At 43.8% G+C, this 89,208-nt stretch carries 86 protein-coding genes, 2 rRNA genes and 1 pseudogene (1 of these 89 running past the window's edge); 20 read left to right on the top strand and 69 right to left on the bottom strand.

Features of this window, described 5'->3' with window-relative positions:
- The 8 genes from M3234_RS07125 to M3234_RS07160 all read right to left on the bottom strand — a co-directional run.
- Positions 1–309: the 5' portion of a hypothetical protein gene (locus M3234_RS07125; protein ID WP_396953932.1), read on the bottom strand. The gene continues 246 nt to the left of window position 1, outside the view; only the first 309 of its 555 coding nucleotides appear in the window; the start codon lies at positions 307–309; the stop codon falls past the left edge of the window.
- A gap of 68 nt (positions 310–377) precedes the next feature.
- Positions 378–1,280, bottom strand: a complete 903-nt coding sequence (locus tag M3234_RS07130) for a thermonuclease family protein (RefSeq protein WP_262304030.1) — start codon at positions 1,278–1,280, stop codon at positions 378–380.
- Between the two features lie 158 nt (positions 1,281–1,438).
- Positions 1,439–2,422 carry a proline dehydrogenase family protein gene (locus tag M3234_RS07135; protein WP_262304031.1) on the bottom strand — a complete coding sequence of 328 codons (984 nt, stop codon included), beginning with the start codon at positions 2,420–2,422 and terminating at the stop codon, positions 1,439–1,441.
- Between the two features lie 140 nt (positions 2,423–2,562).
- A complete protein-coding gene (locus tag M3234_RS07140; RefSeq protein WP_262304032.1) occupies positions 2,563–4,719 on the bottom strand; it encodes a sensor domain-containing protein in 2,157 nt (718 codons plus the stop codon).
- A 292-nt stretch (positions 4,720–5,011) separates the two neighbouring features.
- Positions 5,012–6,976, bottom strand: a complete 1,965-nt coding sequence (locus M3234_RS07145; RefSeq protein ID WP_262304033.1) for a TRAP transporter permease — start codon at positions 6,974–6,976, stop codon at positions 5,012–5,014.
- The gene (locus M3234_RS07150; protein WP_262304034.1) at positions 6,963–7,487 is read right to left on the bottom strand and encodes a DUF1850 domain-containing protein; all 525 of its coding nucleotides are present in this window, start codon (positions 7,485–7,487) and stop codon (positions 6,963–6,965) included. The genes M3234_RS07145 and M3234_RS07150 overlap by 14 nt, the downstream gene beginning before the upstream one ends.
- A 128-nt stretch (positions 7,488–7,615) precedes the next feature.
- Positions 7,616–8,611 (bottom strand): TAXI family TRAP transporter solute-binding subunit, encoded by a 996-nt coding sequence (locus M3234_RS07155; protein WP_285858305.1) that lies wholly within the window; start codon positions 8,609–8,611, stop codon positions 7,616–7,618.
- Positions 8,612–8,734: 123 nt separating this feature from the next.
- Entirely contained in the window at positions 8,735–9,640 is a 906-nt protein-coding gene (locus M3234_RS07160) for a fumarylacetoacetate hydrolase family protein (RefSeq protein ID WP_262304035.1), read from the bottom strand.
- Positions 9,641–9,826: 186 nt separating this feature from the next.
- On the opposite strand from M3234_RS07160, the gene M3234_RS07165 reads away from it, so the two are divergent.
- Positions 9,827–10,213 carry a hypothetical protein gene (locus M3234_RS07165; RefSeq protein ID WP_262304036.1) on the top strand — a complete coding sequence of 129 codons (387 nt, stop codon included), beginning with the start codon at positions 9,827–9,829 and terminating at the stop codon, positions 10,211–10,213.
- A gap of 56 nt (positions 10,214–10,269) precedes the next feature.
- On the opposite strand, the gene cysI is transcribed toward M3234_RS07165, so the two are convergent.
- Entirely contained in the window at positions 10,270–11,988 is a 1,719-nt protein-coding gene (gene cysI / locus M3234_RS07170; RefSeq protein ID WP_262304037.1) for an assimilatory sulfite reductase (NADPH) hemoprotein subunit, read from the bottom strand.
- Positions 11,989–12,015: 27 nt separating this feature from the next.
- Positions 12,016–13,815 (bottom strand): assimilatory sulfite reductase (NADPH) flavoprotein subunit, encoded by a 1,800-nt coding sequence (locus M3234_RS07175; protein WP_262304038.1) that lies wholly within the window; start codon positions 13,813–13,815, stop codon positions 12,016–12,018.
- 263 nt (positions 13,816–14,078) lie between these two features.
- Here M3234_RS07175 and M3234_RS07180 point away from each other — a divergent pair, with 263 nt between their 5' ends.
- Positions 14,079–14,942, top strand: coding sequence for an MBL fold metallo-hydrolase (locus M3234_RS07180; RefSeq protein WP_262304039.1), 864 nt, complete (start codon positions 14,079–14,081; stop codon positions 14,940–14,942).
- Between the two features lie 35 nt (positions 14,943–14,977).
- Here M3234_RS07180 and M3234_RS07185 read toward each other — a convergent pair whose 3' ends face one another.
- The 5 genes from M3234_RS07185 to M3234_RS07205 form a co-directional block, all read right to left on the bottom strand.
- On the bottom strand, positions 14,978–15,649 hold the full coding sequence (locus tag M3234_RS07185) for an NUDIX hydrolase (RefSeq protein ID WP_262304040.1): 672 nt from the start codon (positions 15,647–15,649) through the stop codon (positions 14,978–14,980).
- 150 nt (positions 15,650–15,799) lie between these two features.
- Positions 15,800–16,144 carry a DinB family protein gene (locus M3234_RS07190; protein WP_262304041.1) on the bottom strand — a complete coding sequence of 115 codons (345 nt, stop codon included), beginning with the start codon at positions 16,142–16,144 and terminating at the stop codon, positions 15,800–15,802.
- Positions 16,122–16,703: an ATP-dependent Clp endopeptidase proteolytic subunit ClpP gene (clpP, locus tag M3234_RS07195; protein ID WP_262304042.1), complete on the bottom strand. Its 582-nt coding sequence runs from the start codon at positions 16,701–16,703 to the stop codon at positions 16,122–16,124. Before clpP ends, M3234_RS07190 begins: the two co-directional genes overlap by 23 nt.
- Positions 16,704–16,732: 29 nt before the next feature.
- Positions 16,733–17,419, bottom strand: coding sequence for a sigma-70 family RNA polymerase sigma factor (locus M3234_RS07200; RefSeq protein WP_262304043.1), 687 nt, complete (start codon positions 17,417–17,419; stop codon positions 16,733–16,735).
- A 157-nt stretch (positions 17,420–17,576) separates the two neighbouring features.
- A complete protein-coding gene (locus M3234_RS07205; RefSeq protein ID WP_156431156.1) occupies positions 17,577–17,720 on the bottom strand; it encodes a hypothetical protein in 144 nt (47 codons plus the stop codon).
- 187 nt (positions 17,721–17,907) lie between these two features.
- On the opposite strand from M3234_RS07205, the gene M3234_RS07210 reads away from it, so the two are divergent.
- Entirely contained in the window at positions 17,908–19,041 is a 1,134-nt protein-coding gene (locus tag M3234_RS07210; protein ID WP_262304044.1) for a CAP domain-containing protein, read from the top strand.
- A gap of 121 nt (positions 19,042–19,162) precedes the next feature.
- Positions 19,163–19,357 carry an alpha/beta-type small acid-soluble spore protein gene (locus M3234_RS07215; RefSeq protein ID WP_262304045.1) on the top strand — a complete coding sequence of 65 codons (195 nt, stop codon included), beginning with the start codon at positions 19,163–19,165 and terminating at the stop codon, positions 19,355–19,357.
- A 60-nt stretch (positions 19,358–19,417) separates the two neighbouring features.
- On the opposite strand, the gene proC is transcribed toward M3234_RS07215, so the two are convergent.
- On the bottom strand, positions 19,418–20,212 hold the full coding sequence (gene proC / locus M3234_RS07220; RefSeq protein WP_262304046.1) for a pyrroline-5-carboxylate reductase: 795 nt from the start codon (positions 20,210–20,212) through the stop codon (positions 19,418–19,420).
- Positions 20,213–20,395: 183 nt separating this feature from the next.
- Here proC and M3234_RS07225 point away from each other — a divergent pair, with 183 nt between their 5' ends.
- From M3234_RS07225 to M3234_RS07240, 4 genes are all read left to right on the top strand, one after another.
- Positions 20,396–20,980, top strand: a complete 585-nt coding sequence (locus M3234_RS07225) for an anthranilate synthase component II (protein WP_262304047.1) — start codon at positions 20,396–20,398, stop codon at positions 20,978–20,980.
- Complete coding sequence (gene pabB, locus M3234_RS07230; RefSeq protein ID WP_262304048.1) at positions 20,967–22,715, top strand: aminodeoxychorismate synthase component I; 1,749 nt, start codon at positions 20,967–20,969, stop codon at positions 22,713–22,715. The genes M3234_RS07225 and pabB overlap by 14 nt, the downstream gene beginning before the upstream one ends.
- Positions 22,716–23,342: 627 nt before the next feature.
- Entirely contained in the window at positions 23,343–24,731 is a 1,389-nt protein-coding gene (locus M3234_RS07235) for a TldD/PmbA family protein (RefSeq protein ID WP_262304049.1), read from the top strand.
- Between the two features lie 3 nt (positions 24,732–24,734).
- Complete coding sequence (locus M3234_RS07240) at positions 24,735–26,078, top strand: TldD/PmbA family protein (RefSeq protein WP_262304050.1); 1,344 nt, start codon at positions 24,735–24,737, stop codon at positions 26,076–26,078.
- Between the two features lie 51 nt (positions 26,079–26,129).
- Here the strand turns inward: M3234_RS07240 and M3234_RS07245 are convergent, their stop codons facing one another.
- The 8 genes from M3234_RS07245 to M3234_RS07280 form a co-directional block, all read right to left on the bottom strand.
- Positions 26,130–26,621, bottom strand: a complete 492-nt coding sequence (locus M3234_RS07245; RefSeq protein ID WP_262304051.1) for an aminodeoxychorismate lyase — start codon at positions 26,619–26,621, stop codon at positions 26,130–26,132.
- A complete protein-coding gene (locus M3234_RS07250) occupies positions 26,611–26,994 on the bottom strand; it encodes a hypothetical protein (protein WP_262304052.1) in 384 nt (127 codons plus the stop codon). The genes M3234_RS07245 and M3234_RS07250 overlap by 11 nt, the downstream gene beginning before the upstream one ends.
- 187 nt (positions 26,995–27,181) lie before the next feature.
- The gene (deoD, locus tag M3234_RS07255) at positions 27,182–27,901 is read right to left on the bottom strand and encodes a purine-nucleoside phosphorylase (RefSeq protein ID WP_262304053.1); all 720 of its coding nucleotides are present in this window, start codon (positions 27,899–27,901) and stop codon (positions 27,182–27,184) included.
- A 195-nt stretch (positions 27,902–28,096) separates the two neighbouring features.
- On the bottom strand, positions 28,097–29,341 hold the full coding sequence (locus tag M3234_RS07260; protein ID WP_262304054.1) for a cysteine desulfurase-like protein: 1,245 nt from the start codon (positions 29,339–29,341) through the stop codon (positions 28,097–28,099).
- Positions 29,342–29,495: 154 nt separating this feature from the next.
- The gene (locus M3234_RS07265; RefSeq protein WP_262304055.1) at positions 29,496–30,530 is read right to left on the bottom strand and encodes an alpha/beta fold hydrolase; all 1,035 of its coding nucleotides are present in this window, start codon (positions 30,528–30,530) and stop codon (positions 29,496–29,498) included.
- A 72-nt stretch (positions 30,531–30,602) separates the two neighbouring features.
- On the bottom strand, positions 30,603–31,904 hold the full coding sequence (locus M3234_RS07270) for an MFS transporter (protein WP_396953926.1): 1,302 nt from the start codon (positions 31,902–31,904) through the stop codon (positions 30,603–30,605).
- A 32-nt stretch (positions 31,905–31,936) separates the two neighbouring features.
- A complete protein-coding gene (locus M3234_RS07275; RefSeq protein ID WP_262304056.1) occupies positions 31,937–32,500 on the bottom strand; it encodes a hypothetical protein in 564 nt (187 codons plus the stop codon).
- A 157-nt stretch (positions 32,501–32,657) separates the two neighbouring features.
- A complete protein-coding gene (locus M3234_RS07280; RefSeq protein WP_262304057.1) occupies positions 32,658–33,212 on the bottom strand; it encodes a class I SAM-dependent methyltransferase in 555 nt (184 codons plus the stop codon).
- A 490-nt stretch (positions 33,213–33,702) separates the two neighbouring features.
- On the opposite strand from M3234_RS07280, the gene M3234_RS29230 reads away from it, so the two are divergent.
- The 3 genes from M3234_RS29230 to M3234_RS29235 all read left to right on the top strand — a co-directional run bounded on the left by M3234_RS29230 (position 33,703) and on the right by M3234_RS29235 (position 35,339).
- Positions 33,703–33,834, top strand: coding sequence for a hypothetical protein (locus M3234_RS29230; protein WP_285858306.1), 132 nt, complete (start codon positions 33,703–33,705; stop codon positions 33,832–33,834).
- A complete protein-coding gene (locus tag M3234_RS07285) occupies positions 33,828–34,745 on the top strand; it encodes a hypothetical protein (RefSeq protein ID WP_262304058.1) in 918 nt (305 codons plus the stop codon). The genes M3234_RS29230 and M3234_RS07285 overlap by 7 nt, the downstream gene beginning before the upstream one ends.
- Before the next feature lie 63 nt (positions 34,746–34,808).
- Positions 34,809–35,339: a UGSC family (seleno)protein gene (locus M3234_RS29235; RefSeq protein WP_285858307.1), complete on the top strand. Its 531-nt coding sequence runs from the start codon at positions 34,809–34,811 to the stop codon at positions 35,337–35,339.
- Positions 35,340–35,384: 45 nt separating this feature from the next.
- On the opposite strand, the gene M3234_RS07300 is transcribed toward M3234_RS29235, so the two are convergent.
- The 11 genes and pseudogenes from M3234_RS07300 to M3234_RS07350 all read right to left on the bottom strand — a co-directional run.
- Positions 35,385–36,800: an amidase gene (locus M3234_RS07300; RefSeq protein WP_262304061.1), complete on the bottom strand. Its 1,416-nt coding sequence runs from the start codon at positions 36,798–36,800 to the stop codon at positions 35,385–35,387.
- Between the two features lie 139 nt (positions 36,801–36,939).
- The gene (locus M3234_RS07305; protein WP_262304062.1) at positions 36,940–37,566 is read right to left on the bottom strand and encodes an NUDIX hydrolase; all 627 of its coding nucleotides are present in this window, start codon (positions 37,564–37,566) and stop codon (positions 36,940–36,942) included.
- A 49-nt stretch (positions 37,567–37,615) separates the two neighbouring features.
- Complete coding sequence (locus M3234_RS07310; RefSeq protein WP_262304063.1) at positions 37,616–38,440, bottom strand: ABC transporter permease; 825 nt, start codon at positions 38,438–38,440, stop codon at positions 37,616–37,618.
- A gap of 11 nt (positions 38,441–38,451) precedes the next feature.
- Positions 38,452–39,396 carry an ABC transporter permease gene (locus M3234_RS07315; RefSeq protein ID WP_262304064.1) on the bottom strand — a complete coding sequence of 315 codons (945 nt, stop codon included), beginning with the start codon at positions 39,394–39,396 and terminating at the stop codon, positions 38,452–38,454.
- 128 nt (positions 39,397–39,524) lie between these two features.
- Positions 39,525–41,054 (bottom strand): ABC transporter substrate-binding protein, encoded by a 1,530-nt coding sequence (locus tag M3234_RS07320; protein ID WP_262304065.1) that lies wholly within the window; start codon positions 41,052–41,054, stop codon positions 39,525–39,527.
- A 16-nt stretch (positions 41,055–41,070) separates the two neighbouring features.
- Positions 41,071–41,799 (bottom strand): HAD family hydrolase, encoded by a 729-nt coding sequence (locus tag M3234_RS07325; RefSeq protein ID WP_262304066.1) that lies wholly within the window; start codon positions 41,797–41,799, stop codon positions 41,071–41,073.
- A 68-nt stretch (positions 41,800–41,867) separates the two neighbouring features.
- Complete coding sequence (locus M3234_RS07330) at positions 41,868–42,833, bottom strand: ABC transporter ATP-binding protein (RefSeq protein WP_262304067.1); 966 nt, start codon at positions 42,831–42,833, stop codon at positions 41,868–41,870.
- Positions 42,808–43,818, bottom strand: a complete 1,011-nt coding sequence (locus tag M3234_RS07335) for an ABC transporter ATP-binding protein (protein WP_262304068.1) — start codon at positions 43,816–43,818, stop codon at positions 42,808–42,810. The genes M3234_RS07330 and M3234_RS07335 overlap by 26 nt, the downstream gene beginning before the upstream one ends.
- A 186-nt stretch (positions 43,819–44,004) precedes the next feature.
- The gene (locus M3234_RS07340) at positions 44,005–44,766 is read right to left on the bottom strand and encodes a class I SAM-dependent methyltransferase (RefSeq protein WP_262304069.1); all 762 of its coding nucleotides are present in this window, start codon (positions 44,764–44,766) and stop codon (positions 44,005–44,007) included.
- Between the two features lie 124 nt (positions 44,767–44,890).
- Positions 44,891–45,160, bottom strand: coding sequence for a helix-turn-helix domain-containing protein (locus tag M3234_RS07345; RefSeq protein ID WP_262304070.1), 270 nt, complete (start codon positions 45,158–45,160; stop codon positions 44,891–44,893).
- Between the two features lie 62 nt (positions 45,161–45,222).
- Positions 45,223–45,534: pseudogene (locus M3234_RS07350) on the bottom strand (heavy metal translocating P-type ATPase); the annotation flags it as partial.
- Positions 45,535–45,648: 114 nt separating this feature from the next.
- Between M3234_RS07350 and M3234_RS07355 the strand changes: the two are divergent.
- Positions 45,649–45,897 (top strand): hypothetical protein, encoded by a 249-nt coding sequence (locus M3234_RS07355; protein WP_262304071.1) that lies wholly within the window; start codon positions 45,649–45,651, stop codon positions 45,895–45,897.
- A 52-nt stretch (positions 45,898–45,949) separates the two neighbouring features.
- Here the strand turns inward: M3234_RS07355 and sstT are convergent, their stop codons facing one another.
- Positions 45,950–47,188, bottom strand: a complete 1,239-nt coding sequence (gene sstT / locus M3234_RS07360) for a serine/threonine transporter SstT (RefSeq protein ID WP_262304072.1) — start codon at positions 47,186–47,188, stop codon at positions 45,950–45,952.
- 193 nt (positions 47,189–47,381) lie between these two features.
- Complete coding sequence (locus tag M3234_RS07365; protein ID WP_311315628.1) at positions 47,382–48,332, bottom strand: ribose-phosphate diphosphokinase; 951 nt, start codon at positions 48,330–48,332, stop codon at positions 47,382–47,384.
- A 138-nt stretch (positions 48,333–48,470) separates the two neighbouring features.
- On the opposite strand from M3234_RS07365, the gene M3234_RS07370 reads away from it, so the two are divergent.
- Entirely contained in the window at positions 48,471–49,298 is an 828-nt protein-coding gene (locus tag M3234_RS07370; protein WP_262304073.1) for a GNAT family N-acetyltransferase, read from the top strand.
- Between the two features lie 38 nt (positions 49,299–49,336).
- On the opposite strand, the gene M3234_RS07375 is transcribed toward M3234_RS07370, so the two are convergent.
- From M3234_RS07375 to M3234_RS07415, 9 genes are all read right to left on the bottom strand, one after another.
- Positions 49,337–49,774: a MaoC/PaaZ C-terminal domain-containing protein gene (locus M3234_RS07375; protein WP_262304074.1), complete on the bottom strand. Its 438-nt coding sequence runs from the start codon at positions 49,772–49,774 to the stop codon at positions 49,337–49,339.
- Positions 49,764–51,293, bottom strand: coding sequence for an acyl-CoA synthetase (locus M3234_RS07380; RefSeq protein WP_262304075.1), 1,530 nt, complete (start codon positions 51,291–51,293; stop codon positions 49,764–49,766). The genes M3234_RS07375 and M3234_RS07380 overlap by 11 nt, the downstream gene beginning before the upstream one ends.
- 25 nt (positions 51,294–51,318) lie before the next feature.
- On the bottom strand, positions 51,319–52,848 hold the full coding sequence (locus M3234_RS07385; protein ID WP_262304076.1) for an acyl-CoA carboxylase subunit beta: 1,530 nt from the start codon (positions 52,846–52,848) through the stop codon (positions 51,319–51,321).
- A 56-nt stretch (positions 52,849–52,904) separates the two neighbouring features.
- Entirely contained in the window at positions 52,905–54,089 is a 1,185-nt protein-coding gene (locus M3234_RS07390) for an acyl-CoA dehydrogenase family protein (RefSeq protein WP_262304077.1), read from the bottom strand.
- A gap of 300 nt (positions 54,090–54,389) precedes the next feature.
- The gene (locus M3234_RS07395) at positions 54,390–55,538 is read right to left on the bottom strand and encodes an acyl-CoA dehydrogenase family protein (protein ID WP_262304078.1); all 1,149 of its coding nucleotides are present in this window, start codon (positions 55,536–55,538) and stop codon (positions 54,390–54,392) included.
- 12 nt (positions 55,539–55,550) lie between these two features.
- A complete protein-coding gene (locus M3234_RS07400) occupies positions 55,551–55,895 on the bottom strand; it encodes an AtuA-related protein (RefSeq protein ID WP_262304079.1) in 345 nt (114 codons plus the stop codon).
- Positions 55,896–55,900: 5 nt separating this feature from the next.
- Positions 55,901–57,265: an acyclic terpene utilization AtuA family protein gene (locus M3234_RS07405; RefSeq protein ID WP_262304080.1), complete on the bottom strand. Its 1,365-nt coding sequence runs from the start codon at positions 57,263–57,265 to the stop codon at positions 55,901–55,903.
- Between the two features lie 18 nt (positions 57,266–57,283).
- Positions 57,284–57,502: an acetyl-CoA carboxylase biotin carboxyl carrier protein subunit gene (locus M3234_RS07410; RefSeq protein WP_262304081.1), complete on the bottom strand. Its 219-nt coding sequence runs from the start codon at positions 57,500–57,502 to the stop codon at positions 57,284–57,286.
- Between the two features lie 200 nt (positions 57,503–57,702).
- A complete protein-coding gene (locus M3234_RS07415; protein WP_262304082.1) occupies positions 57,703–58,488 on the bottom strand; it encodes an enoyl-CoA hydratase/isomerase family protein in 786 nt (261 codons plus the stop codon).
- 221 nt (positions 58,489–58,709) lie between these two features.
- Between M3234_RS07415 and M3234_RS07420 the strand changes: the two genes are divergently transcribed.
- On the top strand, positions 58,710–60,440 hold the full coding sequence (locus M3234_RS07420) for a sigma-54-dependent Fis family transcriptional regulator (protein WP_262304083.1): 1,731 nt from the start codon (positions 58,710–58,712) through the stop codon (positions 60,438–60,440).
- A 35-nt stretch (positions 60,441–60,475) separates the two neighbouring features.
- Here the strand turns inward: M3234_RS07420 and M3234_RS07425 are convergent, their stop codons facing one another.
- The 10 genes from M3234_RS07425 to M3234_RS07470 form a co-directional block, all read right to left on the bottom strand.
- Positions 60,476–62,047 carry a class I adenylate-forming enzyme family protein gene (locus M3234_RS07425; RefSeq protein ID WP_262304084.1) on the bottom strand — a complete coding sequence of 524 codons (1,572 nt, stop codon included), beginning with the start codon at positions 62,045–62,047 and terminating at the stop codon, positions 60,476–60,478.
- Between the two features lie 14 nt (positions 62,048–62,061).
- Entirely contained in the window at positions 62,062–63,618 is a 1,557-nt protein-coding gene (locus M3234_RS07430) for a class I adenylate-forming enzyme family protein (RefSeq protein WP_262304085.1), read from the bottom strand.
- A 293-nt stretch (positions 63,619–63,911) separates the two neighbouring features.
- Positions 63,912–64,655 carry an SDR family NAD(P)-dependent oxidoreductase gene (locus tag M3234_RS07435; protein ID WP_262304086.1) on the bottom strand — a complete coding sequence of 248 codons (744 nt, stop codon included), beginning with the start codon at positions 64,653–64,655 and terminating at the stop codon, positions 63,912–63,914.
- 55 nt (positions 64,656–64,710) lie between these two features.
- Complete coding sequence (locus tag M3234_RS07440; protein ID WP_262304087.1) at positions 64,711–65,691, bottom strand: NADPH:quinone oxidoreductase family protein; 981 nt, start codon at positions 65,689–65,691, stop codon at positions 64,711–64,713.
- A gap of 28 nt (positions 65,692–65,719) precedes the next feature.
- On the bottom strand, positions 65,720–66,514 hold the full coding sequence (locus M3234_RS07445; protein WP_262304088.1) for an enoyl-CoA hydratase: 795 nt from the start codon (positions 66,512–66,514) through the stop codon (positions 65,720–65,722).
- A gap of 47 nt (positions 66,515–66,561) precedes the next feature.
- Complete coding sequence (locus M3234_RS07450; protein ID WP_262304089.1) at positions 66,562–68,124, bottom strand: acyl-CoA carboxylase subunit beta; 1,563 nt, start codon at positions 68,122–68,124, stop codon at positions 66,562–66,564.
- A complete protein-coding gene (locus tag M3234_RS07455; RefSeq protein WP_262304090.1) occupies positions 68,121–69,797 on the bottom strand; it encodes an AMP-binding protein in 1,677 nt (558 codons plus the stop codon). Before M3234_RS07455 ends, M3234_RS07450 begins: the two co-directional genes overlap by 4 nt.
- Positions 69,798–69,913: 116 nt before the next feature.
- Positions 69,914–71,470 carry an acyl-CoA carboxylase subunit beta gene (locus M3234_RS07460; RefSeq protein WP_262304091.1) on the bottom strand — a complete coding sequence of 519 codons (1,557 nt, stop codon included), beginning with the start codon at positions 71,468–71,470 and terminating at the stop codon, positions 69,914–69,916.
- Between the two features lie 331 nt (positions 71,471–71,801).
- A complete protein-coding gene (locus M3234_RS07465; protein WP_262304092.1) occupies positions 71,802–72,695 on the bottom strand; it encodes an NAD(P)-dependent oxidoreductase in 894 nt (297 codons plus the stop codon).
- Positions 72,692–73,468: a hydroxypyruvate isomerase family protein gene (locus tag M3234_RS07470; RefSeq protein WP_262304093.1), complete on the bottom strand. Its 777-nt coding sequence runs from the start codon at positions 73,466–73,468 to the stop codon at positions 72,692–72,694. Before M3234_RS07470 ends, M3234_RS07465 begins: the two co-directional genes overlap by 4 nt.
- A gap of 270 nt (positions 73,469–73,738) precedes the next feature.
- Here M3234_RS07470 and M3234_RS07475 point away from each other — a divergent pair, with 270 nt between their 5' ends.
- Entirely contained in the window at positions 73,739–74,626 is an 888-nt protein-coding gene (locus M3234_RS07475; protein ID WP_262304094.1) for a cell wall hydrolase, read from the top strand.
- 75 nt (positions 74,627–74,701) lie between these two features.
- Here M3234_RS07475 and M3234_RS07480 read toward each other — a convergent pair whose 3' ends face one another.
- The 5 genes from M3234_RS07480 to M3234_RS07500 are packed head-to-tail and all read right to left on the bottom strand — an operon-like array spanning position 74,702 to position 78,059.
- The gene (locus tag M3234_RS07480) at positions 74,702–74,887 is read right to left on the bottom strand and encodes a DUF4352 domain-containing protein (protein ID WP_262304095.1); all 186 of its coding nucleotides are present in this window, start codon (positions 74,885–74,887) and stop codon (positions 74,702–74,704) included.
- Positions 74,888–74,919: 32 nt separating this feature from the next.
- On the bottom strand, positions 74,920–75,591 hold the full coding sequence (locus tag M3234_RS07485) for a hypothetical protein (RefSeq protein WP_262304096.1): 672 nt from the start codon (positions 75,589–75,591) through the stop codon (positions 74,920–74,922).
- Positions 75,588–76,151, bottom strand: coding sequence for a sigma-70 family RNA polymerase sigma factor (locus M3234_RS07490; protein ID WP_262304097.1), 564 nt, complete (start codon positions 76,149–76,151; stop codon positions 75,588–75,590). The genes M3234_RS07485 and M3234_RS07490 overlap by 4 nt, the downstream gene beginning before the upstream one ends.
- Before the next feature lie 22 nt (positions 76,152–76,173).
- Complete coding sequence (locus M3234_RS07495) at positions 76,174–77,190, bottom strand: ABC transporter permease (protein WP_262304098.1); 1,017 nt, start codon at positions 77,188–77,190, stop codon at positions 76,174–76,176.
- Positions 77,187–78,059 carry an ABC transporter permease subunit gene (locus tag M3234_RS07500; protein ID WP_262304099.1) on the bottom strand — a complete coding sequence of 291 codons (873 nt, stop codon included), beginning with the start codon at positions 78,057–78,059 and terminating at the stop codon, positions 77,187–77,189. The genes M3234_RS07495 and M3234_RS07500 overlap by 4 nt, the downstream gene beginning before the upstream one ends.
- Before the next feature lie 211 nt (positions 78,060–78,270).
- On the opposite strand from M3234_RS07500, the gene M3234_RS07505 reads away from it, so the two are divergent.
- Both M3234_RS07505 and M3234_RS07510 read left to right on the top strand, forming a co-directional pair.
- Positions 78,271–79,632: a cytochrome ubiquinol oxidase subunit I gene (locus M3234_RS07505; protein ID WP_262304100.1), complete on the top strand. Its 1,362-nt coding sequence runs from the start codon at positions 78,271–78,273 to the stop codon at positions 79,630–79,632.
- Positions 79,633–79,646: 14 nt separating this feature from the next.
- Positions 79,647–80,678: a cytochrome d ubiquinol oxidase subunit II gene (locus tag M3234_RS07510; protein ID WP_262304101.1), complete on the top strand. Its 1,032-nt coding sequence runs from the start codon at positions 79,647–79,649 to the stop codon at positions 80,676–80,678.
- Positions 80,679–80,744: 66 nt separating this feature from the next.
- On the opposite strand, the gene M3234_RS07515 is transcribed toward M3234_RS07510, so the two are convergent.
- From M3234_RS07515 to M3234_RS07540, 6 genes are all read right to left on the bottom strand, one after another.
- Positions 80,745–81,146: a PaaI family thioesterase gene (locus tag M3234_RS07515; RefSeq protein WP_262304102.1), complete on the bottom strand. Its 402-nt coding sequence runs from the start codon at positions 81,144–81,146 to the stop codon at positions 80,745–80,747.
- 138 nt (positions 81,147–81,284) lie between these two features.
- Positions 81,285–83,135 carry an asparagine synthase (glutamine-hydrolyzing) gene (asnB, locus tag M3234_RS07520; protein ID WP_262304103.1) on the bottom strand — a complete coding sequence of 617 codons (1,851 nt, stop codon included), beginning with the start codon at positions 83,133–83,135 and terminating at the stop codon, positions 81,285–81,287.
- Positions 83,136–83,323: 188 nt separating this feature from the next.
- Positions 83,324–84,370, bottom strand: coding sequence for a beta-carotene 15,15'-monooxygenase (locus M3234_RS07525; protein ID WP_262304104.1), 1,047 nt, complete (start codon positions 84,368–84,370; stop codon positions 83,324–83,326).
- Positions 84,371–84,456: 86 nt separating this feature from the next.
- Positions 84,457–85,293: a type II CAAX endopeptidase family protein gene (locus M3234_RS07530; protein ID WP_262304105.1), complete on the bottom strand. Its 837-nt coding sequence runs from the start codon at positions 85,291–85,293 to the stop codon at positions 84,457–84,459.
- A gap of 201 nt (positions 85,294–85,494) precedes the next feature.
- Entirely contained in the window at positions 85,495–86,148 is a 654-nt protein-coding gene (locus tag M3234_RS07535; protein WP_262304106.1) for a DUF429 domain-containing protein, read from the bottom strand.
- Positions 86,149–86,164: 16 nt separating this feature from the next.
- Positions 86,165–86,947, bottom strand: a complete 783-nt coding sequence (locus M3234_RS07540; RefSeq protein ID WP_262304107.1) for an NAD-dependent protein deacylase — start codon at positions 86,945–86,947, stop codon at positions 86,165–86,167.
- Between the two features lie 161 nt (positions 86,948–87,108).
- On the opposite strand from M3234_RS07540, the gene M3234_RS07545 reads away from it, so the two are divergent.
- The 3 genes from M3234_RS07545 (at position 87,109) to M3234_RS07555 (ending at position 88,339) form a co-directional block, all read left to right on the top strand.
- The gene (locus M3234_RS07545) at positions 87,109–87,810 is read left to right on the top strand and encodes a hypothetical protein (protein WP_262304108.1); all 702 of its coding nucleotides are present in this window, start codon (positions 87,109–87,111) and stop codon (positions 87,808–87,810) included.
- A gap of 128 nt (positions 87,811–87,938) precedes the next feature.
- Complete coding sequence (locus M3234_RS07550) at positions 87,939–88,118, top strand: H-type small acid-soluble spore protein (RefSeq protein ID WP_262304109.1); 180 nt, start codon at positions 87,939–87,941, stop codon at positions 88,116–88,118.
- A gap of 53 nt (positions 88,119–88,171) precedes the next feature.
- Positions 88,172–88,339 (top strand): hypothetical protein, encoded by a 168-nt coding sequence (locus tag M3234_RS07555; protein WP_262304110.1) that lies wholly within the window; start codon positions 88,172–88,174, stop codon positions 88,337–88,339.
- 303 nt (positions 88,340–88,642) lie between these two features.
- On the opposite strand, the gene rrf is transcribed toward M3234_RS07555, so the two are convergent.
- Positions 88,643–88,759: ribosomal RNA gene (rrf, locus tag M3234_RS07560) — 5S ribosomal RNA — on the bottom strand.
- A gap of 324 nt (positions 88,760–89,083) precedes the next feature.
- A 23S ribosomal RNA gene (locus tag M3234_RS07565) occupies positions 89,084–89,208 on the bottom strand; the annotation flags it as partial.

The following is an 89,208-nucleotide window of genomic DNA, read 5'->3' on the forward strand; positions in this document are numbered from 1 at the left end:
CATGCCCAAGCCCAATAGCCCGGTTGTGAATGGAAAAATCATCAGCTCACTAGGCTGCAGAATCAGAAGCAAGAGGTTAGTTAGGAGAAAAGCCATCCCTCCTAATGGAAGGGATAACATGCTGTAAAACAGGATTGGTGCAGTTGCCAGTGGACTAATGAAATAACCGATGCCAGGCAGGAAACCACCGGCCGACTGAAAAACGGCTGCAAGGCTGGCAAAAATCGCCCCAATGACAAGCCGTTTTGTTCTCGAGATCCTTCTGAACTCAGCTTGAGCAGTCTTGATTGAAGGTTTCAAAGAAAACACCGCCTTTTTGGCACACAAAATAAATAAAGGAGACACGATCTGTGTCTCCTTCCATTTATATTCACTAGTTAGCTCTCACATGCGTAGTTGTCTTTATCTCGGTCCATTTTTGCCTGGTATGCCGGGTGCGTCGATGGAACTCCATTAGGATAAACCTTCCTTAGCTCGGTACAGTTTTGGAAAACTTCCGTAGTCGATCCATGATTCGTCGATGTTCCCCCGGAGCTGCCTGTTGTGCCAGTTCCCCCCGAAGCGGCAGTCCCCGAATTATTTTTCTGGTCCAAATCGCCTTTTGTAGTCCCCTGTTCGCCATAAGACCATAAGCCTTTATTAGCTTTACGAGCTTCGCGGGCGAATTTTACAAAATATTCACTGTATTTCACATCCGGCGGATAGGTAGACGGTTCGGCATATCCATTTAGTACTAAATCAGCATTAAACATTTTGGTGCGAATTTCCGTTTCGTCCAAATCATTTGTCGGTACATCCATCCAAATAATTCGTAGATAACGGTTATAGCGGTCTGTTTCTGAAACATCCTTTTGAATCCATATCTGTTTTCCAGCTAATTTTGATTTTGTATAATTGCTAGCCTCTTTACCGTAGATTTCAGTTCTCGTGGTGGATTCTGGTGTATTTACGCCAACAAGACGAATTTTTCTTCCATCCGATGTTTCGATTGTATCTCCATCGACAACTCTTCCGACGGTTACCAGTTCCAAGCCAAAGCTTTTGGCCAGCTCCTCTTGGGTTTTCTCTGTACTTTGAGCTTCCTGTGCTTCTGTAACCGGTTTTTCATCAGCTTCTGTCGTATTTTTTTCTGCTTCCGGCTTCTCTTCCAATTGGATAGCCTTTTCTTCTGGCTCTTTCGTGGTGTCAGATTCCTTTGTTGTATCTGCGGAACATCCGCTTAACACCATCAAGGTCATGATTCCAATTGCGATCAGCCAGCTAGGTAAATTCCCTTTCACTATAGACATCTCCCTTTAGAAATGCTCCATAAAATGGAGCAAGCTTTTCACTTAGACTACTATAACACTTTCTAGGAGAAATTTCTTAACTTTTACACTTAATTACCATATTAGCAAATAAAAACCCCCCAATCCTGAAATTGGGAGGTTCCCTTTTCTTATTTACGTTTTTTATTGGAGCTTTTCGTCAATCTTCCCAAAATAAAGGCCCCTGCAGCCACACCAATGATTGTGTTTGTCTTCTTGTTAAATACCTGCTTGGCAACGAGATTTAAATTTTGTGGCCGTTCCGCCAAACGGCGCATGAAGTAGCCATACCAGTCGTTGCCAAATGGAACGTACGTGCAAAAATTATAGCCTTCTTTCGCCAGCTGTAATTGCAGCTCTTTCCTGAAACCATAGAGCATTTGAAACTCGAATTTATCATTAGGGATATTGTTTTTCTTTACAAATTGTTTCACATGGTTAATGATTCGATGATCATGGGTCGCAATCGAGGTGAACTTGCCATGTAACAGATGCCATTCAATCAACTTAATATAGTTGGCATCAATGTCCTGCTTATCCTGATAGGCAATTTCGGCAGGTTCTTTATAAGCCCCCTTTACAAGGCGAATGCGTAAATTTTGATATCTTTCAAGATAGTCCATCGCTTTATGGAAATAGGCTTGAATCACCGTACCGACATTATCAAATTCGACTGAGAGGTCATCCATAAGGTCAAACGTAGGCTGAAGATGTTTAAAATCCTCCATGTCGATGTTGACAAACATATTATATTGATTTGCTTGGGCCACGATTTCTCTTATATTGTTTAAGCAGAAAGTATAATCAATATCAAGTCCGAGTTGGGTTGGCTTTAATGAGATATGTGCATCAGCCTGGTTCTCTTGGATCGCATCGATTACCTTAAGGATTTGTTCCTTTGCAGCTGTTGCTTCTTCTTCCTTAAAGACGAATTCACCAAGGTTATCAACCGTGCAGGAAATCCCCTGAGCGTTCAGGTCCTTAATGCTTTTAATCGCTTCCTCGATATTTGTACCTGCCACAACACTTTGTGCTCCTAATTTTAAACCGTACTTTTTAGCCGTGCTGTTGAGAAACTGATTTTGTGACAATCCCATAAAAATATCTTTCAACATCTTGATTGCTCCTTACCATACTGATGTTTTAATCATAATACCATCATTATAGCATACGCTTTCATTAATGCTTATTTTGTGAATTTTCTCATTTTACAACTGATTTTATAAAAAAAAGACCATCCTTTCGAATGGCCCGTTTAAGATGATACTGGTTGTATTCCATTTAATAACAGGTTCCCGAATTCCTTCATTGGCGATGGTTTGGCAAACAGGAAGCCTTGCACCTGATGACATTTATGCTCTCGCAAGAATAGCAATTCCTCCATCGTTTCCACACCTTCAGCAATCACATCCGTTTTTAACAGATGGGCAAGCTGAATCATCGCCGCGGTAATCCCGGCATTATCCGACTGACAGGAGATATCGTGTATAAATGAACGGTCAATTTTGATCCCGTCCAGTTTAAAGGATTTTAGATAAGAAAAAGAAGAGTAGCCTGTCCCAAAGTCATCAATATAAATCTTAATCCCCAATTTCTTAAGCTCATTGATGGTTTGAATGACATCGGCCTCATTCCGCATCAATGAATTTTCGGTAATTTCAAATTCCAATAGGCAGCCGTCTAACCGATATTCTTCAAGTAGGACTCGGACGCTCTCCGCAAAATCTTTTTGAAAAAACCTCTGTGGGCTTATGTTAATGCTGATTGGCACTAATGGAACGCCATCATTCCGCCATTGCACCAATTGTTCACAGACCTTCCGTTTCATCCATTTCCCGATTGGAATAATCAGGCCGGTTTCTTCGGCAATCGGGATGAACTCGGACGGTGGGATCAGCCCAAACTCCGGATGATTCCAGCGAATCAGCGCCTCGGCGCTAATAATTTTGTTCGTGCTAGTATCAACCCGTGGCTGTAAGTGGACCAAAAATTCATCATTTAATAATGCCTTTCGCAAATCCCTTTCCAGGAAAAACGACTGAAAGCTCTCTGAATCCATAATCGATGAATAAATTTGACAATTGTTTCTCCCGTGATCTTTCGCTTTATAGAGAGCAATATCCGCGTGCTTCATTAAATCGACAACGGTAAGTCCGTTATCAGGGAAAAGGCTGATCCCAATGCTTGCTGTCACATATAGCTCATATTCCTTAATAAAGAATGGCTCCGTTAAACAGTCCAATAATTCCTCGGCACACAAAAGGGCCTCTTCATGATTTTCAATGGCCGGACAAAGAACCATAAATTCATCGCCACCCATGCGGGCAATACACTTTTCTTTACCGATTTGCCCCTTTAATCGCGACGCAAGCTGTTCCAATAGGCGGTCACCTATCAAATGCCCTAATGTATCGTTGATGTTTTTAAAACGATCTAAATCAATATACATCACAGCAAGCTTTTTATTTTTCGTTTTTGCGAGCTGTATCGCTTCCGTCAGCTTTTCTTCAAACCCCCTGCGGTTGAGCAACTTGGTTAATTCATCATGACGGGCAAAGTAGGCATTTAATTCTTGAACTCGTCTTTTTTCAGAAATGTCCTTCCCTAGCATGTAAATGCCACTGATTTGATTATCCATAATAATGGGAAGGAAGGTTAGGTTTAAGAATATTTTTCGACCGTTTTGATGATAAACGACAGTTTCAAAATTTTGCGGTTCACCCTTAAGTGCTTTTTTGAAGAACCTTGACGTCATTCCTCGGTATTCCTGCGAGATGAGATTTACTAAAGCCATTTCTTGCAGAGTTTCGCTTGAATAACCGATGATTTTTTCGACCGCAGGATTCATATTAATGACATTGCCCATTGTATCAAAAGTGAAAACTGCTTCATGGCTATGTTCAAACAATGATTGATACAGTAATTGGTTTTCATGAAGCTGTTTTTGGGTACTCCTTAATTCTGCCAAAAAATTATCCATTAACGACTTTTGTATGGCTGCTTCCATATGCTTTTGCTTGGTAATATCAACGCGAATAGAAATATAACGCGCTGGCATGCCGTTTTCATTCAAAATAGGAACAATGGTGGTATGAACCCAATAAAAGCTGCCATCCTTTGCCTGATTTCGGATCTCACCCTTCCAGACCTTCCCCGAAGCAATGGTGGACCATAAATCCCGGAAAAATTCTTTAGGATGAAAGCCTGAATTAAGAATTCGATGGTCATGGCCAATCAATTCTTCTCTGCTATATTTAGAGATATCGCAAAACTTCTTATTGACAACTTGAATAATTCCCTTATTGTCCGTAATGGCGATAATCGAAGATTCATCCAGTGCGTAATTTAAATCTGATAATTCCTTACTAAAAGAGATAAACTCGTGGTCACTCTTAATTTGAACTATACTCATTTCGGGGCTCTCCTTAATAGACTTGTCCCAAATGTACAAAATATGTGTCTCACAAGATAGTATTTACGTGGGGCTATCCGAGTGTACTAAAATATTATACAACTTCATTCTACCAAAATCGACAAAAAACTTATGCATTAAAAGTCCTCGAAAATGAGGAGTTCACAGAAGATTCATATATTTTCAAAAGAGACGTTAGTAAATTGGTGAGAGAAACCTTTTCAGCATAGCACACAAAAAACACAGCCCTCAAAAATCTTGGGGCTGTGTTGGAGTAAGTGAACCGCAAAAATCATGCCTCGATGTCTATTTGAGAATTTACCCTTTTTCCTTTATATAAATATTGCACACCCATTAAGACGCAAAATGCCACTAACCCAATTATGTCTGTGATACCCTCAGGATAAATTAAACACAAACCTGTTAGAATAGCGATGACCCTCTCGTACCAAGGCATTTTTCGCATCCAGAAGCCTATTACACCAGCTCCAATTGCCATCATACCTGCTAGTGCCGTAAAGATGACCCAGAGCAAATAGGTCCAGGTCGTATCAATCATGAGTAGTTCTGGAGATAGAACAAACATATACGGTATAATAAACGCTGAAATTGCCAGTTTTGAAGAGTTTATGCCTGTTCGTAATGGCTCTCCTCCTGAGATTGCAGTTGCGGCAAACGCTGCCAAAGCAACCGGAGGTGTAATATCAGCAATGATCCCGAAGTAAAACACAAACAAATGGGCTGATAAATCTGGAACCCCTAATAGGATAATAGCCGGTGCCGCGATGGTGGAGGTGATGACATAGTTAGCCGTGGTTGGAGAACCCATCCCGAGAATCAACGCCGTAATCATCGTTAAGAACAATGTCGGAATGAGAATTCCTCCGGCTAAATCAACCAAGCCGTTCGCGAGCTTTAAGCCAAGTCCTGTTTTCGTCACGACACCAACGATGATACCTGCTGCCGCAGTCGCTGCCGCCACCCCAAGTGCCGAGCGGGCACCATCGACCAATGCCTCAATCATGCCTTTAAAGCCAATCCTGGTCTCTTTTTTTATCGCACTCACGGCCACTGTAACGACAATCGCCCATAAAGCAGCGCGAATGACACTCATTCCTGACATCAATAGGAAAATAATAGCAAGAATAGGAACCAGTAAGTATATTTTTTTAAAAACTTCCTTCCGATCCGGCATTTCCTCTTTTTTCAAACCCCGTAGCCCCATTTTCTTTGCTTCAAAATGGGTCATAATCCATATCCCGGTAAAATAAAGAACAGCTGGAATTGCAGCGGCTTTCGCTATATCCCAGTAAGTAATGCCTCCGCCAATAAATTCCACCATAAGGAATGCAGCTGCTCCCATAATTGGCGGCATCAGCTGTCCCCCAGTTGAAGCAGCGGCTTCTACCGCTCCGGCAAATTCCTTTTTATAGCCGAGTTTTTTCATCATCGGAATGGTAAAGGAGCCAGATGTTACGACGTTTGCAACAGAACTGCCACTGATTGTTCCCTGTAACGCACTCGAGAAAACCGCTACCTTCGCAGGGCCTCCAGTGCTCCTCCCTGCAATTGCAATCGCCAAATCGTTAAAATATTGTCCGACTCCTGTTTTGACAAGAAATGCGCCAAACAACAAGAAAAGGAAAATAAACGTCGATGACACCCCGAGTGGAGTTCCTAAGATTCCTTCAGTAGTAAAAAACATGGTTTGAACCAGCCGCTCCAGATCAAGACCTCTGTGAGCTATAAATCCTGGCATGTAAGGCCCATAAACGGCATATGCCAGAAAAATAATCGCAATAATCGTAATCGGAAGGCCTACTGCCCGTCGAGTTGCTTCCAATACTAACAAGATGGCTGCAAGTCCAATATAAAAATCAAGCTGTGTTAAATTACCGACTCGCAACACCAAGTCATCGATCATTAACGGCCAATAGGCACCAATTGCGACAGAAATTGCCGCGAGGATATAATCATACCACGCAACCTTAACTTCTTTTCCTCGATTTTTTTTTCGTGCAGGAAACAGTAAGAATATAAGTGCCAGAGCAAAGCCTAGATGAATCGAGCGCTGTAGCTGTGCTGTCAGCATCCCGAAAACACCTGTATAAAGATGAAACAAAGAAAATGCCAGTAATATAGCAAATACAAACCAGCCCATGAAGCCTTTAATCTTTCTCGTGCCGGCTTCCGGATCATATTTTTCCAAAAGTTCTTGTTGCTTTTCTTCAGTCAAGGTTCCTTCATTTTGACTCAAGGATGTTCACTCCTCTCCATGCTTGAAAAAAATTCAATTTCCGAAATTCAATTCTGACAGGAGTCCCCGGCTTGATGAATTGTGATAGTGGATATTCCTGTTGTTTATAAATGACAGTATGATTAGCGCGGACCTGGCCGATTCTCAATATGATATATGGAAAAACGCGCCTCATACCCTTTATATAATAGTTTCCATCTTTTTGTTGGAATGTTTCTCCCTCTTCTGCATTCGCAGGCATTCCAATGGCAAAATCTTTATACATGAGTTCGTATTGCTGGATTTGCTTATCTGGGGTCAATTTGTAGCTTTCGACAACATCTGAAAGATGAATGGAATGAGTGTATTTCATCTTAAAGCCTGTTTCCCCTTGTATTGGAATAAAGGCGAGCTTTTCTTTACCCTCAAACGGATCGAATACTATTGCCTTCTTAGAAGGGATGAATGCCAGGATAGTGATTACAATTATGGAGATTAAACAAATGGCTATTATTCTATTGTTCTCTTTCATTTTCCCCTCCTCGATTAGGACGGGTGATAATCAAAAGTCCATTTAAGTGCGTCTTATTAATTATATCGTTTCTCGAAAACGAGACCGGCTCGCTCGATTGCAGCCGGTCAACGATTTTTATTCAGACTTTACTCCGCTTTGACACCTTTTTCGTCAAAGTACTTTTTGGCTCCTGGATGGACTTCAATCCCTACCCCATTGAGAGCATTTTCGACCTTAATGAGTTTCCCTTTTGCATGGGTTACTTTATCAAGGTTTTCGAAAATAGCCTTGGTAATGTCATAAACCACTTGTTCCGACAAATCTTTTCTTGCTACAAGCATTGCTTGGACTGCAACCGTTTTCACAGCTGAATCTAATTTATAAGTACCTGAAGGAACTTCATCCTGTACATAATACGGATATTTTTTGATTAAAGCGTCAATTTTATCCTGAGTAATCGGTACAATGACCACTTCTTCTGTGGCAGATAGTCCTTCCACAGCACCAGTCGGGGTACCTGCTGTTACAAATGCCGCATCAATAGTTCCATCTTGAATTCCTTGTGTCGACTCATCAAATGATAAATCTTGTTTTTTAATATCATCAAATGTCATGCCATGAACTTCGAGGATTTGTTCAGCGTTCGCTACAGTACCAGAACCAGGCGCACCGACTGATACCTTTTTCCCTTTTAAATCTTCAACGGATTTAATGCCTGATTTAGCAGTAGTGACAATTTGAATGGTTTCTGGGTAAAGTGTAGCGATAGCTTGGATATTGTCCACTTTTTCAGTAAACATTAACTTGCCCTCAGTGGCATATGAAGCAATATCCGTTTGTGTAAAGGCGATTTCCCCGTCTTCTTTCTTAAGAGTGTTCATATTCTCAGCAGACGCACCTGTTGTCTCCGCGTTGGCTTCAATACCAGTTGCATCCTTAATAATTTTTGCAAACGATCCGCCAAGAGGATAATAAGTACCACCTGTACCACCTGTCAAAATACTAATGAATTTTGGCTTTTCTGCTGCCTTTTCCCCGCCATTGTCTCCGCTTGTCTCCTTCTTATCGGAGCCGCATGCAGCTAGAATCATAGATAAAACCAGGAGCAGTACCATAGAGAAATGAAATTTTTTCTTACTCAATTAAAGATTCCCCCTTTTTGTGATTCCATTTGTCGTAACAATAATAATTTTAGGGAATATTCACAAACTTGTCAATTGTTACAAAGTATTTGCAAAAATGTCATAATAAATTAGCGGCTTTTCTTAAACAATCTGATTCTTCAATTTTCCGATTCCGGCAATCTCCATTTCTACTGTATCCCCCGGTTCTAGCCAGCGGTGTTCCTCAGGTCCAAGTTCCAACAAGCACCCCGTACCAACGGTACCTGAACCGATGATATCTCCCGGATAGAGCGTCACACCGGCTGAAGCCCGCTCAATCATTTGTCCAAAGCTGTAATACATATTCTTCGCATTGCCCTGGGAGAGCAAATTTCCATTTACCTTTGCTGTCATGGTCAAATCAAGGCGGTTGTCATCACGATACTGCTCCATTTCATCCTTGGTTACAATTACAGGGCCGATCGAAGTTGCAAAGTCCTTGCCTTTCGCCGGCCCCAAGCCGATTTTCATCTCTTTCTGCTGAAAATCACGGGCCGACCAATCGTTGAAAATCGTATAGCCGAAAATATAGTCCTCCGCTTCCTCAGCTTTAATGTTCTTGCCCTCTTTCCCAATAATGCATGCCAGCTCCAACTCATAATCGAGGGCCATACATCCCGCCGGCCGCTCCACTTTTTCCTCATGCCCTGATAACACTAAATGGTTGGAAAAATAAAACGCAGGTATCTCATACCATTCTTCCGGGACTTTTCTGCCAGTCCGTTTCCGGGCATTCAATACATGCAGCTCAAATGCCATGAAATCCCGGACACTTGGCGGGTTCGGAAGCGGTGCAGTTAACGTAACCTCGCTTATCAAATACGTTGGTTCCGCTTCATTGGCTAATTTCTGCGCTATAGGTAAGCAAACCGAATGATATTTAATGAAATTCAGCACATTATCAGGCAGTTCTCCCTTGCTAACAAGCTCCATGTCATAAACATGCTCACCATTCAGCCAACCAGCTTTTTTATTACCGTTATGATCAATAAATGTAATCAATTTCATTCTTCTCATCCCCTTCCAGGCAAGCCATAAACTCATTAAAAACAATCATAGCAAAAGAAACTGGAAAAGTTTGTCGAATAAAGAAAATTCATATAAATCCTGTGCTTACATGAATTGAAAAAAATATGTTATCATTATAGTAGGAAAAATAATTTTTTCTCGTTTTTTTTAGAAAGGGTGTATTAAATGGGGAGTCCGGTTGAAACCATTTATATTTTGGAAAATCCTGAGAAGGATATTATCAAGTTTGCCACAGCCACTCAGCTTCGCTATGAGGATACCATCAAAGAAGTTTTTGGGGTTGCTTGTGTGAATGATTTGCCGATGATGATTCAGTTTAATAAGAGTTTTCAAGAAAGTCTCTGCAGGAAAAATGGGATTATTGAAAAAAATATTACTCTCCACCATATTTTCCGGGTTGCCACAAAAGATGAGCTGCTATTACTAAGGGAACAGCTACAATCTGACCATGCAGATTCAATCCCATGTCCGTTTGATACTGTGATCCAGCTGCAAGATGGGATTTTTCAATGGGATGACAGTATTTCCTCATATGTACATGTTAAAAACTGAGCAAAATGCTATACAAAAAAAGCCGGGAATATAGAATTCCAGGCTTTTTCACACTTTTAATCATGAAATTGCGTTCCATCTTCTACTGCTTTAACAATACCCACCCGAATGACGAAATCGCCGAAGTGCTCACCGGCCTCACGTTCTCTTGCATAACGGCCAAGCAGCATTCTAAGTTCACTCAAAATCTCCGCTTCTCCGATATTTTCACGATACATTTTATTCAAACGGCTGCCGTCGAACGCCGCACCCAAATACAAATTATATCTGCCCACAGCTTTACCGATCAAAGCAATTTCAGCAAGTGCCGGACGGGCACAGCCATTTGGACAGCCGGTCATGCGGATGGTAATCTCCTCGTCACGAAGTCCATGCTCATCGACAATTTCCTCCATTTTATCAATTAACCCCGGCAGATACCGTTCACTTTCGGCAAATGCCAATCCACAAGTCGGCAGGGCGACACAAGCCATGGAATTGCGGCGAATGGCGGAATGATGCTTCCCATCAGTTAGACCGTATTGGTCCATCAACTCGTTCATCTTTTTCTTCTTCTGGCTCGATACATTGGCAATGACCAAATTTTGGTTTGGAGTTAATCGGAAATCACCTGTATGAACCTTCGCAATTTCCCTTAAGCCCGTCTTCAATTGATAGCCATCGAAGTCTTTCACTCGGCCATTCTCGACAAACAGGGTAAAATGCCATTTGCCGCCAACACCCTTCACCCAGCCGTATCGGTCTCCGTTGTGGTCAAAATGGTAAGGCTTCGCCTCAGCCAAGGTCCAGCCTAGGCGGTCTTCCAGTTCTTTCTTCACGACATCAAGTCCGATGCGGTCCACAGTGTACTTAAACCGGGCATTTTTGCGAACAGAACGATTGCCATAATCGCGTTGGATTGCAATCGTCTGTTCCGCTAGTTGGACAATTTGGTCAGGGGTACAAAAACCGATTACCTTTGCCACCTGCGGATAGGTCGCTTTGTCACCATGGGTGCTGCCCATTCCTCCCCCAATGGCGACGTTAAATCCGACAAGTTTACCAGCTTCAACAATGGCGATAAACCCAAGATCTTGTGAAAACAGATCAATATCATTGGATGGCGGTACGGCGATGCCAATTTTAAACTTTCGCGGCAAATAGGTTGGACCGTATAATGGCTCGACTTCTTCCACATCCGGCGTCCCGGCCACTTTCTCTTCATCCAGCCAAATTTCATGATACGCCCGAGTGCGCGGCAGCAAATAATCACTTAATAGCTTCGCCCATTCATAAACCTCGCCATGAATTTCGGACTGATCAGGGTTCGGGTTGCACATCACGTTCCGGTTGACATCACCGCATGCAGCGAGCGTGGTCAATAACGTATGATGAACCTCTTGAATCGTTTCCTTCATGTTCCATTTTAAAATGCCATGGAACTGAAATGACTGCCGAGTCGTTAATTTGATCGTTCCGTTCGCATTTTTATCGGCAAGTCTATCCAGGACAAGCCATTGTTCCGGCGTTACCACACCGCCCGGAGCCCGGACACGGAGCATAAACTGATAGGCTGGCTCCAGCTTTTGCTTTTGCCGCTCATTGCGAAGGTCGCGGTCGTCCTGCAAATAGCTGCCGTGGTGCTTCATCAGGCGGTTATCATCATCAGGGATCCCGGCACTTAGCCGGTCCTCCATGACTTCCTTCAGCGTTCCGCGCAAATAGTCACTGTTTACTTTAATACCTTCTACATCGCTGGGCGGTCCGTCCGGCGATGTTAACAAATGCTTCACCATGTTGATCGATCTCCTTTCCAATCCAACTTAATAAACATCGCGCTGGTACCGTTTTTGCTGCTGCATTTTGGCCAGATATTCCTCAGCCTGGCTGTGGGTTAAACTGCCCTCTTTTTCAATAATCTCAAGCAGGGTTTGGTGGACATCATGGGCCATATACTTCTCATCACCACAGATATATAAGTAAGCACCCTCCTCCAGCCATTGGAAAAGTTCTTTGCTATGCTGGAGCATCCGGTGCTGCACATAAACCTTTTCCTGCTGGTCGCGTGAAAATGCCACCTCCATTTTCGTGAGAACCCCCTGCATCAGCCATTTTTGCCATTCCACCTGATAAAGGAAATCGGTCACGAAATGCTGGTCGCCAAAGAACATCCACGATTTGCCGGAGGCGCCTGTTTCCTCTCGTTCCTGCATAAACGAGCGGAACGGTGCAACGCCTGTACCTGGTCCAACCATAATGATTGGAACATCCTGGTTTTCCGGCAATTTAAAGTTTTCATTGTGCTGGATAAATACAGGAAGTGTGTCTCCCGCCTCGAGGCGCTCTGCGGCCAAAGTCGAACACACGCCTTTTCGTTCGCGTCCGTGGGCATCATACCGCACCGCGCCAATCGTCAAATGCACTTCATCCGGATTAGCCGCCAAACTGCTGGCAATCGAATAAAGACGCGGCGGGATTTTTCTTAGCACAGAGACAAATTCCTGCGCATTTTCACCCCATGGACCAAAATCGGTAACTAAATCAAGTAAATCTCTGCCCTCGATATAAGCTTTTAAGTCAGTCGCATTGCTCACCAATTCCCGAAGTTCAACGTTAGTAGACAATTGGGCGATTTTTTCCAAAAGCGGTTTTGATAAAACGGTAATTTCATAGTATGAGAGGAGCGCCTCTTTAAGCGGACGAACATCACCTTGTTTCACTGTTACAGGCTCTTCCCCGCTCCAAGTCAATTTTGCCAATATCGCTTCAACCAGCGTCGAATCATTTTCCGGATAGATACCGAGGCTGTCCCCCGGCTGGAATACTAGGCCAGAACCCTCGAGCGATAATTCAAGATGACGGGTTTCCTTGTTTGAACCGCGCCCGTTTAGATTGATATTTTCAAGTACTTCGGCATGGAACGGATTGCTTCTGGAATAGACAGATTCTTCTGCCTTCACACTGGCTGCAGGGATGGCTGCACCAGCTCCACCCTGTACCTCACTTAAGCCACCAAGGACACCATGCAGCCATTCTGCTGCCGGCTCGTCGAAATCCACATCGCAGTCAAACCGGGGATACAGTCTAGTCCCGCCAAGCTCTTCAAGACGCTTATCGAAATCTTTTCCGGTCTGGCAGAAAAATTCGTACGAGCTGTCTCCGAGAGCCAATACGGAAAATTGAACACCATCAAGCTTTGGAGCCCGTTTGCTGTGCAGAAACTCATGAAAGGTCTTCGCACTGTCAGGTGGTTCTCCTTCACCATGGGTGCTGACAATAATAAGCAGGTTTTGCACCTTTTTGAGGTTATTTGGCTTGAAATCACTCATAGAGGAGACAGTTACTTGAACGCCGCTCCCTTCAAGTGCCGCTGCTGTTTTTTTTGCAAGACCCTTTGAGTTACCGGTTTGTGACCCATAAAGAACCGTTACTTCCTTTGTCGCTTGCTGGGCATTTGAGCTTGTTACAGTCCCTGCTGAGGGAGCTTGTGCCAATGAATTTAGCGACGCTGCCAAATAGCCGCTTAACCAGACCTTTTGCGGCTCGGTTAATGTTGACAGAAGACGATTAAGGAGTTCTGCCTGCTCCTCTGTAAACGGACTGTTCAATACCTGAAGTTGCAAAAATATCCCCCCACTGTGTATATACACGATTCTTGTTCCTGATTCATATTTTTATAAAAAAATGGATTGCTATAATCATAAGCATAATTTCACTATTCCTATAAGTCAAGTAGGAATTAAACAAAAGATACTGCCCATTCTTGTCGGTCGAACCGTTTATGAAGGATGAGCAATTTCTGGTGGCTTCTGTTTGTTTTGTCTTTCATCCATATTGTGCAGGAATTCAACGTATTCATGATGAATAAGTAAAGAACTAGTCGTAGATGACAAAATGGATTGAAAGGATGATGACTGTGATAGATGGGAATCAATTAAAAATTATTCGCGTTCCAATCCCTACCCCCACCTTGCTGCCGCATTTTACAACAAATGGGTACTTAATTGGCAACGAAAACGAGAGTATTTTGGTGGATGCCGGGTATGATCAGCCTGAGACACGAACAGAATTGGATGAAGCCTTAAAGAGAAACGGCATAGCAATCCCGCATGCGATCATCCTTACCCATTCCCATCCGGACCATGCTCCCGGCGTCAGGCAATTAATGGACTGGAACCCGGTTATCTATTGCCATCAAAACGAAAAACAGGCGACCTTGTCTGCTATTTCACCCGTTGACAAAGTATCTTTTTTAAACGATGGGGATGTGATGCATGTTGGCGGCGAAGAAATTCAAGTTATACATGCTCCGGGCCATACAGCCGGTCAATTAAACCTCTATATTCCTTCTATGGAAATTCTAGTGGCAGGAGATAATATCGTCGCGGAGGGAACTTCGTGGATTGGTCCCCCTGATGGAAATATGTCCGACTATCTTTCTACCTTGTATCGTTTAAAAGAATTGAAGATGAAGAAAATCGGCCCGGGACATGGCGGTTGGATTGAAAAACCCTATGAACATATTGAATTTGTAATTCAGCGGAGATTATTGCGTGAAAATCAAATCGTTTCGCTTTTAAAACAACATCAAAAGTTAACGTCAGTTGATTTGACCAACATGATTTATCAGGAGCTTCCCCACCCAAGCGTTTATGAGGTGGCAAGAAGAACCACTGAGGCCCACCTAATCAAATTAATCAAGGAAGGTTCTGTTACTAAGCAGGATTCTATTTTTCTCTTAAAAGAATAAAGATATTGCCCGGGAGTTCGTCTCCGGGCAATTTTTTAAAATACTGGCTTGTAGTCAGAAAGCTTAAACTCTGGCATTATTAAAGGCTGGCCTTGTAAATAATTGATAATCGTCTTTAGTGTATGGATCGTTGGCGGTGCCAATGAAATCTTACCAGTTTCACCTGCTGCCAAGGCATCTTCCGGTGAAATCCACAGAGAATCACTGATTTCATAGACATCTGATTTTGGGGATTGGCCTTCCGGCAGTTTAGCCAGAAAAAACCTTGTATCAAAGCGAATGGGACTCATTTTTGGGGTAATAATTTGTCCGAAATAGGCTAATTTTCCAAAGTCAAATTGGAGCCCTTCCTTTTTTAACATATGTAAAAAAGAAATTTCCCCATCAGTGAGCAGACGTCGGTATTCCATTACCGTACCCTCATCTAATAGGACACTGGAACCGTCCGCATTTTGGCAAAGCAGTATGCCAACTTCCTCAAATAATTCTCTTGCTGCTGCCATGTAAAAGGCGTGCGAACATGCATGATTCAACTCCCCTGAAAAAAACTCACAATCTACCATTTCGTCACCCTGCTCAACCGCACCGCCGGGAAACACATAAAATCCGCCCATAAATTTCATTGATTCCGGTCGTTTCGTCATGTAAACCCTGGATTCCGGATCCATTAGCACGACCGTTGATGCCGGTCTTGGAATTGCTGACATTGAAGTACCACCTTTTTTTAAAATATAATCATCCCTTTCATACTATATTCAACCTATGGTAATCTTTTCCCTTTAAATTTCCCGGGATTTCCCGAACAAACGATTTTCAGCGCATCAAAAAAGCACCTTGTTTCCAAAGTGCCTTCCTTGTCAAATAGTCGGTGCATCCATGCCCATTTGACTCCAATCCTGTCTTGTTGGTCCGTAAATCCCCGGAACCCGTAAGCCTGCCTGTCGGAAGAGCACAGAAATTTGTCCGCGGTGATGAATGATATGCTTGTTCAGCATCAACAGCATGATCCCTCCCGGCATATCCATCCCGAACACATTTTTCATTTCTGATAATGAGGCATCTGTCCACTGCTGCTTCAAAGCATCAATTGTATCAGCGCTTACTTTTCGGAAAGAATCCGCAATTTCCTCTGCCGAACTTGGGACTGAAGTTGCGTTGCTTACCGAGCATTTAACTATCTTATTTCGGATGTAATATATCATCAATAATCCCATACTCTTTGGCTTCTTCTGCACTCATAAAGTAATCGCGGTCAGTATCCTTTGCCACTTTTTCCAACGGCTGTCCTGTCCGCGCAGAAATAATTTGATTGATATGCTCGCGAAGCTTTAAGATCCTTCGCGCCGAGATTTCGATTTCGGTGGCCTGCCCTCTCGCTCCGCCGAGCGGTTGATGGATCATGATTTCACTGTTTGGCAGAGCGAACCGTTTGCCTTTCGTTCCGGCGAGCAACAACATGGCGCCAAACGAGGCCGCCATTCCGGTACATATCGTCCTTACATCAGGTTGAATGTATTGCATCGTATCAAAAATGGCAAAGCCGGCTGACGTCGACCCGCCGGGACTGTTGATATATAAGGAAATTTCCTTCTCCGGATTTTCTGCCGCCAAAAACAGTAGTTGGGCCACAACACTGTTTGCCAAATGGTCGTTCATTTCATCACCGATAATGATGATTCTGTCCTTTAATAGCCGCGAATAAATATCGTAAGAGCGCTCACCCCGATTCGTTTGTTCAATGACATATGGGATTGTGTTCATTTATTCATTCCTCCTTAACAGCAAATAGGCTAGGCAGCCATACAGAGAGTGCTAGAAGGAGAGAACATTTGTACTTTTTGTTTGTTTTCTGAAATATCTTTCGGCATTACCGCTGGGAACGTTTTAATTAGGATGGTCGGATCCTGATTTTTAAGCGCCTCGTAAAATAACTCGGAATATCGGTCTCGTTCCTCATCCGTCCAAAAAGAATCAACCGAAAAGGAATCGTCCTCCTGTTTTTCAATCCGCTTTTTGGCGCGATGCAAATTCGCTTTAACGGCCATTTCTGTTGTTTCCAGCATTTCTGATATTTCATTGATTTGATATTGGAATGCTTCTTTTAACAAAAATATAACGGCCTGCTTTGGTGTAAACTGTTTCAGCATGAGGTCGACCGTATTTTTTATGTCATCAAGGGGATGATGCAGACATTCAGAAGGCACTTTTTCGAAAATGGTTTCCTTTTTTCGTTTCCTCAGCAAATCAATCCAATGGTGATAGGCTATTTTATTTAACAAGGCTGGGGTTAGCTTTTGTTGCTCATGCCCATACCGTAATGCTTTCAAATATGTTTCCTGGGCGATGTCATCACCATCCCACTCATTTTGGGCCAGGAAGTGACAATAACGTTGAAGTTTTGGATAATGCTCTGCCCAGAATGAATCCTTGGGTTGTAGAGTTTCTTCAACAAATTTGGAATTATAGTTCTGTGCCATGAATTTCACTCCTTTTGCACTCTCTGACCTATTAACGATTCAGCGGGATGATAAGATACGGGGTCTCTAAAAAAATTTGTCTAGTTTCATCATATTCAATAATGGGAATAAACACCAAACAAAAACGCCTCAAAAAGAAGCGTTTTTTGGGGATTCACTATGACATTTGATTATTTTCATTTATCATGTCTTTCACATCTTGGGCAATTTTATCAAAAGTTTGATTAACTCGATTCATAATGGCGTCATTGTCTGTTTGTTGATTATTTGTATTGGTCATTTGCTGATTTTCCTTTTCCATTTTTTCACCTCCGTTTATTTAGAATGTGTAAAATGGAAAAATTTATGATTTTAGGTTTGTACGATGATATTGTATTCAGTTGGAAAATTCTACGTTTTTTGATATAAAGCAATAAAGCAAGCTATGCATATTGCTTATATATTTTTTCGGGATTGGTTATAATTCTGTTAGTAATGGAGGTGGATCTATGTTTCGATTCCTGATGCTGATTGCATCATTATTTTTGCTGACTTATTCATTACCTTCCATAGAAAAACAACTAAGCGGTTCCGAATATGGGCAGGCAATTGAACAAATCGGCACCCAAATCAATGAGTTAAAAGACAATCCCGAAGCGGTAGCTGCTATTAATACAATATTTGATCATGTTCAGGAGTTATTGCAGCAGTTGAATCTCCAATTAGACCAGGTTCCAAAAGAATCAGAGCCACAAGAGCATGAAAAGTTGGAATTGAAGGCACCTGCACAGCAATTATTTTCGATTCATAATGTAGAGCTTGGCAACCCAAGAGATCAAATAGAACATAATTTGGGGCAGGCAGACCGAGTTTCCGTGAATGAGTACAGGACCAACTGGTATGCCTATCATAACAATTATCAAGACTTTTTTATGATTATGTATGACGGAAACAACAAGGCCGCTGGATTATATACCAATCAGGATTTGATTTCATCCAGCAATGGCATTAAAATGGGCAGCTCGAAAGCGGATGTTCGGGCCAAGTTAGGCGAACCGCTCTCGGGTATCCAAAAAGGTATGACGATTTATCAATTTCAAAAAGATGCTGATTATGATGTATTTTTGATTGATCACACTTATGTCACGATTTTTTACGACAAACATGAGAATAATACTGTTACGGCCATGCAGTTAATCAGTAAGGAGCTTGAGGATAAAAAGAATGGTTTTTACACCGAGGCTAGTCCAGCACTGAAGGAAGGCTTTGAATATCAAATGTTTGATTTAACAAATGCCGCCCGGGTGGTGCATAATCTTCCAGTGTTAACGTGGGATGAGCATGTAAGGACAACGGCGCGCAAGCATAGTGCGGATATGGCTGAGAATCAATACTTTGACCATACAAATCTGCAGGGCGAATCCCCTTTTGATCGGATGAAAGAGGACAATATTGTTTTCCATTTGGCCGGTGAAAATCTTGCCTACGGCCAGTTCAGCAGCATTTTTGCCCATGAAGGCTTGATGAATTCCCTTGGACACCGCGAAAATATTTTGAAACAGGGTTATAAGTATTTGGGGGTCGGCGTCGCCTTTAACAGTGAATCGCACCCTTATTATACGCAAAATTATTATGCAAAATAGCCCTGCGTTTTTTAGAAAAATATGCCGATTGCTTCCGCTACGAATTAGGATTTTCAAATAGGTTAAATTATATACGAGCAATTTATTAATTGCTCAAAAAAATCGTCGGGAGTGATGTATCATGGCTAGAAACAAACTATTGGTCCCTGGTGCAGGCAATGTTCTGGATCAAATGAAGGAAGAAATCGCCAACGAGTTTGGAGTGCAGCTGGGTGCTGATACGACCGCACGAGCAAACGGTTCAGTCGGCGGCGAAATGACGAAGCGTCTTGTCGCTTACGCTGAACAGGCATTACGAAATCAACAAGGCCAGTAACTTGTGATTTCAATGGAAGAGGGTCAAGCTCCTATATGGGAGACTTGGCCCTCTTTTCCATTATATTTTTGCTTTTTCACGGCAGGCATCAATTGCTTGACGAAACAATGGATTTAACTCCCCTGCTTCGAGCACCTCTAAACCTGCTGCTGTAGAGCCTCCAGGTGTCGCAACTTCATCGATTAATTCCCGTGTACCTATGTTTGTTTTAAGCATTTGGGCAGACCCCGCAATCATTTGAGCAACTAGCTTTCTTGCCTGTTCTTTCGTTATACCTGTTTCTACCGCCATTTGTTCCAGTGCTTCTGCCACTAGATACATAAACGCCGGGGCACTTCCAGTAATGGCTGTCAGTTCGTGAATTTGTTGCTCGGTTACCTTTTCGTACTCCCCAATCCCCTTTAACAATGCCTCAATTAATTCGAGGTGCTCTTTCGTTACATGTTGACCTGGCGCGTATAATGTCATTGATTCGCCTTGTTTTGCTGCCGTGTTTGGCATTAGCGATGCAACTGGTGTTCCATTCGGGAGCATCGCCTCCATATAGGAAGGTCCAATTCCTGCAGCTACGGTCAGGATCAACTGTCCGTGAACCAAGCCGCTTAGCTCCTCAAATAAGGTCCCATGGGCGTCTGGGGGCATCGCCAATACGATGATATCCATTTTTGCGGCCATTTCAACCCAGGATCCGGATGTTTCTACCCCATATTTCTCGCGAACATACGCGAGGCGCTCTTCGTTTCCTTTGTTAGCAACATGTATGGAGAAATCATCATTCCCATTCAGTCCGGCAATAATCGCCTGGGCCATCCGCCCGGCGCCAATAAATAACACTTGTTTTCTTGCTGTCGTCATTACCTTCACCTACTTAAAAAACTTCATTCCATTATTCCATTAAAAATAAGCAAAAAGCAAGTAATTGCAACAGAATCCATTTACTAAAGGTTCTGATTTGTTTATGATTAACTTCGGGTGTTTATGCCTGTTTAAATACATTGAGGGCCAAAAAATACCCGAAGAAATGGAGCCGATCTTGCGATGATTTTACTGATTGACAACTTTGACTCGTTTACTTTCAATTTAGTTCAATATGTCCGGACTTTGGGGGAAGATGTTACCGTTATTCGAAATGATCAGGTAACTCTTGCCACTATTGATTGCGTGAAGCCGGATCACATATTAATTTCACCCGGACCTGGCAACCCTGATTCAGCCGGTATATGCCTGGAAGTTGTAAAGCATTATTTTCAGGATATCCCCATACTGGGTGTTTGTCTCGGGCATCAAATTATCGCTCAGGCATTCGGCGGTATGGTAACAAAAGCGCGACAGCCAATGCACGGGAAAATCTCAACAATATCCCATGATCAAAAAGGAGTCTTTGAGGGAATCCACACCCCACTCCAAGTGACTAGATATCATTCTTTAATCGTGGATGAGGCTTCCCTTCCCTCTTGCCTGGAAGTCAGCGCCACAACAGCAGATGGTGAAATCATGGCACTGCGCCATAAACAGTTTAAGGTTGAGGGAGTCCAGTTCCATCCGGAGTCCATCCTTACGGAACATGGTATGACGATGTTGAAAAATTTTTTTGTAAAGGAAAAAAACTATGCACTTACGTAATCTCCCCATGTTATGTTTTGAGTTTGCTGATTCTACGGGTAAAATCCAACCGCTTACCTTTCAAAAACCAATGAAAGTGATCAAGGCACACAAGATTGATGACGTTCTTCCCTGCTTTCAAATGGTCCAGGAAGCTGTTGACGACGGCTATTATGCCGCTGGTTTTTTGTCGTACGAAAGCGCACCCGCATTTGATTCCGCCTATAAAGTAAAAGCAGGAGGCAAAATGCCTCTGCTTTGGTTTGGGATTTTTCAGGAACCATTACATCAGGCAATCGGCGGCAAGGATTCCATGTATACACTCACCGACTGGAAGCCATCCGTTTCCATGGATGAGTACAATCGAGCGATTACTGGGATTAAACATGCCATTGAACATGGCGATACCTATCAATCAAACTATACCATTCGCCTTAACTCCAGTTTTCAAGGTAATGAGCTCGCATTTTTTGAAAAATTAAAAGCTGCTCAAGCCTCCAATTATTGTGCCTATATAAACACGGGTGCCCACAGCATTTTATCGGCCTCCCCCGAGTTGTTTTTCCATCTAAAGGATGACAGGATTACGACCAGGCCAATGAAAGGTACCGTGAAACGTGGAAAAACATGGGGAGAGGACCAAGCGATCGCTGACTGGCTTTACCATTCCGAGAAAAACAGGGCCGAGAACCTGATGATTGTCGATCTGCTCCGCAATGATTTAGGAATGATCGCCGAACCAGGGACAGTTTCTGTCTCCAAACTATTTGAAATTGAGCATTACCCAACCGTGCACCAAATGACCTCGACGATTACCGCTCAAGTTTCACCTGCCATTAAACTGGTTGATATTTTTCGGGCTTTGTTTCCTTGCGGATCGATTACGGGTGCACCTAAGATTAGCACGATGAACATCATTTCAGAATTGGAAAACTCACCACGAGACGTTTATTGTGGAGCAATCGGGTTCATTACACCGGGGAAAGAAGCTATTTTCAATGTGCCGATTAGAACGGTGTTTATTGAACATCAGACAGGCCAAGCTACCTATGGAGTTGGCGGCGGGATCACCTGGGACTCCACAACCGAAGGCGAGTATGCGGAAATTTTGGCAAAAGCACGACTGCTTGAAGAAAACCGGCCGGAATTTCAATTGCTGGAAAGCTTGCTATGGGATAATGGCAGCTACTTCTTGTTGGAGGAACATTTAAACCGATTGAATCGTTCAGCACAATACTTTGGTTTCTCGTTCGTTCTGGATAATGTTCGCCAAGCGTTACATAATTTTTCAGCAACTTTAGAAAAAGGTCAATTTAAGGTCCGTCTTTTATTGGCTAAGGATGGTCGGGTAACTATAGAAGGTACACCGATCGCGAAATCTGATCCGTTAGTAAAGGTGGTTTTAGCCGACAAGCCGGTAGATAAAGAGAATCTGTTTCTCTACCATAAAACGACCAATCGCGACATCTACTCCGAATTTCAAGCGAAAAAGCCAGCAGATGCTTTCGACGTTCTCCTTTGGAATCAGGACGGGGAATTGACTGAGTTTACGAATGGGAATCTTGTTGTGGAGATGGACGGACAATTATGGACACCGTCGTTAACAAGCGGTTTGCTGGCAGGTACGTATCGCGATTGGCTGCTTAATTCTGGGGAAATTCGAGAGAAAACACTAACATTAGGAGATCTGGAAAAGGCCACGAAGATTTGGTTTATCAATAGTGTGCGAAAGTGGTTGGAAGTTCAACTCTCATAATAAAGGACACTAGTTTTGTCTTTCACCTATCTGATAAAAAATTCTTTTCAAGCCCTTTGACCCATGTGTTTGTCTTATAGAAGCTGTCTATTAGACAGTTTCACCCTTGCCCCCGTCATTTTGTCTAATAGAAGCTGTCTATTAGACAGTTTCACCCTTGCCCCCGTCATTTTGTCTTATAGAAGCTGTCTATTAGACAGTTTTAGCCTTCTTCCCGTCATTTTGTCTTATAGAAGCTGTCTATTAGACAGTTTCACCCTTCCCCCCGTCATTTTGTCTTATAGAAGCTGTCTATTAGACAGTTTCACCCTTTCCCCCGTCATTTTGTCTTATAGAAGCTGTCTATTAGACAGTTTTAGCCTTCTTCCCGTCATTTTGTCTAATAGAAGCTGTCTATTAGACAGTTTCACCCTTCCCCCCGTCATTTTGTCTTATAGAAGCCGTCTATTAGACAGTTTCACCCCTCTTCCCCTCCATTTTGTCTATTAGACCGGCTAACGTCACGCAGTCAAATTCGCATTAGGTGAAATTAGCCAATTTTAATAATCCTGTAGTATCCTATAAAGGTGGGAAGATTCTACATAACGAAATCTGAATCTTCCTAAAATAAAAAACAGGGGGTCTACAATGCTTAGTCGATCATTAATTGAAGACGTATTGACAGCCGCTTTATCGACGGGTGGGGATTTTTCCGAAATTTTTGTTGAGGATCGTTTCAACAATAACATCACCCTAAAAAGCGGAAATATTGAAACCGCTCTCTCGGGCCGTGATTTTGGTATCGGCATCCGGATTTTTAAAGGAATGGAGAGCGTCTACGCCTATACCACCGACTTTTCGAAAGACGGGCTTTTAAAAACTGCCAGAAATGCGGCACAGGCTATTAAAGGCACCGGCATTATCCGGCCTGCACCACTCGTTCACGAATCGTTTCCAACGCTCCACCCCATCCAAATCATGCCGCAAGAGGTTGAGAAAGCCAGAAAGATTGCTGTTATGAAAAAAGCATCCGAAACGGCCAAAGGGTATCACTCCAGTATTTCACAAGTTACCGTCCGGTTAATGGACGAAGAACAAAACGTGCTCATTGCCAATTCGGAAGGAAAATTCGTGGAAGACAAACGAGTCCGCTCCAGAATGGCAATCCAAGCTGTAGCCGTACGTGATCATAAAATGGAAACAGGCTTTTATGGACCTGGGGCCCACCAAGGCTACGAATTTTTCGAAACCTTAAACCTTGACCATTATGCCAATGAAGCGGCAAGAATGGCCGTGACGATGCTGGACGCCAGTCCGTGCCCGAGCGGAAAATTCCCTGTCATTATCGATAACGAGTTCGGCGGCGTTATTTTTCACGAAGCTTGCGGACATGGCTTGGAAGCTACTTCCGTTGCCAAAAATACGTCCGTTTTTGCCAATCGTCTTGGCGAAAGGGTCGCACCTGAAATTGTTACATATATCGATGACGGGACACTCTTGAATGAATGGGGCTCCATCAACATTGACGATGAAGGCGAAAAGGCCCGCAAAAACGTCCTAATTGAAAATGGAATTCTTAAAGGCTATTTGATTGATAAATTTAATTCCCGCAAGATGGGAATGGAGTCGACAGGTTCCGGAAGACGGGAATCGTTCCGGTTTGCCCCGACCTCCAGAATGACTAATACGTTTATCGCGCCGGGTAAATCAACGCCGGAAGAAATTATCGCTAATACCGAACACGGAATTTATGCGAAATATATGGGCGGCGGTCAGGTAGAGCCGGCTACAGGTGACTATAACTTTGCCATCATGGAAGCCTATGAAGTGAAAAACGGCAAGATCGGCAAGCCGTTAAAAGGTGCCACGTTAATCGGCAACGGGCCAAAAACACTCCAGTTGGTCGATATGGTCGGAAACAATTTGGGGCATGGCGCCGGCATGTGCGGCGCCCTTAGCGGCAGCATTCCAGTGAACGTGGGACAGCCGATGATTCGTGTCAGTGAAATCACCGTTGGCGGAACCAAGGGGGAATAATCGATGAATATCCAAGAATTTCAAACGAGGCTTTTTTCAGAAGCCCAGACAAATGGTTTTTCAGATATTGAGATTTATTTTGAAAAGAAAGAAGTCTTCGGCTGCCAAGTCCATAATGGAGATATAGAGCAGTATGAATTGGCGGAAGACGGCGGCGTGTCCTTCCGTGGCATCGTCAACGGAAAAATGGGCTATGCTTATACTGAAAAAATTGATGAAGCTTCCATCCCCTTCTTGCTTAAAAACGCGACTGAAAATGCTAGTGTGATAGATGACGAGTATATAGAAGAAATTTTTGCCGGAAGTGACCGCTATGAACAAGGTAACTTTTTCTCGACAGAATTAAATGAAGTCAGTATCCAGGGGAAAATCCAATTCATCAAGGATGTGGAGCGTGAGGTCCTAGCTTACGACCCGCGTATTGTTGCAACAGACTATTGTATGCTCCGGTCAGAGTCGATCACGAAAACGTTGGCAAATAATAAGGGATTGACCTTAACAGACCAAATAAATTATATGTATGCCCACCTGCTTGCGATTGCAAATAACGGCGAGGAAACCAAATCTGCCTTTGAATTTATTATGACAAGGGATTTTAATAGCTTAAATGCGAAAGAATTCGCCAAAAAAATCGCCGAAGCATCCCTTTCACAACTAGGTTCAAAAAATATCCCAAGCAAGGAATATCCGGTTTTATTGCGAAATGATGCAGCAGCCAGCTTACTTGCTGCGTTCACTGCCAATTTTTCAGCAGAAAATACCCAGGCTGGACTTTCAGCGTTAAACGATAAACTAGGGCAACAAATCGCCAACCCAAAAATTACAATTGTTGATGACCCGCTTCTAGAGGAGGGTCTGGCCAGCAGAACCTTTGACAGCGAGGGTGTCGCGTCAAAGAAATTGACACTGGTAGAATCGGGAGTCTTGCAATCGCTGCTTCATAATCAAAAAACAGCGAAGAAGGATCAAACGATAACGACTGGGCATGCCAAGAAGGATTCCTATAAGAGTTCAGTCAAAGTCGGTCCATCTAACCTTTATATACAGCCTGCCGCCGCTTCATTTGATGATTTAGTTGCGGCTGTGGACGAAGGAGTATTCATTACGAATCTATCAGGCTTGCATTCCGGAACAAACCAAGTGTCAGGTGACTTTTCGGTAGCAGCCAATGGATTTTTCATCAAGGATGGAAAAGTCCAATACCCGGTAAACCTGATGACAATCGCGGGGAACTTCTATCAACTGCTTAAGGATGTACAGGAGGTTGGATCAGACCTGATTTTCCCGCTTTCACCGATTGGTTCCCCATCGATTTTGGTTAAGTCGTTGTCTGTTACAGTAGAATAGAACGAAAGCCGCCACCCCGAAAACCTAAGGGTGGCGGCTTTTATTCTGGTGTTATTGTCTATAGATGATAGCAATCATCTGATCGTACGACATTCCACTATCGACAGAATATGAGCCAGGGCGCAATTTATTTTGCAAACCTCTTGCCTCGATATCTTTAGAGAAGTTAAACGCGTTTTCAATAAAACCGGCTTGGACAAGGATTCTGCCAACATCGATATTATTCATACCTTCAGAAACATTAATGACAATCTTGGTAACCGTATTGGCAGCCTCAGGATTTGCCGGTGGCGCTTGAGTTTTTCCTGCCTCCTCGGCATTTTTTACATTCGCGTCATACTCCTCTTTTGTCAGCACGACATAGCCCTTTGCTTCGAGCTCTTGTTTTGGATCCGCTGCAGAAGCTTTGGCGGGTTCAGTTGCCTTGGATTTGGATGCTGCGGCTTTCGGAGCATCACTTTTTTCACTAAAGTAAACAGCACCGCTAATCGTAGTTGCAAGCAGAAGTCCGGCCGCAAAGCTGCTTAACAAGTTAATTCGCATTTGCAACCATTCTCCTTTCTTCCTTCACCTTTTGGTAAGGTGCAAGCAACTGTTCAATTTCGGCTTCTGAGACGCCTTTTTTCTCGGCAATGCTCGCGATGGAATAGTTGCGTTTATATAAATCTAGCACTTCACGTTTAAATACGATTTCATCAGCAGAAAATGGTATGCCTGCTTCTGTCACGACCACTTCCATGTCAAGCTCCATATTCCGCAGTGAATCCTGTAGTGCATGGATTTCTTTCATTGTTTCAATATGCACCATATCAATTTGGCTATGTTCTGCCTTCGCAGCGCGATTGGATTTTAATATTGAAAAAACGAGCAATAACGCTGACACCGCAAACAAGCCTGCTAAAGTCCATTGCATCATGATTATATTCCTCCTTCCTTTCTCACAAGTTTATATTATACAACCAAACTTGTTTTTTTTCGAATGTTATCTAAAAAACACGAAAAAAGTCGGAGGAGTTTGACAGAATATTGTCGGAAAAGAGACTAATTTTTAAAAAAAGTTGCCGTGTGAGGTGAATTCCTTTATCACCTCGCACGGCATACTTTTAAGCCAACTCAAGCGCGACTTCCATCATGTTGGTGAACGCTTGCTGTCTTTCCTCTGGTGTAGTTTGTTCATTGCGAATAATATGGTCGCTGACGGTTAAGATCGTTAATGCGTTTACCCCTGCATAGGCAGCGTTCATATAAAGCCCGGCCGTTTCCATTTCCACACAAAGAATCCCCATCTTCTGCCACTTTTCAATAGCAGTTGGATCGGCGTTATAAAAAATATCGCTCGTCAGTACATTGCCCACGTGGACAGGAAACCCTTTCTGGTCTGCTGCCTTTTTCGCTTTTTCAAGAAGCTCGAACGAAGCAATGTTAGCAAATTCGCCTGGCAGATTGTACTGGTGCACATAACGGGAGTCAGTGGAAGCTCCCATGGCAAACACCAAATCATATAAATTCATATGGTCTTGTATCGCCCCGCAAGTACCAATCCGAATCAGATTTTTTACGCCAAACACATGAATCAGTTCCCAGGAATACAGACTCATGCTTGGCATGCCCATGCCTGTCCCCATTACCGACACTTTCTTTCCCTTATATGTCCCGGTAAAGCCGAACATGTTGCGGACTGAATTAAATTGCTGGGCGTTTTCCAAATAGGTCTCGGCTATAAATTTGGCCCGAAGCGGGTCGCCAGGCAGCAAAATCGTTTCAGCAATTTCTACTCCATTCGGTTTAATATGTGGTGTTTCTTTTTGTCCATTTCCAATCATAAGTAACGCTCCTATCAATTTTGTTTGTCATATTTCTATGGCTAGTTTTCCTTATGTAAAAACATTCATTCAACATTATACCTAGTCTTTTCCAATATTTCGAGGATTATAGCACTTTAGATTCATGCTGCCTTAAATAAAAAAAGAAAGCAGGATTTCTTTTTGAATCCGGCCTTCTACATGCATCCGATTTAATTAGAATGTCTTTACGGTAACCTGTGTCCGAACATAGGACTGAATTGCCCCAATCACCTGATCAATTTCGGCTTCAGTGTTATAAGGCGCAAGTCCGGCGCGAATCCATCCACCTGTGACATTGATTCCGAGTTTATCAGCAAGGGTCGATGCATAGAAATCCCCGCTTGCGATAAAAATAGCGTGGTTTTCTGCAAGGTAATGGCATACTTTAACCGGATCAGTACCTTTAATCGTAAAGGCAATCGTGGGTGTTTTGGCAACGGAATCAGGCGCTTGATATAAAGTGATTTCCGGAATACTCTTTAGAGCGGCCCTTAGCTTTTCAGCAAGACGATTCTCATATTCTTCAATTCTACTAAAAGCATTTTCAATTTTTTCTCTTCTTGTCGATCCTTCGCCTAGGCTGGCAATAAAATTCACTACTGCGTCCATCGCAGCAATCGCTTCATGGTTTTGGGTACCGGTTTCCAATTTGTCAGGATAATACTGCGGTGCCGGCTGCAGCTTATACACAGCAAGTTTTTCAAACACATTGTCTTTTATCACTGCCATCCCTAGGTGTGGCCCGAAAAACTTATAGGCCGAGCAAAATAGGAGGTCAGCACCCATTTTCTTAAAGTTAACCGGAAAATGCGGAGCAGCATGAACAGCATCCACAGCTAGTAAGGCCCCCACCTCATGGGCGCGTTTTGCAATTAAGTCTATATCAGTAATCGTGCCAACCGCATTTGAAGCAAGAGAAACGGCTACCAGTTTCGTATTCTCATCAATGAGTTCTTGTAGTTTTGACAGATCCAATGTTAAGGTCTCGACATCAACAGGAATAAAACGAACTTCTGTATTCGAATCCTGTGCAGCGGTAGCCCATGAGTCGACATTGGAACGGTGGTCGATTTCGGTGACGACAATATTATCCGTTCCAGTCCAAGTTTTACTCAAAGCGCGAGCTACAGGAAACATTAACGAAGTGGAATTTTGTCCAAATGCCACTTCGGTTGGCTTGGCACCGACTAGATCTGCAATTGCTTTTCTAGCTGTTTCAATATGCTGCTCGGTCTCCTTGCTAGTTGGAAATTCACCATGAAGATTCGCACCGCCTCGGGACATATAACTTACCATCGCATCAATAGCTGGCTTTAGTACTTGTGAACCCCCTGGTCCATCCATATAAATAGCTGGTTTCTCCCGATATGTACGTGTTAACGCTGGAAATTGCTGACGGATTTGTTCAATTGGAAACATGATTCCCCTCCTAAAGGTTATTCAGGTAACCATATTCGCTAAATCAATAGCGAGTTCCTGCAATTTTCCGAAAAAAGAGCAAACAGTTTATGTGACATAAAGTATTACAAAAAAATAGCCTTAATATACAAGCTTGTATATTAAAGCAAATTTTTTAGTGCTTACTTAGCAGAGTCAAATTCTCAATCACTATTTGTTCATTTTCCTTAGCGTCTTCCAGGTGAAAGGCATGGGAGGATTTTTTTGACCAATGTAGTTTTTTAAGTGGCGCCTCCAACTGGTCGAAATACTTTTGAACCAATTCAGCCCAGACATGTGTCTCCTTTTCTCCATGAATGAAAAAGACCGGAATTTCAAGCTTTGGAACTTCGGAAAAGAAATCAAAGGTGTTCAAGTCATCAATCATCTGGTCTGAATAGGACAATTTAAAGCCTGAAACCAAAGCATGATAGACATCTTTTAACGAGTAATCTGGAGAACCGAGCATAATTTGCGCAGCTTTGGCATAGCTTGCCGACCCTTTATCCCCGGCTTCATAAACCATCGATTTGTATTTGAGCAGCCATTTTCTCATAAGCCCCCACTGTTTGAAGCTTTCTAAGTATGGCGGTTCCCCCACTTCCGTTAATTCCCTGATTGCTTTTTGATTGTTAGTTTCCTTCGCCTTTTCCAGCAACCATTGATAACAAAGTTTGTCATTTTCCACCCAATTAGTTATTTGTGAAAAAGCAGTATAGGAGTACAGCTTTTCTGGGATTTGTTTGGCGAGCGAAAGCCCGATCACCGTCCCCCAGGAATGGGCCACAAGGTGCAGCTTAGGCTGGTTAAACCGTTGTAACAGATAATCAATCACTTCGTTTGCATCACTAATAAATTGGTTTAGATGCATTGTTTCTTTCGAAATATGTTTTGAAAAAGATTTACCTGTACCGCGCTGGTCCCAAAAAACAAGGGTGAAATGCTTGACCAGTTGTTTTGTACAGGTGACTAACGCATAATCTCTTCCACGGCTTGAAACACCTGGAACGGGCATACTTGGCCCGCCATGGAGCATGAAAAGAATCGGGTTTGCAGGGTCTTCTGTTTGAATGAGGATGGATTGACTAACGCCGCCAATCATAATAGATTCAATGGCACTAATCCCCTTATTGGATATCGTAAAATCCGCTTTCTTCGATAACAGTTTCATCTATTCATACACTCACTTCTTCATGTAATTTTTTAAAAAAACATTCGGCAAAAATCTGGTGGTGCTTGTGGGTCACAAATGTTTACCTCGTGACCAAATCACGACCGGAATCAACAATAGCGCAAGGAAACCGCCGGCAAGCGAAAGTGTCGCATAGCTGGATTGAGCGACGACCATCCCAGATAGCACTCCTCCGGAGGCACCGGCCAAAGCAATCAAAACATCGACGGTTCCCTGTGTTTTAGCGCGGGTTTTTGGATGTGTCGCGTCCACGATGAGTGCTGTGCCGCTAATAAGGCCAAAGTTCCAACCAAGACCAAGGAGAGCGAGCGCGATGATGATCCCAAATAAAGAAGAACCAGGTGCAAAAGCTGCCAGCAAACCGGCTGCCAACAGAGTCGCTCCGGAGGCCATGGCCATTTTCATTCGTCCAAACTTATCGACAAGAACACCGGTTATCAATGACGGCAAGAACATCGCAGCAATGTGAATGCCAATGACAAGTCCAACGGCACTCAATCCATGGCCATGGTGCCCCATGTACACGGGTGTCATCGTCATGACCGCGACCATGACAATCTGTGTTAGGACCATGATTGTGGCACCGACCACGACCTCACGATTATTTTTTATAAGGGAGACTGGAGTTTCCAGCGTTAAAGACTCCGTCTTGTGTCTTTTTGCCGCTATAAGGTTTGCAACCTTTAGCGGGTCTGGACGCAAAAATAGTGCCAGAACTAATCCGGCAAGGAGATAGGCAGCTGCTGAGAGAATGAATGGTCCGGCCAATGGCGGAACACCAATAGAACCGGCAAATCGACCCATGACACCGACCAAGTTGGGCCCAGCCACAGCACCGAATGTTGTTGCAACCATCGCAATGCTCACCGCTCTTGCCCGCTGTGTCGAGCTTGCCAAATCCGTCCCGGCGTAACGCGTTTGCAGATTGGTGGCAGCACCGGAACCATAGATTAATAGAGATGCAAAAAATAGAAAGATATTATTAAAAATTGCCGCAAGAACCACCCCAATTGCGCCAATGCCCCCAACCAGAAAACCTGTCCCGAGGCCAAACCTTCGACCAAACCGTTGTGAACCTCGTCCTACAAACAACGCGGCCCCTGCTGACCCCAGAGTGAAAACTGCAGTGGGCAACCCTGCAAGCACATCTGTCCCTAGCATGTCTTGTGCAATGAGCGCCCCGACGGTCACCCCTGCTGCAAGACCGGCACCGCCAAAAATTTGCGCAGTCACGACCACGGCCAACGTCCGCTTGTATAACTGTTGCTGCTTTTCCGGCGAGTCTATGTAACTATGTAATGAATCCCGCTGCAATTCCAATGCCTGTGAATCATCTGATTTCGGTGTAACCACCTGGTCCCCGCCTCTCTACCGCTTTTTAAAAATTAATCCATTTTAGATTCACTCACCACACCGTTTTGCTCCATTAATGTTGTAATTTTATCAAGCTGTCCGGCTGTCGCAACCACTAAGTATTGCGGTTGGAACCATGTCCGTTTTAGCTTGATTGTTAACTTATAGGCGTTGTTAACCTTTGGATCCAGTCCATATAAATCATGCCAGCGGACAATTTGTTCAGTCTGATAATGTTTTATTTGATGGTAAGATACAAACTTTCCATTCAGAATGATTCCCTTTGGTAAAATAAACAGGCTTCCTCGATGGCGGACTCCATTGATAATGGCGAAAAATATATATGCCATACTTAAATACGGCGATGTGAAGATATCAGTGGTAACGACCACCAACAATAGAACCGATAACAACACCAAGGCGGCAAGCGTTCCCCATTTGACATACCGGTAGGATTTAGAGGTTTTTGAAAGTGGCTCCATCGGTTTCCACTCAACGGGAACGATAATCTCGGCAAATTCACTTTCATGGATCGGATAAAGTGCACTGTTCGCTTGTTCGGCCGCTTTTTTCAAATTTAATAGATTTCTAAGCAAATAATAAATGCCTCCAATAAATAGAAAGCTAAATATGATGTCTTCAATAATAAGTCTTCACCCTTTCTGGTTGAGCTTTCAATTAAGCAGATTACTTTCATTTTCATTGAAATTTCCATTGCTGTCAAACCCTTCCTATAAATATTGGAAGAAGGCCTTACCGTTTCTGGCAAAAGATTGTCTGGCGCTCCTCTGCTTCATGTTCTTCAAAATAAATAACCGTCCAATCGGCAAATTCCCGTAACAATTCTTTTGGCTGCAGTTTGTATTGATTCGACATTCCCTGACCGTCCGTGCTGAGCGATTGATAGTACGTTTCCATGAAAAAATAACCCTTGGCTTTTATAAGGTCCTTTACCGTCGATAACAGCAAACGGTCAAGGTAATAGGTAATCACAACTAAATCAAACGTATTCTTTTCGCAAATTATTTCCCTTGTAAGATCGCAAACCCTTGCATGGATGTTCAGGTTTTTTTTGACTGCTAGTTCCCGTAGATAATGAACCGCAATATCGGAAATGTCGACAGCTTCGACCTGATAGTTTAACCCCGCAAGGAACATACTGTTTGCACCCAGACCGCAGGCCAAGTCAAGCGCTTTCCCGCCTGTCAAATAGGTTGCTGCATTTTGCAATCTGGGATTTGGGTGCGGTAATTTTAAGTCCTGAAGACGTTCGTTATATTTCATATTCCATCTCGTTTGATCATTCATATTTAGACCCCTCATATATGTAATAATGAAATCATGCCCTATATTATCAATTATCTCAAATAAAAAAATCAGGGACATAGCAAGTTTTAACACTTACCATGTCCCTAACTTCTTGTTAAAAACAAAAACCGCGATCCAAATACTTAGACTAAATGATTTTCCTGGAATGAATTGATATTCTCTAAATAGCAAACACACTAAAATAGCAAGGGCATTAGCAATGACCCCTGCATAAACAAGAGAACGAATGAATGCTGGATTAAATATTGTGACTCACTCCCTTTGAATGTTTCTATAATATAACCCTTTACCATTTTATGCCGAAACACTGCGCTGTAATCTTTATCACTGAAAAAACCTCTCCTCTATCCTAAGATGATTCCTGACTTTTTTATTTTATTCCTTTTCCAGCTAATTTCCACTAAAAAAACAGGATTTCTGCCAGTTTCCAAGAATACATTAGTAAAGATGGAAAGGGGTGGTTGTCTACATGCTTCGTGCTGAACAAATCGAAGTGCGAGATACTTTGGACGCGATTGAATATTTTTATCAAAGAGGCTGGACGGATGGTCTGGTCTGCCAATCGTCCCTCCAACCAAAGAAAGAATTTACGACATGCTAAGAAGCGTCAATATGGAGCCGGATTCCATCGTGGGTTCCATTCCTGAGCGTGGCAGAGTCTTTACCGCAGAACTGGTGGCGATTAATGCCGTAATGGCCGGTTGTCTGCCAGGATATTTTCCGGTTGTCATGGCTGCAGTTCAAGCCATTTCGGAACCTGAATTTGGGCTGCATGGACCAAGTGCGAGTACACACGGAGCAGCTGTTATGATTGCCGTCAATGGACCGATTACCGAAGAAGTTGGAATGAATGCCGGTTCCAATGCTTTTGGACCGGGAAATCGCGCCAATGCCACGATTGGACGAACCATTAGATTATTGATGTTGAATGTTGGCGGCTCCCCGGAATTTGACCGCTCTACACTAGGAACACCGGCAAAATACACGTTTTGTTTTGCTGAAAAAAAGACAGAGTGGACACCATTACATGTTCAAAGAGGATTTCATGAGGATGACAGCACGGTCACTGTTTTCGCCTGCGAAGGTCCGAATCAAATCCAAAACCATGGTTCGCTTAAGGGTGAAGGCATTTTAAAGACAATGGCTGACAGAATGAGTGCCCTAGGGACATTCAACATGGCGAGCGAAACGGAAATGGCGGTCGTCCTTTGTCCTGAGCATTATATCCACCTTCATAGAGAGGGCTGGAGCAAAGAAAGTGTTCAGCAATATCTTTATGAAAATGCCAAAAGGTCGATTATTGATATGAAAAATGGCGGGATCATTGATGCGCCTGTTGCGTTGGGCGATGAACATTTATTCAAATATGCTGTCCCTTCCCGCGAACATATTCTGTTAATGGTGGCCGGCGGCGAGGCTGGAAGATTTTCGGCCTGTATGCCGGGATGGTTTAGCTATAAACAATCCAGAGCCGTCACGAAGGCTGTAAAAGCTGCAACTGGATTTACCTGACACGAGTGCTCCTGACCAATCGGTGATTGGTTCATAGATTCTTTAAGAAAGGATGAATAGAATTTGGGTTTAATTATTTACAATCCTACCTCTGGCCCCAGTTTGAAGGAACTGCGGATGGCCAAAAGGGACAAACCTATTGAAGGAAGTGTAATCGGCTTAGTCGATAACGGAAAAAAGAACTCAGATACCGTCATTCAATATATTGCAGAGCGCCTTGAACAAAAATATCGATTGCAAGATGTCATTCATTATAAAAAAACTTCTTTTTCCCACGGGCTAACGGACGCAGAGGCTTCAAATTTAGCTCAGCAATGTGATTTTATCATATCCGGAGTCGGTGACTGAGGGTCCTGCAGCTCGGGCAGTTTGCTCGATGGGATTATATTGGAAAAACATGGTGTTCCGACTGCTGTCATAAGCACGGAACCGTTTATTGCCTCAAGCAAAGCGATGACCGTTGCCCATGGGATTCCGGACTATCCATTTGCCGTCTTCCCCCACCCGCTTGCGGCAACGGAAATAGTAGTTCTTAAAGAGTGGGCGGACAAGATTTTGGAGGACATTGAGGGTATTTTGTTAGGCGAATATTAAAAAAGATACTAGAAAGCATAATCGCTTTCTAGTATCTTTGTGTTTTTATAGATAGGTTGGTTCCATATACGTTTGGAAAGCCTTTTCATATGTATGGCAGGCTTCTAATACCAGTTTATCAGCAAATCGGTTTCCAGCGACCTGCAGTCCGACGGGAAGTCCGCTTTTAGTCAACCCCACAGGCATTGAGGCGGCGGGATGACCTGTCAGGTTATAGATTTGTGTCAGCATCCAATCGGTAGCAGGGTTGATGCTTTTTCCATTTATCGTTGACGGGCCAGCCAATTGATGGTCAAATGCTGTAACAGCAAGCGTCGGGGAAACCAGCAAATCGTATTCGTTCAGCACAGCCTGAACTTTTTTCCAGATAATCGTTCGTTTTATTTCAAGAGCCTTATATTCTACAGCACTGTATTTTCTGCCGATATAAATCATTTTCGCCATTCCATCAGAGAAGCTCTCCGGGTCTTTATCATACAATTCACCATAACTGGCCGCAAACTTCACACACCACAAACCTGAAAAGGTCCAGGCAAGGTCCTTTTGGCTGACACCAAGGTCCATATCAATCTCGTTAACGTCGCAGCCTAAATCGGAAAAATGCTGTACTGATTGATTAATAACCTGAGCCACATCTTCTGAAATTTCGTAAAGTCCAAAATTACGGGTATAGGCAATTTTTAACCCCTTCATATCCCGGTTTAACTCCATGAAATCTTCGCCTAAATCAGGGGTGACGCCAGGGTTATTCGTATCAAAACCCTGCATAACAGAGAATAGCAATGCAGCGTCCTCGGTAGTTCTTGTCATTGGTCCATTATGCAAATATGGATGTTCTGATCCAAATAAATTATCACGATCTTCATGAGGAACGACACCAAACGTTGGTTTGAATCCAAAAATACCCGTTAGCGCGGCAGGGATTCGAATCGACCCGCCCCCATCACTTCCTTCAGCAAAAGGAGCTAGTTTAGCGGCAACCGCAACTGCCGAACCACCACTGGAGCCTCCCGGAGTCAAAGCTTCATTCCATGGATTTTTCGTGACGCCAAACAAAGGGTTGTCAGTAATACCCTTGTGACCAAATTCCGGTGTATTCGTTTTGCCTAAGACAATGCCTCCGGCAGCTTTGATTCTTTTTAAAAAAGTAGGATCATAATCAGGGATGTAGTCTTTATAAAGTGGGGATCCATATGTAGTCAAAATTCCTTTTGTTGGGGTCAAATCCTTGATGGCGATGGGAATACCGTGAAGTTTGCCTAGCACTTCCCCCTTCACAACAGCTTCCTCAGCTAACTTTGCTTCCTCCATGGCATGCTCATTGATCGTAACAAACGCATTCCATTTTGAATTATGAGTTTCAATGCGGTTTAAAAAAGCCTCAACCACTTCGACTGGGGAAAGTTCCTTTTGTTTGATCAGTTTTCCTAATTCTGTGGCGGTAAAATCAGTAATGGCCAAGCCTTCCACTCCCTTTTTATATGGTATACCCTTTAATTATACTAGATAAGGAATGATTGGAGATAGAATTTCAAATATTTTCTGAAAATAAAAAAGCCTGGCTGCCACCCAATTATTTGGACAGTGCCCGGCACATTTTTTATTTGCAAAGATGGCGCTTTATTCCTTCCAACACTTTTTCATAGTATGAAGGAACATGCTGGACAAATTTTTCTTTACCAGCTTCTGCTAAAATGGTAACTCTCCGTCCATCCGTTCCAATTTTAAATCCTTCAATTAACACCTGCTCAGTGTTTCCAAGCCAAAGGTCATAAAACGAATAAAATGGTACTCTTACCATTCCTGTCACTTCTTCCTCCTGCAGGACAAAATCAGCGAAAGAATGATTAGTCTCATAAAGATAAACATGAGCCATTTCTTTATCAATGATGTTTTCTTTTTCAACACAATATGGAACGACTCCAAGCGGGATCAATTCTTCCAGTGTCACATCGATCCCTATCTCTTCGTTTATCTCCCTTACCCCATCAGCAACCGTTTCATGTGCCAACAAATGACCGGCAGCGGTAATGTCCAATAGGTTAGGATAAAAATCTTTTTTCTCGCTGCGCAGTTGAAGATAGATATAAACGCTGTCATTCTCCTTACCTATAAACCAACAGTGAAAGGCTTCATGCCAAAGGCCCAATCGGTGCACCTCAGTACGTGTCGCCTCCCCAATATGATTCCACTGTTCATCAAATATTTTTAACAATTCGTTTTCCACAGATGTCCCGCCATTCGTAATGAATTTAACTAACCTCCAGTTTATTATATCATTTTGATCGATGATCGGTTAGGTCGCGGATTCCGTTACTCAGCATATAAAAGCCGAGAACCAGTAACGTAATTGTTAAACCGGGCGCCAAGGTGAACCATGGGCTGGATGTCAAATATTCCTGTGATTCTTTTAGCATTCTCCCCAAGCTTGGGTCGGGCGGCTGCACCCCTAATCCCAAATAACTCAGTGACGCTTCTGCCAGCAAAGCAATGGCGAATGCAACAGAGGCGGCGACAATCAGCGGAGAATATATATTCGGCAAAATCTCCCGGAAAATGATTTTCATCGGATGAACGCCAATGGCCTTTGCCGCGGCAACATATTCAAGCTCTTTGTTTTGGATAAATCCGCTGCGGGCGATTCTAGCGATGCCCGGAGTTGCCAGGATTCCCAAAGCAATCGCGGTATTGACGATTCCCGTTCCGAAGACAGCAACAATCATAATCGCCAGAATAATACCCGGAAACGCCATTAACCCGTCGACTGCCCGCATAATCAACTCATCAATCCAGCCGCCTAGGTAACCTGCAATTCCACCAATGATTGTGCCAAATACAATACCCATTGTCACCACAATCGCTCCGACAAAAAAGGCGGTTTGCGTCCCAGCCATGATCCTGCTTAAAATATCCCGCCCAAACGTGTCCGTTCCAAACCAATGGGCAGCGCTCGGGGCCTGCAATTTTTTGCTGACCGCAATCGCATTGACATCATAGGGTGTATAGAAAAAGCTGATAAGCATGACAATGAAAAAGAATAGCAAAATGACCAAGCCAAATATTAGATTTAAATTTTTTCGTTTCTTCCTTCCACTCATCATCCGTCCTCCTCTCACTCCTTCAGTCTGATTCTTGGATCAAGGACTGTGTAGAGGATATCCACGATAAAATTGATTAATACCACAACAAACGCAATATACAGCACAATTCCCTGGACGACAGGGAAATCGCGGTAACTAACTGCCGTAATTAACAGACGCCCAATGCCCGGCAGTGAAAAAACCTGTTCGACGACAATCGTACCGGCAATAACTTCGGCCAAAATCAGCCCGAATACTGTTAATACCGGGATCATTGAATTTTTTAGGACATGTTTATAAACAACAACCGCTTCGGTAAGTCCTTTGCCGCGGGCTGTACGTACGTAGTCGAGCTTTGACTGCTCCAAGATTGCATTTCTTGCATAACGAAAGCTGATGGCGATTTGCGGCAGGGCGATGGTGAGCGCGGGAAGAGCCAATGAACCAATGGCTCCAGCCACACTTTCACTCCAAGGAACATAACCGCCGGTCGAAAAAAAGGAAAACGTCATCCCGATAAACAGGATTAACATCATTCCCACAAAAAACGTCGGGATTGCCATTCCTAGCTGGGTAAACGACGAGAGCAGGAAATCGCTCCATTTGTTTTCCCTCCTGGCTGTAAAAATACCCAGCGGAATCGCCACGAAAATCACAATGATAAGAGAAAACATGGCCAACGAAATCGTGATGGGCAGCCGTTCCATAATCAGACTGGTAACAGGCCGGGAAAATCTGATTGAATCCCCCATATCACCCTGAAAAAATCCTTGGACAAGATTGAGGTACTGAACATGGGCCGGCTTGTCCAGTCCCATTTGACGACGAAGTGTTTCGACTTGGACCTCTTCCGCTTCAGGCCCTAAAATGGTCCGGACGGGATCTCCGGGAAGGATCTGAAAGACAAGAAAGGTGATAACAGAAATAAATATAAGGGTAACGAACAACAAAATAAATCTGCGAATGATATAGGTCAACCCCTATCACTCCCTTCATGGCCAACTGCCATTAATAACGAAAAAAAATGAACAGGATGATTGGCATTCATACTTGTAAATGTCAGGGCTATCCGCGCTGAAGGTCGGATAACCCTGACTATTGCGACTTACTTTTTCGGCCTAATTTCCGACATATCCATGTAGAAGATAGGGTAAGTTTTAAACCCTTCCAATTTAGGGTTCAGTGCCCATGGCGTTTGGAAATCGGCAATAAACACAGCCGCGGCCTCTTCCGTTAAAATTTCCTGGGCCTGTTTATAAAGGTCAATTTGTTTCGCTTCATCTTTTTCTGCAATGACATCCGCCATGAGCTTGTCATATTCAGGGTTATTAAAATTTACCAGGTTGCTGCCTTTGTTATCTGATACATATCGTCCTAAAACTTTGAATGGGTCAAGCTTTCCTGTAAAATCAATTAGCGTCATATCGTAATCCTTTTTACCATAAACATCCTCGAGCCATTTCGCCCATTCAATCACCTTAATCTCGGCAGTGATTCCAACCTTCTTCAGCTGCTCTACGGCAACCTGGGCGGCATTCGAATAGATTTCATTGTGCGAAGATACGGTCAGTGTTGTCGAAAATCCATCCGGGTACCCCGCTTCAGCAAGCAGTTTCTTGGCTTTATCCACATCCGGCTTATAGTGGTTGTCAAGTCCTTCTTTATAGAAAGATCCCATTGCCGGACTCATGTTAGAACCCAATTTGGTTGCCAAACCGGAGAAAGTTGCCTCGATAATTTCGTCTTTATTAATCGCATAGTTGATGGCCTGACGGACCCGCACATCCGAAAATGGCTTTTTATCATGGTTAAACCCTAACAGGAAGACGGAGTTATTATCCTGTTTAATAATCGAAAAATCCTTCTCAAGTTCTGAGATTTTATGGGCCGGAACATCAGTGATATCGACTTGGCCACCTTGCAAGCTCAATAAGGCTGACTGATTATCCGTTTGGAAAACAAATTTTACTTTATCTAGGTATGGCTTTCCTTTTTTCCAATAATCCTTATTTTTTTCGATTATTAGATTGTTTTCAGGATTATATTCAACAAATTGAAACGGTCCGGTGCCGATTGGCTTCGTATTTTGGTCGGCATCATTGCTTTCTGGAATTATTGCTGATTGATTGGCCGTTAACCGATATAAGAAGGAGGAATCTGGTTGTTTTAATTTCATGACCACCGTTTTATCATCCGGTGTTTCAATGGCTTGAATCACGTTGAAATCTGAGGATAGCGGCTCTCCTGTTTTCGTACCCATAATCCGTTCAAACGAGTATTTTACATCGTTGGCCGCAACGGCATTGCCATTATGGAATTGCACGCCATTCCGTATTTTGAACGTATAAACGAGGCCATCATCAGATACCTCATAGGTTTCGGCAATCGCCGGTTCGATGCTGCCATCCGGAAGCGGGTTAAACAAACCTTCAAACACGTTTAACATCACCCGGAAAGTCAGGGAAGCCTTTGCCTTATGGGGATCCAGAAAATCCGGATCACTGTTGATACGCACGCTGATTTCCCGGATATCCTCCTGCGTTTTAGACGGCTTTTTTTCCTCTTTACCTGAACAAGCACTTACAACAAGGCTCATAATCAATAAACAAATGAAGATGATGGACCGTTTCGCCATAAATCTTTTCCACCCCTTAAGGTTTCATATTATTTTTCAACATCCCCGATACCAGCCATTCAATCAGCCCAAACGTGTCTTCTACCAACGGTTCATAATCGATTTCATCAATTCCCTCCCCGCCAAACCGATTGATTAGAACAGTATCAATGCCTGCCTTCCTTGCACCGATCACATCATCGTAATAATTGTCGCCAACGTAAAGAATTTCGTCGGGGCGACAATCCGAAAGCTCTATCAATTTTTGAAATATGCGGGCATCCGGTTTGCTGATCTGCACTTCTGACGAAACGAGTATATGCTCGAAGTAATCATAGACTCCTATTTGTTTAAGAACTGCCCGGCAGCTTAAATCCCAATTGGATAATAACGCCAATCGATAACCCTGGTTTTTAAGCGTTTCCAGTACCTTTACTGTCCAGGGAAACGGCTGCCAGTAATCGGTCACTTCGTTGCTCTGTTCGTAAATGAAGTTTACTTGTTTCAGAATGTCAAATTTTTTATTCAAAAAATAGTTAACCAGTCCGATATACCACGGCATATAGGTTTCCCTTGGGCGGCCCAGTACTCCGTGAAACTCTCGCATAAATGTTTTGTCGGCCAAGTGATAGGCCATATCTACCTTTTTCCTGGGAATCGACACGCCTTCTTGTTCTAAAAACTTCATGTAATATTCTTCCCTTCGGTTATAGGCAAGTGTATAGCCCAAATCAAAGGCGATTAGTTTGAACTTTTTTCGTTTCATTCCATAAAAACCACCAATCTAGTTATCTATTTTTCTTATATGTTCATCCTATATTGCATTTACTCTTTTCATACCAGATGGCAAGCAACCGAATGTCCTGATTCATCGGTAGCCAACTCGGGCCGGACTTGTCGGCAAATGTCCTTTGCCAAAGGACATCTCGTATGAAAAGCGCAGCCTAGAGGCGGATTGGCCGGATTTGGCACATCACCGCGTAAAATGATGCGCTCCGATTTGTTAACCGGATCGGGAACTGGAACCGCCGAAAGCAGTGCTTTTGTATAGGGATGTTTTGGATTTTCATAAAGCTGGTCACTAGTGGCTATTTCCACAAGCCGGCCAAGATACATCACCCCTACCCGGTCGCTTATATGCCGAATGACCCCTAAATCATGGGAGATAAATACATAGGTGAGATGGAATTGTTCCTGGAGCTCTTGCAAGAGATTTAAAACCTGTGATTGGATGGAGACATCAAGTGCGGATACGGGCTCATCGGCTACAATCAGTTTAGGTCGGACGGCAAGGGCACGTGCAATGCCAATCCTTTGCCGCTGGCCGCCGCTAAATTGATGCGGGTAGCGTAAAGCGGCATAAGTATCGAGACCGACAGTTTCTAACAGTTCTTGAACCTTCTGCTTTCTTTCTTTAGAATCAGACATCCCGTGAACCTTTAATGGCTGTTCAATAATTTGTTGGATTGTATAGCGCGGATTAAGCGAACCAAACGGATCCTGAAAAATCATTTGGATATCCTTTCGGATTTTCCGCATATCCTTTCTGGATAAGGCCGTCAAAGAGATGCCATTAAATTGGATGCTGCCTTCAGTTGGCTCTATCAATCTCAAAAGCATCCGCCCTGTCGTTGACTTGCCGCAGCCCGACTCGCCGACAAGACCGAACGTTTCTCCTTTTTCGAGAGAAAACGAAACATCATCCACGGCCTTTACATCACCGACTTTTCGGCCGAATACCCCTCCGGAAATCGGAAAGTATTTTTTTAGATTGTCAACTTTTAATAAGGTTTCCGCCATATTGGCCCTCCTCCTGACTGGCATGAAGAAAACAGCGTACACCATGTGACGGAGAGGCCGCGACCATCTCCGGCGTGGCTTTGTGGCATCTGTCAAAAGCATGCAGACATCTTGGCGCAAACAGGCAGCCCTGCTTTAAGGTGCCAGGCTTTGGAACCGAGCCTGGAATGGAATAAAGTTTCCTCTTTTTGAATCTGACATCCGGAATTGATTTAATCAGGCCGATGGTATAGGGGTGCTTCGGCAGTTGAAAAATATCGTTTACAAAGCCTTCCTCGACAATTTTTCCGGCATACATAACAGCTACCCGGTCACAAACCTCGGCAACAACCCCCAAATCATGCGTAATTAAAATAATTGAAGTTTTTAGTTCCTCATTAAGCTTTTTCATCAAGTCGAGTATTTGTGCCTGAATCGTTACATCAAGAGCTGTTGTCGGTTCATCAGCAATCAATACCTGAGGCTCACAGACTAAAGCCATGGCGATCATCACGCGCTGGCACATTCCCCCAGATAATTGATGGGGATAGGAATGAATCAGTTCCTCGGCCCTCGGCAGTCCCACCCGTTTTAATATATCAACAGCCATTTTCAGCGCTTCCTGTTTGGACATTTTGGCATGAGTTCGAATCGCCTCCATTAACTGGTTTCCAATTGTAAACACTGGGTTGAGTGAAGACATCGGTTCCTGATAGATCATGGCGATGTCGTTCCCGCGTATTTCCCTCATCCGTTTAGCTGAAACCTTGGTTAAATCTTCATTTCTGAACAGGATTTCGCCGCCAACAATTTTCCCGTTCTGCGCTGGAACAAGTCCCATAATGGATAAGGATGTCACACTTTTCCCACACCCTGATTCACCGACAATGCCCAAAATTTCCCCTTCTTTCAAATGAAACTTCACCCCATCCACCGCCGGGATTTCCCCATCTGGTGTAAAAAATGAAGTACGCAAATCTTTCACCTCAAGTACGGAACCGGTCAAAAACCCACCTCCTTGCATGATTTTAGATGGTTGTCCATATTAAAATATATATTCTGATAATTTAAACCTATACCGAATTGTTTATTTTAATTGGTCGGATAGACCTATCATATCGGGTCTTTGTTTTTGAAGATTAAATAAAAATCCCCACATACAGTATGCGGGGATCATAGTGTCAGACTCTGTCTATATTTTTTGGGCGATACAAAACATTTCTGCAAAATCTGTCGGTATAGTTTTTTCTGGGTTCTTGTTTACATCGAATCTCATTCTTTCCAACCCTTCATGATAGTCAGAATCATTTATCAATGTTAACACGGATATATCCCTGTTTTCGGCGAAATGCAGATAATCGGCAACCTTTAATTCTTCCATTTTGTACTCTATTTTTAAATTAGCTTGGAAGCCCCTTGCAGTCAGTTCATGAAAGAGAACTTCTTTATTCCAAAACCGTTTCAGGTCTTCATAATGGGCGGACGGAAAGTAATGATAAACCCACCATTTGGTCATATCATGAATTGCAATATTATGATATTTATATATGCCGCCAATTCTTAAAACCCGTTCAATTTCCTTCAAGGCCTGCTCTTTTTTACCATAATGGTGAAAGGCATAATTATTGGAAATGAAATCAAATGTTCCAGGCTGATATGGCATATTTTCAGCATAGCCTTTGACAAATATGGCCTGGTCGATCTTTTCCTTTGCCTTCGTTAACATTGCCTCCGATGCATCAATCCCGTGCCATCGAATCGGGTAATCGACAAATGCCTTCATTTGCTTTACTAGATATAGCCCGGTGCCGCACGATAAATCTAATACATGGTATTCTGATTGCTGATGGTTATCGATATATTCTCTCAAATCTTGGTCAAATCTGATTTCCTCACTTCGATATTGGTTTTTGTCATATTTATCGGCAATCGATGAGTAATTTGTTATTTTCATAATTGGCTCCTTTCTTCTAATGGAGACTATTGATTTAGTCTATGAATAACCTTTATGAATTATCCCGGACATAAAAAAGGCGGATACCATTAGTGTTTGGTATCCGGCTTTTAGTTTGATAGGTTTACAATAGCAACAGCTCATCCAGGTTCAATATTTCAATTTTTCTGTGTGGTCTTTGTTTGATCATGCCTGCTGATTCAAAATCAGTCAGCTTTCGGCTTATCGTTTCCGGCGTTGTTCCCAAATAGGATGCCAGCTCCTTCTTGCTCAATGGCAATGTTATTTCGGTTGGACTGACCTCATAATCCAAGCATTCTGCCAAAAATAGGGCTAGCCGCGTTTCTACTTTTTCTGTAGCAAAACGGGCCGTTTGCTTTTCGGACTGCTCCAATCGCTTAGAAAACTCGGTTAAAATTTTTTCGTCTTTTTTGAAAAAATAGTCCAGCCTTCTTTTTAAAATCTGGGTGCGGTCTGACCCACACTTAGAGCCTTTTTTCTGCGATGGTTAAATCTAATCAAGCGCATCGCATTCAAGATGACCAAGAGGACGCTTGCTTCGTCGATAAACATGCCGGATGCCAGATGAACCGAACCTAATAAGAACCCCGCCAATAACAGGAAGACAATTCCGACGGCGAAAAACATGTTTTGCTTGATATTGCGGAGGGTCGCCTTTGCTAACGAGTAGGCATGCGACAGTTGTAGTAACCGATCCGCCATTAACACGACATCAGCAGTTTCCATTGAGACGTAGGTTCCTCCCTTTAAAACGACACTGGTTGGGGAAATTTTTATTAAAGAAGCAGCTGTCAATCGCCTATACACAAAGGGGACAGCCTTCATATTCTATAGCAAGTCCAGTTTAAGGAGGCTTTCTTGATGGAGTTAAATTATCAAAATGCTCAACGGTTGAAGGGAAAAGTGATTCAGTATAGAAATAAAGAGGGAGAGATGGTCATCGGCCGAGTTGCAAATGTCAGAAAAGATGGGCTTGAGATTGAGGAATTAAGTACTCACCAGCCCTCCGAAGGATACGGATTCGGTTTTTGGGGCCCAGGACCATTTTTTAGACCGCCTGTTTTCTTTCCGTTTGTTGGTTTTGGTATCGGATTTCCATTTTTCTGGTAATGTGGAACATTAGAAAGCCCTCAATCACGAAATTGAGGGCTTGTTTTGTATGTTATGCTGCTTTTCGAATTTCAATTTTTTTGCCGTCTTTACGCCATTTTTTAAACTCTGCTGCTGCTGTAAATAGTACGTCGGTTGAAGAGTTAAGCGCCGTTTCAAAGGAATCTTGTAAGACACCGATGATAAATCCTACCCCTACTATTTGCATTGCCACATCATTCGGGATACCGAATAAGCTGGCTGCAAGAGGGATTAATAATAAGGAACCGCCGGCAACACCAGACGCCCCGCAAGCACACACTGCCGATAACACGCTCAGGATGATGGCTGTCGGAATATCCACTGTAATTTCTAGAGTATGAACCGCTGCCAATGTTAAAACTGATATTGTCACCGCCGCACCGGCCATATTGATGGTCGCACCTAATGGAATCGATATAGAATAAGTATCCTTATCCAATTGTAATTTTTCGGCTAATTTCATATTTACAGGAATATTCGCCGCCGAGCTCCGTGTAAAAAATGCAGTAATGCCACTTTCTTTTAAACACATGAACACAAGTGGATAAGGGTTTTGGCGAATTTGTGTGTAGACGATGATTGGATTGATGACTAGAGCCACAAATAGCATGCAACCAATCAACACGACCAATAACTTGCCATAGCTTAAGAGAGACTCAAGCCCATTAGTTGTTATAGATTCAATGACAAGACCCATAATCCCAAGCGGGGCAAACTTGATTACCCATGTAACGACTTTGGAAACGGCATCAGAAAAATTGGTAATCACAGTCTTTGTCGTATCGGGAACATTTCTTAAGGCAAATCCAAGGACGATTGCCCAGGTCAAAATACCGATATAGTTGGCATTGTAAATCGCTTTTACCGGGTTATCGACAACGTTCATAAGTAACGTTTTTAGAACCTCGACAACACCGCCTGGGGCTGATACACCCTCAGCCCCTTTTGCAAGTGATAAGCTAACAGGGAACATAAAGCTGACAATAACAGCGATCAATCCTGCTAAAAAGGTGCCTATAAGATATAGGGAAATAATGGATTTCATATTCGTTTGGTGACCGCTTTTATGTTGTGCGATGGCCGCCATAACTAGGAAGAACACCAATACCGGGGCGACCGCTTTTAAGGCCCCAACAAACAAAGAACCGAAAATAACCAATGGCTGAGCCGCTGCTGGAACCGCCACAGTTAAAATAATACCAATTATCAAACCAATAGCGATTTGTTTGACCAGGCTAATTTGATTCCATTTTTTCAAAAGATTTTTCATAGAAGTCCCCCCGTTTGAATAATATTATCATTTTTCTCTTTTAACCTACTTTTACAATTGTAGTTGTATTATAAAGAATATTTAAATATCTCACAATATTTTTATTTGTATTTAAGTATAATAAAAATATTCCAAATTTTCTTTTTAAAAAATCCACCTAAGCCGTGCATAAGCTCAGGTGGATATTTTCATTCTATTCGAATAATGGACTTACCGCTTTTTCATTATGGACACGGTCAATTGCTTCGGTAAGCAATGGTGCAACTGATAAGACCTTGATTTTTCCATTAGGATATTCTTCCGGCAATGGAATCGTGTTGGTAACCACTAATTCCTGCAGGGCAGACGCTTCGATCCTGTCAATGGCCGGCCCTGATAGGACAGGGTGTGTGCAGCAGGCATAAACGGCCTTTGCCCCCTTCTCCATCAAGGCTTGGGCACCAGACGTAATTGTACCGGCAGTATCAATTAAATCATCAACAATAATACAATTTTTCCCTTCAATATTACCGATAATATGCATGATATCCGACTCATCGTGTTCTGGACGGCGCCGGTCAATCAAAGCGATCGGAGCATGTAATACCCCAGCCAATTTTCTTGCCCTGGTCACTCCTCCATTATGCGGCGAAACAACAACAACATTATCCAATGCTTTTTTCTCAAAATACTCCGAGAGGATTGGAAGTCCTGTCAAATGTTCCACTGGTATATCAAAAAACCCTTGGGTCTGTGGTGCATGAAAGTCTAGGGTCAGCACCCTGTGAGCGCCTGCCGTCTCCAAAAGATTGGCAATGAGTTTGGCGGTAATCGGCTCACGCGACCTAGCTTTTCGGTCTTGGCGCGCATAGCTGAAGTACGGCATTACAACGTTTATTGTCTGGGCTGAGGCACGTTTAAGCGCATCAATCATAATGAGAAGCTCCATAATGTGTTCGTTGCTTGGTTGTGAAGTGGATTGGACGAGAAATACCTCGCTGCCTCGGACACTTTCTTCGATTGAAATTTGAACTTCGCCGTCACTAAAGTGCTTCACGGAGCAATTTCCCAATTCACAGCCTAACAGCGCTGCCATTTCTTTAGCCAACTCACGATTTGAATTTAAGGTAAACATCTTAAAACCTTTTTTTAGTTGATACGACACGTTTCTGCCTCCATAAATATGTATTCGAACACTATTATATCTTATTTGACATAATTTTTATAATCCTAATTCTTCAAAAGAAGGAAAAAACGTGTTTGTTGGAGAAAATATTAAAGAATTTTAAAATGGGGTGGGTACATGCTGACAGAGAAACAACTTCAAGAAATTAAGTCGCTTCAAGAGATTTGTGAGAAAGATGGCGGATTTCAGCTAAAGCTGAATGATGATATGCTGGCAAATCGGTCCGAAAACCGCATGGAAGACTTTTTTCATTATCAGGATGGGCAGCTTGTCGGTTTTCTCGGCTGTTATGGGTTTGGAAGTAAGGTGGAAATTTGCGGAATGGTCCACCCGGACTATCGCCGCAAGGGAATTTTCACTGGATTGCTTGAAAAGGGCATTGAGGAAGCGAAGAAACAGGGAGCAGAAGTGATTCTGTTAAATGCGCCAACAGGTTCGCAATCGGCAAAGGAATTTTTTAAAAATATGCCTTGTGAGTTTCACGTTGCGGAATACCAAATGCAATGGCAGCAAAAGGAGTTAATAGTGGATCCGGCAATCATTGTAAGGCCGGCCGTTTCACAAGAGGATTTCGAGGCGAAAATTCAGCTTGAGGTGTTATGCTTCGGGATAAAAGAGGAAGATGCACGCGAAGTTGAAGGCATGCTGTGGGATTCTCGGACTGACGCAATGCTGATTATTGAAGTAGATGGAAAAATAGCCGGGAAAATCCGTGTCGCCGAATCGAATGGAGAAGCGTGGATTTTCGGATTTGCTGTTTTCCCAGAACTGCAGGGCAAGGGTATCGGCCGCAAAGCGCTATCAAAAGTGGTCATGATGGAGCATGAAAAAGGACTGCCAATTTTTCTCGAGGTAGAGGCGAAGAATGCCCATGCCCTAGGACTCTATGAATCATGTGGATTTAAGAGCTATCATTCGCAGGACTATTATAAGTACCAATTTTAGAAAATCGGGTGGCCTACTGAGAGCCACCCGATTTTTCGCTAAATGTTTTCTTTTTTTATCAAAGCTTTAGAAATCCCAACAATGCACGTTTCCCCCGTTTGCTTGACGGTGGACTGCTTAACGGTCACAACGCCTGTTCCATTCCCTTTATCCTCAAGGTCAATCACTTCGAGTTCGACATGAATCGTATCGTTTATAAATACGGGTTGGATAAACCGAAGCTTATCAATTCCGTAATTGGCAATCACAATGCCAGGTTCCATTTTGGTCAGACCCACCCCGAAGGAGAGGACAAGCATGCCATGGGCAATCCTCTGCTTAAAAAAGGACTGCTTGGCAAATTCGATATCCGTGTGGAGCGGGTAATAATCACCGGTCAGTGCGGAAAACATGACAAGGTCGGTCTCGGTGATGGTCCGGCCCCGGGACTTCCACTTCTCGCCTTTTTCAAAGTATTCAAAATACTTATCGTACATTAGTATTCCCCTTTCTCAACACGGTTTTTAAAATTTTTCCGGTGGCATTCCGTGGCAGTGCCGACACAATCTCCACCATCTTCGGCATTTTAAACCGGGCGATTTTTCCATCAAGGAACTTCTCCAAATCTATCACCGTCAGCGGCTGGCTGTCGTCCTTTAACGCGACCACCGCTTTAATCGACTCGCCCCATTTTTCATCCGGGTAACCGATGATCGCGGCTTCGCGAATATTTGGATGGCGAAACAGGACCTGCTCAATTTCAATCGGATAGACGTTTTCCCCGCCGGTAATAATCATGTCCTTCTTGCGGTCGACGATGTAAATAAAGCCCTCCTCATCAAATTTAGCCAGGTCGCCAGTATAGAACCACCCGTTTTTAATTGCCTCTTTTGTTGCTTCCGGCTTGTTCCAGTAGCCAACCATGACATTCGGTCCATTGACAATCAACTCACCCACCTCGCCTGGCCTCACATCCCGGTCAAGCGGATCGACAATCCGGACTGTCGTATGCATCGGCTCCTTACCTACCGAGCCGTTTTTGCGGATCGTATTTTCCTTATCCAGAATGCTGACAAACGGCGCCGTTTCCGTCAGGCCGAACCCTTCATAAAATGGAATCCCCCGCTTTTGGAAAAATTCAATCACCGTAATCGGACACGGAGCCCCACCGGAGACAGCAAACTGGAGCGAAGAAATATCATACGCCTCAAAATTGGGAACGCTCATTAACGCCTGCCACATGGCTGGGACAAGGAACAAAGACGTCACCTGTTCATCATTGACTTTTTGTAAAATCTTCACAGGGTCAAAGATGTCAATCAAAATGTTGGCCCCGCCCTTATAAACCAACGGCAGGGTGAACACGCTCATGCCGCCAATATGGAACATCGGTGCTGCCGCCAGCGTGATATCCGTATAATCCACAGGGGTATTATGAATAAAGTTGATCGCATTCCACTGGGTATTACCGTGACTCAGCAGCGCGCCTTTTGGCCTCCCAGTTGTACCAGATGTATACATCATTAAATGAATATCATCGAGCGCGATATCATAACCAGGTTCCTCTGGAGATGCATTCTCAAGTAGATTTTCGTATGGCAAATCAGCTTCATGAGGCTGGGTTCCGACGTGAATATATTGCAACAAACAGGTGTCTTTTGTCCGCAGTTGGTCAACCAGCGGCCTCATCCGAAAATCATACATAAAATGGTAGGCCCTCGAGTCATTGACAATATAAAGAACCTCCTCCACACTCAGGCGGAAGTTAATCGGTACAAAGATGGCCCCAATTTTAGCACAGGCAAACACTGCTTCGAGCATTTCATTCGTGTTCAACAGCAGCGCGTCGACCCGGTCCCCCTTCCTGACCCCCAACCCAAGCAGGGCATTTGCAAGCCGGTTAACCCGTTCATTAAACTGTGCGTAGGTAAACCGCTTCTCGTTATAAACCACCGCAAGTCTGTCCGGCCGAACCTTACAATGTTTGACAAGCCAACTTCCAATTCCCTTTACCAATCCACAACACCCCTATTTTTAAAAATTAACTTAATATCGTTGAATGTTTTTTTGCAGGAAGTGGGAAATCTTTATTTTCGAACGTTTCATAGCGCCGGATCAGCTCTTGCCGCAACTCGCTTGGAACGACCAGATCGTCCACGACAAGCTCCCCCGATAGCTTGATAATGTCATAGCTTGCCCGGTATTCCTCACGGAGTTTTTGCACAAGTGCCGATCTTTCTTCCGGGTCGGTCACCGCTTTGATTTTGTTGTAATAAACGGCATTGACTGCTGCTTCCGGACCCATGATGGCAATTTCCGCCGATGGCAGGGCAATCGTCGTATCCGGTTCATAAGCCGGGCCAGCCATCGCGTAAATTCCGGCACCGTAGGCTTTTCGGACAATCACGCACATTTTTGGCACATTGGCCGTCGAACTGGCGAAAATAAAATTCCGCCCTTTCCGGAGAATACCCTCCTGCTCCACCTTCGTTCCAACCATAAATCCGGGCGTATCGCATAAATAGAGCAGCGGAATGTTGTAGGCATCACAGGTCCAAACAAATTTGGCCCCTTTATCCGACGACTCCGGAAAAATCGCCCCGCCTTTGTATAGCGGCTGGTTGGCCACTACACCGACAGTCTTACCGTTCAGGCGGGCAAACCCGGTCACCAGCTCCTTCGCATAATTGGCTTTTACCTCAAGGAAGCTGTCCCCGTCCACAATGGATTCTATTAATTTGCGGACATCGTATGCACGATTTGGTTCTAATGGAATGATATCGTCAATTCCGGCGGGGTCCCGCTTCGGTGGAACGGCAGGGTATTCTGGCACATTCCCGTCAAAATGATCTGGCAGGTAGGTTAATAGTTTTTTGACAAGCTCGGCTGCTTCCTCTTCAGATTTGGCAATGAAATCGGCCGAGCCGCTTTTGGTCGCGTGCATTGTGGCGCCGCCTAATTCCTCGACATCGACTTGCTGGCCTGTCGCCATTTGCACCATTCTTGGCGAAGCAATCGCCATCCCAGAAATTTTATCGACCATGATCACAAAGTCGGAAAACACCGGCATATAGGCGGTTCCGGCAAAGCATGGGCCGTAAAGGACGGCGATTTGCGGGACTCTTCCGGAAAGCATGCTGTGGTTGTACCAGATTTTCCCGCCTGAATATTTTTCGACATGATAACCGCCCGCTTCATCAATCCGGCCGCCTGAGGAATCAATCATGTAAACGATGGGCCGTCTGCCGCGGATCGCCGCCTCTTGGATCCGCAGGATTTTTTCCCCGTGATATTTGCCGATGGACCCGGCTTTGACGGTGTAGTCGCTTGCCATAAAAAATACAAGCCGTTCGTTGATTTTACCCGTTCCCGTAACCACGCCGTCTGCTGGGAGTTTTTCCTTTGTTGCGTTGGCAAATAAGCCAGTTTCATAATAAGGCTGTTCATCGTCAAAATAGAGTCGAAGCCGGTCGCGGACAAATAATTTTCCCAGTTTTTTTATTTTGTCGTGATCGGGTCCACCGCGATAGATTCGTTCCCGTTCCGCCAGCAGTCTTTGTTCACGTTCCAAGTATCATGCACCCCTTTTGCTAGTTTTTAAGATTTTTCAGGATTATAGCACCGCGGTCAGACCCCTTTTGAGGCTTTATCTGCTTCAATTGGTGTCAGGATTCCCAACTGTTTGGTGAGGATCTCATTCATAATTTGCGTCGTGCCGCCGCCAATCGTTTGGATCCGCGCATCGCGCCAAAGCCTTTGGATTGGGTATTCCATCATATAGCCATTGCCGCCGTGAATTTGAACTGCCTGATCACAGACCTGATTCAACATTTCGCTGGCAAGCGTCTTAGCCATCGTCGCCTCTATGACGCAATTTTTCCCTTGGTTATACAGGTAAAGGGCCCTGTATGTAAGGTTCCGGGCTTTTTCAAGATCGACTGCCATGTCGACCATCTTATGCCGCAGCACCTGAAACTCCGATAGCGGTTTGTTAAACTGGATTCTTTCTTTGCTGTATTGAATGGTCAGTTCCAACGCTTTTTCGGCCGCCCCGATACAGCCCAATGCTAACGTTAGCCGTTCATACTGGAAGTTTTTCATAATGTAAAGGAATCCCTCATTTTCCTGCCCAATTAGGTTTTCTTTCGGCACAATCACATTATCGAAAAATAATTCTCCTGTATCCGAAGAGCGCCAGCCCAGTTTCTTCAGGCTTTTTCCGACAGAGTAGCCGTCAGAATTGGTATCGACAATAAATAGACTGATGTTGCGGTGATGCGGTCCGTCGGCGGTCTTGGCTGCAACAATAACATAGTCGGCATTGACCCCGTTGGTGATGAAGGTCTTTGAGCCGTTCAGGACATAGAAGTCCCCGTCTTTTTTGGCAGTGGTTTTAATGGCGGCCACGTCGGACCCGCCTCCTGGTTCGGTAACTGCAAGAGCGGAAATGGCATCACCTTTAATTCCCGGGACGAGGTACTTCAGTTTTTGCTCATTGTTTCCGTAGCGCCAAATATTAGTCATCGCAATCGTCGTATGAGACCCGATGGCCGCACCGACACCGCCTGCGCCGCATTTGGAAAGCTCTTCGGTAAATACGGCTTCCATGATCACATCAAGGCCGCTGCCTCCGTACTCTTCCGGAAATTTAATCCCGAGAAACTCTAGATCCCCCATCCGTTTATATAAACTTCTCGGCGTCTCGCCGTCCTTTTCCCACTGTTCGACGTTTGGGACGATTTCTTTTTCCACAAAAGAACGAACCGTTTTCCGAAACATGTCATGTTCCTCCGTAAAGATCCAGTGCCCCATGAAAACCCTCCTTATTAAAAAAATGCATTTGATTTTGATTCGGCTTGAAAAAGAGTTATTCGCCGAACTTTGCAAGTTATTCGCCGAACTGAGGCGGTTATTCGCCGAACTAGGGGACTTATTCGCCGAAACTCTATGAATATTCGCTGAACTTCAAGACTTATTCGCCAAACCAGCTATCTCGCCAATTCTGGGAAGTATTTCGCCAAACATTAGCGTGTTTTGGCAGAAAGCGAAGTTGATTTGCCGAATTCGTTTCCTATTTCGCGAAAAATCCATATTGTTTCGCGAACCCCTTTTTTATAACCCCATCTGCTTGGCAATGATCTCCTTCATGATTTCGTCCGTACCGCCGCCAATTCTCGCCAAGCGGCTGTCACGCCAAGCCCGTTCAATCGGATATTCGGCCATATAGCCATTCCCACCGAAAATCTGCAGCGCGCGGTCCGCGACCCAATGCGCCATTTGCACGGCTGCCAATTTCGTCATCGAGATTTCTTTCGAAGGAACCTCCCCTTTGGCGAACCGGTAAGCGGTCGCATAGGTCAATTCCCGGCAGGCCTCAATTTGCGTTTTCATCTCGGCCAACAGGTGGGCAATTACCTGAAAATTGCTGATTGGCTGGTTAAACGCGATTCTCGTTTTGGCATAGTTCAACGCCAGCTCGTAGGATTTTTCAGCACCGCCGATTGCCCCGGCAGCACCAATCATCCGCTCGCCCTGCAGCTGCCACATGATTTGGTAAAAGCCCTTGCCCTCTTCCCCAAGCAGGTTTTCATGGGGAACGCGGACATCATCAAAAATCAGCTCGGCGGTATCAGATGAACGCATGCCAACCTTTTCGAGCTTTTTTCCAACAGAGAAGCCGGGATGATTCGTTTCGACGAGGAACAGTGAAATCCCCTTCGGTCCTGGGTCATCGGAAGTCCGTGTCACCAAGGTAACGAAATCGGCCCGAGTCCCGTTGGTAATAAAGGTTTTCGTGCCATTAATGACCCATTCATCCCCATCACGCCTAGCCCGGGTTTGAATGCCCATGACATCTGACCCGTTGTTCGGTTCGGTAATCCCGATTGCGGCTATTTTTTCACCGCGTAGTGCCGGCTTTAGGAAACGCTCATGTTGGTCTTTGGTGCCAAATTTGTAGATGGGCGGCGTGGCCATGTCAGTTTGGACGGCAATCGCCATCGGGACGCCGCCGCAACCGCATTTGTTCATTTCTTCTGCCAGAATCAACCCGGAAAAATAATCTCCTCCCTGACCGCCGACCTCCTCCGGATAATGCAATCCGAGCAGTCCCAATTCTCCCATTCTATTGAACAGTGAGCGCGGGAACATCCCCTCTTCTTCCCATTCATCTACAAATGGCTTAATCTCGTTTTCTACGAATTTACGAATCATTTTTCTGAGCTGGTCATGCTCTTCAGTAAAATATGGTTCATACGGCATACCCTGTTCACCTCATTTTCTTAAGTTCTGTAAAATGGAATCGTCCACATCAAGTTCGAGTCGCATCAAATTGGCACCAAAGCACTTGCCGAGGTTATCGAGCCTGAGCGACGCTGACCCGCCGCCCGCCAATGCCTCCTTGCACACAAAATTCAGCGCGAGGATATTAGGAAGCTCGTAGCGGATTACCTCTCCTTCTACAATACCGGTAAAATGCTCCTTAACCCGTTCAGGGGTTAATTTTTTCAAGAAAGTTTGATAGATTGCCGGGTTTGGGGCAAACACGCCGATGTTCACCATATTGCCTTTATCCCCGGATCGCGTTTGCGCAATATCCCTAAGCTTAACAAAGGCCATCTCGTCTACACCTCCAGCACATCGACTTTGACATGACTTTCAACCTCATCCCGTGGAATGAGCGTTGACCACATCCCGAGCAACGACCTTGGGGAGGAGTTGCCGGTGAATCCACTCATCGTCGGGGGACCATTCAAGGCTAGCGGCGGGAAGAGTCGGCTGAATCGTGCCGCTTCCTGCTTCGTTTTGGCCTTGACTGCCATTCGCAAATACACTTCATTTAGTTCTTGTTCCGGTTGGAACGCCAACGGACCGCTTAACGAGTTGTAACCTAGGTAGTCAGTGCGGACCTCCTCATAGTTCCACCGATATCGCTCCAACTGAGTGCGGATGATTTCATCAACTTTTTTTGCTTTTTGGAGGGCATCGGGCCAGGCGAATCCAACAATGACTTGTGCAGCATAGCCGTCCTCATAACCCATGACGACTTTCAGGGAATCCGTCCGCGGCTTGCCTTTTACCCCCGAAACCTTGACTTGGTTTGGCCCGATGTTTTCCAGATGCACACCGGTTAAATCGACAATCACGTCCGGGGTGATATAGGCCGAAGGGTCATGGATCTCGTAGAGCATCTGTTCTTTCACGGTATCCACTGTGACCAATCCGCCCTGGTCTTCAACTTTACTGATGATAAACTCACCATTTTCAACGACTTCGGCAATCGGATAACCCATCTTGTCAAAGCCTTCAATCTCCTTCCAGTTTCCGCTGAAATTGCCCCCTGTCGATTGAGCAGAGCACTCGAGCAAATGCCCCATAAATATCCCGCTTGCCAGCTGATCCCATTCATCTTCCTTCCAGCCGTATTCATAGATTAATGGCGCCAAAAACTGAGCCGTATCTGTCGTCCTGCCTGTGACCACAATATCGGCGCCGGCCCGGAGCGCCTCGACAATCGGCTGGGCCCCAATATAAGCGTTGGCAAATTCCAGCCTGTCTTGAACCGTGGTGATGTTTTCTCCTGTTTCTAAATGGTTAAGTGGGTACCCTTTTTCAAGAAACTCGTGGATCCGGTCCAATACATTGTCTCCGGACACCACCGCGACCTTTAGTCCGCTCATCCCCATTTCCCGCGCGACTTTTAAAATTTCCTGCTGGGCACCAAGCGGATTGATGCCACCAGCGTTTGTTAACAGCTTAATCCCTTTTTCTCTTACAAATGGCAGCAGCGCCTTCATTTGCAACGGCAAATCCTTGGTATAGCCCGCTTGCTCATTTTTCCGTTTATCCTTGACGAGGATGGCCATCGTCAATTCCGCAAGTGCATCGAAACATAGATATTGGACATTTCCCTTTGCTGCTGTGGCAACGGCCGCCTCGATGCTATCGCCGTAAAAGCCTTGGGCTGCTCCAATTCGAACTGTTTTCATGAGAAGCTCCTCCTTTCCTTAGTCGGTTTTCAGCTTGACCAGAACGTCCCCTTCCTGGACGAACTCCCCTTCCGCTGTTTTGATTTCGGCAACCACACCGGCATGGGTGGATTCAATCGGTATTTCCATTTTCATCGACTCCAAAATGACCAGAACATCGCCTTCTTTGACAATGTCGTTTTCATTTACTTCGATTTTCCACACGTTTCCGGACATTATAGATAAAATTTCGGTCATTTTTCCTCACTCCGATTATTCATTTTGTTTTTAGCGGCAAATTGTATTAAAACTGATGTTTTTCACCTTATCCAATAGCTGCAATTAACTTTATTTGCGGATTTGAAGGTTTTATTTGCGATTTTTAGACTTTTATTTGCGGAATTTCTCTATTTTATTTGCGGATTTCTCTATTTTATTTGCGCCTAACAATAATCCCCCTATTTCCCCGTCCAATTCGGCCGTCTTTTTTCAAGAAAAGCGGTGGCTCCCTCTTTCAAATCCTCACTCATAAATGACACCAGCCGTAAGTTTGTTAAGTAATCAAACGCCTTCATCATATCCATGCCTTCCGTTGTAAAAAATGCGTCCAAACTGAGCTTGACGGCGAGCGGGCTGAAGTTTGCCACTTGCAGGGCCAGCTCTAAGGTTTCTTTTTCCAGCTCTTCTGGAGGAACAACCCGATGGACGAGCCCCAATTCCCGCGCTTTTTCTGCTGAATAAATCTCCGCAGTCAGCATCATCTCCATCATCTTCCGTTCGCCAACCGCACGACGGACCCAAGGCATTATCACAAATGGTACGAGTCCCAAACGTAACTCGGTTAATCCTAATTTCGCCTCTGAGGAAGCGATTGCGAGGTGACACATGGCAACGAGACCGGTTCCACCTCCTAAAGCAGGTCCGTTTACACTCGCAATAAGCGGTGTTGTAATTTCCGCCCCCAGCTTAAACAGTTCTGTACTTTCACGCCCTTCAGAATAAAGCTCCGGGGCTGTTTTTGAGAGATTCTTTTTAAATTCATTCAAATTTCCTCCGGCAGAGAAGGCTGTTCCGGCACCGGTAAGAATGATGGCGCGGATGTCTGGATTAAGTTCCGCTGCCCTAATGGCCATTACGAGCTCCTTCGCCGAGGTTTCAGTCAACGGATTTCGCATTTCCGGCAAGTTCAACGTGATTTTGGCGACAGCTTCTATTTCTTCGTAAAGAAGCGTTTCGTAGATCACTACATTCACCCCATTTAATAGCTTTCTACTTTTTCATAATGCAAGTAACGTGCCAACTAAAACATTCTGTCGGGCCAGCCCATCATATTCCCTGTAAAAAACAACCTGAACATAAAACTGAACAGGTGTTTACAGAAGTTTACAATTGCTGGTTGTCAGATATGGAAAAGGTCGTTATAATGGTAATTGTGTAAATATTTCGAAAACTGAGGTGGAGTTATTTGAAGGTTCGAAATTTCACAACCGTTAATTTTGTCAATTTATCCGTCGACAGCACGATTCGCGATGCCATTCAAGCCTTTTTGGAAAACCGCGTCGACATCAGCTGCATCACGAATAACAAAAAGTTGGTAGGCATTTTACATAAATACTCAGTTTATCGGGCGCTGCTGCAAAATCAGCCACTCGAAGCTCCTATTAAGCCACTGATAAATGAAAGCGTTGTCACTATCGATAAGGACCAGTCGTTACTGGAAGCACGGGATATCATGATCAAAGGGAATGTCAGTCAGGCTATTGTTCTCGATAACCAGCAAGAGGTATATGGGATTATGTCAAAATCCGATTTGGTCAATTCCCACATGATGGCCTTGGAGGATGCCTTGAACAGGATGAAGCTATTGATGGAAAACCTGCAGGATGCGGTCATATCCGTCGATGACCATTTGCGAATAACGACCTTTAATCAAACAGCACTAGACCTCCTCCAATTAAATGGCAAGCAATTATTATCGGCACCAATTGACCGATTTCTTCCCCCATTCAGACGATGGTTGATTGAAACGATGAATACCGGAGAAATTCAGGAACTGAAACGGATTCATTTTAACCAATTAACCGTGATTGCCACATTTATCCCGATTAAGGTGCAGGATAAAATGACAGGCGCGATGGTTGTCCTTCGTGATATTAATGAATATCGCGGCGAACTGTTCCGGATAGCCAAAGATGAAAAACCGTTTGCCACTGTCGTATCGATTAATGAACGGATGGAAGTCTTCAAGCATGAGGCTGCGATTGCCGCCAAATCTTTATCCAATGTGTTGATTACCGGAGAAAGCGGAACCGGAAAAGAACTGATTGCCGAAGGAATCCATCAATTATCGGAGCGAAAAGGCGCTTTTATAAAAATTAACTGCGGTGCCATCCCGGAAGAACTGTTGGAATCGGAATTTTTCGGCTATGCTGACGGCGCTTTTACCGGCGCGAAAAAGGGCGGAAAACCTGGCAAATTCGAGTTGGCCGACAATGGCACCTTATTCCTTGACGAAATTGGCGACATGCCCCTGACGCTGCAAGTGAAGCTATTAAGAGTCCTGCAAGACCAGGAATTTGAAAGAATCGGGGCAACAAAAACAACAAAGGTCAATGTCCGCATGGTCGCCGCAACCAATAAGGACCTTGCGGAACTTGTCCGCAATGGGGAATTCCGTGAAGATTTATACTACCGAATTCATGTCATCCACCTGCATATACCGCCGTTACGGGAGCGTTTGGACGATATTCCGCTTTTGTGCAGCCATTTCATCCATAAATTTAACAAGAAAACAAATAAAAAAATAACCGGCGTGTCCCAGGATGTATTGAACTGGCTTCAACAATACCATTGGCCGGGCAATATCAGACAGCTCGAGAATGTCTTGGAGCGAGCCTTTCACTATAGTCCATCCAATTGGATTGACATGGAACATCTGCCTAGCTCACTGACACTGCTTCATTCACCTGAACCAATGCCCACACCACCGAAAGGATTTGAACAGAATCCAATATTAAACCGCAGAAACTCCATCAATCAGACCGAAAAACAACTCATTCTTCAGGCATTAATCAAAAGTAAAGGGAACCGGACAAAAGCCGCGGAAATTCTCGGAATCAGCCGCACCTCGCTTTATCAAAAAATGAAAAAATATGAGATTAAAGAGGAATTCGAATTAAAATTTACCTCTACATGACAAAAAAGAACCAGCCTTTTGGCTGGTTCTTTTGATTACTTTTGAAGCTGTGCCAGGTATTGCTGCTTGAGGACTGATTTTTGAATTTTTCCGGCAGGAGTCTGCGGCAGCTCCGTGACAAAGACAATTTGTTTTGGAACCTTGTAATCCGCCAAATGCTGATGACAGTAGGAAATCACATCTTCCTCCGTCATCGCCGCACCTTCCCTTAAAATAATGTAATAGCGACCGACTTCGCCAAAGAACGGATGCGGAACCCCAATTCCCGCTGTATAGGCCACTTTGGGGTGTATCGACAGAACGTTTTCCACCTCAACTGGGTAAACGTTATAGCCTCCTTGGATGTACATTTCCTTTTTTCTGCCCTTATAATAGACATATCCATTGTGATCGAGATAGGCGATGTCTCCGGTGAATAGCCAGCCATCGTCATTAAACGTTAGTTTCGTTTCCTCCTCCAGCCCTAAATACCCTTTTGCCCTGCACAACCCTTTAACTGCCAATTCTCCGATTTCACCAATCGGCAGCTCGTTCTGTTCCATGTCAACGACCTTAACCTTGAAATCCCCGATCGCCACTCCGATGCTTTCCTGCACTTTTTCAATCGGATCTGTCAGTTTAGACAGAATACAGGCGCCGGATGATTCACTTAATCCATAAAGGTTTATAATCGCGGCATCGGGAATATGGTTACCAATCAGTTCACACAGCTCGGGCTCGACATTGGAGCCGCCGACGATGCAGATTTTAAGCGAGCTTAAATCATAATTCCGTCTATTTTTATGCCCTAGCAACATCAGGTACATGGTTGGCACCCCGCCAAAAATTGTTGGCTTTGTCTCATCAATGATTTGCAACACCTTTTCCGGAATAAATTCAGGGACTAACACGATACTTCCGTGGCTGTATAGCAGGGCATGAACAGCACAAGTAATCCCGCCAACGTGATTTAGCGGCAGACTTCCCACCGTACAGTCATTCTCACCCACCTCCAAATGTTCAGCCTGTGCCTTGGCCGACTCGAGAATGCTGCGATTGGTAATCATCGTCCCTTTCGGCTTGCCAGTCGTTCCAGAGGTGTAGATAATAATGACGGTATCGTCCTCTCTGACAGCTTGTTTGGAATCGTTTAGTTTTGCAAAGTCAACAGGACCTTGCAGTAAACTCTCAAAAGATAAACTTCTTGGGAATCCGGCGCCGATGAAAATATAGCTTTCCACAGTCGGCAGCTTTTCCTGGAACCCTACGAAAAATTGAGCAAAATCAAAGCCTTGATAGCTGGAGATCGAGACAATCCCCTTCGCCTTTGAATTGTTGATCATATAATCCAATTCACTCTCGCGGTAGCGAGCATTCAACGCGACAACACCGACACCGATTTTCGATGCCGCAAAATACGTGTACAGCCATTCCAATTGATTCAGCGCCAAAATCGCCAGCGTATCCCCCTTGGCAAAACCCTGTCTGAGAAGGCCAAATGCAAGAACATCTGTTATTTCATCCAGCTCCTTAAAGGTGACACTTTTTCCTTCACAGAGTAAAAATGGCTTGTCTGGATGCTTGGCAGCGGCCTGGGCCAATACGTTATGAACAATCCATTCCTGCAAACCTAACACCTGCCTTAAACCGGATTATTGGAATAAAGGTTTTGGTAATTTTTTCGCAGCACATGCTTTTGAATTTTTCCGGTGGTGGTCGTTGGAAGCTCTTGGACCATCACCACTTCCTTTGGCACCTGGAATCTTCCGAGATGTTGTTTGCAGTATGCAATGATTTCCTCCTTGGTCGCTTCCTCTCCCGGCTTTAACAGGACGAACGCGGTGACGGCTTCAATCCAGCGTTCATGCGGCAGCCCGACACAAACGGCGTTTAAAATTTTGGGATAGGATAGCAGGACCTGTTCCACCTGAATCGAGGCGACATTTTCCCCGCCGGTTTTGATCATGTCTTTTTTTCGGTCAACAAACACCAGCAAGCCATCATCGTCAATGTAGCCCAAATCACCGGTATGGTGCCAGCCAAACTGTCTGGCCCGCTTTGTCTCTTCTGGATTATTTAGGTATCCTGCCATCACATTTGGACCACGGTGCACGATTTCCCCGACTTCATTTTTTCCAAGCAGATTGCCGTTGTCATCCATAATCGCCATATCGGTGATTAAGGACGGCGTTCCCCAATAGGGCCCTGACTTGCGCAACTGGTCCTCCGGCCTGAACACACATGTCGCCGGATAAACTTCGGTCTGCCCGGAGCCTAGGCCAAAATGGCAGCCGAGTTCATTAATGCCTTTTTCCAACGTGTTCTTGTCCATTGGCGCCATCGCATATAAACAGTACCTCAGGCTGGATAAGTCATAATTTTTAAAGGAAGGATGATAGAGAAACGCCCGGTACATGATCGGCAGGCCAAACATCCAGGTAATCTTTTCTTTTTCTACCGTCTTCATAAAAGCTTCCGGTTCAAAACCGGGGATAATGACAAGTGTCGCGCCAAGATGGAAGAAGGAAGTGACAAGTGTGTGCTGGGCACAGTGGAACACGGGCATTATTAAGGTCGCAATGTCATTTCTGGCCATCCCGGCCTCAATAATATTGGCCAGACTGGCGATGAATACGGCTTGGTGATTAATCAGGACGCCCTTCGGTGTACCGGTCGTGCCACTCGTGAACATGATCTGGGCAATGTCCCGGTCAGCGACATCCACTTCCGGTTCATCAGTCTGGCGCCCTAACAGGGTATTTTCGAATTTTTCCGCTTCGGACGCACCAGAGCCAATAATCAGCAATTCAGGACAAATACTCGAGAACTCTTCTTTTTTCCCTTGTAAAAAAATTTCATCGCACAGGAGAACCTTTGCTTGGACCTCCGATAAAATGTAAGCCTTTTCATTGAACGACACACCAGGATTAATCGGAACCCAGATGAGACCGGCTTTGGCGATGCCGAAAATGGCGGTCAGAAATTGCCATGAATTTCCGCAGATGGTGGCCACTGCATCCCCTTTTTGAAGACCAAGGTCCAACAAGTAATGGGCAAAGCGGTTGCAATCCTCGTTAAACTCTTTAAAACTAATTCGTTTGTCTTCGGCGACAATTGCGGTTTTGTCCGGAAGCTTCCACGCCGTCCTCCGAATAATATCGCCAATGGCAACACGATTTAAGGCTGAAATTTCGTTCACTCCGTCAATTCCTCCTTTAGAAATCAGTGGCTCAGGCCAGAATGAGGTGTTTGTTCATCCGGTTCTGAACTCTGCCCTATTGGATGCAAGATTTATACCAACCTTGATGTTTGTGATTGACTTGTTCTGGAAAAACAATGTGGAGTTCTTTGTACAGTACAGTTGTTAATAAATGGTGACAACTGTGTGGAATTATGAACACGGGGATAGTAGGTAAAAAAAATAAGAGGAAAGATTAATACGGGCACGTAGTTCAATACTACGTGCCCTCTGGAAAAAAACATTAACTAGATTTATAGATTCAAAGTGCCACCATCTATGACAATCGTTTCTCCCGTAATAAATGACGACTCATCGGACCCAAGGAATAACACCAAATTGGCGATTTCCTCTGGATGGCCAATGCGGTTCAAGGCATTGGCAGTAGATAGTACCGGCCACTTTTTTGTTTTCTTCCAATCACTTACCATATCCGTATCGATGATTCCGGGGGCAATTGCATTTACACGGATATTCTTCTTGCCAAACTCTGTTGCCGCAGTTTTCGTAATTGCGATGACACTGCTTTTTGATGCCGAATATGCGGCAACTAGCTTTTGCCCTTTGATGCCGGCAATGCTCGCCGTATTGATAATCGATCCGCCCGAGGTCATCTCCGGAATTGCATATTTCAACCCTAGAAAAACTCCCGTAATATTGACGTCAAACACCTGCTGCCATTCTTCTACCGAAACATCAGGGATTTTTTTCTCGCCACTTTTCACGCCGGCATTATTAAATAAAATGTCTAACTTACCAAAGGTGTCGATTGTTTTTTGAACCATATTCTGGACATCGTCGGGCATCGACATATCGGTCCGGATAAACTCGGCTTCTGCCCCCATCTCCCTGACGATATTGACAGTTTGGATACCGTTTTCTTCGCTAAAATCAGCAATGGTTAAACGGGCTCCCTCCTGAGCAAATCTAACAGCGGTCGCACGTCCGATTCCCCCGCCGCCACCTGTGATGATGGCCACTTTATCTTTTAAACGCATCTCTTTCACCCTTTCATAAATAAAAATTATGCTTTCTTTTCTTACTAATTTGAACCTAAGGCAAAGCCACTAACTTACCATAGGTTTGTCTATCAGCCAGTACTTCCAAAGCAAAAGGCACATCTTTAAAATCATATTCTTGATAAATTAATGGTTTGATTAAGCCTTCCTCATAGAGCCTCATCAAGTCCTCGTGAATTTCGACCACTTTGTCTGGATGCAGTCTGCGGAAAAGGCCCCAGTGCACCCCGACAATGGAGTAGTTTTTAATAAGTGCATGGTTCGCGGGAGCTTCCGGAATGCGACCGCCGGCAAAACCAATGACCAAAAGGCGTCCATCAAAAGCGATACATTTGCGTGAACGGTCAAACACATCACCGCCGACTGGATCATAGATGACATCGGCACCGCGCCCGCCAGTTTCCTTCTTTACGATATCGACAAAATCTTCAGTCAGGTAGTCAACCGCAACATCTGCACCAAGTTCCTTCAATAATTTCACCTTTTCCGGTCCGCCGGCGGTAGCAATTATTTTAGCGCCCCTTGCCTTCCCCAGCTGAATCGCCGCTGAACCGACTCCGCCGGCTCCAGCATGAACCAACAGCACCTCGCCTTTTTGCAGGTTAGCCCGGTGATATAACGCATAATAAGAAGTTTGATAGGTTATAAACATCGATGCTGCCTCGCTAGGAGACATGGCATCGGAAATCACATATGCATGATCTTCTGGCACACTGACCCATTCCGAATATCCGCCATTCGGGAGCGGCGGGGTGGCGACAACACGCTGTCCAACCTTAAATTTGCTTGCTGCTCCCACTGCACGAATAACTCCGGATACCTCTGCACCTGGTGTAAACGGTGTTGGCGGTTTCTCCTGATACTTTCCCTGACATAGCAAAATATCAAAAAAGTTAAGCGAGGAAGCTTCCACTTGAATTAATAGTTTTCCTTCTTCAACGGCTGGCATCGATAGCTCCTGCAGTTCTAATACATCTTTGGGGTCACCTAATTGGTTCACAATCCAACTCTTCATAAAAACATCCTCCTCTAACAAAGTCTTTTTATTTATGCGCGAAAACAGGTTTTCTTTTTTCAATAAAAGCTGAAACGCCTTCTTTGACATCTTCTGTTAAAAATACTTCTTCAAATAGTTCGGCTTCTCTTTCTATTCCGGCGTGAAACTCCATATTTGTCCCTTCATCCACCGCTTTCTTGATTCGGGACAGTGCCTGAAGGGAATAGCCACTGATTTTCTTGGCCATCGCAAGGGCCTTTTCCATTCCCAGGCCTGTTGGTACTACCTTATTGACTAAGCCAAGCTTTTCGGCTTCCTGGGCGGAAATGGGATCTCCAATAAACATAAGTTCCTTAGCTTTCGCTTCACCAACGATTTTGGGGAGCCGCTGAGTACCTCCTCCCCCTGGAAACAGCCCCAGTTTAACTTCCGGCAAGCCAAGCTGGGCATGTTCCTCCGCAATTCGGATATCACAAGTAATAGCCAGTTCACAGCCGCCGCCGAGGGTAAGTCCGTTCAACACGGCAATAGTCGGCTTAGGGAGGAAATCAATTAGATTAAACACGGCATGCTGCTGCATAACATGATCCTTCATGCCTTTTTTGCCAATGGATTGAGGGAACTCCTTAATATCGGCCCCCGCCATAAATGCCCGGCTTCCGGCACCCGTTAAGATGGCCACAACAATTTCATTATCTCCGGCAATCGTTTCAAATACTGACTTTAATCCACTCATCACCTGACCGCTTAAAACATTTAGCGGTGGATTATCGATGGTTACTGTGGCAATGCCATTATTTTTTTCTAACCTCACCAATTGTTTTACATCCTGAATACTCATTGATCTCACTCCTTATTTATACTAACTGGTTGGTATTTAAGGGTGAATTAAAACCCTGTTGGCCAGTTCGCCAATCTGTGTTCGCTTATCGACCCGTTTTTCACACAGGCATATTCCAGTGTCCTGCACAGGAATCTTCGTGTTTCCCGTGGGTCAATCACATCATCGATGAGATGCTTGGCAGCTGCTTTATATGGTGAGCTGTCAAATGCCCATTTTTCTAGAAGTTCTTTACGCACTTCTTTTGCATTTTCGATCCCTTGCAGCTGGCGGCCATATACGACATTAATCCCTACTTCCGGTCCGGTAAAATTGATTTCTGCTGTCGGCCAGGCGACCACAAAATCGGCACCCATTGTCGGGCCGCACATATTTCCATATGCCGCCCCGACACTCTTGCGGACAACGACTGAGATTTTCGGAACGGTAGATTGAGCGAGCGCTTGGTTCCAAACCATAATTTTGGTAGGAATTTTCATTTTTTCTGCTTCATTGCTGATGCGGAATCCAGGTGTATCATGCAAAAAGACCATTGGAATATTGAATGAGTCACATAAACAGATAAAATCAGTCGCCTTTTCACATTCTTGCACACCGGCTGCCCCCGCGTATTTTATTGGCTGATTCGCAATGATTCCGACGGACCTGCCATTCAATCTGGCGAAAACCGTAAAGAGGGCCGGACCGTAAAGCGCCTTATATTCAAAAAACTGGCGGTCATCTACGATCTCCATGATGATTTTTTTCATATCATAGGCCCGGGTTGCTTTATTTGGTAAAATGTCAAGCACCCTGTCGACCCTGCGGTACGGATCATCATCTGTTTCCTGATATGGCGGTTCCTCAGTTGCATTTAACGGCATATAACTGAAAAATTCCTTCATCTGGGCAATGCAGTCCTCTTCTGTTTCACCAAAGGCATCAGCCTGACCGGTTTGATGGGCATGAACCTTCCAGCCGCCAAGCTCTTCGGTTGAAACCTGCTGCCCGGTTGCCATCTCAATCATTCTCGGGCCGGCAACCGCCATACAGGTCCCTTTAAGCTGTGTGACAAAATCGGATGAGACAGCCGTCCAGGTTGGACCGCCAAAGCTGTCTCCAAGAATACTTGTAATGGATGGAACCTGCCTGTGATGGGTTAGCATTTCGTTAGGAAAAAGCTTATCGCTAATACCGTCGGAACCCATGCCATCCGGCATTCTCAAGCCCCCGCCTTCATGGAGATAGAACATTGGCAGCCCACGTTTCAGCGCATATTGATGAATCGAAACGGCCTTACGCATATGTACCGCGCCTTCGGTACCGGCAAATACCGTTTTATCGCCAGCCTGAACCACAATTGGTCGTCCATCCACTTTGGCGAGGCCGACGATCAATCCGTCGCCGGCACTCTTATCTTCAGAACCAACCATATCTGAATGATTAAGCATGCCCATTTCCATAAAAGAATCTGGGTCCACCAGCAGATCAATTCTCTCCCTCGCCGTATAAAAACCGGCCTCATGCTGTCGCTTGATTTTTTCAGGCCCACCATTCAATTTGGCCCGTGCTTTCCTTTTTAATAAATCATCAACTGCTTCTTTCACGATGTCCCTTTCTTGATCAATCACTGTTTGACTTCCTTTCCTTGCGGCTCCTTAAGCAGCCTTCTTAGTACCTTCCCTGAGCTTGTTGCCGGAAGCTGGTCAATAAACTCTACAAATCTAGGATACTTGTAAGCTGCCATTTTTTCTTTCGCCCACTGAACCATTCCCTCTTCGGTGATGTTGCCAGCATAATCAGGTTTTAGAACAATGAAGGCCTTGACACTTTCGCCCCTGATCGGATCCGGTACGCCAATGACAGCGCTTTGCAGAATACCCGGATGTTCATTCAATAGCGCCTCTACATCCTCAGGGAACACACTATAACCGGAGCTCTTGATCATTTCTTTAATCCGGCCGTGGAAGTATAAATAGCCATCCTCATCGACACTGCCGATGTCGCCGGTGTGAACCCACCCGTCACGAAGCGTTTCAGCAGTGGCATCAGGTCTGTTTAGATAACCTTTAAAAACGCCTGGATTTTTAATGACAATTTCGCCTTTTTCACCTGGGCCGACGAGTTCCCCTGTTTCAAAATCCAAGATTTCAAGGTCAGTATCATAGGTTGGAATCCCGCAGCTGCCCCACTTTATGTTGTCAACCGGCATAAAGGTGTCGCATGTATGGGTTTCGCTAAGACCATAGGATGCTTCATGCATAATGCACCCCTTAGTCAGATCCTTCCATTTATTGGCCAGTTGTTCTGTAACAGGAATACCAAAACTGGTGGATGAATTTCTTTGTAATGAAGACAAGTCCCTATTTTCAATGCCTGGCAGATTCAAGATTGCCACATTCATTGGTGCGATACTGTACCAATTCGTAATCTTATATTTTTCTATCGCATCGACTGTTACAGCTGGATCAAACCGGGTTAACAGCACGCACTCGGCACCGGTATAAATTGGTATATTAACACCCATCACCATCCCGGCAATATGGCATAACGGGGCAATCGTCAAAAATCGTCCGTCCATGGCAAATTGGTTGGAATGAATCGTGGCAGCGGTTTTAAACAGAGCGCTGCCAAACGGCAGCATCGCTGCTTTCGGTCTTCCGGTTGTCCCTGAGGTAAACACCATTAGCCCGACATCATTCCATATGTCGATTTCGACATGGCTTGTGTACGGTTGGTTTTCCTGCAGCACCTGAACGAAATCATACGAATCCTGGAAAACCTGCTTTTCCAATTTTAATTCTGCAGGCAATGTTAATGCTGGTTCAGCCGGCAGATAATCTGCATAGTTCGTTGTCACTACAAACTCGACTGTTGGTGTTTTTGGTCGGGCTACGGCAACAAGTGGCTGCAACTCCTGTCCTGCTACGACCGCCTTAATCTCGGCCTCGTTGATTAAATACTCCAGCTCGGACTCTTTATACATGGGATTCAGTGGAACGACAATGCCGCCGATACGCTGGATTCCATAATGGGCAATCAGATATTGTGGGCAGTTTTGCATAAATAACGCAACGCGGTCCCCTTTTTTTACACCTTGAGCAATTAGGAATTGGGCAAATCGATCAACGGATTCATCGAGCACTCGCCAGGATAACTGCCGACCGTAAAACGAATATGCCGTGTTATTTGGAGTGTCAGCTGCATTTTGTTTGAGGTATTCATGCAGCGGCCGTTCACCTAAGCGATAGGTTAATGTTTTGGAAAGGTTTTTTGGCCAGCTTTTTTGTAAAAGTTCTTTCATACTCATTCCTCCCTATTCATCGGCAGTTTAATTTGAAGATTACTCAACTTCGGACATTTCCATCCTTTTCATCAACTGTTTTGTCCGAAGATACACTACGCTTCGGCCATTACGTTCTATGGCCGCATCTCGTGACTGGACGGGCCGAGCATTTTCGGAAGAAGGGCGTAGGCATCCTTCACCCAATCACATAAAAGTGGTCTGGTATCTCGCGGATCAATAATTTCTTCAATGCCAAACGCTTCAGCGGTTCTTATCGGCGAACGGACTGATTCCATGCGATCCAACAGTTCTTTTAATAATTCTTCAGGACTGTCACTAGCCTCAAGCTCACGGCGATAAGCTACCTGAACCCCGCCCTCAACCGGTAGCGAGCCCCAGTCGCCTGACGGCCAGGCATAACGAAGGTTTAATCCGTGGCCATTGGACATTCCGGCACCGCCCACACCGAATACTCTACGCATGATAATTTCAATCATTGGAACTTTTGCTTGGTAAATGGCCGCAATTGCACGTACTCCTTTGCGGATCGTTCCTTTCATTTCATTTGGCAATCCAATGACCATACCAGGCTGGTCGACCATATTTACAATCGGCAAATGAAATGTTTGACATAAATCTACAAAACGTTCTATTTTTTCCGAACTCTCAGCTGTCAGCCCACCGCCATTAACATAAGGGTCTGAGGCCAGTACCCCGACAGGATGTCCGTCTAGCCGTGCAAAACAGGTAAGTGTGCCACCGCCATAATATCGTCCCATCTCAAAGATAGAGCCATCATCGAATATCATTGGTAGAACCTCACGAATTTTATATGGAGTCCTGCGATTTCTAAGGATAACCGAGATTAAACGATCGTCTATTCGGTTTGGATCATCCGTTCCTGTTTCTACAGGCGGCAGCTGCCAGACACTTGAAGGCAAGTACGATAAGAAACGTCGTGCCTGCTCAAAGGCATGTTCTTCTGAGCGGGCAATATTATCTATGGCACCACTTGACCGATGGACCTGAATGCCGCCAAGTTCTTCTTTCGTCAAGACCTGTCCCATTCCATATTTAACAACAGGCGGGCCTGCAACGAATAATTGAGCGGTTTTCTCTACCATTACGGAAAAATGTGATGCTGCAACCCTGGCTGCACCGAGTCCCGCAACTGAACCCAAACATAAAGAAACGACCGGAATCCTTCCCATATTGGCAACGACCAAATCCCAGGCAGGATTAATCGGTATATATGTATGGCCATCTGTATCGAGGAATTTCACACTGCCCCCGCCGCCGGTACCATCAACAAGCCGGATGATTGGGAGCTGAAGGTCATGAGCCAACCTTTCTGCATATACCTGCTTCCTAATGATTGCGCCGTCCGCCGCACCCCCGCGGACCGTAAAGTCATCTCCCCCGACAACTACTTTTCGTCCATTAATCCTTCCTGTTCCGACAATAAAGTTTGCTGGTGTAAATTCAACTAATTGACCATCGGCATCATACTTCGATTTCCCGGCAATAGCACCTAATTCATGAAAGCTATCTTCGTCCAGCAAACTGGATATCCGCTCTCTAACAGTTAGCTTGCCTTGTGATTTGTGCTTGGCGACCCGTTCTTCACCGCCCATTTGATACGCCAATTTTTCACGGCGCCGAAGTTCGTTAATTTCTGGTTCCCATGTCAACTCATCGTCCTCCTTTCGAAGACTATTCATTATGATTGAGATTTTTGGTTTATGTTTGATGACAAATAAATAATCTTGGTGTGGAAGGGATTGAATGAAACAAACCGTAGAAGAGTGAAGTGAAACCGTTTTCAAACAACTGAACAAAAGATACTGAACGGTCAGTATATATTACTTATTTTAGTCAAGCTACAGATGTTTGTAAAGGTTACTTTTAGAATTAACCAAATATTTCTACTATAAATGTGGTATTAATATGATTACCAGACTTATTCATATTGTCATTAAAACGCCGGAACCATCATCATAGTCCCGGCATCGTTTTAAATCGTCATCTTTTTTTTCTAACTAAAACCCCGCATTGCTCTTCCATTGGCTGGATCACTGCAGACATATCCGAATCACTTAGGCCATTCTCGGTCGCAACAGAAAATGCCTGTTCTGCCAATTGTCCGGTGAAGTTGTTCATCCCGGCCTCTTGCAAAAGCTGATTGGCCAAACGGACATCCTTCAAAACATATTTCACCGCACCGCCGGGTTGGAAATTCCGATCAAGCACGTATTGTTCCATATGCCGACGCAAAATTCGGCTGTCTCCATAGCTGACTTTTAAAATATTGTATAACTGTTCGGAATCAAGTCCAAATGCAGCTCCAGTAACCATCGCTTCTGAAACGGCAAGCGAATGAACCGCGACAAGATATTGATTGATCAGCTTAGCAATGCTTCCTGATCCGGAAGAACCAAGGTATTCAACTGTACCGCCTAGAACCCTTAATAAAGGAGAAATTTTTTCGAAAATCTCCCGCTCACCGCCGACCATAATCGTTAAAGTCCCGGCTTCCGCCCCTTCTGGCCCGCCGCTTACAGGAGCATCAAGGTAAGCAATGTCTCTGTCAGCCGTTTTTTCAAAAAGGATTTTGCTTGTATTCGCTCCAACCGTTGTCAAATCGATACAGACGGTCCCTGGGCGGGCGTTCTCAATAATACCGTTAATGCCACCATATACCTCTAAAACATCCTCTGGCATGGATAAACAAGTACAAATGATGTCACAGTTCCTTGCCAATGAAGAAATTGATTCTTCAACATTTGCACCTTGCTCTACAAGCGCTCTAACTTTCTCTTTGGTCCGATTATAGACATGCACATCATATCCATGTTCAAGCAGCCGTTTTGCCATTCTTGAACCCATGACACCTGTTCCGATAAATCCAATGATCATTTTATTTTCCATCCTTCCAGCCAATCGAAACTGGCTTCACTTTTTCCGCTCGGCGTATATTCGACGCCAATGTAGCCTTCATAGATATCATTTAAATAATGGAATATTTCTTTGTAATTCATTTCTCCTGTCCCTGGCTGATGACGGCCCGGAACATCTGCTATTTGGACATGCCCGATGGTGTCAGCATATTGTTGAAATAGGCTCAGCGGATTTCCATGTATGCGCTCCATATGATAAAAATCAAACTGAAGCTTCACATTTGGCAAGTCCACCACATCCAGTATCTCTTTTGCCTGATGAATATCATGTAAAAAATAACCCGGCATATCGTATGGATTGAGCGGTTCAATTAATAGCGTGATCCCGTGTTTTGCCATTTCGGTTCCGGCAAAATGAAGATTTTTCAAATAAACAGCGCGAGCTATTCTATGATCTCCGTTTGATATAATACCAGCCATGCAGTGAATCTTTGATACGTTTAATGCCACTGCATACTCTATTCCAGTTTGGACCGATTGTTTAAATTCGTTCACGCGATACGGGTCAGCAGCCAAACCTCGATCACCTTTTACCCAATTCCCCGGAGGCAAGTTTATTAGTTCCAGTGATAACAGATTATGTAAAAGTTCCCGCTGAATCTCTGCTATGGTATGATTATAGGGGAATTGACACTCCACATAAGAAAATCCACAATCCCGCGCTTTCTTGAACCGCTCCAAAAAGTGAACTTCAGTGAAAATAGTTGAAAGATTCACAGCAAATTTATTCATGTACCACCATCTCCAGAATTTTCGCATTTTCATTCTATTCTACTATATTTGGCAAAATCAGCAAGAACCATGAGAGTTCTCAGGTAAATTATCCCTCGTCTTCACATGATTTCCTAGAATATGACATCTTGATAGGTATTTTGTCATAAACTTTCTTTTTATGTCATTTTATTTATCTATTTAACATAAAATGTAACCTTATTGTCCTGTATTTATGATGATAAAACATGTTAGGGTATGTACTAGAGATTTTATTAGGAGGTAGCGCACATGACCATCATGTTGAAATCACTCATCGTAGCTTGTGCAGCTACAATGGCCATTAATATCCAAGATCATACCGCTAAAGCAATAACAGATAATGCACTTCAACATAGAACAAGTATTTCTGTCATTAATCCATTTACTATTGGGGAATTATATATACAGGAAGATTATACTCTTCATGACGCGGTACAAGCCATTGGTGATCTGTTTCATCCGCACAAAGAAGTTCAACTAGATTCAGCAAAACCTGTGATTAACGCCGTTGTTAATGCGGCTGTCGGGGTATTAGCCGATTCTTCAGACCAAGAAAAGAAGGGCGTTGAAGAAAAAACAGAAACGCCAAACGGTTCATCAGAATCAGCAGAAACAGCGACTGAACCGGTTGTTACAGAAGTACTTGATGCTCAAGTAACGGAATCAGCAGACCCTGTCGAGCAACAAATGGAACCTGCAGAAACTGCAGAAACTGCAGTACAGGAAGTTGAGGCACCGGCGATAGAACCCACTGAACCGGCGATCTCCATTTCCGAGCAGGAAAAAAACTTATTTGCTCGCTTAGTGGAAGCAGAAGCGAAGGGTGAATCATATGAAGGGAAAGTGGCAGTTGCAACTGTGGTCTTAAATCGTGTGGAATCACCAGAGTTTCCCGATACGATAACAGAAGTGATCAAAGAAAAAACAGGTAAAGCATATGCTTTTTCACCGGTGCAAAATGGTGAAATCAATAAACCGGCATCCGAAGATTCAAAGCAAGCAGTTGAAGAAGCTTTAAAGAGAGAAAACACATTGAATAATTCCATTTATTTCTATAACCCGGAAATTGCCACTGATACCTGGATTCGCACCCGTCAAGCGGTGGAGACAATCGGTAATCATGTGTTTGCGAAATAATTGAACATCAAAAAGGGCGTACCAACTAAGGTCAGGTGCGCCTTTTTTGATTGAGTTGTAATTAATCCGCGCTTATTATGGCATGTTAATGATTGCTGTTGGCAACTCGGCATACCTTGACTGGTAAAATATTTTCAGACCCTGTTCACCAATTGGACGTTGAAATGTAATCGTACCGGTTACGGATTCATCCTTTTTTAACGTTCCATAATGTAAGTAGGTGTCAACGTCCACGGTCGTTAAATTATCCTGCTCATTCAATTTTCCCCTCTTTTCATATAACTTACAAATATTTATCTTAAAAAGGTTAATAGTAGTTGGAAGCTAGGAGAAAGCAAGTGGACGTTTACATATACTTCCCCTATCTTTTCTTCAAAAATGATGAATGTATCAGCCGGCACATGATAGGGAGTAAGGTCCACTGGATTTTGTAAATCCAAATTTTTGTAGTATTCATTTTTTTGTTCATATGCGGCTGCCAGTAATTGTAAACATTCATCTAACCTGCTTTGATTGGACTGCAATGCCGCTGGGATGGACATTTTTTTAATGCCAGTGATAATCGCTTCTCCATCTTGAATCACTTTGCTACGTAATTCATCCGATTTTTCTGCCGGTTGGTTGCTCTCAACCGATTGAATTAATAAATCTTCGGAAAGTCGCTGGTCTTTTGTCAGTTGAATCATCACATTTTGCAGGTGAATAAGGGCTACCTGCTGCTCACGAATCGTCGGCAAACTGGCTTGATGGATATCAGTCTTCATAAAGCTCACCGCCAGAATGAGCAAACAGGTCGCCGCCAGTACAAGGCTAGTAAAATAGGCGAATTTAGGGCGTATCCGTGAAAATTGGGAATCAGCTGTCGCTTTTTTTACTATTTTCTTTTTCAGGGATTTCGATAATTCCATATCTTTAAAATACGTATCATCTAGACTTTCCTTTAACAATCGAAGATCATCTTTCAAAACTCATCCCTCGTTTCTTTCCCAATCTTTTTAAATAATAGTTCTTTTCCTCTTTTTAATCGGGTCCGAATCGTATTCTCATTTGTTTGTAAAAAGGCGGAGATTTCTTCAACCCGGTAATTTTCATAATAAAAGAGAATGATAACCTCCCTATATTTCACCGGTAAATGGAGAACAGCGGCGGCCAACTCCTTTTTTTGTGACCGCTCCAACACATGCTCCAATACACTGTCCTTCATGTCTTTTTGTTTAGGAGTAAAATCATGAAACAACAAGTTTCGAAACGACCAGCTTTTTAAATAGTCCTTGCATGTATTAATCGTGATTGAGTAAAGCCACGTTTTGACGGATGAGTCGCCGCGAAATTTATCCCAATTTTGAAAGCATTTGATAAAAACCTCTTGCGTGATGTCTTCCGCGACTTTCTGATCCTTTACATATGTAAAAGCAAGCTTCAACACCTTGTTTCCATATGTCTCAATCAGTTCTTCTAGAAGGGTTTCTTTTTTTATACTTGAGATGTCCAAGTGATAAGGGTCTTTTGGTTTATTAAGCTTCATCCTGCTCCCCTTTTCTATTTTTCTATAAATAGCCCCTAGATTGTTCCTTATTGATCAATTCAAATTCCCCTTTTACTGTCATACGGCCGTCCTTTGGCGCGGTCTCTTTTTTCTTGCGGGATTTGACCCATTGCAGTTCCCCCTGCATGTTTTCTTCTAGCTCTTTTTTAATACTATTAACGATAAAAATGACGATAAAAAACCCTAAAATCGGCACAAAAATAGTCCACGGTGCCCTGTTAAAATCGAATAAATTTTGCCCAATCAGCCCAGCCCATTCATTGGATAAGGAGGCTGGTTTTGGAGGCTCGTCATAACCGACAATTCCGCCCGCCGTTTGACCGCCAAGGAATACCCCAAATATTCCGAGATGCATTATGAGTTGCAATGTGCTTAATAGCTGCTGGACCAATAATAATATTCCATATGAACGAATATAAGGCATTAATTGTTTTCTTAAAATATGAAATTTACTCGCACCCATAAGGTAGGAGCTTTGAACAAATGATTGAGATAATAATTGTTCTGTAACATCAGATGAAAATATCGTAACCGTTGGAATTCCAATAAAAACCAACATGATGATCTGAAAGGAAACAACTGAAGAAATCGGTACACCTTCAACTGCACCAATGACGGGCCACATTAAGGCAAGACCTAAGAAAATCGAAGGGATATATCTCATCGTCATAAAAAAGTCTTTAAATACGTTTTTAAGGGAAGGAGCCCATATAGACATGAAAAGTCCCAACATACCTCCGAACAAAACTCTTAGCAAGGCGACTCCAAACGCCGTAATCAAAGTAAACTTCGCCCCGTATAGGAATAGTAAATGCATATCCTGGCCATTTCGGTCAGTTCCAAATGGGTGCTCTAATGAGGGCGGAAACGGAGCCTTTCCAATCACCTTTCCCTGCTCATCCGTAATCATGACATTTTTATTAAAATCTGCTGGTCCATAAGCGGGATACAAGATGCTGGCAACTAATAAAAACAGCAATATCGCTGATCCGATGATGGTTTTTTTATATCCAATCATATCGTGAACTTCTCCTTTCCGGCGATACGCTTCGAAACAAAATATCCTAGTGCTTCGAACAAAAGCAAAGGCAATGTAAATAATAAAAGGCAAAGGGCAAGAGCCGCAATATTCCCACCTCTAAATAGAAGAAATTCAAAAGCTTTGGTAAACCCTGGTATATTAAACATAAATTCGATTAAATAAATATTGGAAAGGATGATCCAAATGCTTGTTCGCAGCTGTAAAATCACCAGCGGTAGGGTATTGGGAACGAGATAACCAAAAAGAAGCTTAATCCGTCCAACCCCTTTTGCCTTTCCGAATAACACATAAATTTGATTCTCCTCCTCCTCCAAAATTTTGATCAAAAACTGGACAAATAAAAGAGTCGGCAGAAACGAAATGGTGACGGTCGGCACAAAATAAGGCCGATTACCAAACACCCCATAAAGCTGCAAAAATTTCAACCCTGTTTTCTGGTAAAGGGTAATCACGAAAAACATAAATAGGAAAATGACCAATAAATCAGGAATCCCCTCAAATATATTGATTAATTTCTTAATAGAGTTTCTGATTTTTCTTGGAGCCATCATGACGCAAAAAGCAAGCAAGAGTCCCGCAATAATGACAACGAGAAGGCACAAAATCAGAATCGACATGGAATAACGGTAGCCATCAACTAGGTTTAGCCCTTGAAAAATTCCAAGGTTAGTTGATTCCTTAAAATGAAGCAGGAATTGAACATCCGTTAGGAGGGAATTCCAAAAAGGTTCCAGATTCAAATTTAGTAATTTTTTTCCAAAGAATAGGATATATAGATTCATCATGATGACAAATCCCATTATCATCAGAACAAGCCTTACTGGCAGCTTTAAAACCTGTTTCATATGTAAACCACCCCACAAACGATTGCACATTTTGGTATTTTTAAAATTAGACGACAGTAATGAGGTTTTCTGTTCATTTTTTAATAAAAAATTGAAAAAGCTTTCTAGGACGGTCTCCTAGAAAGCTTTTTTTGGAGAATATTTCAAGCTGTGGAAAGGAAAACTAATTTCGTTGTGTGTTACTGACTACCCTGGAAAGGACTAATGAATAATGGATGATATCCTAATCGCCCGATCCCTCTTTGGGACTACGATGGCATTTCATATTATTTTTGCAACAATCGGTGTCGGGTTGCCATTAATGATTCTAACAGCAGAGCTGCTGTATCAAAGAACAAAAGATCAAGATTATGTAGTTATGGCCAAAAGATGGACAAAGACATTTGCCGTTTTGCTTGGTGTTGGAATCCCCACCGGGACCATTGCCGGCGTGCAATTATCCTTGTTATGGCCTGGATTTATGGAAGTAATCGGCCGGGTTATGCCGCTGCCATTCCAAATTGAAATTTATGCATTCTTTGTGGAAGCACTATTTATGTCTATCTATGTCTACGCAGCAGAGAGAATTCCCCCTTGGTTGCGGATCGTAAGTCTGGTGCTGGTTGCACTCGGTGCCCTTGCATCTGCCGTGTTGATTACAAACGTACATGCCTTCCAAGGGACTCCAGCGGGCTTCCGTTATGAAGACGGAAAATTCCTTGATATTAATCCATGGGCTGCCTTTTTTAATCCAAGCTTCTATGTTTCTGCTTGGCATGTCGGCGTATCGGCGTATGTGGTTGGAGCATTTGTCGTAGCTTCTGTAGCTTCTTTTAAAATGTTGAAAAATTCGTTTGGCTCCCGAATTTATCTTTTTCATCAAAAAGCCTTAACACTCGGACTCACGGTCGGTTGTATCTTTGCGTTCCTGACCGCCATAAGCGGTCATACCTCCGCTCAATATTTGCATCGTTACCAGCCGGAAAAACTGGCGGCGGCAGAGGGATTGTTTGAAACCCAATCGCACGCGCCTCTGGCGATTGGAGGGTTCACCGACCGGGAAACGGAAGAAGTGAAATGGGCAATTGAAATTCCCTGGGCCTTAAGCTTTTTAGCAGATAACAGTTTTGACACAGTCGTAAAAGGACTACATGACTTTCCGGAAGAGGAATGGCCGCCATTATTTATCCATACTCTGTTTAACGGGATGGTGGCAATTGGTTCCCTGCTAATTCTGATTCCACTTCTTGTATTAGGCTGGAAACGGATTTTAAAAAGACGTCATAATCCAAAATGGTTACTTTGGATTCTGGTTTCGACGGGCCCCCTTTCGGTTCTGGCCATTGAATTTGGCTGGATATTTGCCTGTACCGGACGGCAGCCATGGGTGATTTACCGGATCTTAACGACAGCAGAAGCCGCTACTACCTCAAAGGGCATGGGCACCTTGTTCATATTATTTAGCGGTGTTTATTTCATTTTGGCAGCTGCAGTTGTATTTGTCCTGCTCTATTACTTCAGGAAAAATTCCGAAGTGGATGATTTAAAGCGGGCGGAACGTAAAAATGGAGAATTATACAGTACAAATACATAAGGGGGTAAAGCGATATGCCTGATGCTCTGATTGCGATTACCGTTCTGTGGGGGTTCGTTTTCATATACGCGGTCATGGCTACCATGGATTTTGGCGCTGGATTTTGGTCGATGTTTTACATCAATCACGAAAGGACGCGAGCAACAAACATTGCGAACAGGTATCTGTCACCAACTTGGGAGGTGACCAACACCTTTATTGTAGCGCTCGTTGTTGCCTTAGTGAGCTTGTTTCCCAAGGCCACCTATACACTTGGAACGATCCTGCTTATCCCTGGAAGCATAATCCTGCTGCTGCTGGCCCTTAGAAGTGCATTTCTTGTTTTTTCTAATGCGATACCGGAATACAAAAAACCGTTAACGTATATATCTGGGATCACAGGCATTATCATTCCTGGTCTGTTAATCAGTGTCCTGCCCATTACCCACGGCCATTATATTGAATATGGAGATGGAAATGCAACGTTAAATATGGTTAAATTATTTACCAGTCCAAACGAATATGCTTTTGTCGGTTTTGCCATCAGCAGCAGCCTATTTCTCTCATCATTGCTGCTAGCCGATTATTCTAAAGTCTCGGATGAGATGGACGCCTATCAGGTCTACTTGCGCGATGGGCGAATTCTTGGTCCGATTTCTTTGCTAATGGCATTTCTAATTATGTTGACATTAAAATATGAGGCTGCTTGGTTGTACAATCGAATGATTGATAATATGCCGCTATTATGGGTATCTCTAGGGTTTTTTCTTTTAGTTGGTGTGGGGCTGTATTTTCCGAACCCTTTTGCAAAAGGCGTCAGAGGTATGCCGCGGCTAACAGTGATAGCCGCGACTGCACAATATTTGGTGGCTAGCTATGTTTACGGAAAAGCCCATTTGCCTTACATTGTATACCCAAATGTCACGATACACTCTGCGTTTACCGACCCCTACTCATTCCGAGTAGTGTTTATCACCTATATTGTCGGTTTCGCCATCCTTTTCCCAGGTTTCTTCTACTTTTGGAGTCTTTTTATGCAGGATAAACGGTATTTGAAGAAAAAATGAATAAAATAAACGATTCACATTAGATGGATTTAGAACCTTCTCAGAATAATTTGAGAAGGCTTTTTATTAATTTCTGAAAATCATATAAGTTGCAGTTCCAGAAGCAATTAATTTTCCCATATCATTAACAATTTCCGCCTCGCCAAGAACAAGATTTCTGCCTTTATGTTTGATCCTTCCTTTGCAGATTAGTTTTTCACCCTTTCCTGGCCTTAAAAAGTTAGTTTTCAATTCCACTGTTGACGCAGCCTCATGTTCCTCGAGCATTGGCGTTAAAGCTGTGCCAACCGCAGCGTCGATTAATGTAGCCTGGATTCCGCCATGAACGCTTCCATGGATTTGCAGCAACTGTTGTGTAATTTTTAGCTCCACTTCTGAATAACCCGGAATCGACTTCTTTATTTCCATGCCAATATGTTTCCATACCGGTGTATCCGCAATCTGCTGGCTTCTTTTAGCTATTTCCATTTTAACCTCCAAAGGATTGGTTGCAATATTCTAAATAGTTTATCCCGTGAGGTCATTATAGTATTAATTTAATTGAGAAACCAGTTTTTAATTCGTTGGATTTTATCGCAAGACTGGGTACGGCCTGGTGCTCACACGTTAATTGTCCAGGATGTTAACCTTATACTGCTCGAGCCAGCTGTTTAATTGAACAAAATAAGCCAGCAGCTGCGGACCGGTCATCAACTGCCCGAACCATGGAGTTTTAAACGATGAGCCGTTGGAATCGATAATGTCTTTGAGCTTCTGTTTGGAAACCAATTCAAGGATTGGGGAAGATTTTTGGTCAAGGATGTCGCTGAGCTTATTTTTTACGAGATTGGTATATTCAGGGTGATGGGTTTTGGGATAGGGGCTCTTTTTCCGGTAAAGGACATCATCGGGAAGCACACCCTCCAGAGCCTTTCGCAAAAGTCCCTTCTCGCGGCCATTCAGCATTTTCATGTCCCACGGAATATTCCAGGCATATTCGACAAGACGATGGTCTGCAAACGGGACGCGAACCTCCAGACTTGCCCCCATGCTCATGCGGTCCTTTCGCTCCAACAATGATGCCATAAACCAAGCCATATTAAGATAAAACATTTCGCGGCGCCGAGCTTCCAATGAGGTTTCTCCATCAAGCTTCGGGACCTCTCGCAGCGTTTCTTGATATCGGTCCATAGCATAAGATTTTAAATGTAGTTTCTGCTTCCAAGAAGGGTTTAGCAACTGCTGCCGTTCCTCCAAGGATTGCATCCATGGAAAACCTTCTCTTTCCAGAAGTTCCTCACGATAAAACCAAGGGTAGCCGCCAAATATTTCATCGGCGCATTCACCCGACAACGCGACTGTATAGTCCTGCTTGATCCGCTCGCAAAACCACAACAGGGAGGAATCCACATCGGCCATTCCCGGCAGATCTCTAACCGAAACGGCATCCTCTAAGCGACCGATTAGCTCGTTGTTATCAATCACCTCTGAGTGATGAATCGACCCTAAAAATTGCTGCATTTTTTCAATCCACGGTTTATCTTGGTCGGGCTGAAACGATGTCGCTTTGAAAAATTCATCATTTCGTTCATAATCGATGGAATACGTATGAAGAGTACCCCGCCCTTCCTTTTTGAAATAGTCACTGGCAATTGCGCTGATGGCACTGGAATCAACTCCGCCTGACAAAAATGTGCAAACCGGAACATCCGCCACCAATTGGCGCTCAACTGCATCTTTAACCAGAAATTTTACCTGATCAATGGTTTCAGATAGTGAATGAGGATGCTCTTTGCTTTCGACATTCCAGTACCTTCTGATTCTGGCCCCATTTTTATCATAGATAAGGACGTGAGCGGGTCGAAGTTCGTCGATGCCTCGGAACACTCCGTGGCCCGGTGTTCGCGATGGCCCTAATGCAAGAATCTCCTGCAGCCCTTCCCGGTTGACCTCTGTCCTTACTAACGGATGAGCGAGGATGGCTATTAATTCCGACGCGAACAGCAGCGAGCCATTTCCTTCCTTATAAAAAAGCGGTTTGACACCAAGGCGGTCCCTGGCCATAAACAGCTTTTGTTTGGAATGGTCCCAAATGGCAAATGCGTAAATGCCATTCAGGTGGTCAACACAGTGTTCGCCCCACTCTATATAAGCCGTCAACAACACTTCTGTGTCGGAGTGTGACTCAAAATGATGCCCACTCTTCAGCAACTCCTTGCGAATATCTTCCGTATTGTAAAGTTCACCGTTATAAACCATCGTATAGGGATGCCCGTTTTTCAATTTGGTCATCGGCTGTTTGCCTCCAGTGGGGTCGACGACAACTAACCGTTTGTGAGCAAGTGCCACTTGCGTGGCGGACCAAATATCGGAGTCGTCCGGCCCCCGCTTGCTTAGGGTTTCCGTCATCTTTCTAATGGTGTCTTGCTGTTTCGTGAGATCCTGTCTCCAGTCAACCCAACCTGTAATACCGCACATGATGCATCCCTCTCTCTGAAAAAATCATAACCTTTAACCTTTGATGATTTTCATCATATGTCATTACTTTTAATCTAAACAATATTCGTTTTATATAGATTTAATCTCATATCGAGATTAATCAATGAAGGCTTTACCTTACACACACAAAAAAATGCCAGAAGGTCTCCCCCTGGCAGCAAATTCATTTACCTATTTTCCATTTTATCTTTTAAAACCTGTTTAAATCTCATCGGATCGTCGACGCGAATCGCCACTTTTGAAACCTGTTTTTTCATTCCCATAATCAAAGTCGCTTCGACAGGCTGCTTTAATTTTAAAATAACATCCGGATGGACTTCTTCCATATCTCGCGCAATGAAATCGATAGTATCTTTGGAAAGCTTTTGTTTTAATTGCTCTGGTTCTTCGATGATTTCCTCAATGTCGGACAAATTGATTTTCATGCGCTTCATTAAACCAAGCGAAACATAAATGTTTTCCTCTGACACCACCAACGGATTGTGGCGCACAGCCTGAATGTCGCCCAAAAAGAAAATAACCGTATAGACGTTAAGGACCAGCATAATAATCGATAATACTACTGACTTATCATGAAATAACCAGTGCAGTCCAACCATTTCAAGCACAGTCGCATGAATCAGCATGATTTGAAACGCAATTAAACTGGATTTTTGATGCAAGGTAAACATAGTAGGACCGACTGGCGGTTTCTTTCGCCAGGTTGTAAAAGCGTAGTAGAACATGAGCATCTCAGAGCAAATAACGCGTATAATCTGGTAGGACTTGACTTGCTTTTCTACGGCTGTTGAAAAAGAATACAGCACCGGCAGCGAACTTTCCTTTACGGAACGGACGATGTTCGGCATATATTGAAACAAAGACACGAGAACCAAAATCTCCAGCAGGAGAAACCCGCCTTCAACGGCAAACCCGAACCAAGTGATCGCTTCAAATGGAGCTAAATACTCCATCGGAATGAGGAATCGGACCAAAACCAGGCCGCCGGCAATCCCCAAAAAGAGGTTTTTCCAATTCAACTTTCGTTTCCAACCCAAAAATAATAACGGGGCAATCAGGGCCAAATCAATCATGGAAGCCACTACCATTATATTCGTATTTTCCGGTAAAGTCAGGTTTCCAAATGCAGTATGATACAAAGTATAATTTGCTGCTAACACAAACAGAAGCAATATCAGCAATACATTTCGGTTGAGAGTCCTTTTGAACACCATAGAGGTCACCCTACCCTTTTTTTCTTTCATTATACCATATATTACCTATTAGAATAATATAAACTACCCATTGCATTAAAGTCTTACTATTTCGAAAAATCATTCATATTCCGGTTGACAAACTGTGATCCCTTTCTCATATTCCTGATAATAAGAACAGCAACAGCTCCGTAAAGAATCAGCTGAACGATTCCAGTGTCTCCTGTCAGGATTTCCGCGTACGAAGAATCACTTTCAGTAACTAATCTAAAGCGGGCCCAAGCCACGTTGTGGACAGCATGGATTATGGCAGCCGGCCAAACACTATTTGTAGCCATTCGTACATGCCCAATTAAAATTCCGACAATCGTTAATGATACAAGAAATAGCGGGAATACCACCCAACCGCTTCCTTCGGCATGGTAAACGTCGGTAAGCAGGATGAGCGGCAGGTGCCAGCAGCCATGAATGAATCCAGACAGGACTAGCGCACGAATATTGCCAAGGCGCTGCAAATGTGGGAGAAGATAGCCGCGCCAGCCGATTTCCTCAAAGAGTGAAAAAGTAACAGTGTAGATCAACAGCATTGGGATCGTCGCCATGATCATGGTAACCGGGCTCATGCCTTTTAGGTTGGCAGTTGTGATTTCCCCTATCCCCGTAACCCATAGAATACTATATCCAACCAGATGAACAACAACTGGAGCAACGAACGCAAATCCCCATTTTTTCAGCCCAAGCTTATGGACCCCAAGTGGTACCCATCCCGATTTACTGTACCCATCACGGGTGACAATAAACATCATGATCAGCACCGTAATAACTGGTGAGAACATATACACTTCCCCGCTGATTCCCGGCAATTGCGAAAACAGGCCAGCCAAAGCGATGACAATAACCGTATAAATCATACTCTTTGCTAATGAACTTAAATTCTTAAACATGATTTCCATCTCCTTTTTCTTGATAGTTTGATAATAGGAAATAAAAGTCACGGAATTAGAGTGCACTTTGTCACTTAAAGGTCATATCAAAGTCATAAAAAAAGGCACAAATCTCTTATCGATTCATGCCTTTTGGTTATCTTATTTTCTTCGCGTGGCTTATTTAGGAAAAAATCAGCTGGTATAAAATTCAAACGGAGCCTAACAACAATAATCAAAAGGATGAAGTGGCAGTTCAGCTGGAAACAGCCATCTCGGTTTTAACTCCTTCCAGTGCCAGGCTCCCAAAGCAGCCGCACAGGCATCAATAAAATGACTTTCTTTTTCGATAAAATCAGGAAGATGCCTTAGGTTCTGTTCCTCAAACCAATTTTTTATAAAAGACCTTGCCGTGACGTTTTGTTTGTAATGTAAAACATGCTCAAAGTCCTCCCGTGAAAGCCGTGACCCAATTACGGCACCCGGATGCACTTCCACGATAGATGCCGGATTCGAGGTTCTCATATTTTCAATTTCCCTACTAAGCCTAATCCCCCTCAAAGTCAGATAGACCATTTTGGTCATTGTCGGTGTCATGATCGATCCAGACCTCATCCCCAATGAAACAATAAACTTCCTTAATGCTTTATCACCTGGTCTGTCTCCTCCGCCGTCTTGATAGGATAGTGGGGCGTCGATTCCTACTACCACCTCATCCAACCGACTTTGAGAGTGAATTTCGTTTAATATCTCCCTATCGCTGATATCGCTTAACAGCTTAATAAAAATTAATTGACCCTCTTGTTTTTCGAAAATCGTTAATACTGTATCCTTGTGATTGCTTGGTCCAGATAAATCAATGCCAATAACCCTCATACAACTTCATCTCTCTCTAAGATATTGATCCTTCGTTTAGATGCTTATCGATTTCCGTCAATGTTTTTCCAATGGAATCCTGAATGACATAGGTTCCATCAGCATGATTGTAAGGTGTATCGCCTTTATTAATGATGACCATGGGGACGCCGCGCTCCCGATATTGCGGGAAGGTCGAGAAGGGCGTGACCTTCAGGCTTGTGCCCAGCACCAATAGACAATCGGCCTCCTCGATATGACGAAGAATCGTATTGAACCCTTGGACTGAAAACCACTCTCCAGCATCCCCGAATAAAACTACATCTGGCTTAATAAAACGATCTTCTACCCTTTTTGTATTACAATTGGCGCAAACATAAAAGTCCTCACTTGTTTGCATCCGTGAAATCATATCCTCGGCTGAGTATATTTTTCCACAGTGCAGGCATGAGGCGGTTTTCATGGTTCCATGAAACTCAATGACATTTTTGCTGCCGGCCTTTTGATGAAGACCATCAATGTTCTGGGTAATAATATGCGGTACCCTACCCTGCTCCTCCCATTTTGCCAGGATTTCATGACCGCAGTTTGGCTTGGCATCCGGATGATATAGATTCTCGATTGCAAATTGATAAAACTCCTTCGGATGTCGGTAAAAATAGTCGAGCGAAAGAATGGTTTCAGGGGCCAGCTGATATACCCCTGTTTTGGAACGGAAATCCCTAATTCCCGATTCTGTACTTATTCCCGCACCTGTCAGAACGACGATGTTTTTGGCCTTCTCAATGAAGCTTGTGCAAATATCTATGTTGCTTAACATGTTTAACACTCCTAGTCATACTTTTAGTATCAGTATAACTTCCCGATAAAAAGAAGGAAAATGAAAGATAAGTAACGTATAAAGAAACAGAGGTTAAGGATCTATGGTCGGGGCAATCCTTTGTAAAAACTCCGTCTAACCTAAAAAGGGGGTGCTGCCACGTGAAAAAATGGAGTGTCTTCCTATTGTTGGTTATCTTTTTAACAGGTTGTCGCTCTTCGCTATTTGGCGGAAACGCCATCATTGATTGGGTAGATTTTATTAAATGGGACGGCGCGACTTACGATGGAATATATACCGGAGCTTTGGCTGACACAAAGTACATTGGTGAAAAGATTGGCGAAGTTAAGTTTAGGGTTGCTGACAATGTTTCGAATCCCAATTATAAGATTCGCAATGGCGACGCAGCATTTCATGAAAAAGGAACAGAAATATACAGGATTAAGGGCTATCCACAATTGATTGCCGTTAATTCTCCCCGCGATATTAACGGGTATCGCGTCTATTTTTCAAGAGAAGAAACTGAATTCAAATGGCACTTTAAGGATATGCCGATCGAGAAAGTAAATCGAATCGAAATTTTTCTTGCCTACACACCTAATGGCGCAGAAAAAATAGCGGATATCAATATACCCGACGAAGTGAAAAGGTTTTTAGAACTTTTAAATACCAGCAAGGAAACGCCGACTTTCCAGCCTAATACAGGAAACAGTGATCCTATTTATTACGAGATGGTCTTTTACACCGATGAACCGATTGCCTATAAATATGACCTGCAGTTTGACGGAAACACGTATTATTGGCATCCTTGGGACACATCAATCATTTCGGGCGAAATAGGTGAGTTTCTTCCGAAAAACTAAAAGGAAGCAGGCCAAACGAGTCTGCTTTTTTTTATAGTAAATGGAAACCTTCCTCTTCTAAAATTCCGATAAGTGAGTCCACTTATAATGTTGTGTAAGTTTGGGATAATATCATTGAGGTGAACCAAATGAACCTAAATAGGATAAAAGAGATACTCGCATCTGAAGAAGAAATTTTGGTTAACTATCACGGCATTCCCGTTTGGATTGAAAGCATCGAAACTGCCACCAGCATGGCATTAGTTTCTCAAAGAGGGACGCATGATGAAAGTCGATTGGTCCCAATCGATGGACTAGAGGAAATCTAAAAAGCTAAATATCATTATTTCTATGTACGATTTAAAAGAAAGGATGAAGACGGATGACAAATACTACAAATAACAAACGAGGCAACTCTCCAGGAAGAGATAATAATTTGGACCATGCAAGTATTAAGAATGGTTTAAATAATGACAATGCCTTTAGTGAAAATGGTTTGGAAAATAACCGATTACTTAATGAGACTGTTAGCCAACATAAATCTGAATAAAATTCCGGGCGGTTTCCTGGCTAAAAGAGCCTGTTTTTACTCCAAAAAGGTCGATTGAAGCAATTTAAAGGGGAAAATCGGGTATCCTTTTTTACCAATTTGGAGTTAAAAAATTATATCCGCGGTGTTTCAGCCTATATCTGCGATCATCTTGGATATATCTGCGTTAATTTGATTTTATCTGCGATAAATTAAATATATCTGCGCATAATTCCAATATATCCGCGATGCCCCTTTTTTAAAGCCAATTACCCTTTTAAAACCACAAAAAAGACAACCCTTATTTAGGTTGTCTTTTAATATGCCCGGCAACGTCCTACTCTCACAGGGGCTTTCGCCCCAACTACCATCGGCGCTGAGAAGCTTAACTTCCGTGTTCGGGATGGGAACGGGTGTGACCATCTCGCCATTGTTACCGAGCCTACTACACTGAACTATCTTCCCTGCTGGCTTGCGACGAGCTGAACAACAGCTTCCTCGAATAAGCTTTGGCGCAGGAGCAGACTTTCAAAGTGCCATGTTACTCAAATTATGTTCAAAGAATAAAACAAAGGGTTCATTCCCTCAAAACTAGATAATGCAGAAGAAGTAGTGTAAAAACGAGTTCGCCAGTAAATGACTTGTCTAGCTTCGGCTCCTAACTTCTCGGCCGTTTCGGTCCGTCCCTACAAATCCAAAACCGGGATTTGCAGTGCCAGCCCTCCAACGTCTCTCGAAGTTGAACAGTCGCCTCCGCTTTTCTATTTGGTTAAGTCCTCGATCGATTAGTATCAGTCAGCTCCACATGTCGCCACGCTTCCACCTCTGACCTATCAACCTGATCATCTTTCAGGGATCTTACTAGCTTGACGCTATGGGAAATCTCATCT

The organism is Neobacillus niacini, assembly GCF_023715785.1.
Classification (GTDB): Bacteria; Bacillota; Bacilli; order Bacillales; family Cytobacillaceae; genus Neobacillus; species Neobacillus niacini_E.

Bases quoted from the DNA above. Each gene is read 5' to 3' on its own strand.
- M3234_RS07135 (WP_262304031.1), bottom strand. From the start codon at position 2,422: ATGTTGAAAGATATTTTTATGGGATTGTCACAAAATCAGTTTCTCAAC.
- M3234_RS07140 (WP_262304032.1), bottom strand. From the start codon at position 4,719: ATGAGTATAGTTCAAATTAAGAGTGACCACGAGTTTATCTCTTTTAGT.
- M3234_RS07150 (WP_262304034.1), bottom strand. From the start codon at position 7,487: ATGAAAGAGAACAATAGAATAATAGCCATTTGTTTAATCTCCATAATT.
- M3234_RS07160 (WP_262304035.1), bottom strand. From the start codon at position 9,640: ATGAAATTGATTACATTTATTGATCATAACGGTAATAAAAAAGCTGGT.
- M3234_RS07165 (WP_262304036.1), top strand. From the start codon at position 9,827: ATGGGGAGTCCGGTTGAAACCATTTATATTTTGGAAAATCCTGAGAAG.
- cysI (WP_262304037.1), bottom strand. From the start codon at position 11,988: ATGGTGAAGCATTTGTTAACATCGCCGGACGGACCGCCCAGCGATGTA.
- M3234_RS07180 (WP_262304039.1), top strand. From the start codon at position 14,079: ATGACAAAATGGATTGAAAGGATGATGACTGTGATAGATGGGAATCAA.
- M3234_RS07185 (WP_262304040.1), bottom strand. From the start codon at position 15,649: ATGTCAGCAATTCCAAGACCGGCATCAACGGTCGTGCTAATGGATCCG.
- M3234_RS07190 (WP_262304041.1), bottom strand. From the start codon at position 16,144: ATGATATATTACATCCGAAATAAGATAGTTAAATGCTCGGTAAGCAAC.
- clpP (WP_262304042.1), bottom strand. From the start codon at position 16,703: ATGAACACAATCCCATATGTCATTGAACAAACGAATCGGGGTGAGCGC.
- M3234_RS07200 (WP_262304043.1), bottom strand. From the start codon at position 17,419: ATGGCACAGAACTATAATTCCAAATTTGTTGAAGAAACTCTACAACCC.
- M3234_RS07205 (WP_156431156.1), bottom strand. From the start codon at position 17,720: ATGGAAAAGGAAAATCAGCAAATGACCAATACAAATAATCAACAAACA.
- M3234_RS07210 (WP_262304044.1), top strand. From the start codon at position 17,908: ATGTTTCGATTCCTGATGCTGATTGCATCATTATTTTTGCTGACTTAT.
- M3234_RS07215 (WP_262304045.1), top strand. From the start codon at position 19,163: ATGGCTAGAAACAAACTATTGGTCCCTGGTGCAGGCAATGTTCTGGAT.
- proC (WP_262304046.1), bottom strand. From the start codon at position 20,212: ATGACGACAGCAAGAAAACAAGTGTTATTTATTGGCGCCGGGCGGATG.
- M3234_RS07225 (WP_262304047.1), top strand. From the start codon at position 20,396: ATGATTTTACTGATTGACAACTTTGACTCGTTTACTTTCAATTTAGTT.
- pabB (WP_262304048.1), top strand. From the start codon at position 20,967: ATGCACTTACGTAATCTCCCCATGTTATGTTTTGAGTTTGCTGATTCT.
- M3234_RS07235 (WP_262304049.1), top strand. From the start codon at position 23,343: ATGCTTAGTCGATCATTAATTGAAGACGTATTGACAGCCGCTTTATCG.
- M3234_RS07240 (WP_262304050.1), top strand. From the start codon at position 24,735: ATGAATATCCAAGAATTTCAAACGAGGCTTTTTTCAGAAGCCCAGACA.
- M3234_RS07245 (WP_262304051.1), bottom strand. From the start codon at position 26,621: ATGCGAATTAACTTGTTAAGCAGCTTTGCGGCCGGACTTCTGCTTGCA.
- M3234_RS07250 (WP_262304052.1), bottom strand. From the start codon at position 26,994: ATGATGCAATGGACTTTAGCAGGCTTGTTTGCGGTGTCAGCGTTATTG.
- deoD (WP_262304053.1), bottom strand. From the start codon at position 27,901: ATGATTGGAAATGGACAAAAAGAAACACCACATATTAAACCGAATGGA.
- M3234_RS07260 (WP_262304054.1), bottom strand. From the start codon at position 29,341: ATGTTTCCAATTGAACAAATCCGTCAGCAATTTCCAGCGTTAACACGT.
- M3234_RS07265 (WP_262304055.1), bottom strand. From the start codon at position 30,530: ATGAAACTGTTATCGAAGAAAGCGGATTTTACGATATCCAATAAGGGG.
- M3234_RS07280 (WP_262304057.1), bottom strand. From the start codon at position 33,212: ATGAATGATCAAACGAGATGGAATATGAAATATAACGAACGTCTTCAG.
- M3234_RS29230 (WP_285858306.1), top strand. From the start codon at position 33,703: ATGCTTCGTGCTGAACAAATCGAAGTGCGAGATACTTTGGACGCGATT.
- M3234_RS07285 (WP_262304058.1), top strand. From the start codon at position 33,828: ATGCTAAGAAGCGTCAATATGGAGCCGGATTCCATCGTGGGTTCCATT.
- M3234_RS07310 (WP_262304063.1), bottom strand. From the start codon at position 38,440: ATGATGAGTGGAAGGAAGAAACGAAAAAATTTAAATCTAATATTTGGC.
- M3234_RS07320 (WP_262304065.1), bottom strand. From the start codon at position 41,054: ATGGCGAAACGGTCCATCATCTTCATTTGTTTATTGATTATGAGCCTT.
- M3234_RS07325 (WP_262304066.1), bottom strand. From the start codon at position 41,799: ATGAAACGAAAAAAGTTCAAACTAATCGCCTTTGATTTGGGCTATACA.
- M3234_RS07330 (WP_262304067.1), bottom strand. From the start codon at position 42,833: ATGGCGGAAACCTTATTAAAAGTTGACAATCTAAAAAAATACTTTCCG.
- M3234_RS07340 (WP_262304069.1), bottom strand. From the start codon at position 44,766: ATGAAAATAACAAATTACTCATCGATTGCCGATAAATATGACAAAAAC.
- M3234_RS07355 (WP_262304071.1), top strand. From the start codon at position 45,649: ATGGAGTTAAATTATCAAAATGCTCAACGGTTGAAGGGAAAAGTGATT.
- sstT (WP_262304072.1), bottom strand. From the start codon at position 47,188: ATGAAAAATCTTTTGAAAAAATGGAATCAAATTAGCCTGGTCAAACAA.
- M3234_RS07370 (WP_262304073.1), top strand. From the start codon at position 48,471: ATGCTGACAGAGAAACAACTTCAAGAAATTAAGTCGCTTCAAGAGATT.
- M3234_RS07375 (WP_262304074.1), bottom strand. From the start codon at position 49,774: ATGTACGATAAGTATTTTGAATACTTTGAAAAAGGCGAGAAGTGGAAG.
- M3234_RS07390 (WP_262304077.1), bottom strand. From the start codon at position 54,089: ATGGGGCACTGGATCTTTACGGAGGAACATGACATGTTTCGGAAAACG.
- M3234_RS07395 (WP_262304078.1), bottom strand. From the start codon at position 55,538: ATGCCGTATGAACCATATTTTACTGAAGAGCATGACCAGCTCAGAAAA.
- M3234_RS07400 (WP_262304079.1), bottom strand. From the start codon at position 55,895: ATGGCCTTTGTTAAGCTTAGGGATATTGCGCAAACGCGATCCGGGGAT.
- M3234_RS07405 (WP_262304080.1), bottom strand. From the start codon at position 57,265: ATGAAAACAGTTCGAATTGGAGCAGCCCAAGGCTTTTACGGCGATAGC.
- M3234_RS07410 (WP_262304081.1), bottom strand. From the start codon at position 57,502: ATGACCGAAATTTTATCTATAATGTCCGGAAACGTGTGGAAAATCGAA.
- M3234_RS07435 (WP_262304086.1), bottom strand. From the start codon at position 64,655: ATGCGTTTAAAAGATAAAGTGGCCATCATCACAGGTGGCGGCGGGGGA.
- M3234_RS07440 (WP_262304087.1), bottom strand. From the start codon at position 65,691: ATGAAGAGTTGGATTGTGAACCAATTAGGTGACCCCAAAGATGTATTA.
- M3234_RS07445 (WP_262304088.1), bottom strand. From the start codon at position 66,514: ATGAGTATTCAGGATGTAAAACAATTGGTGAGGTTAGAAAAAAATAAT.
- M3234_RS07455 (WP_262304090.1), bottom strand. From the start codon at position 69,797: ATGAAAGAACTTTTACAAAAAAGCTGGCCAAAAAACCTTTCCAAAACA.
- M3234_RS07465 (WP_262304092.1), bottom strand. From the start codon at position 72,695: ATGATCATTGGATTTATCGGAACAGGTGTCATGGGTTCAAGAATGGCA.
- M3234_RS07470 (WP_262304093.1), bottom strand. From the start codon at position 73,468: ATGAATAAATTTGCTGTGAATCTTTCAACTATTTTCACTGAAGTTCAC.
- M3234_RS07475 (WP_262304094.1), top strand. From the start codon at position 73,739: ATGACCATCATGTTGAAATCACTCATCGTAGCTTGTGCAGCTACAATG.
- M3234_RS07490 (WP_262304097.1), bottom strand. From the start codon at position 76,151: ATGAAGCTTAATAAACCAAAAGACCCTTATCACTTGGACATCTCAAGT.
- M3234_RS07495 (WP_262304098.1), bottom strand. From the start codon at position 77,190: ATGATTGGATATAAAAAAACCATCATCGGATCAGCGATATTGCTGTTT.
- M3234_RS07500 (WP_262304099.1), bottom strand. From the start codon at position 78,059: ATGAAACAGGTTTTAAAGCTGCCAGTAAGGCTTGTTCTGATGATAATG.
- M3234_RS07505 (WP_262304100.1), top strand. From the start codon at position 78,271: ATGGATGATATCCTAATCGCCCGATCCCTCTTTGGGACTACGATGGCA.
- M3234_RS07510 (WP_262304101.1), top strand. From the start codon at position 79,647: ATGCCTGATGCTCTGATTGCGATTACCGTTCTGTGGGGGTTCGTTTTC.
- M3234_RS07515 (WP_262304102.1), bottom strand. From the start codon at position 81,146: ATGGAAATAGCTAAAAGAAGCCAGCAGATTGCGGATACACCGGTATGG.
- asnB (WP_262304103.1), bottom strand. From the start codon at position 83,135: ATGTGCGGTATTACAGGTTGGGTTGACTGGAGACAGGATCTCACGAAA.
- M3234_RS07525 (WP_262304104.1), bottom strand. From the start codon at position 84,370: ATGGTGTTCAAAAGGACTCTCAACCGAAATGTATTGCTGATATTGCTT.
- M3234_RS07530 (WP_262304105.1), bottom strand. From the start codon at position 85,293: ATGTTTAAGAATTTAAGTTCATTAGCAAAGAGTATGATTTATACGGTT.
- M3234_RS07535 (WP_262304106.1), bottom strand. From the start codon at position 86,148: ATGAGGGTTATTGGCATTGATTTATCTGGACCAAGCAATCACAAGGAT.
- M3234_RS07540 (WP_262304107.1), bottom strand. From the start codon at position 86,947: ATGTTAAGCAACATAGATATTTGCACAAGCTTCATTGAGAAGGCCAAA.
- M3234_RS07550 (WP_262304109.1), top strand. From the start codon at position 87,939: ATGAACCTAAATAGGATAAAAGAGATACTCGCATCTGAAGAAGAAATT.
- M3234_RS07555 (WP_262304110.1), top strand. From the start codon at position 88,172: ATGACAAATACTACAAATAACAAACGAGGCAACTCTCCAGGAAGAGAT.